The 85,047-nt window shown below is 65.3% G+C and carries 70 protein-coding genes and 2 tRNA genes; 48 read left to right on the forward strand and 24 right to left on the reverse strand.

The annotated features are described in order from the left end of the window. Window positions 1–180: 180 nt before the first annotated feature. Complete coding sequence (locus tag RZR99_RS01815; RefSeq protein ID WP_323118032.1) at window positions 181–687, reverse strand: MarR family winged helix-turn-helix transcriptional regulator; 507 nt, start codon at window positions 685–687, stop codon at window positions 181–183. Window positions 688–991: 304 nt separating this feature from the next. On the opposite strand from RZR99_RS01815, the gene typA reads away from it, so the two are divergent. From typA to RZR99_RS01845, 6 genes are all read left to right on the forward strand, one after another. Continuing rightward, the gene (gene typA / locus RZR99_RS01820) at window positions 992–2,818 is read left to right on the forward strand and encodes a translational GTPase TypA (protein WP_323118033.1); all 1,827 of its coding nucleotides are present in this window, start codon (window positions 992–994) and stop codon (window positions 2,816–2,818) included. Window positions 2,819–3,147: 329 nt separating this feature from the next. Beyond that, the gene (locus tag RZR99_RS01825) at window positions 3,148–6,012 is read left to right on the forward strand and encodes a 2-oxoglutarate dehydrogenase E1 component (RefSeq protein ID WP_323118034.1); all 2,865 of its coding nucleotides are present in this window, start codon (window positions 3,148–3,150) and stop codon (window positions 6,010–6,012) included. Window positions 6,013–6,145: 133 nt separating this feature from the next. Further along, complete coding sequence (gene odhB / locus RZR99_RS01830) at window positions 6,146–7,423, forward strand: 2-oxoglutarate dehydrogenase complex dihydrolipoyllysine-residue succinyltransferase (protein ID WP_323118035.1); 1,278 nt, start codon at window positions 6,146–6,148, stop codon at window positions 7,421–7,423. A 92-nt stretch (window positions 7,424–7,515) separates the two neighbouring features. After that, window positions 7,516–8,946 (forward strand): dihydrolipoyl dehydrogenase, encoded by a 1,431-nt coding sequence (gene lpdA, locus RZR99_RS01835; protein ID WP_323118036.1) that lies wholly within the window; start codon window positions 7,516–7,518, stop codon window positions 8,944–8,946. A gap of 99 nt (window positions 8,947–9,045) precedes the next feature. Next, window positions 9,046–10,143, forward strand: a complete 1,098-nt coding sequence (zapE, locus tag RZR99_RS01840) for a cell division protein ZapE (protein ID WP_323118037.1) — start codon at window positions 9,046–9,048, stop codon at window positions 10,141–10,143. A gap of 176 nt (window positions 10,144–10,319) precedes the next feature. Next, on the forward strand, window positions 10,320–10,736 hold the full coding sequence (locus RZR99_RS01845; protein ID WP_323118038.1) for a transposase: 417 nt from the start codon (window positions 10,320–10,322) through the stop codon (window positions 10,734–10,736). A 96-nt stretch (window positions 10,737–10,832) separates the two neighbouring features. Here RZR99_RS01845 and RZR99_RS01850 read toward each other — a convergent pair whose 3' ends face one another. From RZR99_RS01850 to RZR99_RS01865, 4 genes are all read right to left on the reverse strand, one after another. After that, window positions 10,833–11,294 carry a DUF2147 domain-containing protein gene (locus RZR99_RS01850; RefSeq protein ID WP_323118039.1) on the reverse strand — a complete coding sequence of 154 codons (462 nt, stop codon included), beginning with the start codon at window positions 11,292–11,294 and terminating at the stop codon, window positions 10,833–10,835. A 218-nt stretch (window positions 11,295–11,512) separates the two neighbouring features. Continuing rightward, window positions 11,513–13,192, reverse strand: coding sequence for a ShlB/FhaC/HecB family hemolysin secretion/activation protein (locus tag RZR99_RS01855; RefSeq protein ID WP_323118040.1), 1,680 nt, complete (start codon window positions 13,190–13,192; stop codon window positions 11,513–11,515). Between the two features lie 144 nt (window positions 13,193–13,336). Further along, a complete protein-coding gene (locus tag RZR99_RS01860; RefSeq protein WP_323118041.1) occupies window positions 13,337–14,707 on the reverse strand; it encodes a collagen-like triple helix repeat-containing protein in 1,371 nt (456 codons plus the stop codon). 28 nt (window positions 14,708–14,735) lie between these two features. After that, the gene (locus tag RZR99_RS01865) at window positions 14,736–16,346 is read right to left on the reverse strand and encodes a collagen-like triple helix repeat-containing protein (RefSeq protein WP_323118042.1); all 1,611 of its coding nucleotides are present in this window, start codon (window positions 16,344–16,346) and stop codon (window positions 14,736–14,738) included. A 632-nt stretch (window positions 16,347–16,978) separates the two neighbouring features. Here RZR99_RS01865 and RZR99_RS01870 point away from each other — a divergent pair. From RZR99_RS01870 to RZR99_RS01935, 14 genes are all read left to right on the forward strand, one after another. Beyond that, window positions 16,979–17,149 carry a Flp family type IVb pilin gene (locus RZR99_RS01870; protein ID WP_323118043.1) on the forward strand — a complete coding sequence of 57 codons (171 nt, stop codon included), beginning with the start codon at window positions 16,979–16,981 and terminating at the stop codon, window positions 17,147–17,149. Between the two features lie 83 nt (window positions 17,150–17,232). Beyond that, a complete protein-coding gene (locus RZR99_RS01875; protein WP_323118044.1) occupies window positions 17,233–17,730 on the forward strand; it encodes an A24 family peptidase in 498 nt (165 codons plus the stop codon). Then, complete coding sequence (locus RZR99_RS01880) at window positions 17,730–18,212, forward strand: TadE/TadG family type IV pilus assembly protein (protein ID WP_323118045.1); 483 nt, start codon at window positions 17,730–17,732, stop codon at window positions 18,210–18,212. The genes RZR99_RS01875 and RZR99_RS01880 overlap by 1 nt, the downstream gene beginning before the upstream one ends. Before the next feature lie 110 nt (window positions 18,213–18,322). After that, the gene (cpaB, locus tag RZR99_RS01885; RefSeq protein WP_323118046.1) at window positions 18,323–19,204 is read left to right on the forward strand and encodes a Flp pilus assembly protein CpaB; all 882 of its coding nucleotides are present in this window, start codon (window positions 18,323–18,325) and stop codon (window positions 19,202–19,204) included. A gap of 67 nt (window positions 19,205–19,271) precedes the next feature. After that, window positions 19,272–20,600 (forward strand): type II and III secretion system protein family protein, encoded by a 1,329-nt coding sequence (locus RZR99_RS01890; RefSeq protein WP_323118047.1) that lies wholly within the window; start codon window positions 19,272–19,274, stop codon window positions 20,598–20,600. A gap of 93 nt (window positions 20,601–20,693) precedes the next feature. After that, window positions 20,694–21,932 (forward strand): fimbrial protein, encoded by a 1,239-nt coding sequence (locus tag RZR99_RS01895; protein WP_323118048.1) that lies wholly within the window; start codon window positions 20,694–20,696, stop codon window positions 21,930–21,932. A 3-nt stretch (window positions 21,933–21,935) separates the two neighbouring features. Continuing rightward, the gene (locus tag RZR99_RS01900) at window positions 21,936–23,282 is read left to right on the forward strand and encodes a CpaF family protein (protein WP_323118049.1); all 1,347 of its coding nucleotides are present in this window, start codon (window positions 21,936–21,938) and stop codon (window positions 23,280–23,282) included. Continuing rightward, window positions 23,275–24,264 (forward strand): type II secretion system F family protein, encoded by a 990-nt coding sequence (locus RZR99_RS01905; protein WP_323118050.1) that lies wholly within the window; start codon window positions 23,275–23,277, stop codon window positions 24,262–24,264. The genes RZR99_RS01900 and RZR99_RS01905 overlap by 8 nt, the downstream gene beginning before the upstream one ends. Before the next feature lie 5 nt (window positions 24,265–24,269). Further along, window positions 24,270–25,280: a type II secretion system F family protein gene (locus RZR99_RS01910; RefSeq protein ID WP_323118051.1), complete on the forward strand. Its 1,011-nt coding sequence runs from the start codon at window positions 24,270–24,272 to the stop codon at window positions 25,278–25,280. Between the two features lie 46 nt (window positions 25,281–25,326). Beyond that, window positions 25,327–26,136 carry a tetratricopeptide repeat protein gene (locus RZR99_RS01915; protein WP_407655396.1) on the forward strand — a complete coding sequence of 270 codons (810 nt, stop codon included), beginning with the start codon at window positions 25,327–25,329 and terminating at the stop codon, window positions 26,134–26,136. 23 nt (window positions 26,137–26,159) lie between these two features. Next, complete coding sequence (locus RZR99_RS01920) at window positions 26,160–26,516, forward strand: DUF3613 domain-containing protein (RefSeq protein WP_323118053.1); 357 nt, start codon at window positions 26,160–26,162, stop codon at window positions 26,514–26,516. 70 nt (window positions 26,517–26,586) lie between these two features. Further along, window positions 26,587–28,326, forward strand: coding sequence for a TadG family pilus assembly protein (locus tag RZR99_RS01925; RefSeq protein ID WP_323118054.1), 1,740 nt, complete (start codon window positions 26,587–26,589; stop codon window positions 28,324–28,326). Between the two features lie 18 nt (window positions 28,327–28,344). Continuing rightward, a complete protein-coding gene (locus tag RZR99_RS01930; RefSeq protein WP_323118055.1) occupies window positions 28,345–29,736 on the forward strand; it encodes a sigma-54 dependent transcriptional regulator in 1,392 nt (463 codons plus the stop codon). 52 nt (window positions 29,737–29,788) lie between these two features. After that, complete coding sequence (locus RZR99_RS01935; protein WP_323118056.1) at window positions 29,789–30,514, forward strand: DUF2968 domain-containing protein; 726 nt, start codon at window positions 29,789–29,791, stop codon at window positions 30,512–30,514. A gap of 112 nt (window positions 30,515–30,626) precedes the next feature. On the opposite strand, the gene hfq is transcribed toward RZR99_RS01935, so the two are convergent. The 5 genes from hfq to RZR99_RS01960 form a co-directional block, all read right to left on the reverse strand. After that, the gene (gene hfq / locus RZR99_RS01940) at window positions 30,627–31,211 is read right to left on the reverse strand and encodes an RNA chaperone Hfq (protein WP_323118057.1); all 585 of its coding nucleotides are present in this window, start codon (window positions 31,209–31,211) and stop codon (window positions 30,627–30,629) included. A gap of 527 nt (window positions 31,212–31,738) precedes the next feature. Beyond that, complete coding sequence (locus RZR99_RS01945) at window positions 31,739–32,647, reverse strand: DUF1571 domain-containing protein (protein WP_323118321.1); 909 nt, start codon at window positions 32,645–32,647, stop codon at window positions 31,739–31,741. A 79-nt stretch (window positions 32,648–32,726) separates the two neighbouring features. Next, window positions 32,727–34,469: an AMP-binding protein gene (locus RZR99_RS01950; RefSeq protein WP_323118058.1), complete on the reverse strand. Its 1,743-nt coding sequence runs from the start codon at window positions 34,467–34,469 to the stop codon at window positions 32,727–32,729. Between the two features lie 85 nt (window positions 34,470–34,554). Beyond that, the gene (locus tag RZR99_RS01955) at window positions 34,555–35,358 is read right to left on the reverse strand and encodes a TetR/AcrR family transcriptional regulator (protein ID WP_323118059.1); all 804 of its coding nucleotides are present in this window, start codon (window positions 35,356–35,358) and stop codon (window positions 34,555–34,557) included. A gap of 213 nt (window positions 35,359–35,571) precedes the next feature. After that, window positions 35,572–36,792: an MFS transporter gene (locus RZR99_RS01960; protein WP_323118060.1), complete on the reverse strand. Its 1,221-nt coding sequence runs from the start codon at window positions 36,790–36,792 to the stop codon at window positions 35,572–35,574. Window positions 36,793–37,073: 281 nt separating this feature from the next. Between RZR99_RS01960 and RZR99_RS01965 the strand changes: the two genes are divergently transcribed. The 4 genes from RZR99_RS01965 to RZR99_RS01980 all read left to right on the forward strand — a co-directional run bounded on the left by RZR99_RS01965 (window position 37,074) and on the right by RZR99_RS01980 (window position 41,215). Next, a complete protein-coding gene (locus tag RZR99_RS01965; protein ID WP_323118061.1) occupies window positions 37,074–37,625 on the forward strand; it encodes a GNAT family N-acetyltransferase in 552 nt (183 codons plus the stop codon). A gap of 132 nt (window positions 37,626–37,757) precedes the next feature. Then, window positions 37,758–38,384, forward strand: a complete 627-nt coding sequence (locus RZR99_RS01970) for a ParB-like protein (RefSeq protein ID WP_323118062.1) — start codon at window positions 37,758–37,760, stop codon at window positions 38,382–38,384. A gap of 35 nt (window positions 38,385–38,419) precedes the next feature. Next, on the forward strand, window positions 38,420–40,135 hold the full coding sequence (locus RZR99_RS01975) for a SulP family inorganic anion transporter (protein WP_323118063.1): 1,716 nt from the start codon (window positions 38,420–38,422) through the stop codon (window positions 40,133–40,135). Between the two features lie 489 nt (window positions 40,136–40,624). After that, entirely contained in the window at window positions 40,625–41,215 is a 591-nt protein-coding gene (locus RZR99_RS01980) for a ProQ/FinO family protein (protein WP_323118064.1), read from the forward strand. Window positions 41,216–41,935: 720 nt separating this feature from the next. On the opposite strand, the gene RZR99_RS01985 is transcribed toward RZR99_RS01980, so the two are convergent. The 5 genes from RZR99_RS01985 to RZR99_RS02005 all read right to left on the reverse strand — a co-directional run bounded on the left by RZR99_RS01985 (window position 41,936) and on the right by RZR99_RS02005 (window position 46,227). Further along, a tRNA-Leu gene (locus RZR99_RS01985) sits at window positions 41,936–42,022 on the reverse strand. A gap of 226 nt (window positions 42,023–42,248) precedes the next feature. Next, on the reverse strand, window positions 42,249–43,079 hold the full coding sequence (locus tag RZR99_RS01990; protein WP_323118065.1) for an ABC transporter ATP-binding protein: 831 nt from the start codon (window positions 43,077–43,079) through the stop codon (window positions 42,249–42,251). Continuing rightward, entirely contained in the window at window positions 43,072–44,136 is a 1,065-nt protein-coding gene (locus RZR99_RS01995; RefSeq protein ID WP_323118066.1) for a FecCD family ABC transporter permease, read from the reverse strand. Before RZR99_RS01995 ends, RZR99_RS01990 begins: the two co-directional genes overlap by 8 nt. Next, on the reverse strand, window positions 44,133–45,092 hold the full coding sequence (locus RZR99_RS02000; RefSeq protein WP_323118067.1) for an alpha/beta hydrolase: 960 nt from the start codon (window positions 45,090–45,092) through the stop codon (window positions 44,133–44,135). The genes RZR99_RS01995 and RZR99_RS02000 overlap by 4 nt, the downstream gene beginning before the upstream one ends. A 1-nt stretch (window position 45,093) precedes the next feature. Next, on the reverse strand, window positions 45,094–46,227 hold the full coding sequence (locus RZR99_RS02005) for an ABC transporter substrate-binding protein (RefSeq protein WP_407655391.1): 1,134 nt from the start codon (window positions 46,225–46,227) through the stop codon (window positions 45,094–45,096). Window positions 46,228–46,383: 156 nt separating this feature from the next. Between RZR99_RS02005 and RZR99_RS02010 the strand changes: the two genes are divergently transcribed. From RZR99_RS02010 to RZR99_RS02105, 20 genes are all read left to right on the forward strand, one after another. Further along, window positions 46,384–47,361: a helix-turn-helix transcriptional regulator gene (locus RZR99_RS02010; RefSeq protein WP_323118068.1), complete on the forward strand. Its 978-nt coding sequence runs from the start codon at window positions 46,384–46,386 to the stop codon at window positions 47,359–47,361. A 119-nt stretch (window positions 47,362–47,480) separates the two neighbouring features. After that, window positions 47,481–49,589 (forward strand): TonB-dependent receptor domain-containing protein, encoded by a 2,109-nt coding sequence (locus RZR99_RS02015; protein ID WP_323118069.1) that lies wholly within the window; start codon window positions 47,481–47,483, stop codon window positions 49,587–49,589. Between the two features lie 186 nt (window positions 49,590–49,775). Beyond that, on the forward strand, window positions 49,776–50,963 hold the full coding sequence (locus RZR99_RS02020) for an isochorismate synthase (protein ID WP_323118070.1): 1,188 nt from the start codon (window positions 49,776–49,778) through the stop codon (window positions 50,961–50,963). Then, on the forward strand, window positions 50,960–52,591 hold the full coding sequence (locus tag RZR99_RS02025; RefSeq protein WP_323118071.1) for a (2,3-dihydroxybenzoyl)adenylate synthase: 1,632 nt from the start codon (window positions 50,960–50,962) through the stop codon (window positions 52,589–52,591). Before RZR99_RS02020 ends, RZR99_RS02025 begins: the two co-directional genes overlap by 4 nt. 69 nt (window positions 52,592–52,660) lie before the next feature. Then, complete coding sequence (locus RZR99_RS02030) at window positions 52,661–53,542, forward strand: isochorismatase family protein (RefSeq protein ID WP_323118072.1); 882 nt, start codon at window positions 52,661–52,663, stop codon at window positions 53,540–53,542. A gap of 53 nt (window positions 53,543–53,595) precedes the next feature. Continuing rightward, the gene (locus RZR99_RS02035) at window positions 53,596–53,880 is read left to right on the forward strand and encodes a DUF2218 domain-containing protein (RefSeq protein WP_323118073.1); all 285 of its coding nucleotides are present in this window, start codon (window positions 53,596–53,598) and stop codon (window positions 53,878–53,880) included. Between the two features lie 81 nt (window positions 53,881–53,961). After that, window positions 53,962–57,828 (forward strand): amino acid adenylation domain-containing protein, encoded by a 3,867-nt coding sequence (locus RZR99_RS02040; protein WP_323118074.1) that lies wholly within the window; start codon window positions 53,962–53,964, stop codon window positions 57,826–57,828. A 45-nt stretch (window positions 57,829–57,873) separates the two neighbouring features. After that, window positions 57,874–58,665 (forward strand): 2,3-dihydro-2,3-dihydroxybenzoate dehydrogenase, encoded by a 792-nt coding sequence (locus tag RZR99_RS02045; protein ID WP_323118075.1) that lies wholly within the window; start codon window positions 57,874–57,876, stop codon window positions 58,663–58,665. Window positions 58,666–58,716: 51 nt separating this feature from the next. Further along, a complete protein-coding gene (locus RZR99_RS02050; RefSeq protein WP_323118076.1) occupies window positions 58,717–59,838 on the forward strand; it encodes a 3-deoxy-7-phosphoheptulonate synthase in 1,122 nt (373 codons plus the stop codon). Between the two features lie 37 nt (window positions 59,839–59,875). Beyond that, window positions 59,876–61,111, forward strand: a complete 1,236-nt coding sequence (locus RZR99_RS02055; protein ID WP_323118077.1) for an MFS transporter — start codon at window positions 59,876–59,878, stop codon at window positions 61,109–61,111. 1,072 nt (window positions 61,112–62,183) lie between these two features. Then, window positions 62,184–63,062, forward strand: coding sequence for an acetaldehyde dehydrogenase (acetylating) (locus tag RZR99_RS02060; RefSeq protein WP_323118078.1), 879 nt, complete (start codon window positions 62,184–62,186; stop codon window positions 63,060–63,062). Between the two features lie 14 nt (window positions 63,063–63,076). Beyond that, a complete protein-coding gene (gene dmpG, locus RZR99_RS02065; RefSeq protein ID WP_323118323.1) occupies window positions 63,077–64,111 on the forward strand; it encodes a 4-hydroxy-2-oxovalerate aldolase in 1,035 nt (344 codons plus the stop codon). After that, window positions 64,111–65,709, forward strand: a complete 1,599-nt coding sequence (locus RZR99_RS02070; protein ID WP_323118079.1) for an amino acid adenylation domain-containing protein — start codon at window positions 64,111–64,113, stop codon at window positions 65,707–65,709. Before dmpG ends, RZR99_RS02070 begins: the two co-directional genes overlap by 1 nt. A gap of 95 nt (window positions 65,710–65,804) precedes the next feature. Beyond that, window positions 65,805–66,758 (forward strand): chlorinating enzyme, encoded by a 954-nt coding sequence (locus RZR99_RS02075; protein WP_323118080.1) that lies wholly within the window; start codon window positions 65,805–65,807, stop codon window positions 66,756–66,758. Between the two features lie 19 nt (window positions 66,759–66,777). Further along, window positions 66,778–66,981: an acyl carrier protein gene (locus RZR99_RS02080; RefSeq protein ID WP_323118081.1), complete on the forward strand. Its 204-nt coding sequence runs from the start codon at window positions 66,778–66,780 to the stop codon at window positions 66,979–66,981. 191 nt (window positions 66,982–67,172) lie between these two features. Further along, the gene (locus RZR99_RS02085; protein WP_323118082.1) at window positions 67,173–68,522 is read left to right on the forward strand and encodes a hypothetical protein; all 1,350 of its coding nucleotides are present in this window, start codon (window positions 67,173–67,175) and stop codon (window positions 68,520–68,522) included. 18 nt (window positions 68,523–68,540) lie between these two features. Next, entirely contained in the window at window positions 68,541–69,158 is a 618-nt protein-coding gene (locus RZR99_RS02090; protein WP_323118083.1) for a LysE family translocator, read from the forward strand. Window positions 69,159–69,167: 9 nt separating this feature from the next. Then, window positions 69,168–69,581 carry a cupin domain-containing protein gene (locus tag RZR99_RS02095; RefSeq protein ID WP_323118084.1) on the forward strand — a complete coding sequence of 138 codons (414 nt, stop codon included), beginning with the start codon at window positions 69,168–69,170 and terminating at the stop codon, window positions 69,579–69,581. After that, window positions 69,578–70,363: a thioesterase II family protein gene (locus RZR99_RS02100; protein WP_323118085.1), complete on the forward strand. Its 786-nt coding sequence runs from the start codon at window positions 69,578–69,580 to the stop codon at window positions 70,361–70,363. The genes RZR99_RS02095 and RZR99_RS02100 overlap by 4 nt, the downstream gene beginning before the upstream one ends. A gap of 165 nt (window positions 70,364–70,528) precedes the next feature. Further along, window positions 70,529–71,071 carry a LysE family translocator gene (locus RZR99_RS02105; RefSeq protein ID WP_407655392.1) on the forward strand — a complete coding sequence of 181 codons (543 nt, stop codon included), beginning with the start codon at window positions 70,529–70,531 and terminating at the stop codon, window positions 71,069–71,071. A gap of 262 nt (window positions 71,072–71,333) precedes the next feature. Here RZR99_RS02105 and RZR99_RS02110 read toward each other — a convergent pair whose 3' ends face one another. Then, window positions 71,334–72,164, reverse strand: a complete 831-nt coding sequence (locus RZR99_RS02110) for an AraC family transcriptional regulator (RefSeq protein WP_323118087.1) — start codon at window positions 72,162–72,164, stop codon at window positions 71,334–71,336. 1,030 nt (window positions 72,165–73,194) lie between these two features. Continuing rightward, window positions 73,195–73,281: transfer RNA gene (locus RZR99_RS02115), tRNA-Leu, on the reverse strand. A 206-nt stretch (window positions 73,282–73,487) separates the two neighbouring features. Between RZR99_RS02115 and rnr the strand changes: the two genes are divergently transcribed. Together rnr and rlmB are read left to right on the forward strand one after the other, a co-directional pair. Continuing rightward, window positions 73,488–75,941: a ribonuclease R gene (rnr, locus tag RZR99_RS02120; RefSeq protein ID WP_323118088.1), complete on the forward strand. Its 2,454-nt coding sequence runs from the start codon at window positions 73,488–73,490 to the stop codon at window positions 75,939–75,941. 297 nt (window positions 75,942–76,238) lie between these two features. Then, on the forward strand, window positions 76,239–76,982 hold the full coding sequence (rlmB, locus tag RZR99_RS02125) for a 23S rRNA (guanosine(2251)-2'-O)-methyltransferase RlmB (RefSeq protein WP_323118089.1): 744 nt from the start codon (window positions 76,239–76,241) through the stop codon (window positions 76,980–76,982). A gap of 9 nt (window positions 76,983–76,991) precedes the next feature. On the opposite strand, the gene RZR99_RS02130 is transcribed toward rlmB, so the two are convergent. The 7 genes from RZR99_RS02130 to RZR99_RS02160 form a co-directional block, all read right to left on the reverse strand. After that, the gene (locus tag RZR99_RS02130) at window positions 76,992–78,308 is read right to left on the reverse strand and encodes a flavin monoamine oxidase family protein (RefSeq protein ID WP_323118090.1); all 1,317 of its coding nucleotides are present in this window, start codon (window positions 78,306–78,308) and stop codon (window positions 76,992–76,994) included. A 59-nt stretch (window positions 78,309–78,367) separates the two neighbouring features. Further along, window positions 78,368–78,886, reverse strand: a complete 519-nt coding sequence (locus RZR99_RS02135) for a thioesterase family protein (RefSeq protein ID WP_323118091.1) — start codon at window positions 78,884–78,886, stop codon at window positions 78,368–78,370. Then, complete coding sequence (locus RZR99_RS02140) at window positions 78,883–79,692, reverse strand: enoyl-CoA hydratase/isomerase family protein (protein ID WP_323118092.1); 810 nt, start codon at window positions 79,690–79,692, stop codon at window positions 78,883–78,885. The genes RZR99_RS02135 and RZR99_RS02140 overlap by 4 nt, the downstream gene beginning before the upstream one ends. 228 nt (window positions 79,693–79,920) lie before the next feature. Next, entirely contained in the window at window positions 79,921–80,853 is a 933-nt protein-coding gene (locus RZR99_RS02145; RefSeq protein WP_323118093.1) for a diiron oxygenase, read from the reverse strand. A gap of 61 nt (window positions 80,854–80,914) precedes the next feature. After that, on the reverse strand, window positions 80,915–82,600 hold the full coding sequence (locus RZR99_RS02150) for a long-chain-fatty-acid--CoA ligase (protein WP_323118324.1): 1,686 nt from the start codon (window positions 82,598–82,600) through the stop codon (window positions 80,915–80,917). After that, complete coding sequence (locus tag RZR99_RS02155) at window positions 82,600–83,103, reverse strand: winged helix-turn-helix transcriptional regulator (RefSeq protein ID WP_323118094.1); 504 nt, start codon at window positions 83,101–83,103, stop codon at window positions 82,600–82,602. The genes RZR99_RS02150 and RZR99_RS02155 overlap by 1 nt, the downstream gene beginning before the upstream one ends. A gap of 85 nt (window positions 83,104–83,188) precedes the next feature. Continuing rightward, window positions 83,189–83,458 (reverse strand): hypothetical protein, encoded by a 270-nt coding sequence (locus RZR99_RS02160; protein WP_323118095.1) that lies wholly within the window; start codon window positions 83,456–83,458, stop codon window positions 83,189–83,191. Window positions 83,459–83,624: 166 nt separating this feature from the next. Between RZR99_RS02160 and RZR99_RS02165 the strand changes: the two genes are divergently transcribed. Next, window positions 83,625–84,509, forward strand: a complete 885-nt coding sequence (locus tag RZR99_RS02165) for an N-acetylmuramoyl-L-alanine amidase (protein WP_323118096.1) — start codon at window positions 83,625–83,627, stop codon at window positions 84,507–84,509. Between the two features lie 82 nt (window positions 84,510–84,591). After that, the coding region (gene rpiA, locus RZR99_RS02170) for a ribose-5-phosphate isomerase RpiA (RefSeq protein WP_323118097.1) at window positions 84,592–85,047 on the forward strand (456 nt) is incomplete at its 3' end.

Below are 85,047 nucleotides of genomic sequence, written 5' to 3' on the forward strand. Positions count from 1 at the left end.
GTAGTTCGCGCATCCCGCGAGCGCCAGCGCGGCAACCGCGGCGGCGAGCACGGTGCGGCCACCGCTGCGCACGGACAACGGGAGGTTTTTCATCGCTATGGTCTCTGACTCGGAATGAATAATGGACACTGCAAGGATTTCCTTACATTTTCCTGTCTAAAATATGTGTTGCGGCAAGAATTACGGCGTCATTCCGCCGGAGCTCTCGCAGTAGTTGCTGAGGATCCGGCGCAGCATGCTTTTCAGGAAGCCCACTTCTTCGGGGGTGAACCCGTCCAGCAACTGTTCGAGCACGCTGCGGAAGATTTCCGGCATACGCTCGGCCAGCTCGCGACCTTCGTCGGTCAGTTCGAGCCGCACGACCCGGCGATCCTCGCTGCTGCGCACGCGCGAAAGCAGGCCCCGTTTCTCGACCCGATCGAGCAGGCGCGTAATGGCACTCGCATCGATGCCGTATTCGCGCGCCAGCTCGGCTGCCGTCGAGCATTTGCCGACCGCCAGCATGAACAGCATGCTCGCCTGGGTGCCGGTGATGCCTAGTTCAGTCTGCGTGCGCTGTGTGACCAAATTGGTCATCAGCGACTTCACGCGCGACATCAGGTACCCAACGCTTTCGTTGACCTGATAAGCCGACAGCGTCAGATCGGGCGGCGGGGAAGAAGCGGGCGGGATGGACGGATCCGACATAAATTCTCTGAAGCTGCAATAGTTGACTAGGCAGCAGTATAGGCGCGAATAGTTGCCGCGGCAAATGTTAATCCAAGCGGGTATCGCGTGCTGGCGTGCAAAAAATGACCCTGTCGCGAGTGGGACTATCGCCGTTCCGGCAGCGGGACGCGCATAAGTGTTGCGCTGCAGCGCACAGGGCCGCTCCCGACATTCCGACGTGCTATAATTTGAGGCTTTCCAAGCTGCATGGCGCGCGCATGTGACGAAACATGCGCGCGCATTTGCGCGTTTGTACTTTTCAGGCTCCGATTTCCAGGTTTCTATGACCCGCGCCCTTCGCAATATCGCCATCATCGCCCACGTCGACCACGGCAAGACGACGCTTGTCGACCAACTGCTTCGCCAGTCCGGCACCTTCCGCGAGAACCAGCAGGTTGCGGAGCGGGTGATGGATTCGAACGACATCGAAAAAGAGCGGGGTATTACGATTCTCGCGAAGAACTGCGCGGTCGAATACGAAGGCACCCACGTCAACATCGTCGATACGCCGGGGCACGCGGACTTCGGTGGCGAAGTGGAGCGCGTGCTGTCGATGGTCGACTCGGTGCTGCTGCTCGTCGACGCCGTCGAGGGTCCGATGCCGCAAACCCGCTTCGTGACGAAGAAGGCGCTCGCACTGGGCCTCAAGCCGATCGTCGTGATCAACAAGATCGATCGCCCGGGCGCGCGGATCGACTGGGTGATCAACCAGACCTTCGATCTGTTCGACAAGCTCGGCGCGACGGAAGAGCAACTCGATTTCCCGATTGTCTACGCGTCGGGCCTGAACGGTTACGCATCGCTGGATCCCGAAGCGCGCGACGGCAACATGCGCCCGCTGTTCGAGGCGATCCTCGAACACGTGCCGGTCCGCCCGGCCGATCCGGAAGCGCCGCTGCAGCTTCAGATCACGTCGCTCGACTATTCGACCTACGTCGGCCGCATCGGCGTGGGCCGTATCACGCGCGGCCGCATCAAGCCGGGCCAGCCGGTCGTGATGCGCTTCGGCCCGGATGGCGACGTGCTGAGCCGCAAGATCAACCAGGTGCTGTCGTTCCAGGGGCTGGAGCGCGTCCAGGTCGAATCGGCTGAAGCCGGCGACATCGTGCTGATCAACGGCATCGAGGATGTCGGCATCGGCGCGACGATCTGCGCGGTGGATACGCCCGAGGCGCTGCCGATGATCACGGTCGACGAACCGACGCTGACGATGAACTTCCTCGTCAATTCGTCGCCGCTCGCGGGCAAGGAAGGCAAGTTCGTGACGAGCCGCCAGATCCGCGATCGTCTGATGAAAGAGCTGAACCACAACGTGGCGCTGCGCGTGAAGGATACCGGCGACGAAACGGTGTTCGAAGTGTCGGGCCGTGGCGAGCTGCACCTCACGATCCTGGTCGAGAACATGCGCCGCGAAGGCTACGAGATGGCGGTGTCGCGCCCGCGCGTGGTGCTGCACGAAGTCGACGGCGTGAAGCACGAGCCGTACGAGCTGCTGACCGTCGATCTCGAGGATTCGCACCAGGGTGGTGTGATGGAAGAGCTGGGCCGTCGCAAGGGCGAAATGCTCGACATGGCGTCGGACGGCCGCGGCCGCACGCGTCTCGAGTACAAGATTCCGGCGCGGGGCTTGATCGGCTTCCAGAGCGAGTTTTTGACGCTGACGCGCGGCACGGGCCTGATGAGCCACATTTTCGACTCGTACGCGCCGGTCAAGGAAGGCTCGGTCGGCGAGCGCCGCAACGGTGTGCTGATCTCGCAGGACGACGGCGCGGCTGTGGCCTATGCGCTGTGGAAGCTGCAGGATCGCGGCCGCATGTTCGTGAAGCCGGGCGATGCGCTGTATGAGGGCATGATCATCGGGATCCACAGCCGCGACAATGATCTGGTGGTGAATCCGATCAAGGGCAAGCAACTGACGAACGTGCGCGCGTCGGGCACCGACGAAGCGGTGCGCCTCGTGCCGCCGATCCAGATGTCGCTCGAGTACGCGGTGGAATTCATCGACGAGGACGAACTCGTGGAAGTGACCCCGCAGTCGATCCGTCTGCGCAAGCGTCACCTGAAGGAGCACGAGCGTCGCCGCGCAAGCCGCGAAACCGCGATCGACTGAGCGACGCGAGCACCGCATCCGCTACGTAAAAAAGCCGCCTTCGGGCGGCTTTTTTACGGGCGCGCGCAAAGCGTGCGACGGTGCCTGAAAAACACTGTTGCCAGGACTCCGGGGAATCCCCGAAAACGCGCCGAAAGCCCGCCGCGACAGGCTTTCGGAGTACTGTCGGATCAAGCTCCGGGAACGGTTCTGTGATATGCTGCGCGCACGCAAGTTTTAGGTCCTTCCAAGCAAGACTTGATTCGCAATCCGCTAAACGGTCAGGCCGTGTCGCGGAAGGTTGAGCAACCCGCTATTTCTCGAGAAGCTCGAAGAAAGGTGAGCGTAAAATGTCAGATGTAATGAAGCAGTTCCAGCTGAACTCCTATTTGTTCGGCGGCAACGCTTCGTATGTAGAAGAACAATACGAAGCATATCTCGACAATCCGGCATCCGTGCCCGATAACTGGCGCGAGTATTTCGACGCGTTGCAGAACGTTCCTGCAACGGACGGTTCGAACGCCAATGACGTGGCGCATAACCCGATCGTCGAATCGTTCGCCCAGCGCGCGAAAGCCAACGCTTTCATCCCGCGCGAGAGCGGCAGCAATCTGGCAACGGCGCGCAAGCAGGTTCATGTCCAGACGCTGATCAGCGCCTATCGATTCCTCGGCTCGCAATGGGCCAATCTCGATCCGCTGAAGCGTCGCGAGCGTCCCGCGATTCCCGAGCTCGAACCCGCGTTCTACGATTTCTCCGAAGCGGATCTCGACCAGACCTTCAGCGCCAGCAATCTCTATTTCGGCTTCGAGCAGGCATCGCTTCGCGACATCGTGAAGGGGCTGCGCGACACGTATTGCGGCACGATCGGCGCCGAATACATGTACATCGGCGATCCGGAGCAGAAGCGCTGGTGGCAGGAGCGTCTGGAATCGACGCGCGCCACGCCGAACTTCTCGGCCGACGAGAAAAAGCACATCCTGAATCGCCTGACGGCCTCCGAAGGCCTCGAGCGCTACCTGCACACCAAGTACGTCGGCCAGAAGCGCTTCTCGCTCGAAGGCGGCGAGAGCTTCATCGCGTCGATGGATGAAGTGGTGCAGCATGCGGGCTCGAAGGGCGTGCAGGAAATCGTGATCGGCATGGCCCACCGCGGCCGCCTGAACGTACTGGTCAACACGCTCGGCAAGATGCCGGCCGACCTGTTCGCCGAATTCGAAGGCAAGCACGTCGACGACCTGCCGGCCGGCGATGTGAAGTATCACAAGGGTTTCTCGTCGGATATCGCGACGGAAGGCGGCCCGGTCCACTTGTCGCTCGCGTTCAACCCGTCGCACCTCGAAATCGTCAACCCGGTGGTCGAGGGTTCCGCGAAGGCGCGGATGGACCGTCGCGGCGACGCGGACGGCCTGCAGGTGCTGCCGGTGCAGATTCACGGCGACGCGGCCTTCGCGGGTCAAGGCGTCGTGATGGAAACGCTGAACCTCGCCCAGACGCGCGGTTACGGCACGCACGGCACGCTGCACATCGTCATCAACAACCAGATCGGCTTCACGACGTCGGATCCGCGCGACGCGCGCTCGACGCTGTACTGTACCGACGTCGTCAAGATGATCGAGGCGCCGGTGCTGCACGTGAACGGCGACGATCCGGAAGCGGTGGTGCTCGCGACGCAGATCGCGATCGACTACCGGATGCAGTTCCACAAGGATGTCGTGATCGACATCGTCTGCTTCCGCAAGCTTGGCCACAACGAGCAGGACACGCCGGCCGTCACGCAGCCGCTGATGTACAAGAAGATCGCTCAGCACCCGGGCACCCGCGCGCTGTACGCCGAGAAGCTCGTGCAGCAGGGCGTGATCACGGCCGAAGATGCCGACGCTTACGTGAAGGCCTATCGCAAGGCGATGGACGACGGCCATCACACGGTCGATCCGGTGCTGTCGAACTACAAGAGCAAGTACGCGGTCGACTGGGTGCCGTTCCTGAACCGCAAGTGGACGGACGCGGCCGACACGGCCGTGCCGCTCGCCGAACTGAAGCGTCTCGGCGAACGCATCACGACGGTGCCGGAAAACTTCAAGGTGCACCCGCTCGTCGAGCGCGTGATCAACGATCGTCGCGCGATGGCGCGCGGCGACGCCCCGCTCGACTGGGGCATGGGCGAGCATCTGGCGTATGCATCGCTCGTCGCGTCGGGCTACGCAGTGCGTCTGACCGGTCAGGATTCGGGCCGCGGCACGTTCACGCACCGCCACGCGGTGCTGCACGACCAGAACCGCGAGCGATGGAACGACGGCACCTACGTGCCGCTGCAGAACATCGCGGAAGGCCAGGCCAAGTTCACGGTGATCGATTCGGTGCTGTCGGAAGAAGCCGTGCTCGGCTTCGAATACGGTTACTCGACCGCGGAACCGAACACGCTCGTCGCGTGGGAGGCGCAGTTCGGCGACTTCGTCAACGGTGCGCAGGTCGTGATCGACCAGTTCATTTCGTCGGGCGAAGTGAAATGGGGCCGCGTGTCGGGCCTCACGATGCTGCTGCCGCACGGCTACGAAGGCCAGGGTCCGGAACACTCGTCGACCCGCATCGAACGGTTCCTGCAGATGTGCGCGGACCACAACATGCAAGTGGTCCAGCCGACCACGCCGGCGCAGATCTTCCACCTGCTGCGCCGCCAGATGATCCGCCTGTTCCGCAAGCCGCTCGTCGTCGCAACGCCGAAGTCGCTGCTGCGCCACAAGGAAGCGGTGTCGGATCTGTCGGAACTCGCGAAGGGTTCGTTCCAGCCGGTGCTGGGCGAAGTCGACGGCGGGATCGAAGCGAAGAAGGTCAAGCGCGTGCTGGCGTGCTCGGGCCGCGTGTATTACGACCTCGTCGCGCACCGTCGCGAGGCGAAGGCGAACGACGTCGCCATCGTGCGTATCGAACAGCTCTATCCGTTCGCGCACAAGCAGTTCGAAGCGGAACTCAAGAAGTATGAGAACGCGACTGAAGTGGTCTGGGTGCAGGACGAGCCGCAAAATCAGGGCCCGTGGTTCTACATCGAACACCACCTGCGTGAAGGCATGAAGGAAGGGCAGAAGCTGGCATACAGCGGCCGCCCGGCTTCGGCTTCGCCGGCGGTCGGCTACTACGCGAAGCACTACGAGCAGCAGAAGGCCCTTATCGAAGGTGCATTCGGCCGCTTGAAGAGCGCATCGATCGCGAAATAACCAGACGTAGCGAAACGGGAAAGCGCAATGCGCTTTCCCGCGCCTTTTGGGGCGCAGGCGCGATGCGCCGCGAATCCCCGGGGCGTTCGCCGGAACCCCGTCATTACCCAGATTAAGCATCCAGGAAAATCACATGGCTATCGTAGAAGTCAAAGTCCCCCAGCTGTCCGAATCGGTTTCGGAAGCCACCATGCTGCAGTGGAAGAAGAAACCCGGCGAAGCCGTGGCGCAGGACGAAATCCTGATCGAACTCGAAACCGACAAGGTCGTGCTCGAAGTACCGGCGCCCGCCGCCGGCGTGCTCGCGCAAGTGCTGCAGCACGATGGCGACACCGTGGTGGCTGACCAACTGATCGCGAGGATCGACACGGAAGCCAAGGCTAGCGCCGCTGCTGCCGCTGCCGGCGCCGCCGAAGTGCAGCCGGCTCCGGCTGCTGCCGCCGCACCGGCTCCGGCCGCTCAACCGGCCGCCGCGGCCGCATCGAGCAGCGCCGCCGCGTCGCCCGCCGCGACGAAGCTGATGGCCGAGAAGGGCCTCGAAGCAGGCCAGGTGGCCGGCTCGGGCCGTGACGGCCGTATCACGAAGGGCGACGTGCTGACCGCAGGCACCGCACCGGCGAAGGCGGCTCCGGCCGCCGCGCCGGCGCCGGCGAAGAAGGCCGCGCTGCCGGAAGTGAAGGTGCCGGCGTCGGCGACGACCTGGCTGAACGATCGCCCGGAGCAGCGCGTGCCGATGTCGCGCCTGCGCGCGCGGATCGCCGAGCGTCTGCTCGAATCGCAACAGACCAACGCGATCCTGACGACGTTCAACGAAGTCAACATGCAGCCCGTGATGGATCTGCGCACGAAGTACAAGGACAAGTTCGAGAAGGAACACGGCGTGAAGCTCGGTTTCATGTCGTTCTTCGTGAAGGCGGCCGTGCACGCGCTGAAGAAGTTCCCCCTGGTGAACGCGTCGATCGACGGTAACGACATCGTGTACCACGGCTACTTCGACATCGGTATCGCTGTCGGTTCGCCGCGCGGCCTGGTGGTGCCGATCCTGCGCAATGCGGATCAGCTGAGCCTCGCCGAGATCGAGAAGAAGATCGCCGAATTCGGCCAGAAGGCGAAGGACGGCAAGCTGTCGATCGAAGAAATGACGGGCGGTACGTTCTCGATCTCGAACGGCGGCGTGTTCGGTTCGATGCTGTCGACCCCGATCATCAACCCGCCGCAATCGGCGATCCTCGGCGTGCACGCGACGAAGGAGCGCCCGGTGGTCGAGAACGGCCAGATCGTGATCCGTCCGATCAACTACCTCGCGCTGTCGTACGACCACCGGATCATCGACGGCCGCGAAGCGGTGCTGTCGCTGGTTGCGATGAAGGATGCGCTGGAAGATCCGGCTCGCCTGCTGCTCGACCTGTAAGCCCGGTCTTTCCCGCATTAACCGCGTCCGTGCCTCGTGCGCGCCCGATCGGGCGGCGCACGGCGGCGCGGAAGCCAAAGAAAAGGATTGTCATGTCCAAGGAATTTGACGTCGTCGTGATCGGCGCCGGCCCCGGTGGCTACATCGCCGCGATCCGCGCCGCTCAACTGGGCAAAACGGTTGCCTGTATCGAAAAATGGAAGAATCCGGCCGGTGCGCTGAAGCTCGGCGGCACCTGCCTGAACGTCGGCTGCATTCCATCGAAGGCGCTGCTCGCGTCGTCGGAGGAGTTCGAGAAGACGTCGCACCATCTCGCGGACCACGGCATCACGGTCGGCGACGTGAAGATCGACATCGCGAAGATGCTCGGCCGCAAGGACGCGATCGTCGAGAAGATGACGGGCGGGATCGAGTTCCTGTTCAAGAAGAACAAGATCACGTGGCTCAAGGGCCACGGCAAGTTCACCGGCAAGACCGACGCCGGTGTGCAGATCGAAGTGAGCGGTGAGGGCGAGACCGAAGTCGTCACGGCGAAGAACGTGATCATCGCGACGGGTTCGAAGGCCCGCCATCTGCCGAATGTGCCGGTCGACAACAAGATCGTTGCCGACAACGAAGGCGCGTTGACGTTCGACTCGGTGCCGAAGAAGCTCGCCGTGATCGGCGCGGGCGTGGTCGGCCTTGAGCTGGGCTCGGTCTGGCGCCGCCTGGGCGCCGAAGTGACCGTGCTCGAAGCGCTGCCGGCTTTCCTGGGCGCGGCGGACGAAGCGCTGGCGAAGGAAGCGGCCAAGCTCTTCAAGAAGCAGGGTCTCGACATCAACCTCGGCGTGAAGATCGACGCGGTGAAGGCCGATGCGAAAGGCGTGTCGATTTCGTATACCGACAAGGACGGCAACGCGAAGACGCTGGACGCCGATCGCCTGATCGTGTCGGTCGGCCGCGTGCCGAACACCGACAACCTCGGGCTCGAAGCGATCGGCCTCAAGGCCAACGAGCGCGGCTTCATCGACGTGGACGACCACTGCCGTACGGCGGTGCCGAACGTCTATGCGATCGGCGACGTGGTGCGCGGCCCGATGCTCGCGCACAAGGCGGAAGACGAAGGCGTGCTGGTGGCGGAAGTCATCGATGGCCAGAAGCCGCATATCGACTACAACTGCATTCCGTGGGTGATCTACACCGAACCGGAAATCGCGTGGGTCGGCAAGACCGAGCAGCAGCTGAAGGCGGAGGGCCGTGAGATCAAGTCGGGCAAGTTCCCGTTCTCGATCAATGGCCGTGCGCTCGGCATGGGCCGTTCGGACGGTTTCGTGAAGATGATCGCGGATGCGAAGACGGACGAACTGCTCGGCGTGCACGTCATTGCGCCGAACGCGTCGGACCTGATCGCGGAAGCGGTGGTCGCGATGGAGTTCAAGGCGGCGTCGGAAGACATCGCCCGTATCTGCCATCCGCATCCGTCGCTGTCCGAAGTGATGCGCGAAGCGGCGTTGGCCGTCGACAAGCGCTCGCTCAACAGCTAAACGCGACGATCCGCCGGCCGCGAACCCGGGCCGGCGCGCAGTTCCACGACGAAGGCGGGCGGGGTTTCCCGCTCGCCTTCGTGTTTTCCGGCTTGTACGATGAACGTCACCGAATACTACGAGCGCGAGCTGCAGACGCGCGGCTACCAGTCCGATTCCGCGCAGCGCGCGGCGGTCGATCGCCTGCAGCAGTGCTACGACGAATGGGTCGAGTACAAATCGCGTCGTTCGAACGCATTCAAGAAGCTCATCATCCATCCGGACCTGCCGCGCGGCGTGTACATGTGGGGCGGCGTAGGACGCGGCAAGAGCTTCCTGATGGATACCTTCTTCGCGGTCGTGCCGGTGCAGCGCAAGACACGCCTGCATTTCCACGAGTTCATGCGGGAGGTGCATCGCCAACTGGAGGAACTGAAGGGGCAGGCGGATCCGCTCGACGAACTCGCGCGCCGGATCGCAAAGCGTTATCGGCTCATCTGCTTCGACGAATTTCATGTATCCGACATCGCCGACGCGATGATTTTGTATCGACTGTTGGACCGATTGTTCAATAATGGTGTGCAATTCGTCATGACGTCGAATTACGATCCGGACGATCTGTATCCCGACGGCCTGCATCGCGATCGCATGTTGCCCGCGATCGCGCTGATCAAGGCGCGGCTCGACGTCATGAACGTCGATGCCGGCGTCGACTACCGGCAACGCACGTTGGCGCAGGTGCAGATCTATCACACGCCGCTCGGCGCGGAGGCGGACCGTGCGCTGCGCCATGCGTTTGCGAAGCTCGCGGCGGTGCCGGACGAAAGCCCGTTGCTCCGTATCGAGAAACGCGAGCTGAAAGCGCTACGCAAGGCGGATGGGGTCGTGTGGTTCGATTTCGCGACGCTGTGCGGCGGCCCGCGCTCGCAGAACGATTACCTCGAGCTGGCGAGCCGATTCCACGCGATCGTGCTGTCCGAGGTGCCGCAGATGTCGCCTCGAATGGCATCGGAGGCGCGCCGCTTCACGTGGCTCATCGACGTGCTGTACGACCACAAGGTGAAGCTGCTGATGTCGGCCGCGGTGCCGGCGGAACAACTGTATGTGGAGGGGCCGATGGCGAACGAGTTCAGCCGGACCGTGTCGCGCATCGTCGAAATGCAGTCGAAGGAGTACCTCGAAACGCCGCGGCGGATTGTCGACACTTCGCTGACCTGACGGCTCGCGCGGGATGTTTCGGACCGCTGACCGGGCAAATGCGCCCCGATCGCGAGGTAAGACAGTTAACTTACGTTAATTCGGCATTAACTATTTTTAAATTCGGATCTGTCTTATATTCAAGATTAAGACGACTCGATATCGTTGCGTCATGCTTCCTACGAACGGAGAGGTTCATGACGCCGTATCGCGACATTACCGATGAAGAGTGGCAGCGCGTCGCTGCCTTGCTGCCTGAACTACGTCCCCGCACCGAGTTGCGTGGCCGGCCGCTCGCCAATACGCGAGCCGTATTAAACGGGGTCTTGTGGGTGATCTACAGCGGCGCGACGTGGTCAGCGATCCCGCGCCGCTATCCGTCGTATCAAACCTGCCATCGCCGCTTCAAGGTGTGGCACGAAACCGGTGCACTCAAGCAGGTGCTCGTCGAACTCTTCGGAGAGGCGAGCGAAGATCTGTGCGGTGTCATGTCGACGCGGATGCGTACGCATCCTCATTCCAAGGCAGCCGAGGCACGCGGTACCTCCACCTCGTCGTCCATGAGCGGTACCCGCTCCACGTATCCCGACGCTTCACTGAAGCACGCGGCCTGAGCCGAGTCGAGCGAACCGCGGCACGAAGCATAAAAAACCGGCCTGGCGATCTAGCGCGCAGGCCGGTTTATTTTGTAACGCCCGAAGAGGGCGAGCTTACTGCTGGCGATTCCAGGTTTGCGAACGGCCGAGCAGCGAGATACCGATATAGCCGCGCACGACGAGCTTCTGTCCGCCGTCGTCGAGCGACATCTTGCACCGGTATACCTTGCCGTTTTCCGGGTCGAGAATATTGCCGCCGTCCCAACCCTCTCCCGATTTCTTCATCGCCTTGATGATCGTCATGCCCTTGATGAGCTGGTCCTTGCGCTCATCGGTGCAGGCGGTACAGCGGCGATCGGGTGTGTCATTCGCGCCGAGTCCCTTGATCACGGTGCCGGACAACTCGCCGTTCGCATCCTGCGTGATCTGCACGAGCGCTTTCGGCTTGCCGGTGCTGTCGTCGATCGTCTGCCACGTGCCGATCGGGCTGTCGGTTTGTGCGAACGCGCCAGCGGCACAGGCGAACAGTGCGCCCGCGAGCGTGATCGAACGCAGGGAGCGGGTCAGTCGAATCATTGTCTTCCTCCTTGAATTGCGTTGTCGTTTTTCATCGGGTTCACGGGGCCGTCTGCGTTGGACAGGCGATGTCGCGAACTCTGCGCAGAATACGTGAAAGCAGCCGTATCGTTTGATAGAACTGCCTCTAATCGATGCGAACGCGATGGGGCGATGCGCGCAGGCGGCGTGGTGCGGGGCGGCCGGCTACCGGTGCCCGAGCGGGCGCCGGTACGGGGTCAGTTCAACTGATACGAGAACGACGCGTTGACGCGCGGGCTGCGCGATGCACTTTCGACGGGTGCATCGCCGATCGGCTTCGCGACGGACAGATCGATGTTGTAGAAGCGGCTGTCGGATACCCGGAAGCCGAGCCCGACCGACGACAGCCGGCTTGGTGACGTCGTGCCCGTATGCAGATAGACGCGCGCCATGTCGAACGAGACATACGGCGTGATCGTCTTCAGATAGGTGTAACCGGGCGAGAATGCGCGATTCAGTTCGAGCGACATACCCCAGCCCGAATCGCCGGACGTCTCGCCCGGTTGGTAGCCCAGTGCGAAGCGCTGCGCGCCGAACGATATCTGTTCGGTGGTGGGCAGAGAGTCCGGGCTGTATTGTCCGGTGACCTGCAGTGTCGAGCCGATGCGGAACGGCCACTGGTTGGTCTGCACGTAGGTAGCGCCGGTGCGCACGAACGTGATCGAGGCGGGATTGGTGGCAACCGAATTCGGCACATTGGTCTCGGCGGATTTCGACGCGCCGAGAATGTTGAACGCTTTCGCGACGTTGAAGCTGAGCTTCTGGACCTGCTGAGGCTGGACGTTCGTGTAATCGAGTTGCATCTGCAGCACGCGCACCTGCGATTGCATGCCGAGGGTCGCGCCGGTGATCTGGTTCTGGTAATTGTCCTCGCTGTGCGATGCGTAACCGGATACGGTGCCGAGCAGGCTGCGCTGGTTGTTGAGCAGCAGCGGATACGAGGCGGACAGCCCGAGCTTGTCGTTGATCACCGTGCGTTGCACGTAGGACGGCAGGCCGGGGTTGTCGGTCGGGTTGCCGCGATAGTGGCTCGCGTCGATCCGTGTCATCAAGCCGCTGCTGCCGACCGGCACGGCGCCGCTGAACGCCACATAGGTCTGGTTGTTGGGGCCCTTCGGAAACAGCGCCGAGATGCTCAGCTGTTCGCCGAGCGACGTGAGTCCGTTCTCGGTCGCGGTGATGAGGCCCTGCACCCCCGGATTGCTGGTGTTCAGGCCCATGCTCACATTGAACGGCTTGCGATCGACATTGAGTTCCAGCGTCGTCGCGCCGTCGGTGTTTTGCGGCGGCGGGACATTGGCCTTGACCGTGAGGCCCGGCAACAGGCCGAAGGTGTTCACGTAGCGCTCGAACGTCGCGCGGCGCAGCGGCCGGTCTTCCGTGATGTGCGCGGCGATCGCACGGAGCTTTCCTTCCATCGCGCCCGGCTTGCCGGTGATTTTCACGTCGGCCACATAACCTTCGACAATCGTCACGCGCACGACGCCGCCCTCGAAGGTCTGTGCGGGAATGAAGGCGAACGACAGCGCGTAGCCGCGCGACTGATACAGCTTCGTCACGCCGTTGGCGACTTCGATCAGTTGGCCGATCGTGATGTCTTGGCCGACCAGCGGCGTAAAGCGGCGCGAGATTTCCTCGAACGGAATGGATTTCACGCCTTCGACCTGGAAGGTGGCCGGCGTCAGGTGGCGAGCCAGCAGCTCCTGGACCTGCAATTCCTGAGGGGCGACCTGCACGGTGACGCTGGGGCGTTGCGGCGTGTTGATCTGCGGCAGCGACTCGAGAGGGTTACCGCCCGGGCGGCTCTGCGCATGCGAGGCACTGGCGGCTGCGGCGAGAGCGAGCAGCACTATCCATGTGTCATGTCTGGATTTCATCGTGATTCCTCGTTGGCCTGCTTCTAGTTTTCTGATGCCGATGCGCGGCCCGTCTCGCGCTGCGCATCGTGTCTTCTATTCTTGTCGTGCCGATTATCGTGAAACCGCGCGTTCCCTTCGGCAAGGAACGCGCGGGTTGCCGCGTTACTTGCCGATGCCGCCGAGGGTACCCAGCAGACCTGTCACGGGTGCGAGGAGCCCGCTGGAGCCGCCCGTCGAAGAGGTCGTGCTGCTGACGAGTCCGGTGACCGGCGCAAGCGGATTGGCGCCGCCGCCCGAACCTGCCGTACTGGTAACAGTATTCAGCAAACCCGTGACGGGCGCGAGAGGATTTGCACCCCCCGAGCCGCCTGCCACGCCACCGAGCGAACCGGTAACGGTCGAGACGAGCGACGTGACGGGCGCGAGCGGATTGTTGCCGCCCGCACTGCCGAGCAGGCCGGTGACCGGGGCCAGCGGATTGCCGCCGCCCGACCCGCCGAGCAGGCCGGTGACCGAGCTGAGCGGGTTCGAGCCAAGCCCGACGCTCGACAGGAGTCCGTTCAGCGGGTTGGTCGGCGTGTTGCCGGGCGAGCCGGCACCGACGGTTGCCGTCGAGCCGCCGACCAGGCTGGTGATGAGGCCCGGAATCGGTGCCGCGCCGTTCGGGCCGGCCGGATTCACGAGGCCGCCGGCATTGGTCACGATGTTGCCCACCGACGTCACCAGTTGGCCGACGTCGCCGACGAGCGGCTGGGTCGACGTGCCGCCGATCTGCTTGCCGGCGGAGCTGATCGCGCCGCCGACTTGCGCGAGCAGGCCGGAGGCCGGCTGGCCGAGACCCGTCGTCGTGCCGACTGTCTGGGGGACCTGGCCGGCCGTGATCACGATCGGGGTGATGGCGGAGCTGATCGGTTGGGTCACTTGCTGGACCGGTCCCGACGACAACACTGTGCCGAGCGTTGCGCCGCCCGCGTTGACGCCGTTGGCGACGGTGGTGAGCAGCGTGCTGACCGGTGACGTGACGGGCGACAGCGGGGCGAGCGGGCCCGTGCCGAGCGCCCGGACCGTCGAACTGACGCCCTGCACAGTGTTACTCGCCGCGCTGACCACGCTGCCGAGGCCGGCGACCGTCGTACCGACCGGGTTCGACGTCGAGCCGATCTGGCCGAGCCCGTTGCTGACCGCATTGGCGGCGGCGTCGATGATGGTGCCGGTGCTCGAGACCGTGCTGCCGAGGCCCTGGGTGACGCCGCTGCCGAGACCGGGCACGCTGACCGAACCGACCGTGTTGCCGAGGTCGGCCGCGGTCTTGCCGAGCGTGTTGACGACGCCCGTCGTGCCGCTCGAGGTCGTGGTCGTCGTGGTCCCGCCGCCGGTCCCGCTGCCGCTGCCCGAGCCACCGCCGCTGGCGGACGGCGGAGCGCTGATTCCGCTGCCGCCGCACGCGGCCAGCAGGCACGCGGTGGCGAGCGCGGTCAAGGGGACGCGCCACGTGTTGAGCGTACGCGATGAAATGAGACGATGCTGGTTCATGATGGCCTCCTCGCTGCCTGTGCCTGTCTTAATGGGGCTTGTTGCTGAGTCCGCCGAGCAGGCCGCCTACGAGCGACGTGACCGGGGCCAGCAGGTTGTTGTTCGAGCCGCTCGTGCCGCCGCTGGAGCCGGACAGCGATGCCGCGCCGCCGACCGCGGTGGTGGCCGTGCTCACGGTGCTGGTGACAGCCGAGCCGCCGGCACCGCCGGTCACGCCGCCGAGTGCGCCGGTGACGGTCGACAGAAGGCCGGTGACGGGGGCGAGCGGGTTGCTGCTGCCGCCGCCGGTGCTGCCGCCGAGCGCGCCGGTGACGGTCGAGACAAGACCCGTGACCGGGGCGAGCGGGTTGCCGCCGCCGGCACCGCCGGTCACGCCGCCGAGTGCACCGGTGACGGTCGACAGGAGGCCGGTGACGGGGGCGAGCGGGCCGCTGCCGCCGCCGGCGCTACCGCCGATGCCGCCGAGTGCGCCGGTCACGGTCGAGACGAGGCCCGTGACTGGAGCAAGCGGGCCGCTGCCGGTCGAGCCGCCGATGCCGCCCAGCGTCCCGGTCAGGCCATTGACGAGGCCCGTGATCGGAGCGAGAGGATTGGTGCCGGTGCCGCCGGTGAGGAGGCCGCCCACTGCCTTGACGGTGTTGCCGGTGGACGACACGGTGGCGCCGAGGCCGACCGTGACGGGGTTGCCGCCGCCCGTCGTCGCGATCAGTGCGCCGGCCTGGTTCAGGCCGTTGCCGATCGCGCCGAGCAGGTTATTGACCGGGGCGCCGAGTCCCGTCACGTTGCCGATCGTTTGCGTAGTATTCCCGACCATCGTCGTGATCGGGGTGATCGCCGAGCTGACCGTTTGCGTCAGTTGCTGGACCGGTCCGGTCGACAGCGCGGTGGTGAGCGTGGAGCCGCCCGTCGTGACGGCGTTGCCGACCGTGGTGACGAGACCGCCGACCGCCGACGTAACGGGGGCGAGCGGCGCCAGCGGGCCGGAGCCGAGACTCGTGACGAGACTGCCGGTGTTGGTGACCGCGCCGCCTAGTTCGCCCACGACACCGCCCGTGCTCGCGAGCGTCGTGCCGAGCGGGTTGGTCGAGGCGCCGAGCTGGCCGAGGCCGTTGCTCAAGCCGTTGCCGAGTGCGCCGACTGCGCCGCCGACGTCTTGCACGACGCCGCCGAGCGACTTCGTCGTCTGCGGATTCACGCCGGGCAGCGATTGGCTCGCGATGACTGTGCCGAGACCTGCAACAGTCGCGCCCGCGTTCGTGACGAGGTTGCCGGTATTGGCGACCACGGTGCCGACTGCGTTGATGGATGCGCCGCCGGAGCTGGTACCGGAGCTGGTCCCCGAACTCGTGCCCGAACTGGTACCGGAGCTCGAACCCGAGCTCGAACCCGAGGTGCCCGAGCTGGAGCCGGACGTGCCGGAACTCGAGCCCGAGGTACCGGAACTGGAGCCGGACGTGCCCGAGCTGGAGCCCGAGGTGCCGGATGTCGCACCCGACGTTCCGCTGGAGCTGGAGCCGCCGCCGAGGCCTTGGCTGAGTGTGCCGGAGCCGCCGCAGGCGGCGAGTGAGAGCATGGCTGCCACGGTGGCCGTGATCAAAGTCGCCCGAAGCGAACCATGTGCAATTGTCTGAATGTCCATTTCGTCCTCGCGTTGCTGTTGTGTGGTGTGTGGTGCCGCGAGGCATACCCTGCAACTGTCGTGCCACGGCACTCGACAGTCCATTCGGATCATTTGGAAATTGGTTGGAAATCCTTGCTGTGTAAGGATTTTGAGGCATGAAAAGAACTGCTGAATAAGTGAAGGAATGTGCTTTTGGGTGGGTGTCGAACCGGTTTCGTAACGTAACGTCCCGGGTTTTTCGTTACGCGGGCCGCGTAACGTTTGCCCAAAGTTCGATATGTGGAAGATCTGTTTTATAGATGGATTAGGCAGGCAGATCTAACCTATCGTAAGTCCTATGTGTAAGTGCTACCGAAAAGCCGTACAAATAAGGTGTACGTGAGGCCGCGATGTCTGAACAAAATGCATAAAAGAAGTTGGAAAGAAAAGAGGTTCAGATATAAGATTCATCCGTGCGCGTTTTGTACGAACCAGTACATGAGGAGGACGCGATATCGATGATTGTCAACTTGTATCAATTCGTGAAGAGCTCTTGAAAAACGAGCTATAACGAAATTGCCTGAGCCGTTGTTTACAGCAATGGTGGGCAAGGTCGGCCATCATGCGAGGAGCATTAAGGCCAACGAAAACTCCAAGGCACGAGGATCACCATGAAAGCACTGATGAACCGCTTCCTGCGGGAAGAAACCGGCGTGACCGCGATCGAATACGGGTTGATCGCAGGGCTCATCGCGGCCGTTATTGCTGCCACCGTTACCAGTCTCGGAACAGCACTCAACACGGTGTTCAGTAATATCCTTTCCAGTCTGCCGAAGTCATAACGGCGTTATTTCGTTACGCGTTATTACGAGCCGCGGATTGCTTCGGCAATCCGCGTAACGCTGCCTGGGCGGTCGAGGCTGAAATGATTCACTTGTTCAGTGTGGGGTTCTTTTTCGCCTGGGCTACGGCTGTTGCAATAGACGATTGTCGCGATCGCCGTATTCCCAATGCGCTTGTGATCACCGGAGTGATCGCAGTCATCATATTTACAGTTTCCCGACATAATCCATTCGGGACGACGTGGCTCGACGCGTTGATTGGCGGAGGCATCGGCCTGATCTCGCTTTTTCCGTTTTTTGCGCTGCGCATCATGGGCGCGGCCGATGTCAAGGTGTTTGCCGTGCTCGGCGCCTGGTGCGGGGTCTCCGTGCTGCCGTGGCTGTGGATTGTCGCGAGCGTCGCCGCAGGCATGCACGCGCTCGGCATCATGTTCCTGACCCGGACCTCGTTCGCGACGCTGTGGCGGCAGGGTTCGCCCACCTTCGCGCTGGGCGCGCGCCGCTCGACGCCATACGCTGCCTTCCTCGTCATTCCCGCCGCGCTCTGGCTCGGCTACGTCACCTATATGGGAGGCGCGTGATGAGACCGGCTGCGCGTCCACACGCGATGTTCCGCCGCCAGCGTGGCGCGACGGCGGTCGAATTCGCGATCCTGTTTCCGCTGTTCTTCGTGATCATGTACGCGATCGTCACGTACGGGATGATTTTCGCCACGCAGCAAAGCCTGACGCTGGCGGCCACCGAAGGGGCACGTGCCGCGCTCGACTATCAGCTCGCCAGCACGCCGGCCGCCGCCTACGCCGCGCGCGCCAACCAGGCCTGCGTCGTTGCGAAAGGGCTGACGACGTGGCTGCCGGTGACGCCGAGCTGCGCAACCAATGCAAGCGGTTCGACGCCGACGGCGTGCAGCTACGACGCGTCGATGTACTGCGTCCAGGTAACGGTCACGTATCCGTACTCGAGCAATCCGCTCGTACCCTCGATCCCGTTGTTCACGGGTCCGCTGCCGAGCACGCTGACGAGTCAGGCGACGGTTCAGATCAACCCGGCGAACATTCTGTGAGGAAGGAGGCGGCTCAACGTTCATTCCACGCGTCGTGCAGCGCGCCTCGCGGCGCCGGGTAGCCTGATAGCTCCCGACGACATTGTCTTTACGCATCGTTCACAACAACCATGGCCAACAATCTGACCAAGATCATCGCGGCGCTGCTGATCGGGATCGCGATCCTGCTGGGCATCTACGCGTGGGTGCTCGGGCGCAAGCCGGCGCCCGCCGTGCCGGGTGCCGCACCGGCGGTCGCAACGCGGACCTTTCCGCTCGTCGTCGCGGCGCGCCAGCTGCCGGCGGGCCAGCCGATCACGGTCGACGCGCTGAAGGTCCAGCAGGCGGCCGCGTTGCCGCCGGGCGGGTTCGCCGATCCCTCGCTCGTCGTGGGGCGGATCCCGGCGAATGAGATCGCCGCGCAGGCCCCGGTGCTCGCCACGGCGCTGACCTCGGGGATTGCCGACCAGATCGAACCCGGCGAACGCGCGGTCTCGATCAAGGTAGACGAAACGAACGCGGTGGGCAGCCGCCTGCGCCCGGGAAATTACGTCGACGTGTTCCTGAACCTGAAGCGTGAAGGGGGCTTCGGCGCGGGCAGCTCGGAGATCGCCAAATCGCAGGCGCGACTGCTGATGTCGCGGGTGCGCGTGCTGGCGTTCGGCGACGCGACGCCCGATCGCGACGGTACCGCAGGCCCGACGGGGGGCGGCGTGCGCACGGCCGTGCTGGCCGTGCCGACCGCGCAGGTCGACGCGCTGACGCTTGCCGAAGCGAGCGGCCGGCTGGTGCTGGCGCTGCGCAGCCCGCGCGACGAGGATATCGCGACGCAGACGGTTGCCGTTCGGGTGGGCGGCGACAAGGATCCTTCCAAGCAGGCGGCCGACGGCCTGGTGCTGAGCGATCTCTCGCGCAGCGAGAGCAGCGCGCCCAGGCCGCGTGCCGCCGCGCCGCGTAGCGGCAACAGTATCGAGGTAATACGGGGTGGGCGGGCCGAAACGGTTGCCTATTGAATGGCGGAGTGGCGCGTAGTTGAAACAGTGACGGCAGGGAGATGACCGCACAGCGGTTTCCGACACGATGAAAAATAAACTGATTGGATTGGCCATTGCGGTATGTGCGGCGTTGCTGCCGGCCCTCGCTTGCGCGGCGGGCACGGGAACGATCGAACTGGCGATCGGCGCACAGCGTCAGATCGCCACCGGGCGCGACCTGCAGCGCGTGGCGGTCGGCGACCCGAACGTCGCGGACGTGCTGGTCGTGAAAGGCGGCCGGGGCGGCGTGCTGCTCGTCGCGAAGGCGGCCGGTTCGACCAACGTGATGGTCTGGGAACGGGGTCGCGACGATCCGACGGTCTACAACGTCGAGGTCGTGAGCGGTGCCGCGCACGCGGTGCTCGGACAAGGCTCGCCGACCGTCAGGTCGTTCAACGGGACTGCGGTGGTGGAGGGTTCCGCCGCCTCGCTCGATGCGCACGAGAATGCGCTCAACGTCGGCAAGAGCATGGCGAGCAAGGACGGCTCGGTCGTCGACGCATCGACGGTCGGCAGCAAGAATGTCGTTCAGGTCGATGTGCGCGTGGTGGAATTCAGCCGCTCGGTCCTGAAGCAGGCCGGCCTGAATTTCTTCAGACAGAACAACGGTTTCACGTTCGGCTCGTTCGCGCCGTCCGGGCTGCAGTCGGTGACGGGCGGCACGTCGCCGGGCGCGGCGGTCACCGCCAACATTCCGATCGCGTCCGCGTTCAACCTGATCGTCGGATCGGCGTCGCGCGGGATCTTCGCGGATCTGTCGATCCTGGAGGCGAACAACCTCGCGCGGGTGCTGGCGCAGCCGACGCTGGTCGCGCTGTCCGGGCAGAGCGCGAGTTTCCTGGCCGGCGGCGAGATTCCGGTACCGGTGCCGCAGTCGTTCGGCACCATCTCGATCCAGTGGAAGGCGTACGGCGTCGGCCTGACGCTGACGCCGACCGTGCTGAGTCAGCGCCGGATCGCATTGAAGGTCGCGCCGGAATCGAGCCAGCTCGATTTCGTCCACGCGATCACCATCGACAGCATTCAGGTGCCGGCGCTCACGACGCGCCGGGCCGATACGACGGTCGAACTGGGCGACGGCGAGAGTTTCGTGATCGGCGGACTGATCGATCGCGAAACCACGTCGAATGTGAACAAGGTGCCGTTCCTCGGCGATCTGCCGATCATCGGCACGTTCTTCAAGAACCTCAGCTATCAGCAGAACGACAAGGAGCTGGTCATCATCGTGACGCCGCACCTGGTTGCGCCGATCGCGAAGGGGGCGGCGCTGCCTGCTACGCCCGGCGAGCTGTCCGAGCAACGTGATGGCCCGGTGTGGCGTTCGTATCTGGGCGGCGTGCTGTCGCCGGATGCGGGGCCGGGATTTTCGAAATGAACGCGCGACGAAACGATGCGGCGGCTGTCGCCACCCCATCCCATGCGGACGCGCCGGGCGCAATCGCGCCGTGCGTAACCGGAGGTGTTCAACATGAATGCGAGAACTCTTTCATTGGCTGAACCCGCCGTCACCGACTATTTCGTGTGCGCGTCGTCGCAGGACGAGCACGTACGCTGGCTCGCCCAGACGCTGGTGTCGGCAGGTGCGGTGGAGGGGTCGACCCTCGACCCGGCGGCGCTCGCGCAGCGGATTGCCGGACTCAATCCGGCGTTGGTGTTCATCGATTTTTCCGGCGACCGTGCCGCCGCCGCGAGCACCGCCGCCGCTGCGGTGCGTGCGGCCCACCCGGGTCTGCCGATCGTCGCGCTCGGCTCGCTCGCCGAACCGGAAAGCGCGCTGGCGGCGCTGCGTGCCGGCGTGCGCGATTTCGTCGATTTCTCCGCGTCCGCCGACGATGCGCTGCGCATCACGCGCGGGCTGCTCGATCACATCAGCGAGCCGGCCAGCCGCCACGGCAAGGTGACGGTGCTGCTCGGCGCGCGAGCCGGGATGGGCGTGAGCACGCTGGCCGCCAATCTGTCGGTGCTGCTGCAGAAGCGTTCCGCGGGGCAGGGCCGGCAAACGGCGCTGGTTGACCTGGGCCTGCCGGCGGGCGACGGCGCGCTGTTCCTGAACACGCGCTGCGAGATCCATTTCGTCGAAGCCGTGCGTAATTTGCGCCGCTTCGACCGGACCTTCGTCAATACCGCGCTGGCCCGGCACGCAAGCGGGGTCGCGCTGACGACCCTGCCGCCGAACCTGGCCGATCTGCGCGACGTGTCGTATGCGTCGTGCGTCGGCCTGCTGAACCGTCTGAGGGCGTTCTTCGATCATCAGATCGTGGACCTGGGCGGCTTCTCGAATCGCGAGTTCGTCGCACAGGTCACGAGCGTCGCCGACGAGGCGTGGCTCGTCTGCGACCAGGGGGTCGCATCCGTCGTATCGGCTGTCGAACTGCTCGACGGTCTGCGCGACGCGGGCATCGGCACCGATCTGATCCGGCTGGTCGTCAACCAGTACGATCCGGCGCTCGGTCTGGCGTCCGCGCAGATCGCGGAACGGCTCGGCCTGCCGCTCGCCGCGACGTTGCCCGCGCGCCGCGTGCCGATCGGACACGCGGCGAACCAGGGCAAGCTGATCGTCGAGGCATCGGAGCGCGACCCGTACGTGCGTGCGCTCGAGGGGCTCGCCGAGCGGCTTTCCAGCAGCACGGCGGCCCACGGTCAGCGCACGGCGAGCGGCCTGCTTGCGCTCAAGCGCTTCATTCAACACTCTTCCAAGCGGTCTTAAGAGATGGCACAAGACATTCAATTTGCCGACGGCACGGCGCCGTTCTCGCAGACGCAGCAGTTTCACGACATCAAGAACGCTGCGCACGAGCATCTTTTGACCCGTATCGAGGAACTCGGCGCGGAGTTCGGCCGCTGGTCGCGGCAGGCGATCAACCAGTTCGTCGATCTGGAGATGGACAGTTTCGTGAGGCTGCGCCGCATCCCGCTCAACGAGAACGAGGTGCGGACCATCGCGGAAGCGCTGACGAAGGAGCTGGCCGGCTTCGGACCGATCGAGGATCTGCTGGCCGATCCGCATGTGGAAGACATCCTGATCAACGGCTACAGCGACATCTACGTGTCCCGCCACGGGATACTCGCGAAGCTGCCGGTACGCTTCACCGACAACGCGCACCTGCTGCGGATCGTGCGGCGGATTCTCGCGCCGATCGGCCGCCGGCTCGACGAGTCGAACCCGATGGTCGACGCGCGGCTGCCCGACGGCGGGCGCGTCAACGTCGTGATCGAGCCGCTGTCGATCGACGGTCCGATCGTGTCGATCCGGAAATTCCGCAAGGATCCGCTGAAGCCGTCCGATCTGCTCGGCAACGGGACCTACAACGAAGAAATCGGCGCGCTGCTCGAAGCCGCGGTGACGGCGCGCTGCAACGTGCTCGTCTCGGGCGGGACGAGCTCGGGCAAGACCTCGCTGTTGAATGCGCTGGCCTTTCATATTCCGGAGGCGGAGCGCGTCGTGACGATCGAGGACACGGCCGAACTGTCGCTCAATCACCCGCACGTGGTGCGGCTCGAAAGCCGGCCGGGCGGATTCGACGGAACCGGCGTCGTGACGATCCGCGATCTGCTGCGCAACACGCTGCGGATGAGGCCGGACCGGATCATCGTCGGCGAAGTGCGCGGCGGCGAAGTGCTCGAAATGATGCAGGCGATGAACACGGGCCACGACGGCTCGATGGGCACGGTGCACGCGAGTTCGCCGCGCGAATGCCTGTACCGGCTCGAGATGTTGGCGGGATTCGCGGGCTTCCAGGGCACCGAGTCGAGCCTGCGCCGCCAGATCGCGAACGCGATCGATTTCATCGTGCAGATCGGCCGGCTGTCGAACGGGCGGCGGCGGATCCTGTCGATTACCGAGGTGACCGGTCTGTCCGACAACATCATCGCGACCCAGGAGTTGTATCGCTACGAACCGCGCCTGACGGCCGACGGCGAAGAGCTCGACAACTGGGAATCGCTCGGCATCCATCCGCATTCGCCGAAGCTCGCGCGATTCCGTCAGGCGCTGACCGGCCAGACGTCGGGCGGCGGCAACGACGCGTTCGGGCGAGGCGGGGGCTTCAATGTCTAGCGCCGTCCTCTGGGTGCTGGCCTTCGCGCTCGTGCTCGCAGCGAGCGCGCTCGCGCTGTGGCGGCGCGGGGAGGCGAGCCAGGAGCGCGCCCATACCGTGCGCTTCATCGACAGCCGGCTGGAGCCGGGCGCGCGAGGCGCAGCGGCGGCGAAGGCGAAGGCGTCGCGGAGCAACCCGAGTCAGGCTGCCCAACAGCCGGCCGCGCCCGCACGACCGGCGCAGGGGGTTGCGCGCTGGCGCAAGCAGGCCGGCGACATCGGACTCAACCTGTCGAACCGGGCCGGACTGAGCGAGATCCGCACGCTGTTGATCGTGCTCGCGGTGGTCATCGTCGTGCTGACGTTCTGGGCGGGTTCGGAAGGCGGCCTGCTGGCCGCCGGGGCGGCGCTGATCGGCGGCGTGACGCTGCTGGTGTTCTGGGTCGTGTCGCGTATCCAGCGCCGGCGGCTGCAGATCGTCCGCCAGCTGCCGTCGTTTCTCGACGGCATCGTCCGGCTCGTCACGCTTGGCAACAGCGTGCCGGCATCGTTCCAGGCGGCGCTGCTGTCGACCGAGCCGCCGCTGCGCGCTTGTCTCGATCATGTGTCGCGCATGCTGCGCTCGGGCGTCGAGATCGATCGGGCGATGGTGTATATCGCGCAGCTTTACCGGATCCGGGAATTCGAGCTGGTGGGTTCCGTACTCCGGCTGTCCGTCAAGTACGGCGGCCGGGCGGACGTGATGCTCGACCGGATGGCGGTCTTCATGCGCGATCTCGAACAGGCGGAGCGCGAGCTGGTGGCGATGTCCGCCGAGACGCGCCTGTCGGCGTGGGTGCTGGGTTTGCTGCCGGTCGGGATCGGCTGCTTCGTGATCGCCACCAGTCCGCAGTATTTCGGAGCGATGTGGTTCGATCCGTTCGGCCGCCAGTTGGTCTACCTGGCGTTCCTGTTGCAGCTCGCGGGCGGCTACTGGCTGTACCGGCTCGCCCGCCTCAGGTGATGACGATGGATGCAAGCCAACTTGGAGCCATTGCCGTCGGTCTCGGTGCGCTCGGCGTGCTGATGCTGGCGGTGCTCGTCGTTTTGCGCGCGGTGCTGGTCGATCGCAGCGAGAAGGCGCTCGTCGAAGCGTTGGATCAACGGGCCGCCGCGGTGGAAGCCGCGGCGGCCCGAGCGGGGCACGGCGGGGCCGTCGCGCGCGCGCAGGCGGCCGACGAGCAGCCCGCGGGCCGCCCGCGCTTGACCGCGCTGCTCGATCGTGCCGGCAAGTTCGGGATGGAATTGCTCGATACCAAGTTCGGCAAGCAGATCGTCGCGGAGGAGGATCGGCACCTGCTGGAGCAATGCGGGTATGTCGACGCCCGCACCCGCGGGATTTTCCTGAGCGCACGCGTCGCCTGCGGCCTGCTGTTTCCGATCGTGCTGCTGGCGGTGCTGGGCAGCCGCATCGAACCGAGCCGCTGGACGATGTGGGCCGGGGTGGCGGTAATCGTCGGGTTCATGGCGCCGAAGGTCTATATCCGGCGCCGGGCCGCGGCGCGGCGGCTGTCCGTCATCGACGAACTGCCGCTGCTGGTCGACATGCTGCGGCTGCTGCAGGGGGTCGGGCTGTCGCTCGACCAGAGCATGCAGGTGATCGTCAACGATTTCAGAAGCATGCTGCCGGTGCTGTCGTCGGAACTCGGGATCGCGCAGCGTCAGTTCGCGGCGGGCCGCACGCGCGAACAGTCGCTGCAGCGGCTCTCGACGAGCTTCGGCAACGAGGATCTGCGTGCGATCGTGCGCATGCTGATCCAGGTCGACAAGCATGGCGGCGCGGTACAGGAGCCGTTGAAACAATTCGGCGACCGCCTGCGCGAAGCGCGCCGCGCGATGCTGCGCGAGCGGATCGGCCGGCTGACCGTGAAGATGACGGGCGTCATGATCCTGACGTTATTGCCCGCGCTGTTCATCGTCGCGGCCGGTCCGGGCGTACTCGCCGTCATGCAGACACTCGGCCGCGCGGGACATCACTGAGCGCGCGACGGAGATAGGGGGCAACATGAAGGGACACAATGTTTCGATGACGACGGCGGGCATCGCGCTGCTTGCGCTGCTGCTGGGGGCTTGCGCGTTCAAGGAGTCGGGCTACGGCGTCGGCGCGCAGGCCGAGCGCGCCGCGCTGATGCAGGCCGCGGCGGACAAGAACGCGACGCCCGATACGCCGGGGATGTATCTCGGGCTGATCGGCAGGATGCAGGCGCAGGGGCTGTATTACGCGTCGCTCGCGCACATCGACGCCTACGAAAAGCAGTACGGCGTATCGCCGGACACGATCCTGCTGCGCGGCGACGCGCTGCGCGCGACCGATCAGCCGGTCGCGAGCGCCGCCGCGTACAACCAGTTGCTGAGCACGCCGCTCGCGGCGCGCGGCTATCGCGGGCTCGGGCTGCTTGCGGGCGGGGCGGGCAATTTCGACCTCGCTTCGAAGGAGCTCGAGCAAGCGGCGGTGCTGGCGCCGACCGATGCGCTGACCTTGTCCGATCTCGCCTATGCGCGGATGCGCAGCGGTGATGTGCAGGGCTCGCGGGTGCCGTTGATGAAGGCGGCGGAGCTCGATCAGAACAGCCCGAAGATCCTGAGCAATCTCGCGCTGTTCCTGGTGGCGACCGGACACGCGCAGGAGGCGCTCGGACTGATGACTCAGCAGAAGCTGCCGGCGGACGTCAGGACCGAGATTCGCAACGACGCGGCGAAGGTGGCCGCGGCGGCCCGCGTCCGGCAGCGTGCGGAGTCGCTGCCGCTGCATGCGCCGGTGGCCGGCGCGCCGGCCGTGGCAAGCGCACAGGGCTTCGATCCGACCGCGCCGCTGCTGCAGCGCTTTTCGCGATGACCAACACCTATCGAGGGGCGATCATGCATCACGATATCGACAACCAGACGATCCGGGCCGGGCTGCGGCGCGGGTGTGTGTACGCCGCGCTGCTGGCCGCCGCGTTCGGCGCGTCGGCGGCACAGGCGCAGAGCGCGGCCGGGAGCGCCGCGCCGCTCGCGTCGGAGATCAGTCATTCGACCCAGGCCTGGCTCGACCTGCAGGGCAGTAACCGTGCCGCCACGCCGCATCCGCAGCCGATGATCGGCGCGGCCGCATCGCTCGCGTACCAGCGCTATCTCGAGTCGTTCAAGAGCAAGATTCCGGTGTTCTACGGCTCGTCGTCGGGGTCCGGCGGCGGGGGGCCGGATTACCTGCTGACGCCGAGTTCGTCGCAGTGAGCCGGCGATGATCCGCTTCCGTGCCATGAGGAGTCCGCCGCCGCACTGCCGCGCGGCGGCTTCCGGACGCGTGCGTGAACGCGGTTCGATCGCCGTGCTGGCGGCGATCTGGATGCTGGTCGCCGTTGCGTTGCTCGGTACGATCGACATCGGCAACGTGTTTTTCGTCCGGCGCAATTTGCAGGGCGTGGCCGATATGGCCGCGATCGCGGCCGCGCAGCGAATGGACGCCCTGTGTCAACAGCCGGCGACGGCCGCGAACGCGAATGCGACCGCGAACGGCTTCGATCCGACCCAGAGCGGGAACACGCTGGCCATTTCGTGTCTGCGCTGGGATCCTCAGTACTACGGGTCGCCCAGCTATTACGGCACGACGTCGACGCCGCTGAACGCGGCGCAGGTGACGGTCACCCAGAACGTGCCGTACTTCTTCTTCGGACCGAACCGGCAGGTCCAGGCGGTCTCGACCGCTCGCGCGGTCAATACCGATCAGTTCACGCTCGGGACGACGCTCGCGAACGTGCAGAACGGGCTCGTGAACAATCTGCTGGGTCCGCTGCTCGGCGTGAGCCTCAACCTGAGCGCGGCGTCCTATACGGCGCTTGTCAATACGCAGGTCACGGTGCAGGATCTCGTGGTTGCCGCCGGCGTCGGCAGCCTGAGTCAACTGCTCGCGCTGCAAGTGTCGACGGCCAAGTTCATGCAGATCCTGCTGAACGCGGTGACGCGCACGCAGGTGCTCAACACGAGCCTGCAGGCGGGCCAGAGTGCGCTGAGCACCCTCATCAACGCGAATATTCCGGGCGGAACCGTCAATATCGGCAACTTGCCCGGCCAGCCGGGCGTACTCGCGCTGGCGCTGTCGAATACGCAGTCGGCGGTCAATACGCAGGTCAACGTGTTCGACATGGTGATGGTCGCGGCCGAGGTCGCGGCGGCGGGCAAGCCCGCGGTCAATCTCGGGACCCAGCTGCAACTGGGGTTGCTCACGTCGTCGCTGCAGGTCCAAATCATTCAGCCGCCGGTGGTGGCGGTCGGCGAGGACGGGATCAATCCCGCCACCGGAACGTGGCGCACGCAGGCGAATACGGCGGACGTGCGGTTGTATCTGAACGTGAATCTCGGGACGACGAATTTGTCGGCCACAGGGGTGCTGGCGCCGTTGTTGCTGGTGATTGGGAATATCATTCCGATCTCGGTCAATCTTCCGCTGTCCCTGGAAGCCGTGCCCGGATATGCGTGGCTGCAGTCGACGAATTGCGCACCTACGGCAGCGGCAAGCACGGCCGTGATCGGGGTGCAGCCCGGGCTGGCCAATCTGTGTATTGGCAACCAGCCCGCCAATCCGAGTGCGAACCAGCCATTCAGTTGCAGTACGCCGGCCACGCTGGTGTCGGTCAGTGTGCTGACCATCCCGGTGTTGCAAGTCATGGCCAACGTTGCGCTACCGGCCGTCGTACCCGCGGCCAACTCGACAACCCTGACGTTCAACGGCATCACCGGCGATGCGGACGACTATCAGACCTCCAACTCGAACGCGGTCGGCTCGGTCCTGACGAACGCGCTGCAGGGCGCTGCTCAGGCGTTGACCGCGCCGAACGGCCTGACCTTGTACGTTCTGGGGCTGGGCGTGCCGGTGGGCTCGGTGCTCGGGCCGCTGGTGTCGCTGCTGACGACGGTGTTGAGCCCTCTGCTCAGTTCGCTCGACCAGGTCGTGATGCCCCTGCTGAATCTGCTCGGTGCCCAGGTGGGCATTGCGACAGTCCACAACGAGGCGCTGACCTGCGGCGCCGCGCAAACGGTTTATTGAAGAAGTCACGGTTACCCGATGAGAAACACGCAAGCAATCGACGAGCTCGATCTGTACGTCTGGGAAGGCAAGGCCGATATTGTCGACCGGGTCGCCCGCTGCATGGCGAGCTTCGATGTCGAAGTGATTCGTGCCGACAATGCGGTGCTCTCGCCGGAGCGCACCGCGATGCGGCCGTCGCTCGCGATCATCAGCGTCAGCATGATCGAGAGCGGCGCGGCATTCCTGCGGGACTGGCAGGCGAATATCGGTATGCCGGTCGTCTGGGTCGGCGCGGCCCGCGATCACGATTCGTCGCAGTATCCGCCCGAGTATTCGCATATCCTGCCGCTCGACTTCACGTGCGCGGAACTGCGCGGGATGATCTCCAAGCTCGTCACCCAGCTGCGCGCGCATGCGGCGAAGACGCTCGAGCCGAGCGCGCTCGTTGCCCACTCCGAATGCATGCAGGCGCTCTTGCAGGAGGTCGACACGTTCGCCGACTGCGATACCAACGTGCTGCTGCACGGCGAAACCGGGGTCGGCAAGGAACGGATCGCGCAGCTGCTGCACGACAAGCATTCGCGCTACCGGCTCGGCGAATTCGTGCCGGTCAACTGCGGGGCGATTCCGGACGGTCTGTTCGAGTCGCTGTTTTTCGGCCATGCGAAGGGATCGTTCACCGGCGCGGTTGTTGCGCATAAAGGCTACTTCGAGCAGGCTGCGGGCGGGACGCTGTTTCTCGACGAAGTCGGCGATCTGCCGCTGTATCAGCAAGTCAAGCTGCTGCGCGTGCTCGAGGACGGCACGGTGCTGAGGGTCGGGGCGACGGCGCCCGTCAAGGTGGACTTCCGGCTCGTCGCCGCGAGCAACAAGAAGCTGCCGCAACTGGTCAAGGACGGCCTGTTCCGTGCGGATCTGTACTACCGGCTCGCGGTGATCGAGATCGGCATCCCGTCGCTGGAGGAGCGGGGGGCGGTCGACAAGATCGCGCTGTTCAAGTCGTTCGTCGCGTCGATCGTCGGCGAAGAGCGCCTTGCCGCGTTGCCGGATCTGCCGTACTGGCTTGCCGATGCGGTGGCCGACACCTATTTCCCCGGCAACGTGCGGGAACTGCGCAATCTGGCCGAGCGGGTGGGCGTGACGGTACGGCAGACCGGCGGCTGGGACGCGGCTCGGCTGCAGCGGCTGGTCGCGCACGCGCGCAGCGCGGCGCAACCGGTGCCGGCCGAAAGTGCGGCCGAGGTGTTCGTCGATCGCAGCAAGTGGGACATGACGGAGCGCAGCCGTGTGATTGCCGCGCTCGATGCGAACGGCTGGCGGCGGCAGGATACCGCGCAGCAATTGGGCATCAGCCGCAAGGTGCTGTGGGAGAAAATGCGGAAATACCAGATTTTCGACGAGGAGCCCGAAGCCCGCGAAAGTGAGTGATAATAAGAAGGTTGCAGTCAGAATTACAATTAATCTGTGCAGGAATCTCTAAATGAGCCATAAATTGGTTGTGGGGCGTGCATGTATCGCGCTGGCAGCGATTGGGGGAATGCAGGGCGCGCAGGCGCAAGCGTTGGATAGCGACAAGGTAGCGGCACCCGCGATATCCGTCGCGCCGGCCTCCGGCGTCGTGAATCTTTCCACCGCGAATTCGCAGCCGTTGCCGGCCACGAGTCCGCAACCGTCCCCGGCATCGAACGATGCCGGCACGCAGAGCACGATCGACGATCTGCAGCGGCAAATCCAGGCGCACGAACTGACCGAGATGCGCACCACGTACAACGGCAGCTACGGGGCGAGCCTGTTGTTCAATATCAAGGATGGAACGTATTTCGTCGCGCTGTTCCAGCAAAAGGCGTTCTGGCGCGTGGTCAAGACTACCAACGAGGTGCGCGCGGAAGCCGTGTACCGCGATTTCTCGCGGCAGGCTGAATCGCTTGCGGCCACTGAACTGCAGGCTGCCAAGCTCGAATCGCAGAAAGCGCAGACCGATCGGCAGATCGCCGTCGTCCAGGAGCGTGCGAGCCGTCTGCAGGCCGATCTGAATGTCGCGCGCGAGCAGCAGGCCGCGGTGGCGAACCGGCAGAAGGCAACCCGTAACGAAACCGCGGCACTGCAGGCCCAGAAAGACGCGCTGCAGGCTCAGCTTCGTCAGTTGCAGCAGCAGGTGCGATCATTGCAGCGGCAGGCCGATGCGGGGCTGCCGAATACGCACTGAACGGGACAGGAAAATAGGGAACGAAACCCGGCGGGTTTCGTTTGACCGGGTGGCGCAATGCACGTCCGGGCGATAAAAAAAGGGCAAGCTGGAAAGCTTGCCCTTTTTGCGTTTACTCGCCGTCGGTCGGACCGAGAGGGCGGCGGCGGCGGGTCACGATCACCGGGCCGTTCGCGTTGCGCTCCGGCGCGGGGGATCCGCCTGCGCCGTCCGGTTGCGATTCGCGCGGCGTGCCGTAGGATTCGCGGGGCTCGCGCGGCGTACCGTACGATTCACGGGGCGCGCCGTAGGACTCGCGGGGTTCACGCGGAGGATAGCCGTCGCCACGGGATTCGCGCGAACCGTAGCTGTCGCCGCGCGATTCGCGGGAGCCGCCATGGGAGCCGTACGGGCTGTGGCCGCCGCCTTCGCGACCGCCGGGCCGACCGCCGCCGTGACCGCCCGTGCGCGGGCCGCGCGGGCCGCCACCGCCGCCGGGACGGGATCCGCCCGTATCGAGCTGGATGGTCGAGATCGCGCGTTTATAGATGCCTTGCAGACCGACGGGCGTGCGCAGCATCACCAGGTACTGATCGAACGACTCGATACACCCTGTCAGGCGAATGCCGTTGACGAGGTAGATTTCGACGCGCTTGCGTTCTTTGCGCGCAGCGTTGATGAAGTCGTTTTGCGGATGGGATTCTGCAGGATTGGCCATTGAGAAGCGGCAGGAGCCGGCGTCAGATAAGTGTTATGCGTTTACGCGCGGTGCGGAAAATGCACAGCGTTTGGCGGGATTCTACCCTGTTCAAACCTGATGCGCGCGCGTGCGTTTGTGTCTAACCGTTACCCACTATAGACGGTCGGGGGTGTTTGCGCGATTCGTCCGTTTGGCTGAGAGGGCGCGCGTGGGGTGGTTTTGCCGGACGAGCGGCGGGTTGTGTCGTAGGCCTGTACAGCCCGACAAGCGTCAGGAAACGGGGCCAAATATCGAGGAGGGACCGCCGGCCGGATGTGTCCCGACACGGCACTGAGGTGAGCGGGTGCGTGTGCGGCAAATCGTCTCGACGGCGGCGTGCGGAGGGATCGGGGGGCGATCCGTCGCTACCACACCTGATCGGTCTTCGGGACGCCGGCCAGGCGAAATGCCCGGCCCGATCGCAGTCGGGCCGGTGCGGCCAGGCATCGGATCCGGGGCGGATGCGCGTCATTCCGGCGATCTGCCGGGTACCGCCCCGACTTCGGTCAGAACTTGTACTCCGGATTCTTCGGGTCGAACGTCGAGTCGTCGAACGGTTTGGGTGTGATTTTCTCGAAGACGATGCGCTCGAAGATTTTCCCGTCGTTGTCATACGACTCGACGGTCCGGAAGTACGGCTGCCGCAGGTCGAGCCCGAGCGTTTCCTTCTTCGCGTAGAACTGCGGGCGGCCGGTCGGCGTTTCGTAGGTCAGCGCGACGACACGCACGCCGTTCATGGTCTTCACTTCGACATGGGTCGGCCGGCTGACGCCGGCTTCCAGATATTTCTTGCCCTCGGTCAGATACTGGTTGGCGATGAATTCGGTGCCGAGATCGCGGACCTGGTGGTTCGACTGCGCGCGGGCGAGGGTGCCGTCGAGCGACGTCCACATCGGAATCTTGCCGAGCAGGCCGCCGAGATGGCCGTACATCTCATCGGTGCGCTTCGTCGTGTCGTAGATGATTTCCTGCCCGGAATGCGCGCCGTCGGGCAGCCACTTCGCGTAGACCCGCAGCGGGTCGCGCGTGGTTCGCACGATCATGTGGTCGGGGGTATCCGACCATTTGCCGCTGATGCGCTCCTGGCGCAGCATCGTGAACTCGTATGACGGGTAGCCGTTCGGGCCCGCCGCGATATAACCGGGCACGGCGAGCGGATCGAGTGCCTTGAACAGGGCCGTCAGCGTGGCGTCGTCGAGCTTTTCCAGCACGCCCTGGCGGGCCGCCGTGCGCAGCCAGCGCGATTGCTGCTCGGCGGGCAGCTTCACGACCTTTGCGAAATCCGCCGGCAACGCGCCCGCGGATGCCGCGGCGTCCGCGGGCGCCGCGGCATCCGCGTTCGTCTGGGCCGCCGCGCCGCCGCCCCCGAGCCCTATCGCGCCCGCCATCGCGATTGTCGTCAAACCGCGCCGCATGCGGCGTGCGCTCGGTTCCTGCCACCACGCTTGTTTCATCCATGCCTCCCGGGAACTGTCTGAAATCAGGTTAGTGATCCTATTTTTGATTAAGTTTCGTCAGTTCTTCGTCGCGCAGCGCGCGGCGCAGGATCTTGCCGACATTGGTCTGCGGCAGCGATTCGCGGAACTCGACGAGTTTCGGCATCTTGTAGCCGGTCAGATTCTTCCTGCAATGGGCCAGTACGTCGTCGACCGTCAGCGCCGGATCGCGTGCGACGACGAAGGCCTTGATGCGCTCGCCCTGTACCGGATCGGGGATGCCGATGGCGGCGGCCTCGCTGATGCCGGGATGCATCACGAGCACTTCCTCGATCTCGTTCGGGTAGACGTTGAAGCCCGACACGAGAATCATGTCCTTCTTGCGATCGATCAGCCGGATGAAGCCGTTGGCGTCCATGACGCCGATGTCGCCGGTGGCGAGCCAGCCGTCCGAGTCGATGACCTTCGCGGTCTCGTCGGGGCGCTGCCAGTAGCCGAGCATCACCTGCGGGCCGTGCACGCACAGCTCGCCCGGTTCGCCGATGTTCGCCCAGCGGCCGTCTTCCGTGCGGAACCGGACCTGGGTCGACGGCGCGGGCAGGCCGATCGAACCGCTGAAATCGTGCATGTCCTGCAAATCGACGGGATTCATCGTCACGATCGGCGAACACTCGGTGAGCCCGTAGCCTTCGACGATCGGGCAGCCGGTGACTTCCTTGAAGCGGTCGGCAACCGCCCGCTGCATCGCCATGCCGCCCGCCATCGCGAGCTTGAGCTTCGAGAAGTCGCGCCGGCGGAACGCGTCGTTGTCGAGGAAGGCGTTGTAGAGCGTGTTGATCCCGGTAATGCCCGTGAACGTTTCGTTGCGCAGGACCTTCATCATCGTCTTGGTATCGCGCGGGTTCGCGATCAGGATGTTGCGGCCACCCAGGCCCATGAAGATGAGGGCGTTCACGGTGAGCGAGTAGATGTGATACAGCGGCAGCGGCGTGAGGACCGTCTCGATGTCGCCGGTGACCTGGTCCGCGATCCACGCCTTCGCCTGCAGCAGGTTCGCGATCAGGTTCGCATGCGTGAGCATCGCGCCTTTTGCGACGCCGGTCGTGCCGCCCGTGTACTGGAGAAACGCGAGGTCGTCGCGCTTGATCGCCACGGGCGCTGGCGCGCGGCGCGCGCCTCGCGCCAGCGCGGCCCTGAGGCGGACGGCTTGCGGCAGATGATAGGCCGGCACGAGTTTTTTCACGTGCTTGAGCACGAAGTTGATCAGCCGTCCTTTCGCGTTGACGCCGTCGGCGAGCAGGTCGCCGAGCGCGGTGACCACGACGTGCTTGACGCTCGTGCCCGGCAGCGCTTCCTCGAGCGTCTTCGCGAAATTCTCGAATACGACGATGGTTTGCGCGCCGCTGTCCTTCAACTGATGCGCAAGCTCGCGCGCGGTGTAGAGCGGATTGACGTTGACGACCACCGCGCCCGCCTTCAGCGTGCCGAACAGCGTGACCGGATACTGAAACGAGTTGGGCAGCATGATCGCGACGCGGTCGCCCGGCTGCACGCCGAGTTGCTGCAGGTACGACGCGAATGCGGCGGCCTTGCGCGCGAGCGCCGCATAAGTCAGGCGGGATCCTGCGCTGATGTACGACACGCGATCGGCGAACCGCGTCGTGCATTCGTCGAAGTACTGGGCGAGCGATTCGTATTGCGTGAGATCGATATCGTGCGGCACGCCGCGCGGATACGACGGATACCAGATGCCGTCGGTATCCGGCGCCTGAGTCGCACTGTGGGCAACGGGGGCGGTCATCGCTTGTCTCCTGATGGGGGGTGCTCGGTGCGCAAGCATGCGCGGCGCCTGGCGGCGCGGCGCACGTGGCGCCACGTCAGGCGGATTAGGTCGTATGCGGCTCGGGGGTGTCGGCGGGGGTGGCCACTGCGCTCGGCGCATTCTGCGCGAGCGGGCACAGGTCGGGCGGCAGCGGCGAACCGGCAGCGGCGGCATCGCCGAGCACGGCCGCGAAGATGGCGAGTTGCGCGGTATCCGGCATCGGCGCCTTCAGCGCGGCGACGATCAGCGACGACAGGCGCGCGATCAGCTGCACGTCGTTCATCGAACGGCCCTGCGAGAATTCCTCGATCAGGCCGTCGGTTTCCGCGCCGGCGAGCGCGCCCGACAGCGCACCGATCGCATAGTGCAGCCGCCAGCCGAGTTCGGCGCGAGGCAGGTTGGGCAGCGCGCGCTGGAATGCGTCGAAGAACCGGCCCGCCACGCTCGCGTAGTGCGCGGTCAGGAAACTGCGCACGAAGGTCGACGGGTCGGTATAGGCGCGGCCGATCAGCCGCAGGAACGCGCGGCCGCCACGCTGCGGATCGCGCGATGCCTGCAGCGCGGGAATGAACATCGCGCCCAGCACATGTTCGCAGGTGACATGGTCGCCGAGTTGCGCATCGAAACGATCGAGCAGGCGCAGGCGTTCCTGGTTCAATTGATCCAGACGGCGCGACAGCATGGCGTGGATCAGCGCTTCCTTGCTGCCGAAGTGATAGTTGACCGCGGCGAGATTCACCGCCGCGCGCGATGTAATCTGCCGCATCGACATCGCCTCGAAGCCATGTTCGATGAAAAGATCTTCAGCCGCATCGAGAATACGCGCCTTCGTCCCGCCGGATTGCCGGCTGGCCTGACGAACTGCCATGTTCCGCCTCCCATACCGGTCGCCCGGTCCGCGAACAAGCGATTCAAATATGTAATTGAAACAACCGTTTTCATTACGATAAAAACTGGCGAGGGTCGGCGGCAAGCGTTCTTTGTGGACAGATTCCTCTAGAGCGGCATTGCGTTGCAGCATCAAAACGCCGGGGGCGCGTCGTGACGCGCCCCCGGCAATGGTGCACTGCGGTTAAGGTCGCTACGCGGTCGACGTGGCCGCGGCGGCGGATTGCGTCATGTCGATGCCGCGTCGCTCTCGACTGAACAGGATTAAAACGGCGATCACGACGGCGACGGTCCCGGCGACGATCGCGAGCGCCATGCTGTAGTCGTTGCCGTGATCGACGGCGAGCTGTGCCTGCATCGTCGCATTGCCGGAGGCGAGCAGGTTGCCGAGCTGGTAGACGAAGCCCGGGAAGGTCGCGCGAATTTCATCCGGCGAGATTTCGTTCAGGTGGACCGGTATCACGCCCCACGCCCCCTGGACCGAGATCTGCATCAGGAACGCGCCCGCCGCGAGCGCCAGCGCGGTGCTCGAGAAAGCCCAGAGCGGCAGTACAGGCAGCGCGATCAGCGCGGCGATGAAGATGGCGCGCCGGCGCCCGATCTTTTCGGAGATCGAACCGAACGTCAGGCCGCCGACGATCGCGCCGATGTTCAGCACGATCGTGATCCACGAAACGGTGTGCGGATCGAAGTGGTGCTGCTCGCGCAGGAAGGTCGGGTACAGATCCTGCGTGCCGTGCGAGAAGAAATTGAACGCGGTCATCAGCACGACGGCATAGATCGACAGCTTCCAGTTCTGTTTCAGCGTCGCGACGAGGCTCGGTCGCGGCCGCTTTTCCATCTGCTTCCACGCCGGCGATTCGGGCACGTGCGCGCGGACGTACAGCACGAGCAGCGCGGGCAGCACGCCGATCATGAACATGCCGCGCCAGCCGATGTACTGATAGAACAGGCCGAATACCACGGACGCGAGCAGGTAACCGCTCGGGTAGCCGGCCTGCAGCAGACCGGACACGAGGCCGCGCGAATGCGTCGGCACCGTCTCCATCGTCAGCGCGGAGCCGACGCCCCATTCGCCGCCCATCGCGACGCCGAACAGCGCGCGCAGCACGAGCAGCGCGGCGAGGCTCGGCGCGAAGCCGGAGGCGAGTTCGAGGAGCGAGTAGCACGCGATGTTGACCATCAGTGTCGGGCGGCGGCCGAAACGGTCGGCCAGACGCCCGAAAATGAGTGCCCCGATCGGGCGCGCGGCGAGCGTCAACGTAACGGCGAAGGCGACGGCCGGGATTTTCGTATTGAATTCGGCGGCGATATCTTTCAGGACAAAAACCATCAGAAAGAAATCGAATGCATCGAGTGTCCAGCCGAGATAGGCCGCTATCGTGACGTTTCGTTGTTCTCGGGTCCAGCTCATGGCCGTGGTCTCCTGGTATTGAGCGCCCGGGTCGCTTGAGCCGCCCGGCTGGCGCGCGGCGCAGGCAGCACAGCGAGTGTACGCTGCGGATCCCGGGAGCGTCGGCTTTGAACTGTTCGATCGGGATTAATCCCTATGAAAATAGTTGTTGCGATATATGAAAGCTTAAATCGGGCGGCCATGCTTGAAAGAAACGTATTTATTTTGAATTATGGTGTATTTATTTTGTAATATATCGACAGCCGAATGAGTGCGGCAATCCAGATATTGAGGAGTGGGGCATGCGGTCTGATGGACACCCGGCGCTGCCGGTATTCGAAACCGGGCGTTTGCGGTTGCGTCCGCGCGTACTGGCCGATCTCGAGGCCTGTCTGGAGATGGATCGCGATCCCGAGGTGACGCGGCATATCGCCGGGCCGTGGCGCGATCCGGTCGAGCATCGGCGTTTCGTCGAACACCGGATTACCCGGACCTATCCCGCAGGGCTCGGCTACTGGTCGATCTTCGAGAAAGCCGATCCGCAACGCTTCATCGGCTGGATGCTGCTGATTCCCGATCATGCCGGCGGCGCCGGCGAGGTCGAGATCGGCTGGCGCCTGATACGCAGCGCGTGGGGGCGGGGCATCGCGAGCGAGGCGGCGTCGCGCATCGCTCGACATGCATTCGACACCGTGCGACTGCCGCGCATCATCGCCGACATCGCTGCGGAGAACGAAGGGTCGCTGAAGGTTGCGCGAAAGCTCGGGATGGACCGCGTGGAGGTCGTGCACGACGGGATTCCGTATATCCGCCATCGCCTCGAACGCGCGGATCTTTCGCCGCGGCAGGGATGACCGCCGGCAGCGCGCCGGGATGTCAAGCATCGTCAAAGCGTGCGGTACCGTCCGTTTAAGGTGAAGCGATGTATTAACGGGCGGGGCGTTCCCATGTATCGTTGCCGGAACATTCCTCGAAAGGACGAGATCATGGCGCTCGGCAATGATGTACATCTGGTTCCCGCGAAGCTGGACGCGTTGCGGCCCACGCAAATGACGGCGGGTTATCGCGAAGTCAAGGCGAAGCGCAAGCACTGGAAGGGGCTGAGCAAGAAAGCCCGCAAGGCGGCCATCGACTCGCACTGGTTTCCTGCCGTGCTGGGGCCGGGCCACGAGTACTTCATCGTCGATCATCATCATCTCGGGCTGGCGCTGATCCAGGAAGGCGTCACCGACGTGAAGGCGATGCTGCTGAAGGATCTGTCGTGGCTCGACGAGACCCTCTTCTGGAGAATGATGGAGCACAACCAGTGGGTGCACCCGTTCGGCGCGGACGGCACGCGGCACGACTTCGCGCGTCTGCCGAAGGTCCTGACGGGCCTGAAGGACGATCCGTACCGAAGCCTCGCCGGCGAATTGCGCACGGCGGGCGGCTACGCGAAAGATGCAACGCCGTTCAGCGAGTTCCTGTGGGCCGACTACCTGCGCCCGAAGATCGCGCTGGCCAGCATCAAGCAGGATTTCTCGAAAGCGCTCGAGGAAGCGCTGAATCATGCGCATGCGCAGGACGCGCGTTATCTGCCGGGATGGTCCGGCCTGATCGTGCCCAAGAGCTGATGTTCCCTTTTCGCCTGCTTCTTTCGGTCGTCAGCATGGACATCCCTCCGAGCCGTCCCGACGCGGGACCGCAGCATGCCGCGCATTTCTCGGTGCAGGACCCGTCGCCCGCGCCGCGCGGCGAGCGCGCGTTGCGCGATGCGCTCGCGGGCATTTCGATCGCCGGCCTGCTGATTCCCGAGGCCGTGGCCTATGCGGGCCTCGCGAACCTCCCGCCGCAGGCCGGCCTGATCGCGCTGCTGGCCGGGCTCGTCGTTTACGCGCTGACGGGCAGCAGCCGCTTCGCGATCGTGTCGTCGACGTCGTCGTCCGCCGCCGTGCTGGCCGCGACCGTCCTGTCGGAGTCGGGCGCGAACGCGGTCGCGCAGCTCGCTCTTGCCGCCGCGCTCGTTGCGACGACGGGCGTGCTGTTCATCCTCGCCGGCGCGGCGCGCCTCGGCGGAATGTCCGATTTCATTGCGCGACCGGTGCTGCGCGGCTTCACGTTCGGCCTCGCCCTGACCATCGTCATCAAGCAATTGCCCAAGATCCTGGTCGTGCCGATTCAGCACAGCGATACGCCGAGGGTCGCGCTCGATCTGTTGCGCGGGCTCGCGCACTGCAACGTCTACAGCCTCGCGCTCGGGGCGGTGGCGCTCGCGATCCTGTTCATCGTCGGGCATCGCTCGCGCGCGCCGGCGACGCTGATCGTCATCGTGCTCAGCATCGCGGCCGGCTACGCGATCGACTGGCAGCAATACGGGATCGCCGTCGTGGGCCGGATCGACCTGCAGCACATCGCATTCGGCATGCCGACGCTCGATCGCACCGCGTGGATGCAGACCGCCGAACTCGGCTTCGCGCTGATGCTGATCCTGTACGCGGAGTCGTATGGTTCGATTCGCAACTTCGCGTTGAAGCACGGCGATACGGTATCGCCGAATCGCGACCTCGTGGCGCTCGGCTGCGCGAACCTCGTGTCCGGGCTGTTCCACGGGATGCCGGTCGGCGCCGGATACTCGGCGACCTCGGCGAACGAAGCCGCCGGCGCGCAAACCCGTATGGCCGGCCTGTGCGCGGCGGCTGTGATCGCGCTCATCGTGTGGCTGCTGCTGCCGCAGCTCGCGCGCACGCCGGAAGCCGTGCTGGCCGCAATCGTGATCTTTGCGGTCAGCCATTCGCTGCATCCGTCGGTGTTCAAGCCGTACTGGACGTGGCGCCGCGATCGTCTGGTCGTGCTCGCCGCGCTGCTCGCCGTGCTCGTGCTGGGCGTGCTGCAGGGGCTGCTGGCGGCGATCGGCGTCAGCTTGATGCTGACCTTGCGCAAGCTGTCCGAGCCGAATGTCAGCGTGCTCGGCCGTTTGCGCGACAGTCACGACTTCGTCGACGTCACGGTGCACGAGGATGCGAAGACGCTCCCCGGCGTGCTGATCGTGCGACCCGAAGCCCAGCTCTTTTTCGCGAATGCGGAGCGGGTGCTGAACAAGGTCCGGCAACTCGCGCATGAGGCGCAACCTCCCGTTCGGACGGTGCTGCTGAGTCTCGAGGAGTCGCCCGACGTCGACGGCACGACGATCGAATCGCTCAAGACATTCGCCGCCGAATGCAAGGCGCGCAACTGGCGGCTCGCGCTGGTGCGGCTCAAGCCGGATGTGGTGCAGGTGCTGCAGCGCGCGGGCGACGATACGCTGCAGCCGGGGATGCTGTCGGAGCTGAGCGTGGACGAGAGTCTGCAGGCGCTTGGCGGCGGGGCGGCGGCTGCGCCCGCGTGAGCACCCGATACCGCTTGCGGTCCGGGCGGCCCGCCGAGGCAAAACGCTTTCGGATGCCGCGGCGGCCCGTTTGAAACAGCAAGCCCGGCGGCCTGCGGGCCGGATGCGACGCTTGTGCGGCGGCGTCCCGCGGCCCCATGCGGATGCCCGCGCGCTCGGCGCGAGCAAGGCCGAGCCTCCTGATCCGACGCCGGGTTCGCGCGGCGGGAGTCGGCGCGGCATCACGACTGATACACACGGAGCGGCGGCTGGACGTAGAATGCGGCGGAGTCACCGTCGTTCGGCACCGGATGCCTGCCTCAAGCGCAGGCAAATCAACCGGGGCCCGATGCCCTTGCGCGGTTTCGGCAAGAGGACGAGGTGATGGGGCATCGGCGATCCGGTACAGTGTTGTCCCGTGTCGATCCACGATGTCCGGACCGGCTCCCTTGCTGGATGGCACGCGGGGCAGGCTTCCGGTGACATGAACCAAATTTAGTGAAATGAACGATGGGTTTTGAACAACTTGCCGAATTGAGGCAGCAACTCGCGGCGCAAGCCAAACAAACGAAGCAGGCCAAGCCGGCGCCGGTGAAGTCGACGCCGGCGAAGCCGAAGGCCGTGGCGGCGCGTGCGAAAGTGCGGGAGCCGCGCGAGCCTGTCGATCCGCTCGTCGAGTTGATCTGGCGCTTGCAGAAGCATTTTCCGCAGGCCTTTCCGAAGAAGCCCGCGCCCAAGGTTCCGCTCAAGCTGGGGATTCTGAAGGACGCGGCTTTGCATCTCGAAAAGCTGGGCATGACGGAAGCGCAATTGCAGCAAGCCATTGCCACCTGGTGCCAGGGAAGCCGGTACTGGGGATGTCTGGTGGAAAACGCGCAGCGCGTCGATCTGGAAGGGCAGGCCGCCGGCAACGTGACCGCGCAGCAGGCGGCGCATGCACGCCGTCAGGCGTCGCGCCGGCCGCAAGGCAAGGCGGCGGGCGGTCGCGAGCGTCAGCCGCGCAAGGCGGAGGGTGCGCCGGATCAGGCAAGTCAGCCGGAACCGGCTCAGGCCGAGGACGCGACTGCGTCGCCGGTCCCGTCGGCTGCCGACGCCGGTTAAGAGCGGCGGCAAGGGCCGTACCGCGAGCGTTGAAGTCGACGCGCGGCGATGGAAGGCCGGTGTCGCCTGTCTTTCCGTCGTCGCTTCAGCTTCGGTAGCCCGCTTGCCGTTCTGCGCTTCAGGTGTTGCGCGGCGAAACTTCCCGGTTCGCCGCGCATTCCGAAGGTTCCACTGAGACGCCGCTTATGGAATCCATCGAGCGGTGTCGGTGTGCGTGCGCAGCCGCATCGTCTATACGGCGTCGTTTTTAAATCCCCTCTCTAGCCGATGTGCTGCATCGCTTCATGCGCGAAGCGTTTCAATTGTTCCCGGAGCGATTGGTTTCCCGCCTCAACAGACGCTGCTCCCCGACGTATTGCCGATGAAACGACTGTCCCGGCGCGCCGCATGCCGGACGGGCTGCGGGACGCCGTATCGTCTTGAGATTCGGTGCAGGGAGGCGGCTCTATCGGGGCGCTCTTTGGTGCTTCGTTCCTGCGGCGCGGACAGCGGTGTTCGGCATGCGCCGAAGGATGGAATGCGGCTATTGCGATGCCTGAGGCAGGCGAACCGGACAATCGGTCCGTCTTGATAGCAACGCACGAGGGACGCTTTTCCTGGGCGACGCCATCGATGCATGCGCGAGCGCGCTCTTGCTGTATCGTGAAAAACAAAAAAGCCCGCGTTAGCGGGCTTCTTCGCAATTCAGCGGGCTTGCGGGGAAGCCTCTGAAAATATTAATGGTGCCCAGGAGAGGACTCGAACCTCCACGATGTTGCCACCGCTAGGACCTGAACCTAGTGCGTCTACCAATTCCGCCACCTGGGCACGTCTTGCATCAAGCAAGACCGCTATTCTATCTGCCTCACAAATCCTGTCAACAGGATTTTGGGGCGAGAACGAAAAAGAGCGCGGCCGAGAGAGGCGGCCTACCGGCGTGGCCTGAATGTGTGCCTCCGTGCATCTCGGAGCCGGCGTTCGGAAGCGAGCGCCGTGCAGCGGCTGACTCGACAACGCGTACCCCTCGGACCAGGCGGTACGAACGCCCCGCGGCTCAGTGCTCGGCCGTGAGCTCCGACCCCCGATCGGCATCGCCGTCGAGCACGGCGCGCTCCGCCAGCACGATGTAATCGTCGTCCGAGGTGCGTTCGATCCGAGCATCGACCCGATAAGCCCGCCGCAGATGCTCGGCGCGCAGCACGTCGGCGGGCCGTCCATCCGCCAGCACGCCGTCGCGCCCCAGCAGCACCAGGCGATCGCAAAAGCGCGACGCCAGATTCAGATCGTGCATCGCCACCAGCACGATCGCCGCGCGGCGTTTGGCTGCATCGCGCATCGCTTCGAGTGCAAGCAATTGCCACCGCAGGTCCAGTGCGCTGGTGGGCTCGTCGAGCAGCAGCAGCGGCGTTTGCCGAATCAGGACCTGGGCCAGTCCGACCATCTGGCGTTGTCCGCCGGACAGCTGATCGAGCGATTTCATCGCGAGCGCGTGCAGGTGCAGCTCCGTGAACACGGCGTGCAGCCTGGCGTCGTGTTCATCGTTCGACAGTCCGCCGCAGGTCGCGCGCAATGCGCCGCTCACCGCCTCGTAGACGAGCAGCGACGACGCTTGCGGCAGCGACTGCGGCAGATAGCCGACGCACCGAAGATGATCGCTGCGCGTGCCGTGCAGCAGGTCGGTCCGGCCCAGCCGCACGACGCCCCGGGCAGGCAGCAGACGCGCGATCGCGCGCAGCAGCGTGGATTTGCCGACGCCGTTCGGGCCGAGCACGGCGACCATGCAGCCCGGCTCGATCGGCGGCAGCGCGAGGCGCTCGAGGATTGTTCTGGCGCCGTAAGCGACGCGCAGATCCTGGATCCGCAGGCCGGCGTCGTGCTCAGACATCGCGCCTCCTGCGCCGGGTGATCAGCGTCATGAACAAGGGCACGCCGACGAGTGCCGTGATGATGCCGATCGGCAGTACGACGCCGCTGATCAGCGTCTTGCTGAGAATCGATGCGCCGGACAGCATGATGGCGCCGGCCAGCATGCTGCCGGGCAGGTAGTAGCGGTGATCTTCGCCGACCAGCAGGCGCGACATGTGCGGGCCGACCAGTCCGACAAAGCCGATCGTGCCGACGAACGACAGCGCGGTGGCGGACAGCAGGCTGATCCGCACGAGCGTCAGGAGCCGCAGGCGCTCGACCGCGATGCCCATGCTGCGCGCCTGCTCCTCGCCGGCGCGCAGCGCGGTCATGGTCCAAACGCCGGTGCTGGCCCAGAGCGCGCAGAGCGTCAGCACGCACGACAGGATCGCGATCTTGCTCCAACTGGCGCGGGCGAGGCTTCCCATGCTCCAGAACACGATCTGCTGGAGCGCGTTGCTGTCCGCGATGAACTGGAGCAGCCACAGCAGCGCTTCGAAGCTGAACATCAGGCCGATGCCGAACAGCACCACGGTCTCGGTGGTCGCGCCGTGCCGCCACGCCAGCCAGATGATGAGCAGGGTCGCGCCGGTCGCGCAGCAGAACGCACCTAGCGACAGTGCGAGATTTTCATTCCAGAGCACCAGCTGCCAGCCGCTGATCACGACCAGGGAGGCGCCGACGCTTGCGGCGGCCGAGATGCCGAGCGTGAACGGGCTCGCGAGCGGGTTGTTCAGCACGGTTTGCATTTCCGCGCCGGCAAGGCCCAGCGCACAGCCGACCAGCACGGCCATGATCGCGTAGGGCAGGCGCACGTCCCACAGGATCACGCGCTGTTCGAGCGACAGCGTGTCCGGATAAAACAGGCCGGCGACGATGTCGCGGATCGCGAACGGTGACGGGCCGGTGGCGATGTCCGCCACGATCAGCGCGGCGAGTACACCGGCCAGCAACAGCAGCGCGCCGAGCCGGCGGGTCGCGACCGCGCGGTAGCGGAGCTTCAGCGAAGCGGGCGCGGCAACGGGAGGCGCGCTCATGCGGGGACCCCGGCCGGAACGGGGGCACTGGCCGCGCGCACGGCAAGCGCGGCGCTGGGCGGGACCACGCTGCCGTGATCCTCGCCGTCGAGCAGGCGGAATTGCGCCTGCAGGTCGGGCACGTGCTGCAGGCTCCGCACGAGATCGCGCGCCGAACTGATCTGCTTGCGCGCCTGCTGGCGGCGAGCGCGCTCGGGGTCGCGGTTCGGTACGCCTTCCTCGAGACTGCCGGCGGTGACGAGCAGGCTGGCCGGAATCGGAAGCGGCGTGTGCTGTTGCACGAAACGGTCGCGCAGCGGCAGGATTGCACGATCGCCCCACCAGATCGACGGACTGGCCGCGACGTAGCGCTGGAACAGATGAGGGCGGGTGAACAATGCGTACAGCGTCAGCAATCCGCCATACGAGTGGCCGAACAGGGTCTGCCGTTGCGAGGCGACCGGGAACTGTCGCGCGAGCCAGGGCTGCACGTCGTGTTCGAGGAAATCGAGGAAGCGATCCGCGCCCGTCCCACCCGCGTCGGCCGATGCGCCGGGCAGCGGGGCGAGCGTGTAGTCGTCGGCTCGCGCCGCCATGTCGTACGGATCGTCCGTCGCATAGCCGAGTCCGATCACGGCCGGCGCGGCGATTCGCACGTCGTCGGGGCGGGCCGCACGCTGACGCGCCAGCGGCGCGAGCAGCGGGAACAGCGCGTTGCCGTCGAGCGCATACAGCACGGGATGGCCGCCGGGCGGCGCGGGGTCGGGCGGCAGCGCGACGAAGATTCGCCGCCGCTGGCCGGCAAGCGTGACGTCGAATTGCCGGCTGGCCGGGATCCGGACCGGCGCGGCGGACGCAAGGGCCGGCAGGTCGGCGGATGACGCGCGGGTTCTCATCGGAGCGGCACAGGCGGACAGCACGCCGCCGAGGCCCGCCAGCAGCAGCGTGCGGCGCGTGGCATGGAGAGAGGCGTGCATCTCAAGACCCGATGCTGGTCCAGTATTCGCCCTGCAGCGGGACAGGCTGGAAGCGGCGGTACATCTCTTCCTGGGTCCGGCGCGGGTCGAGATCGGCGAACAGGTCGGGATGCAGCCACTTGGCCATCACCTGGACCGCGACCACATTGAACGGCGAGTTGTAGAAGTGATGCCAGATGGCATGGGCGCGTCCTTGCCGAACGGCTTGCAGGGAGGCGATCTGAGGCCGCTGCAGCGCGTGTTCGAGCGAGCGCTTCGCGACGTCGGCCGGGACGCCGGCACCGAGCGCGATGCGCTGCGGCGCGGTCTTGAGGGTTTGCAATGAACCGACCGCCGTGCCGATATAGAGCGTGGGCTGGCGGATCAGCAGGAATTCGGGGTTGAGCGTACCGTGTTCGCCGGGAATGAGCGGCTTCGCGATGTTGTTGCCGCCCGCCGCGTCGAGCAGATGCCCCATCATGCCCGTCATCGTGTCGCAGCAGCCGCTCGACAGGCCGACCCGGCTTTCGAGGAACACCGTCGGCGCGGGTGCCTTCGCCTGCTTGAGCCGCTGCTGGACCAGATCGAGCTGCTGTTGCCAGTAGGTGTTGAATGCGGCGGCCTGCTGCGGCGCGCCCAGCACCTGTCCGAGCAGCGCGACGCTGCGCGGGGTGTTGCCGAGCGGATCGTGCCGGAAATCGATGAACACGATCGCGACGCCCGCTGCTTCCAACCTGGCCAGCGTTTCGCGATCCCGTTCGCCGGGACCATGCCCGCCGCCGAGGCCGAAGATCGCGACCTGTGGCCGCAGCGCCAGCGCGCGCTCGTCGCTGAAGCTGCCGGATTGCGAGCGGCCGATGCGCGGCACGTCCTTCAGGCGCGGGAATGTGTGCTGCCACTGAGCATAGCCGGCAGGGTCGAGTTGTTCGAAATCGCCCATCATGCCGACCAGTCGGCGGCTCGGGTCGCCGCTTTCGACGATGGCCAGCGCGGGCAGCAAGCGGCCCTCGCCGAGCAGGACCCGATCGACCTTGGCAGGAATCTTGACGTGCCGGCCGGCGAGATCGGTGACCGTCACTTGCGCCTGAGCCGTATGGATCAGGCATCCGAGCGCCCAGGCGCACAGTCCCAGCCAAAATTTGCTTGTCTTTATCACGTCAATCCCGATACGATAAATGATAATGATTCGCATTTGATTTTAACTGAGAAATCCGAGTCGTTGTGGCACTGATTTGTTTGGCAAAACAACTAAATGATTTGCGCCAGCCCGGCACCGTACGAGGCTGGCATGGTCACGAACGGGGAAAACAAAATGAGCATGCGTGGGGAAGGGATGGGCGAGGGCGGTCGACCGGGGTTGGCGGCGCATGTCGCGAAGCTGCGGGAAGTGCGGCCGGGCCTGCGGGTTCATGCCGATGATGCGATGGACGAATTCGACGCGACGGTGTCGGGACAGTGCACGCCCGGCCTGCATCTGGTGCTGCTGCTGGAGGGCCAGCTGGACGTGTCCTACGGTGACCGGCGTGTCGTGCTGACGACCGCCTGCCGGCGCAGCGGGGCGGAGAACATTCGCAAGCAGGCCGGCCGCACTCAGTCGTTTCTCGTGAATGCGGTCGAACCCGAGACCTTCAGCCGCCGGATCAGCAAGGGCGGATATGCGCGCCGCCTCAGTCTCGGCATCTCCGGCGAGTGGCTGCGGCATCTGCAGACTGCCAGCCGGTCGGCGATGCCGGAGCGGCTGGATTCCCTGTTGTCGGCGCACCTGTCGATCCAGTTCTGGCAGCCGACGCCGCGCGCGATGGCCCTCGCGGAGCAGATCGTCAGGCCGCCCGCGTACCAGCCGATGCTGCAGGCGATCTATCTGGAAAGCCGTGTGCTCGACCTGCTGGCCGAGGCGCTTGCGCCGTTGCAGGTCGACGCGGGTGCGCGGGCCGGGAGCGCGCCGGAGGGGGCGCTCGATTCGCGCGGCTACCGCCGGATGGCGGAATTGCGCGCCTTTCTGGGCAGCGAAGCGGCGAACCAGTTGTCGCTCGATGAGATCGCGCGGCATATCGGCATGAATCCGAACGCGATGCAGCGGCAGTTCCGCAGCGCCTACGGCACGACGGTGTTCGATTTCCTGCGCGAGCACAGCCTGCAACGGGCCCGTCTGGCGCTGGAGCACGACGCGATCAGCGTCAAGCAGGCGGCGGCCCTCGCGGGCTACACCAGCGCGGCGAATTTCGCGACCGCCTATAAGCGGCGCTTCGGCGTGACGCCCAAACTGGCGCGGTGCAGCGGCCGGCACTGAGCACCTCGCAGCCGGTCTGGCGCAAACAACTTCGTACCTTTCACAAACATTTCGGCAACTTTCATCCTTGATAATGTAAATGAGAATCAATTTTATTTATCGTTATCGAAAGTGCCGCCATGTCGAGTCATGTTTCATGCTTTGCGTTAAAGCCGGTCGTGGTTGCCGGACTGTGTGCAATGGGCGTATCCGGCGTGTCCGCGCAGGCGGCCGATCCGGCGTTGCCCGATCACGCGCTGGGGACGGTCGTCGTGACCGCCAGTCAGCGCGAACAGGCGATCAAGGAGGCGCCCGCCAGCATTTCGGTCATCACGCGTGAGGAGATCGAGGCCAAGCCTTATACGTCGGTCGCCGAGATCGTCGGCAAGGTGGAAGGCGTCAGCGTGGTGGGCGCGACGCCGAACGACCAGGACATCTCGATTCGCGGGATGCCGGGCGAATACACGCTGATCCTCGTCGACGGCCGACGCCAGAATACCCGCGAAACCATGAATCGCGGCACGGCCGGCGTGCAGAGCAATCTGCTGCCGCCGCTCAGCGCGATCGAGCGGATCGAGGTGGTGCGCGGCCCGATGTCGTCGCTGTATGGCGCGGATGCGATGGGCGGCGTGATCAACGTGATCACCCGCAAGGTGCCGAAGAAGTGGGGCGGCACGATCACCGCGGGCAGCGTGTGGCAGCTGGAATCGGATCAGGGCGACACGCAAAGCGTCGACTTCTGGGTCGGCGGTCCGCTCAAGGCGGACGTGCTCGGCCTGCAGTTGTCGGGCCGGGCGCTGCATCGCGGCGAGGACCACATCTATTACCCGCTCAGCGCGACGGGCGGCGCCAACGGCCAGCGCATCGGCAGCTTCGACGTGAAGCTCACGGCGAAGCCCACCCGCAATCAGGACATCAGCATCAACGCCGGCCGGGAGCAACTGACCTACCTCAGCACGCCCGGCGACAGCATCGCGCCTACGACGCCGCGGACCGCGGCGTCGACGGTCGTCGAAACGCGTCATGTGCGCGACTACTGGGGCATCACGCATAACGGCCGGTGGGATTTCGGCCACTCCACCTTGTCGCTGTACGGCGAGCGCGGCACGCAGGATCAATGGACCGCGCTGGCCCGCTCGCCCGTCAAGCCGGCGATCACCGACACCGTGCTCGAAGGGAAAGTGGAGGTGCCGTGGTGGGGCGAGCGCAACATCCTGACGGTGGGCGGCCAGCATATCTGGTCGCACTTGTCCGGCGCCGGAAGGCAGGACGCCGTGCCGAAGGGCTATGCGGTCAACGCCGACAGCGTGAAGCGCAACGCGTGGGCGCTCTTTGGCGAGAATGACTACTTCTTCAACAGCCGCTTCACGCTGACCACCGGCGTGCGGCTCGATCACGACGATCGATACGGCAGCCACGTCAGCCCGCGCGTCTATGGCGTCTACAAGCTCACGCAGACCGTGACCGTGCGAGGCGGCGTATCCAGCGGCTTCAAACCGCCGTCGCTACGCCAGAGCACCGCCGGCTACTGCATGACGTCGGGCGGCGCGGCGGGGGCGATGCCCGGCACCCTGTGCGGAAACCCGAGCCTCAAACCCGAGACCAGCCTGACGGAGGAGCTCGGCGTGCGCTACGACAACGGCGACAACCACCTCAGCCTCACGCTGTTCAACAATCTGTTCAAGAACAAGGTGGTGAGCTACGACACGGGCGTTGCCGACACGCGCTCGCCCGGCCGGAACCTCTACGTGTACGACAACGTCGACCGGGTCAAGCTGTACGGGCTCGAACTGGGGGCGGGGACGCGCGTGGCGAAGCAGTTCCGGATTTCCGGCGCGTACACGCTCACGCAGTCGCGCCGTGAGGGCAGCGGAGAAAAGGCGTTCAACGGAAGCTCGCTCGACGGCTATCCGCTCGACAAGACGCCCAAGCACAAATTCAACGTGCAACTGGGCTGGACGCCGACGCCGCAGCTGGACCTGTACGCCGACATCAACTACATCGGCACCGAGTATTGGGCGGCATTCCGCAACGGCGCGCAGGGCGTGCGCGAGCGGCCGTCCACCACCACCTTCGATGTCGGCGGGCGATACAAGCTCTCCAAGCACTTCTCGCTCAACGTCGCATTGCTGAATCTGACGAACCGGATGGTGCCGGTGGATGACCGCAGCCGCGCCAACGGCCTGAGCGGCAACTGGCTGGTGGACCCGGGCCGCCGCGTCGCGGTGAGCCTGACAGCGGAGATGTGACGGAGGCGCGCCGCGCGGCGCCGTTCGTTCGTCAGCGGTCTGACGTCGTGTCCGGGGTGGCCGCACCCCGACGGCGCACGGTCGCATGAGGATGACGAACCACGGCCGGCTGACGGCGCCGTGCATCGGACGATGGCGGTCGCAACGATCGCCGATCGATGTGAATTCAATCTAGAGGCCAACAAGATGAACGCGATTTCTCAAAGCGAGTTTTCATTAGTATCCCAAAACATTCTGGAAAGCTATTGCGCGCAAGCGCCGCTATTCCTCGCAACCCCGAATCACGCGCTGCTGGCGCAGGATATCGTCGGCACGGTTGCGCATTCGAGTGAGCCGCTGGGCGAGCGGGTTCGGCAGGCGCTGACGCGGGCCCGAGACGAGGGGCACCTGGATGCCGCCGTGGTGGGCGCGATTCCTTTCGACATCGACCGTCCCTCGGCGCTGCGGGTTGCGCGCACGCTGCTGCGTACTGATCCTCTGAACGTCACGCACGCGCCGCCGCCCGCGATGGGGCGCTATGACGCGCAGCCGGTGCCGCACGGCGACGATTATGCCGCCGGTGTCGCGCAAGCGGTGGCGAACATCCGCTCCGGCCAGCTCGACAAGGTCGTGCTCGCACGCATGCTGGAATTGAGCGGCGACGAGCCGGTCGATGCGCACGCGCTGCTGACCCGGCTCGCGGCACGTAACCCGCAGGGCTATACGTTCTCGGTGGATGTCGGTGAAGGACGCACGCTGCTGGGCGCGAGCCCCGAGCTGCTGGTCAGCCGCTTCCAGGGCGTCGTGCGCGCCAATCCGCTCGCCGGATCCGCGCCGCGCAGCAGCGACCCGGTCGAGGATCGCCGCCGTGCCGATGCGCTGATGGCATCCGCGAAGGATCTGGAAGAGCATCGCGTGGTGGTCGATGCCGTCCGGGAAAGCCTGGCGCCGCTGTGCCGGACCTTGCACGTGCCCGAGCGGCCGTCGCTCGTGCATACGCAGACGATGTGGCACCTGTCCACCGAGGTCACGGGCGCGACCGACGCGGATGCGTTGACGCTCGCGCTCGCGCTGCATCCGACGCCGGCCGTCTGCGGCTATCCGCGCAGCGTCGCGCAGGAGCTGATCCTGCAGACCGAACCGTTCGACCGGGGTTTCTATACCGGCATGCTGGGCTGGGTCGACACGCGCGGCGACGGCGAGTGGATCGTCACGATCCGCTGCGCGGAAGCGGCCGGCAATACGCTGCGCCTGTTCGCCGGCGCGGGGGTCGTCGGCGAATCGCAGCCGGAAGCCGAGCTGGCCGAAACCAGCGCGAAATTCCGCACGATGCTCGACGCGATGGGCGTCGCGCGCGATGCCGCGACCGGGGCGGCGGCGCGGGGGGCCGCATGACGCTCGCGCACTGGACGCCGTGGCCGGCCGAATTCGCTCATGCCTACCGACGCAGCGGCTACTGGCAGGGGCAATCGTTCCCGCAACTGCTCGAGCAACTGGCCGATCAGCATGGCGAGCGGACCGCGCTGGTGCAAGGCGACACGCGCTGGAGCTATCGCCGGCTCGCCGATGAGGCGAATCGTCTGGCGAGCGGTTTCACCGCGTTGGGCATCCGGCCGCGCGATCGGGTCGTGTTGCAATTGCCGAATCGCGTCGAATTCTTCGCGGCCGTGTTCGCGCTGTTCCGGATCGGCGCGCTGCCGGTCTTCGCATTGCCCGCGCACCGCAAGCAGGAGATTGCCTACTTCTGCCGGCATGCGGAAGCGGTGGCCTATATCGCGGCGGACCACCATGACGGATTCGACTATCGTGCGCTCGCGAAGAGCGTGCAGGCGGAGGCACCCACGCTGCGGCACGTACTGATCGCCGGCGAGGCGGGCGATTACGTCGCGCTCGACAGTCTGCGCGACGCAGCCGCGGCGCTGCCCGCCGGCCCGGGCGCCGACGAGGTTGCGTTCCTGCAGCTGTCCGGCGGCAGCACGGGGACGCCGAAGCTGATCCCGCGCACCCATGACGATTATCTGTACAGCGTCCGCGAAAGCGCGCGCATCTGCGGGCTGAGCGAACGCAGCGTCTACCTGTGCGTGCTGCCCGCCGCCCACAACTACGTGCTCAGCTCGCCGGGCACGCTGGGCGTGTTGTATGCGGGCGGCACGATCGTGCTGTGCGACGGCGGACACCCCGAGGCGGCATTTCCGCTGATCGAGCGGGAGCGGGTGACGATCACTTCGCTGGTGCCGCCGCTCGTGCCGATCTGGCTGGCCGCCGCGGCGCACACCCCCGGCGCGCTGGCGAGCCTGCAACTGGTACAGGTCGGCGGAGCGCGCTTCGACGACACGCTGGCGCCGCGCGTCGAAGCGGAGCTGGGTGCGAAGCTGCAGCAGGTGTTCGGCATGGCCGAAGGGCTCGTCAACTACACGCGGCTCGACGATCCGCCCGCGCGCGTACTGCATACGCAGGGCCGCCCGATCTCGCCGGACGACGAAATCCGCATCGTCGACGACGAGGACCGGCCCGTCGCGCCGGGCGAAACGGGGCACCTGCTGACGCGAGGCCCCTACACGATCCGCGGCTACTACCGAGCGGACGCGCACAACGCGCGTGCATTCACCGACGACGGCTTCTATCGCACCGGGGATCGCGTGCGGATGACGCCGGAAGGCTATCTGGTGGTCGAGGGCCGTGCGAAGGACCAGATCAATCGCGGCGGCGAGAAGGTATCGGCGGAGGAAGTCGAGCATGTGCTGATGGCGCATCCCGACGTGATCGACGCCGCGCTGGTGGCGATGCCGGATCCTTATCTCGGCGAGAAGAGCTGCGCGTACGTGATCCGGGGCAACCCGCGAATGCGCGCGCCGGCGCTCATCGGCTTCCTCCGCGAGCAGGGTATCGCCGCCTACAAGATTCCCGACCGGGTCGTGTTCGTCGACACGTTCCCGAAGACGGCCGTCGGCAAGACCAACAAGCAGGTGCTGCGCAAGGACATCGTCGCGCGGCTGACCGCGCTCGAAGTCACGGCCGAATGATGCGCGGCGGGCGATGCGACCGTCGCGCCGCCCGCCGCATCCCGTCCATTCCTATTTTTCCCGACAGACATGGCAATCCCCAAGATCTCTTCCTATCCGATGCCCGCGGAACTGCCCGCGAACCGGGTGACGTGGCGTGTCGACGCGAGCCGCGCGGCGCTGCTGGTTCACGACATGCAGGACTATTTCGTGGATTTCTACGACCGCAGCGCGGCGCCGATTCCCGAGCTGATCGCGCATACCCGGCGGTTGATCGAACTCGCGCGCGGCGCGGGCATGCCCGTGTACTACACCGCGCAGCTTCCGCGGCAAAGCGCGGAAGATCGCGCGCTGCTCACCGACATGTGGGGCCCGGGCCTGACCGCGCGGCCCGAATGCGCGGCGATCTGCGCGGCGGTGGCCCCCGCACCCGGCGATCACGTGCTGGACAAGTGGCGCTACAGCGCGTTCCAGCGCTCGGAACTCGATGCGATGCTGCGCGCGCAACAGCGCGATCAGCTCGTGATCTGCGGCGTCTATGCGCATATCGGCTGTCTGATGACCGCATGCGAAGCGTTCATGAAGGACATCAAGCCGTTCTTTGTCGCCGACGCGCTGGCCGATTTTTCCGAACAGGAGCACCGGATGGCGCTCGATTACGTCGCGGGGCGTTGCGGCACGGTCGTGCGCACGGCCGATATCGCCGGAGCGCTCGCGACGCGCGAGAACGCGGATTCGATTTCGCTCGCGGCACTCACGCAGCAAGTCGCGCGGAACCTGCAGATCGCGGCGTCGGAGCTGCAGCCGCAGGACAACCTGATGGACTGCGGGCTGGATTCGGTGCGACTCATGGCCTTCGTCGAGACGTGGCGTCAGGCGGGCCACGACGTCAGCTTCGTGCAGCTTGCGGAAACACCGACGCTCGAGGCCTGGTGGCAGCTGCTGCAACGCAAGACCCTCGCGGCGGCATGACGGACGCCGCTCGTCATTGCCCGCTTCCCATTCCATTCGCGACCGAAACCATCATGCTCGTCAGTACCGCTGAAATCACCTTGCCGCAGGCAGACCGCGTTCTCTTCAAGATGTGCAAGCACTATGCGATCAAGGTGCCGGTCGCATTCGACGACACGCGCGCCGCGATCGACTTTCCGTATGGGACATGTCAGGTCGTTCGCACCGATGACCTGCTGAGCCTGCGCTGCGAAGCCGATTCGATGGAGAAGCTCGAGCAGATCCAGTACGTGATGGACGAGCACCTCGCGCTGATGTCGCGCAACAAGGCGCTCGTGATCGACTGGCGCAACGCCTGAGCGGCTAGCCGCCCGTTCGAATTCACGGGGCGGGCATGGCTGTCGCCATCTCTTCATTCATTTCCTGCGGAACGCTACTTCATGCAGCAAACAAGTCAACGCCTGCGCGCGACGTCGGCGCAATACGGCATCTGGGTCGCGCAGCAAGTCGATCCCGACGATCCGGGCTATCTGACGGCGGAAGCGGTCGAACTCGACGGCCCGCTCGATCAACAGGCATTCGAGGCCGCCGTGTGCGAGGTGCTCGATCGCGCGGATGCGCTGCAGATGCGCTTCGAATGGACGGACGACCGGCTTTGGCAGCATCGCCAGCCGGCCCGCACCCAGGTGCCGCTGTTGGATTTCAGCGCGGACACAGATCCGGAACAGGCCGCCCGGGCGTGGATGCAGGCTTCGCTGTCGGTCTGCTGCGACGTGACGTCGGACCCGCTGTATCGCACCGCGCTGCTGAGGATTTCGCCGCAGTGCCACTGGTGGTATCTGCAGGTGCATCATATTGCGCTCGACGGCTTCGGCTACAGCCTGATCCAGCAGACCGTGGCCTCACGCTACAACGCGCGAACCGCGGGTGCGCCGCTGCCGGCGCTGCCCGACTGGCGTATCGAGCGGGTCGTCGATGCGGAAGCGGAATATCGCCGGACCGGCAAGTTCGAGCGCGACCAGGCGTTCTGGCGCGACCATCTGCGCGATGTCCCCGCGCCGCTGCAACTGGCGCCGAAGCAGCCGTTCGGTCCCACGTCGATCCGTCACACGCTGCGGCTCGATGCGGCGCGCTCGGGCGCGCTGCGCACGGCTGCCGAAGCCGCGGGCGCCGACTGGAGCGCGTGGATGCTGAGCGCGCTCGGCCTGTGGCTCGGCAAGCAGGCGGGGCAGCGCGACCTGACGATCGGCCTGCCGGTGATGAACCGACTGGGCACCCCTGCGCTCGGCGTACCTTGCATGGCGATGAACATCGTACCGTTGCGCCTGCACGTGCGCCCCGACGCGACCTTGCAGGCGCTGACGGTCGAAACCGCCGGCAGGCTGCGCGCGATGCGTCCGCATCTGTATTACCGCTACGGTTGGATTCGCGGCGATCTGGGGCTGCTCGAGAGCAACAAGTTCCTGTTCAACCAGGCGATCAACCTGATGCCGTTCGACCGGCAGGTGACGTTCGACGGCCTCGACAGTCGCATGCAGTCCGTGAGCGGCGGCCCGGTCAAGGATCTGAACGTCACGCTGGTCGTACGTAGCGGCGAATGGCATCTGACGTTGGAAGCGAATCCGAACGCCTACGATGTCGCGCGGCTGACCGGCCTGGCCGGGAGCCTGTCCGACTGGTTGTCCGTGCTGGCGGCGCATCCGCCCGGCGCGCCGCTCGCTTCGCTGCTGAACGATTTGCCGCCGCTGTCGGTCTGCGCCGGCGCGCCGCTCGCCGGCCCCGTCGTCGACGTGCTCGCACTGCTGGCACGGGCGGCCGAGCAGGCGCCGGATCGGATCGCGATCGAGACGCCGGACGAACGGATCGACTACCGCGCGCTGATGGCGCGCGTCGAGGCAATGGCCGCTGCGCTGACGCAACGCGGTGTCGACGACCGCAGCCGGATCGCCATTCTCGCGCCGCGCTCGCCGGACGCGATCGCGGCGATGCTGGCCGTGCTGCGGGTGGGCGCGGCCTTCTTGCCGCTGGATCCCGACGGTCCCGCGCAACGCGCCGCGAGCATGCTGGCCGATGCCGCGCCCAACTGGGTGATGACGCGCGAGCCGTGGCGGCGGCACGCCGGCGCGTGGCCGGTGCTGGACCTCGACGGTGTCGGCGCGGCGGCGCATCCCGCCTGTTGCGACGCGCCGGCGGCGGTGCATCCCGCCTATCTGCTCTATACATCGGGATCGACGGGTCGGCCGAACGGCGTGCTGGTGGGGCGCGGCGCGCTCGCGCATTTCGTTGCCAGCACGCGCGCGCTGTACCGCGTGGGTCCGGCCGACCGAGTGCTGCAGTTTGCGCCGCTGCACTTCGACGCGAGCCTGGAGGAGATCTTCGTCTCGCTCTGCCATGGCGCGACGCTCGTGCTGCGCGACGACGCGATGCTCGATTCGGTGGCGACCTTCGCCGCCGAGGTGGAGCGGCTCGGCGTGACGGTGCTCGATCTGCCCACGGCGTACTGGCAGGTACTGGCGCATGCGCTGGATCCGGAGGCTGCCCGGCGGCTCGCGCGCGTGCGGCTGACGATCATCGGCGGCGAAGCGGCGTTGCCCGAGCGGGTCGCGCGCTGGCGCGAGCTGATGCCCGCGCAGGTGCTGCTGAATACTTACGGACCGACCGAAGCCACCATCATCGCGACAACCGCGCGGCTGGCCGGCCCGCAGGCCGTCTGGGCGCCGGGCGAGGCCGTGCCGATCGGCGTGCCGCGCCCGGGTATCGCGGCGTGCATCGTGGACGAGCGTCTGTATCCGGTGGCGGCGGGTGTCGTCGGCGAACTGGTGCTGAGCGGCCCGGCGCTGGCGCTGCAATACCTGAACAACCCGGATCTCACCGCCGCGCGTTTCGTCCGCCTGCCCGATTCGGGCGAGCGAGCGTATCGCACCGGCGATCTCGCGCAACTGCAGAACGGGCAATTGCGTTTCCTCGGACGCATCGATCACCAGGTGAAGATCAGCGGACTGCGGATCGAGCCGCTCGAGATCGAGAATCTGCTGCTCGGGATGCCCGCGGTCCGCGAAGCGGCCGTGGTGCCGGTGCCGCGCGGCCCCGGGCTCCACACGCTGACCGCCTTCGTCGCGGGCACGGACGACGTGCAGGCGTTGCGCGCGCGGCTGGCGGACGCGCTGCCCGCCGCGGCGATTCCGGATGCATGGCAGGTGCTTGAACAACTGCCGCGCAATCCCAATGGCAAGACCGACCGGAAGGCGCTCTTGCAGCGGGCGGAGCTACGCGAGGCGGCAGCCGACGGCGACGACGCGGGGCCGCTCGAACGGCAGGTGATGCATGTCTGGCGCCAGGTGCTGGGCGATCTGCCGATGACGCCCGCATCGAATTTCTTCGATCTGGGCGGCAAGTCGCTGCAGGCGATCCAGACGGCGGGTCAACTGGCGGTCGAATTGCAGCGCGACGTGCCGGTGTCGATGCTGTTTCGCCACGCGACCGTCCAGGCGCTCGCGGGCGCATTGACGGCGCCGCTCGCGTACCGGCCGCAAACCCTTGGCGACGCGTTCGCGCCGATGCTGCCGATTCAATCCGGCCGGCCCGGTGCCCCGGCGCTGATCTGCGTGCACCCGGCCGACGGACTGGCGTGGGGCTATCTGCGCCTCGCGCGGCATCTGCCCGAGACGACCGTATACGGTCTGCAGATGTCGGTGGACGAGACCCGCGACGCGCAGGACTTCGACGCGCTGGTCGAACGCTATACGCAGCGCGTGCGCGCGCTGCAGGCCGACGGGCCGTACTACCTGCTCGGCTGGTCGCTGGGCGGCGCGCTGGCACACGGCATCGCGGCCCGGCTCGCGGCGCAAGGGCACGCGATCGGTCTGCTGGCGTTGATGGACAGCTATCCGGCCGCGGCATGGGGCGCGCGAGCGCAGCCGATGCTGCGCGACGCGTTGCAGATCCTGCTGACCGTCAACGGCGATTTCGACACGGCCGACCTGCCTGACGACGCGTTGCGCCAGCGGCTGCTGCGCGCGACGAGTCCGTTCGCGGTGCTCGGACCTGCCGGGCTGGACGCGTTCGCCGGGCAGACGCTGCGTCAGATGCAGATGTTCCGCGCGAGCGAGACGCCTGCCTATGACGGCGAGCTGCTGCTGTTCCGCGCGTCGCGCAACCCCGATCACGTCCCCGTTCCCGACAGCTGGCTGCCGCACGTAGGGCAGAGCCGTCTGCACTGCAGCGTGCTCGACTGCTCGCATGACGGCATGTCGGACCCCGCGCCGATGGCCGCGATCGGCGCCGTGCTGGCCGCGCGTCTCGCGTAGGCCGGGCGGCCCCTTGTTTCTTCCCAATTCATGGAGTTTCATCGTATGACCCGTATTTCCGACGACTTTCCCGGAACCGTCGCCGTGGTCAGCGGCGCCGCGCAGGGCATCGGCGCGGCCGTGGTTCGCGCGCTCGGCGCGCGCGGCATCACCGTCGCCGCGCTCGACGTCCAGACGGACCGGCTCGCACAGCTCGCAGCCGACGGCGAGGCGGCAGGCGAACGGATTCATCCGTTTACAGTCGACGTCGCCGACGGCGACGCCGTCCGCGCCGTGGTGGACCGGATCGACGCGGAGGTCGGCCCGATCGGAATGCTCGCGAACGTCGCGGGCATCCTGCGGCTTGCCGAGGTCGACACGTTGCGCGACGAGGACTGGGACCGCAGCTTCGCCGTCAATACACATGGCGTCTTCCATCTGTCGCGCGCGGTCGCGCGGCGGATGATGCCGCGCCGCGCGGGCAGCATCGTCACGGTCGGCTCGAATGCGGCGCTCGTGCCGCGCATGCAGATGGCGGCCTATGCGGCATCGAAGGCGGCCGCGCACCAGTTCACCAAGTGCCTCGGGCTGGAACTGGCGGGCCACGGCATTCGCTGCAACATCGTCGCGCCCGGTTCGACCGACACGCAGATGCAGCGCCAGCTGTGGCACGACGAGAAGAGCGTCGACGGCGTGATCGCGGGGTCGCTGCCCACCTACCGCACGGGCATTCCGCTGGGCCGCATCGCGGCGCCCGACGACATCGCGTCGATCGTGCTGTTCATGCTGTCGAACGCGTCGCGGCACGTGACGCTGAACAGCGTGTGCGTCGACGGCGGTGCGACCCTGGGCGTGTGAGGCCGGCTTCCGGCGCGACACGTTCGTCATCCCATCCTCAGCCTATCGATCATGAAAAATATTTCCTCGTATCTCGACGAAGGGGGTTCCGGCGCCGTCTGCGCCCCGGAGCCACCTGCGTGCGCCGAACGCCTGCGGGTCGGGATGCGCTTGCCCGCGCCGGCGGCCATTCGCGCCCGCTATCCGCTGATACCCGCCGCGCAGTCCACCGTCGCGTCGGGTCGGCGGCAACTGGAGGCGATTCTCGAGCAACGCGACGCGCGCTGGATGGTCGTCGTCGGACCCTGCTCGATCCACGATCCGCATGCGGCGCTCGACTACGCGCGGCGTCTCGCCCGTCTTGCTCGCCAAGTGCGCGACGTGTTCTGCGTGGTGATGCGCGTGTACTTCGAGAAGCCGCGCACCACCGTGGGATGGAAGGGTTTGATCAACGATCCGTACCTGGACGGCAGCCATCGGATGGACGAGGGCCTCGAGACGGCGCGTCGTCTGCTGCTCGACATCAATGCGCTCGGCCTGCCGGCCGCGATCGAAGCGCTCGATCTGATCACGCCGCATTACCTTGGTGATCTGGTGAGCTGGGCCGCGATCGGCGCGCGCACCACCGAATCGCAGGTGCACCGCGAGATGGCGTCCGGGCTGCCGGTGCCGGTCGGGTTCAAGAACGGCACCGACGGCAGCCTGGACGTCGCGGTTCACGCGATGCTCAGCAGCATGCGCGAGCATGCGTTCATCGGCGTCGACGGACAGGGGGCGCCCGCCGTGCTGCACACCGGCGGTAACCCGCATGCGCACCTCGTGCTGCGCGGCGGCAGCAAGGGGCCCAACTATGACGCGGCGAGCGTCGCGGCGGCCGAACAGGCACTGCGGGCACGGCAGTTGCCCGCCAACATCGTGGTCGACTGCTCGCACGCGAATTGCGCGAAACAGCATGCGCGGCAGGCCGTCGTGCTCGACGAGATCGTCGAGCAGATCCGCGCGGGCAACCGCTCGATCCGCGGCGTGATGCTCGAGAGCTTTCTGGAGGAAGGGGCCCAGCCGCTTGCGGCCAATCGGGACGCATTGCGCTACGGCTGTTCGGTCACGGATCCCTGCCTCGGCTGGGATGCGACCGAGGCGGCGCTCCTTCGGGCGCGCGAGAAGCTGCTCATTCACCTGAAGCGCGCCGGCTGACTCCGGTCGGATACGCGCTTCCTCAATCAGGAGTTTCATGTCTACGACCTCTGTTGAATCCCCATCGACACTCACGCGATCCAGCGCGCAGCTGTTGCCGCTGCTGCTGGCCAATTTCACGATGACGGCGGGCAGCTATGCGTTCATTGCGGTGACGGGACCGCTGGCGCGGCTCATGCATCTGCAGGCCTGGCACATCGGCGTCATCATCGCCGCGGTCGGCGTGGTCTGGATCGCGACGGCTCGCCGCTGGGGTCGGGCGGCGGACCGCTTCGGCCGGGTGCCGATCCTGCGGCTGTCGATCGTCGGCTTCACGGTGTCCTATCTGTGCCTCGTCGGCTACATCGGATGGGCGTTGCGCGGGGGGGCGCAGCACGTACCCGCGCTGGGCCTGAATATCGCCGCGCTGCTGATTCTGCGCGCGGCGATGGGCGGCAGCTTCGCCGGACTGCCCGTCGGGGCGACCGCCTGGATTGCGGATCACACCGCGGGGCCGTCGCGGGCGGCCGTGATGGCGCGCTTCGGCGCGGCCGGGGCGGTCGGCATGGTGTTCGCGCCGCCGCTCGCAGGCTGGATCGGACGCTACGATCTGGCGATCGCGCTGCTGGTGTTCGCGCTGCTGCCGCTCGCCGGTTTGCCGGGCCTCGGACGATTGCGGGACGCATGGGCGAAGCAGGCTCGTCAGATGCCGCCGCGATTGAAGGTTGGCGACGAGCGGATCCGCATGCAATGGCTGAGCGCACTGGCGCTGTACAGCGCGATCATGATTGCGAACAGCGCGCTGGGGTTCTACGTGATCGATCGTCTGCATGTCGCCGCCCAGCAGGCGGCGGCCGTGGTCGGCTACGCGCTCGGCAGCGCCGGTCTCGGGCTGATCCTGATGCAGGCGCTCGTCGGCCGGCTGCCGCGCGTGGCGCCGTTGCAGTGGCTTCGTTGGGGGGCGCTGGTCAGTGCGTGCGGGTTCGCGTCCGTGCTGCTGGTGGATCCGCAGCAGCCGGTCGCGGTGTGCGCGAGCTACCTGGTGGCGGCCTTCGGCATGGGCGCCGCATTTCCCGCGATCGCGGCGCTCGCGAGCAATGCGGTCGGTCCGGCAGAACAGGGTGCCTGTGCGGGGGCGATGTCGACCGCGCAGGGCTTCAGCATGGTGATCGCGCCGCTGGTCGGCACGGTGCTCTACGACGTGCAGCCGACGGTGCCGTTCGCGTTGATCGGCGTATTGCTGTTGTCGGTGTTCGTCGCAAGCTGGCGGCGGACAGGGCCGGCGGCGGAGTGATGGACCAAGGCGGGCGCGATTGCCCGCCTTGCTCGCCCGTTGTCTTGAGGTGAGTGTGATTCAGCGACCTTGCTTGTCGCCGGACGGGCCCCGACTGTGCAGGCGGGACGCCATGAGCGCCGGAGGCTGTCCGAGGCTGGTCGGGCCGGACGCGGAGTATGCGATGACGCGAAGTATCTCGCCGATGGCCGTGTTCATTCGCGACGGAAAAGCGTCCGAGGTCGAAATAAAGAGAATGGATCCTGTCAACCGGCGATCCGCTTCGATACGCCTGTCCCTCATACGAACGGCCGGATGACTTTTTCGCCTGACCGTCCGGATCGACAATTTTCTCTTCCGATATAAATGCTGTGTTTGATTGCGGTTTCGCAGCAATCTCTCGTTATCCTGTAGACGGCGGTCGTGACGAGTCGGCAGGATGTGGCGTCCGAGCCGGTGTGCCCGTCGCGGTTGGCCGCGGACGCGGGTTGCCTGGATATCCGGCAGCTCACGGGCCGCCCGATGCGTGACGCGCCAGCCATTCAGCAATGAACGCGGCGTGCCCTCGATGCGCCGGACGACTTTCCGGGGATCGTGATTCCAGTACCCGGATGTCGAGTGTCCGGCGGGGCGCAAGCCGCGAGCACCATTCATGCTCTGCCGCAATCGGCGCAGCCGCATCGCGGCGCGTGCGCATTTGCGACCCCGGCGGCGTCGGTTATGGCGGGTCGCATCCTGATCATCGTTCCGCGTCACGGCTCCGCCCCCTTCCGGTTCGTATCGGTTTTCTCGGCAAGCCGGTGGCGCGCACTTCGCCAAATCGTGAGGCCTTTGTGACGCGCTGTCCGTCGTGATTCGACCGGCAGCGGGTTTCGGCGAACGCGATCGGCGGGAATGCGACGCTCTACACAAACGTACAAGACGTCGCCCAGTCCCCGCTCTTATTCTCCTTCTCAGATGAACAGCCAGTATCGCCTGCCGACGGGGCAGGTGCCGATCGAATGCGACAAGGCATGGGGCACGAACTGGCTGTTTCGTCTCGGCGCGGGAACGCGCCGACGAGGTCGACCGCGTAATCCAATAAAGGTGAACAATGAAAAGCGAGTCGTTACGGACGAGGGTAGCAATCTTAGGATCGGGTGGTATCGGCGTCGACCTGATGTTCAAGGTGAAGGCGTCCCGCAATCTGTCTCTGGCATTCGTCGTCGGCCGGAATGCAAATAGCGAGGGGCTTGGCGTCGTGCGCGAGCATGGCGTGCCGACCTCCAGCGAGGGGTTGAATTTTCTCAAGGACAACGTCGATCAGTTCGATATGGTGTTCGACGCGACATCGGCGGCGGCGCACACAGTCAGCAATCAGTTCTTCCGGCAAGCCGGAAAGTTCACGATCGATCTGACGCCCGCCAAGCTGGGTCAGTTGTGTGTGCCTTCGATCAATCTGGAGCAGATCAATGCCGCGCAGAACATCAACTTGATCACGTGCGGCGGCCAAGCCAGCTTGCCGCTTGCCTATGCGTTGTCGCAGGCTGTCGATGAGATCGACTACATCGAAGTCGTGTCGACCATTTCGTCGCGCAGCGCGGGCATGGCCACACGGGAAAACATCAACGAGTACCTGACAACGACGGAGTCCGCGCTCGCGTCGTTCTCGGGAGCGGGCCGCACCAAGGCCATCCTGAACATCAATCCCGCCGAGCCGGGCATCAGCATGCAGACGACGCTGTATGCCACGGCCAAGTACCGGGATTTCGACCGGGTCAAGGCATGCATCGACGCCATGACCCGGCGGGTTCAAACCTATGTGCCGGGTTATCAACTGGTCATGGGGCCGATGGAAAATCGCGGCCAGATCGTCGTCGGTCTGACGGTTCGCGGCAGCGGCGACTATCTGCCGAGCTTCGCGGGCAATCTGGACATCATCAATTGCGCTGCCGTCGCGGTGGCGGAGCACAAACACGCACTCGCCGGGTGAGGACTATCGTGTCAATCTTCATTAGTGATTCGACATTACGCGATGGCAACCACGCCATTCGCCATCAATTGACGGCGGAGCAGATCGCCGGATACGCCGCCGCCGCCGACGCGGCCGGAATCGACATCGTCGAAGTCGGGCACGGCAACGGGCTCGGCGCGTCGTCGAGCCTGCTGGGTCACGCGGCCGTCGATGACCAGACCATGCTGGTGATGGCGCGCGAGCAACTGAAAAGCAGCCGTCTTGGCGTCCACTTCATTCCGGGCTTCGGAAAATCGTCGGATATCGACATGGCGCTGGACGTCGGTGTGGACGTGATTCGGGTCGCGAGCCACTGCACCGAGGCAAACATCACGGCGCGCTTCATCGAGCAGACCAAGCTCGCGGGAAAAGAGGCGTACGGCGTGCTGATGATGGCCCACATGGGCTCGCCCGAGGTGCTGCTGCAACAGGCGCAGCTCATGGAGCGCTATGGCGCCGACGCGATCGTCCTGATGGACAGCGCCGGGTTTTCGAGCCCGCCCATGGTGCGCGACAAGGTGAGGTGCCTGCTCGATCATCTGGGCGTTCGTGTCGGATTCCACGCCCATAACAATCTCGGACTGGCCATTGCCAACACGCTCGTCGCGGTGGAAGAAGGCGCGACCGTGGTGGACGGCTGTTTCAGGGGATTCGGGGCGGGCGCGGGCAATACCCAGCTCGAAATCATGGTGGCCGTGCTGGAGCGGCACGGCTATCCGATTCATACGTCGTTCGAGCGGGTCGCGCGTCTTTCCGACGAAGTCTCGGGTTTCCTGAGTCCCGAAACGCCGCATATCGGTACGGCGAACATCGCGAGCGGCCTGTACGGTTTGTTTTCCGGGTATGTGCCGCACGTGCAGCGGGCGGCACGGCACTTCGACGTCGACGAGTTCGAACTCTATCGCCGGCTGGCGGATCGCCGGCTCGTCGCCGGACAGGAGGACGTGATCACCGAGGAAGCCAGCAAATTGGCGTCTTCGCGAACCGTCGCAGCGTCTCAAGAATTGATCGACGTGACGGCCAAGTGATGGCACCGACAAGCGATTTCGGATCACGACAGGAGCCGGAGAACACTGTGAAGCATCAGCAATTGGCGCATCAACGATTCGAACATTGGGCTGCCGTGTACCCGCAACGGACGGCGGTCGTTTGCGGCGACGTCAGCGTGACCTACGGCGAACTCAACGAGCGGGCGAACCGCTTCGCCAGACTGCTGAGCGAGCTGGGGATTTGTGCGGGGTCGGCGGTCGGCGTCTGTTTTTCGCCGCGCATCCACACGCTGACCTGCATGCTGGCGATTCTGAAGTGCGGCGCGGCGTATGTTCCGCTGGATCCGTCCTATCCGGCGGACCGACTGGCGGCAATGGCCGGTCAGCTGGAAACGATGAATTTCATCATCGCGTCCGATGAGTCGCGCGACCGGCTCAAGGATGCCGGCAAGCGGCTGCTCACGCTCGAAGAAGTCCTGGTGAGGTCGTTCGCCTACTCGGCGGGAAACCTGAATGAGGATGTCGACGGCAGCGATCTTTGCTACGTCGTTTTCACCTCCGGCACCACCGGCGTTCCGAAGGCCGTCGGCGTCAAGCACAGCGGCTGGGGCAACCTGCTGCAATGGCTGGAATCCGAATACCGACTCGACAGCCAGTCCGCGAATCTGCTGGTCAGCGCCTTCGGCTTCGATATTTCGCAACGAAGCCTGATGACGCCGCTCTATGTCGGCGCGGTCCTGTGCCTGTTGGGCACGGAGCATTTCGATCCGAAGCTGGCGGCGCAACTGATCGAGTCGCACAGCGTGAGGACGCTGCATCTCGCGCCCAGCACGCTGTATCTGCTCACGGCGATCGGCGACGCGAGCCCGTTGCTCGCTTCTCTGGAGTATTTGTTCATCGGCGGCGAAGCGCTGTCGGCCCAGAGAATCCAGCAGTGGTCGGCCGGTGCCGGCAAGCATTGCCGGCTCGTGCACCAGTACGGTGTGGCCGAGTGTACCGACGTAGCGACGTCGTACGTGATGGGCAATGTCGCCGACTATCTCCGGGACGGCATTCCGATGGGACAGCCCGTCGCCAACTGCGCGTTACTCGTTCTCGACGAGCAGTTCGCTCCGGTGGAGAGCGATGAAGTCGGCGAGATTTTCATCGGAGGGGCGGGCGTCGGCGTGGGGTATGTGAACAACGCTCAACTGACGGCGGAGAAGTTCGTTCGCATCAATGTGGAAGGCAGCGAGGTGCTTGCATATCGCACCGGCGACTTCGCGCGGCGCACGGCAGGCGGCGAGTACATCTGTCTCGGTCGCCGCGATACCCAGATCAAGATTCGGGGCATGCTGACCAATTTGACGGACATCGAGCACGCGCTTAAGCGTTCGTTTCCGGATATCGAGGAGGCGGTCGTGCTCGCGCTGAAGGGGGGCGCCTCGGACGAAGACTTGCGCCTGGTCGCATTCCTGCTGCGGGTGACGGAGGACACGCTCGACGCGCTGACGCTCAAGCGCACGCTGGCGACGAAACTGCCGCGACACATGATTCCGGCGGATTTCATTGCGGTCGACCGCTATCCGCTCACCCGCAACGGAAAGATCGACAAGCAGGCTCTCGCGGCGCAATGGGAAGGGTCGGCCGTGACCTGATCGCGCTGCCGGCATGGTGGATTGCGGCGCGTTTCCCGGGGAACACGCCGTCAGGATAAATCAATCGTCAATAACAGCAATAGGAGTCCTACTTTATGACATCCTCTCAAGAGATGTTTCAGTCGACGACGGGCCTCGCCCAGAATGCAGTCATCACGGACGACATCAAGGATGACGTCGCCAAATTCGAACGCGACGGTTTCATCGGGCCGATCAAGCTGTACGAGCCGAAGGAAGCGGCCGCGATGCTGCGCGCGCTGCGCCTGGGCAATCACGATCGGAAGCATGTGCTGTACGACAACAACATGAATTACGATCGTCATTTCGATATTCCCGAGCTGTCGCAGCACATCATGCACCCGACGATCCTGAAGTACCTGAAGGGTATTTTGGGACCGGACATTCTCTGCTGGCGGTCCGAATGGTTCGCCAAGTTCCCCGGGTCGGCGGGCACGGAATGGCACCAGGTGCGCGACTACAGCTACACGGACGGCAATCCGCTGATCGTCCCCACCGCATCCGACTGGAACGCCTTCATCGATCTGACCGTCTGGACGGCTTTCACGCCGGCCACGCGCGAGACGGGCTGCATGCGTTTCCTGCCGGGTTCGCACTACAAGTACTACTACGACGAGAAGCGGAAGGTCGAGACCGGCCGGTCGGGTCATTACAGCCATATGGAAACGGACACGGGTTTCTTCGGCTACAACTTCTCCGAATTCAAGGTTGACCCGTCGTGGGATCCGGAGAGTGCCGATCCGGTCGATCTCGAAATGGAAGCGGGCGAGTGCGTGATCTTCACGGCCTCGTGCGCGCATGCGTCGAAACCCAATACGTCGGAACGCGAAATGCGCCTCGCGATATCCGGCCGTTACGTACCGACGCAAGTTCGCGTGTACCCCGATCTGCTCTCGTACACCGCGCACGGCGAGACGTTCGATCTCAGCAACTATGCGGCCGTTCTCGTCAGCGGCGAAGAATCGTACGGTCACAACAAGATCCGGACGGTCAACAACCGGGGCGAGGTTTTTTCGGCACTCGTTCGCTAAACCACAAGGGGAAATTGAAATGATGGATGCCATCCGAAAAATCTATGTCGAAGAACTCAAGCTGCCGCAGTTCAAGGATTCGGACGACTTTTTCGATGTCGGTGGTCACTCGCTGATCATGGCGTCGATCCAGCGACGACTGAGCGAGGAACTCAAGCTCGACGTGACGATGGATACGTTGTTCCGCTATCCGACGCTGGAATCGTTGAGGCCGCACATCTGATGTTCGCAGCACCGTAATCGGGAGCCCGGTTTCCGGTCGAAGGAGATCGGGCGCTTGTTACCCAGCAGCAATGGAATGAACGTATGGAAACGAAATTTGCCTGTTTGCACGATACCGGTAACGGCGATGCGCCGTCGCTCTCCCAACACCGCAATCAGCTGTATGCGGAGTTTGTCCAGCGCGCGAAAAACATGGCGCTGATCCAGTCGGAGTCCGAGGATCTGATCGCGCCGCTCAACACGCTGCTCGATGCGAACGTCCTGTTCTTCAATCGCGTCGGCGATGATCGGTTCGATATCTGTTACGGCCCGTCGTCGGCCGCGGCAAACCAGCTGAGCAACACGATTCCTCGCTGGTCGGACAAGATTGCGACGCGAATCAAGAAGTCGCTGCGGAGTTCGAGCGGAGCGATCTGCAAGCTGGAAGTCGACGGTCGCGACGAACATATCGAAGTATTCGTGACGGACTGGAGTTCGTGTACGGCGGCCTGCGCGATAGCGTTGCACGCTTACCATCCGTTCATCAGAAAGATCGAGCAGCGCGGGGAGACCGGCAATTATTTCACCGGACTCTACGTGCGCAATCCGCTGACCGGCGATCTGATGTCGGTCTGGGTTGCCGACTGGGTCAAGCCCGACTTCGGTACGGGCGCGGTGTTGGTCAACCCGGCACATAACCGGACGGATCTCGAATTCGCTCGGCGGGTCGGATTGCCGATCCGGTTCGCGCTTTCTTTGCAGCAGGACGTCGACGAGCATTCCCGCCCCGTCCCGCCGGTGCTGAAGACCGGTTTCGCCATTCGCACCGGCTTCCTGGACGGGAAATGGGCGGACCAGGTGCACAACGAAACCCTGAACGTGCTGCTGCGCAAGGAAGCGGCGATTCAGCACGAGGACAATCGCCTGCCGAGCCAGATCATCGGACGGATCGAGTTGCTGATCGAACGCGATGACACCTGCCAGTTCTGGAATCGCCATACCGGAGAGTTCGTTCCGGCGAACGGCGACACGGCAGGCAATGCGGACATCGTGCCGGTGCGTCTGACTTGCAGTCCGGTGTTTCACGCGGCGGTGACGACAGTCCTGTTCAAGCCGGAGTATCTGCAGGTCGACTCGGCCGCGGGCAAGAACCATCTGCTCACGCTCGCACCCTTGATCTACGACCTGGCGGGCCTGCAAGGCTTTGTGCCCCTGGAGATTCTCGAGCCTGCGGAATACGCCGGCCAGCGGGACATGGACGAGGCGATGAAGCTGGCGCTGCTGGTGGGCGAGGTGCCGAGCAAGGTGCTCATCGTACGAAAGACGCTGCTGGAGCAGGTGGAAAGCTTCAGGAACGGCGTGAAGGCGGTCCATGCCAAGCTGGCCAAGGAAGGCGAGGCGCCGCCGGCGGCTGTCTATACGGCGCTGGAAAGAGCCGATCCGGTCGGCGCCTTCAAGGAGCTGTATCACTGGCAAAAGCGCATTCTCAGCACGGATTCGCCGGTTCATGCGGATCGCTATCTGTCGGTGCTGGGCACGCTGGGTGTCGAAAGTTTCGCTTAATACATGACAGGGGGTGGCATGGAGATTTTTCTTTACGCGTTCAGCGTGATGTACAGCCCAGGTCCCGTCAATGCGATGGGACTCAACGCGGGGCTGACGGGGCAATTTCGTCGCACGGTCGGCTTTTTCGTTGGCGTCGGCATTGCGATGTTCAGTCTGCTCCTGATTTTCGGCTATACCGGGGAGGCCTTGATTTCGACGAAGTGGCTGCCCTATGTCGCGCTCATCGGCGCGGTCTATACGTTCCATCTCGCGTTCAAGATGATGAAGTCGAAGGTCGACACGACGAGTACCGATGCCAAGGACCGGAGCGCGCTCGGTCCGAACCTGACTTTTCTGAACGGCTTCATCATCCAGGCGCTCAATCCCAAGGGCATGCTGGTGGTGCTGCCCATCACGACGGTCATGTTTCCGTCCGCCAACATCCGCGGGGTGATGATCCTGATCGTCTCGGCGTTGATCGCGATCGGCGGGGCGGGTGCGCCGGGCGCCTACTCGGCATTGGGCGTGATCGTCGGCAAGAAAATCAAGAACGACGACTACTTCAATCTATTCAACCGGGCGATGGGGGTCTTGCTGGTCGTGGCCGGCGCCTTCATGTTTTACGATTTTCTCGCCGGTGTTAACTTGGTCTGATCGATGAACATGATGAAACTCAATTCTGATCCATTCGTTGCCTGGTCGGACGTACCGCGCGAAGTCCTGAATGAATACATTCAGCGGCAGGTCGTGTCCGGAGATCAGCTGATGCTCGCCAAGCTTCATATGAAGTCCGGCGCGACGGTCGCGACGCACTCGCACCCGAACGAGCAGTTCACGTACATCCTGAGCGGAAAGGTGTTGTTCAATTACGGGAAGCATCTGGAACACCAGGCTGTCGTGTCGGCCGGGGAACTGCTCCATATTCCCGCCGATGTCCCGCACAACGCAAAATGTCTGGAAGACGCGATCGATCTGGACATCTTTACGCCGCCGAGGGCCGACTGGGATACAGCCGCCGGCAATCGCTATTTTTCGGGCGGGGAAGAGCCGGCCGGACTCGAGGCCAAGGGCTCATGAAAATCGAGAGCGGCCAAGTTCGGCCGAAATGGCTGATTTCATCGGGCTCGGATCTCGCGGCGACGTCGAGATTGATCTGCTTTCCTTATGGCGGCGGCGGAGCCTCCATCTATCGGGGCTGGCAATCCGCGCTTGGCGAGACGGTAGACGTGTGCGCGGTGCAACTGCCGGGGCGGGAAAGCCGCTTCGCAGAGACGGCCTGCACGGATATCGATGCGTTGCTGGAGGCAATGCTGCCCGAGTTGCTTCCCCTGTTCGATCGGCCGGTATTCCTGTTCGGCTACAGCATGGGGGCGGCCATTGCCTACAAGCTGGCGGCTTATTGTCGCGTGAACGGAATTGCGGTCGATCTGCGAGGGCTCATTTGCTGCGCGAGGAAGGCGCCGGACCGTCAACCGGGTCAGGATGCGCTCGCCCATCTGACGGATGAAGAATTCCTGCTGCATATCGTCAGCCTGGACGGGAAGGCCGAATCGCTCTTCCAGAACGAGGGCCTGCGCGCGATTGCCCTCCGGTTGCTCAGGGCGGATTTTCTGCTGTCGGCAAGCGTCGTCGAACCCGACGACGGCGTACTCGATGTCCCGCTGACCGCGATCGGCGGCACGTCCGATCCGACGGTCTCGCTCGATCAACTCGACGCATGGCGCCGACTTACCCGAGGGCCGTATACGCGGCTGACGCTGCCTGGAGGACACTTCTTCATGAATGACAACCTCGACGACTTCATGAATATTCTTCGGGATGTCGTGGACGCGAAGCGCGAGGCCCTCTCTCAATCCTGACCCCGCGGGTCACGCTGTCCGCTTGCCGATCTTCTGGCTGACGCGGCGACAGGACATCGCCGGTGAGGTAAATATCGTGGGGTTGAAATGAGTTTTTCTGCTTCATTGTTCGAAATGGTCGGAGGTGCCGCGCTGATTCTCGTGATTCCGGGGCCGACCAATACCTTGCTGTTCGTCTCCGGTTTGCATGCCAGACTGCGAAGGACGCTTCCGCTCGTTGCCGCGGAAGCGCTCGGTTATGTGATGGCGATTTCCGCGTTTGGTTTTCTGCTGGCGTCCGCGTCCGGCCGGCTGACGTGGCTGATCGCGGCCATCAAGGCAGGCTGCGCGGTGTACGTCGGGTATCTGGCGATGAAAATGTGGACGCAAAGCGATCTGGTGAAAGAGCGGGCCGATCGCATCGTCACGGCCCGGGATGTGTGGGTGGCAACCTTGATGAATCCGAAGGGCTTGCTGTTTGCCAGCACCATTTTTCCGGTCGAAGCGTTTCGGACCGCGCAGCACTTCTCCGTGACGATGATCTGCTTCCTGGCGATCCTGATTCCCATCGGCGCGGGGTGGGCTAGCCTCGGCAGTGCATGTAACGAAAGCGACAGCCTGATCGCGCATACGCCCAGGCTGCTGCGTTCGGCTTCACTCGTACTCGTGTTCCTGTCCGGCTCGTTGATGTATTCGCTGGTCAAGGTGTACGCGCCGCACCTGGTTTGATTCGGATGGCCGTTCGATAGAGAGGGAGTGGTATCGGTGGTTGCTGCCCAACGCTTCCGGCCCGGATCGGGCGGCGGAAATCGCGCAGATCGCGCGGCTTCGGGCGAGAGCCGGGAGCCGGCTGTCGGCCCGTACATCAGTCGACGGTTATTGGAGGCTGTACTGTCGATCGTCGGCGCTCGCGCGATCGGGATGTTGCCGGCGCCGGGGCCGACGAAACGCGGGTTGATCGATCGGCGCCCGACGTGAAGGCCGGCCCGACTCAGCGTCGCGATCCGGTGTCGGCGAGAACGCCGCGGATCGCGAGCCATTTGGCCGGCGACAAGCCGAATGCCTTGCTGAACTGCCGCGTCATGTGGCTCTGATCGCAGAAGCCCGCGTAGACCGCGGCCTCCGCCAGCGAGTCCCCGAGCAGGAGGCGTTCCTTGACGACATCGAGGCGGCGCATCGTCATGTAACGGTGCGGGCTGGTGCCGAACAGATCCCGGAAGTCGCGCGACAGGCTCCAGCGGTCCCGGCCGGCGTGATCGGCTAGTTCATCGAGGGAAATCGGGCGCTCGAGCGAGTCGTGGATGAATTCGATCGCGAGTTTGCCCGCCCGATAGTCGGGAAGCGCCTTTTTGCTTTTCTGGCCGCTGGTGAGGCTGAGGGCGACCGTCAGATCGTAGAGCGCATCGTCTTCCTCCAGCGGGTCGAGCGCGTTGTCGAGGTTTTGCAACAGGACATCGGTGGCCTGAAACAGCCGGACGTCCCGCGATATGCCTTCGGGAATGAAGGGCAGCGGCTTGCCGCCCAGGACCTGCTGGATCAGGGCGGGGGCGATGTAGATCATTCGGTATTGAAACCCGTCGGCCGTTCCGGCCTGGCCGTCGTGCTCTTCGTCCGGGTGGAGGATCATGGTTCCGTTGGGCAGGCTGTGCTGCAACGATCCCCGGTAATGGAAACTCTGAACGCCCGCCAGTGTGCGGCCGATGGCGTAGGTATCGTGCCGGTGAGGGGAGTAGCCGTGTCCAGCGAAGTAGGCCTCGATGCGCTCCAGCTTCCCGGTTTGCGGCCGGTAGATCCAATCTTTCGGTGAAGAGAATTGATCCATCTGATTTCGGACTTGTATAGCCTATTGGTTGATCCAATTCGCACGAACCGCTGCCGATGGCGAAAAAGAAGAGGTTCAGGCTTGCCTCCTGCTTGCATCTAATATTAATCGATAATCTCCGCTGGTGTTTCGTTTGTCTCAAAATCAAACCGAAATGCTTGCGGCGGTAAGCGACGAATTCCCAACGTATTGATTGAACGGGAATCCATCGACGGCGGACCAAGGCGCTGAGTGATGCGACGGTGCCTTCGCGGACAGTTTCCGCGCCGGGGAGCGGTGAGCGCCGTGGGTATGACGGGACCGACTGGCGGAGCATCGGCGGGACAAGGGTCGCCGTTGTGATGCCTCGCATGGAGAATCTGTCATGTCAGCGAGGTTTCCAGCCTTTTTGCGTTCATGCTTCGGTTGAAATTTAATGACAACTACCTGTCCCGTAACGCTTTATTTGAGAAAGCGGAGAGGGCGGGTTCTTGAATGCGGCGGAGATACGACGGAAGATTTTTCAAGGTGATCCGGGGCGTATTCCGGATGCCGATGCGGATTGATTTTCTTTGTGCAGTCGAGCGGATCGAATATTCGGAATAAGCGGCTCTCTAGTTGACTGGTGATCCAGGAAGAATTAGCGGTGTTCGGCGCGCAGTGAAAGTTGCGATGAGATTAATCCCGGCTGAATGGATGTCGAACGGACTTTTTTGATGCGCGCGGCCTTCGCGATCGCGCAGGGAGTTGCTGAAGGCCGTGCTCCGGAGGGGGAGAGGTAGCCGTGTCATGGCGTTTGGGGGAATAATTGATTGAGCGTGAGGCGTCGTTCAATCGCGGCACCGATGGGTTGGGGGTGGGAGCGATGTCTGTCGGGATGACGTGCGACGGCGTGGCCGCGGGTATTTTCTTCGATACGCCCGACGTTTCGGCGTGAAGCGGTATCGATCCCGGAATGGAGATGGACGACGCCAGAAAGCAGAAAAGCCCGCTATTGCGGGCTTTTCTGCTTTTCCGAATCGCCTTCCAAGGAAGGCCTGCGGAATATGTGTGGTGCCCAAGAGAGGACTCGAACCTCCACGGTGTTGCCACCGCTAGGACCTGAACCTAGTGCGTCTACCAATTTCGCCACCTGGGCAGGTGGTGCTGCAAAGACTGCTATTATAGCGAGCCCGAACGACGTGTCAACACTTTTGTATGACACCCTCATCACCCGGCGCGCGCCCCGCGCCCGGCCGCTCGCAAGGCGTCGGCCGCATCGGCGGGTGATAGAATGGGGCGGCATGAGCCGCCTGCTATCGTTCAACGCAAGCCAACGCAACGAGAACAACCATCGACAAGCCCTTGAGCAAGTATCCGTATCCCATCCCCAGCCGTGAAGAGATCCTCGGCGTGCTGCGGACCAGCGACGCCCCGCTCGCGGCGAACGACATCGCCGAAGCGCTGTCGATCAAGCGCCAGGAGCGCGAGGGATTCTTCCGGCGCGTCGCCGCGATGGAGCGCGACGGCCAGATCAGGCTCGACAAGCGCGGCCACTATCAGTTGACGCATCCTTCCAATTTCGTCGCGGGCCGCGTACAGGGCCATCGCGACGGGTATGGCTTCGTGATTCGCGACGACGGCCAGGACGACCTGTTCCTGCCGAACGGCGAGATGCAGAAAGTCATGCATAACGACCGCGTTCTCGCGCGCATCGTCGGCTACGACCGGCGCGGCCGCCCCGAAGGGCACGTCGTCGAGGTCACCGAGCGTGCGAACAAGCGCGTGATCGGCCGGCTCCTGAGCGAAAACGGCGCACTGATCGTCGCGCCGGAAGACAAGCGTATCGGCCACGACATCCTGATCACGCAGAACGCGAAGAAGGCGAAGGTAGGTCAGGTGGTGGTGGTCGAACTGACCGATTTCCCGAGCCGTCATTCGCAGCCGGTCGGCCGCGTGACCGAAGTGCTCGGCGATATCGACGATCCCGGCATGGAGATCGAGATCGCGGTGCGCAAGTATGGCGTGCCGCACGAATTCAGCCCGAGTGCGCTCGCACAGGCCGCGGCGCTGCCCGACAAGGTGCGGCCGGTGGACCTGCGCTATCGCGTCGACCTGCGCGATGTGCCGCTCGTCACGATCGACGGCGAGGATGCGCGCGACTTCGACGATGCGGTGTATTGCGAACCCGTGACCGTCGGCCGCGGCGACGGCTTCCGCCTGATCGTCGCGATTGCCGACGTGTCGCACTATGTGCAGCCGGGCAGCGGGCTCGACGCGGATGCGGTCGAGCGCAGCACGTCGGTCTATTTCCCGCGCCGGGTGATCCCGATGCTGCCGGAGAAGCTGTCGAACGGCCTGTGTTCGCTGAACCCGCAGGTGGACCGTTGCGTGCTGGTGTGCGACATCGTCGTCACCGCGCGCGGCGACGTCAAGGGATACCAGTTCTATCCGGCCGTGATTCATTCGGCCGCCCGTCTCACCTATACCGAAGTGGCCGCGGTGCTCGCGAACACCAAGGGCCCGGAGGCGGCGCGCCGTGCCGCGCTGCTGCCGCACCTGCAGAATCTGTACGGCGTCTACAAGGCGCTGTTCACCGCGCGCCAGAAGCGCGGCGCGATCGATTTCGACACCACCGAGACGTACATCGTCTGCAATGCGCAGGGCAAGATCGAGCAGATCCTGCCCCGTCAGCGCAACGACGCACACCGGCTGATCGAAGAGTGCATGCTGGCCGCGAACGTGTGCGCGGCCGATTTCCTCAAGCGCAACAAGCAGGCAGGCCTGTACCGCGTGCATGCGGGCCCGACGGCGGAGAAGCTCGAGAATCTGCGTTCGTTCCTGCGTGGGATGGGGTTGACGCTCGGCGGCGGCGACACGCCGCACGCAAGCGACTACGCGGCGCTGATGGCGCGCATCCGCGACCGTCCCGATGCGCAGATGCTCCAGCCGATGCTGCTGCGCTCGATGCAGCAGGCGGTGTACAGCCCGGACAACATCGGCCACTTCGGGCTCGCGTACGAAGCGTATGCGCACTTCACGAGCCCGATCCGCCGCTACCCCGATCTGCTGACGCACCGAGCGATCTACGCGATCCTGTCCGGCAAGAAATACACGCCGAAGGCACCGGACGGCGTCGAGTTGAATACCGCGCTGTCGCCGCGCGCGCGCGCGATGCAGCAGGCGGACGACGAATCCCGCGGCCGGTCGCATCCGAACACGGCGATCTGGGAAGAACTCGGCCTGCACTGCTCGGCGAACGAGCGCCGCGCGGACGAAGCGTCGCGTGACGTCGAAGCGTGGCTCAAGTGCTATTTCATGCGCGACAAGCTCGGCGAGGAGTACGGCGGGATGGTGAACGGCGTGACGTCGTTCGGCATCTTCGTACAGCTCGACACGCTGTTCATCGAAGGTCTCGTGCACGTGACCGAACTGGGCGCCGACTACTTCCAGTACGACGAAATCAAGAACGAGCTGCGCGGCGAACGCACGGGCATCCGCTACCGGTTGTCCGATCGGGTGCGGGTGCAGGTGAGCCGGGTCGACCTCGACGCGCGCAAGATCGATTTCCGGCTGGTGCGCGATGCGCCGCTGAAGACGTCGCGTACCGCGCCGGCCGCGGCGTCCGCCGGCGAACGCGGCGGCCCGCGCGTGCGCGCGCTGCCGCCCGCCGACGAACCGGCCCGTCGCAAGAAGGCGCCGAGCGCACCGCCGGCGGCCGTGAAGGAAGCCCGCCCCGGGCGCGGCGTGGCCAAGAAGAAGAGTGCGCCGGCCACGAAACCCGTCGCGAAGAAGGCTCATTCGCGCAAGAAGCACTGAGCGTCCGGTTCGCCGGAGGGCGGACCGACGCGCTCATGATCGAAGACGCCGCGTTTCCGGCCTGGCGGCCGGNGCGTGGCCAAGAAGAAGAGTGCGCCGGCCACGAAACCCGTCGCGAAGAAGGCTCATTCGCGCAAGAAGCACTGAGCGTCCGGTTCGCCGGAGGGCGGACCGACGCGCTCATGATCGAAGACGCAGCGTTTCCGGCCTGGCGGCCGGAAACGCGGCGCTTTGCCGTTTTCTCATCGCGGTCGCGCATGTCGCGGGCCGCAAGTCTGATCGAAGGTTGTTCCAGTCATGTCACGTCTGAAGGTTCTCTACGGTTTTCATGCAGTGACCGCGCGTTTGCGGCACGATGCGGCAACGGTTGCGGAGGTGCTGTACGACCAGACGCGCCGCGACCGCCGGATGCAGGATTTCCTGCAGACTGCGAAGGAAGCGGGCGTGCGTCTGATCGCCGCCGACGAGACGCGTCTCTGGGGGCTCGCTCACACCGAGCGGCACCAGGGCATCGTCGCGCGCGTCGAGGACATTCCGCTCGCGCAGAATCTCGCCGAACTGCTGGACGGGATCCAGGGCCCGGCGCTGCTGCTGGTGCTCGACGGCGTGACCGATCCGCACAATCTCGGCGCCTGCCTGCGGGTGGCCGACGCGGCCGGTGCGCATGCGGTGATCGCGCCGCGCGATCGTGCGGTGGGGCTCAACGCGACGGCGGCGAAGGTCGCGAGCGGCGCGGCCGACACCGTGCCGTACATCACGGTCACCAATCTCGCGCGCGCGATGCGCGAGCTGAAGGACGCGGGCGTGTGGGTGATCGGCACGTCCGACGATGCGACGGCGAGCCTCTACGAGACCCAGCTCGACGGTCCGGTGGCGCTCGTGATGGGGGCGGAGGGCGAGGGTATGCGACGCCTCACGCGCGACACCTGCGACAACGTGATGAACATCCCGATGGCGGGCAGCGTCGAAAGCCTGAACGTGTCGGTGGCGAGCGGGGTCTGCCTGTACGAAGCGGTGCGCCAGCGCTCGGTGAAGCGCTGAGCTTCGGGTTTATCGGGCCGCGCGCGGGGGAAAGCAACGTTCGACCAGCGTGCGCGCATGGCGCGCGCTGTGCTCGACCGTTTCGAAGCCCAGCGTGGCGCCCGCGTAGTACACCTGTCCTTGCCCCTGCAGCGCCTCCACGCATTCGTAGAAGCCGGCGCGCAGCGCGTCGCCGCTCACGTGCGGAAAATAATCCCACTCCTCGCGCATCAGCAGCTCGCCGAACTGACCGCCTTGCGCGGCGACGTCCGCCGCGAGCGTTGCCGTGACTGCTTCGAGCGGTGTATCCGGCGCGACGATCTGCCAGCCGATATAGACCGGCAGCGTCGGATGGCGATGGGCCCATGCATTCGCGTGATCGATGCGCGCCGCCCGTTCATTCGCATGGAGAAACTGAAACTCTCCCGTGGCGAGCCCCGTTGCGGTGAACGTGCTGACGACATAGCGGTTGCTGCGCACCTGCGAGAACAGTGCGGCTTCGGCCGCGTTCAACGCGACGAATTCGCCCACCCGATTCAGCGGCGCGGTGACGATCGCCGCATCGAAAGTCTGTTCCGGCTGCTGGCCGATCGCAATGCGCAACGGCGCGGGCGAGCCGGCCGGCGCGCGCTCGATCGACGTAACGCCCGCCCCCAGCCGGACATCGAGCCCCTGCGCGACCGCTTCCCACAAGGTTTGATACCCGCCCGGAAACAGATGAAACTGGCCCGGCACCAGGCCGGTAGGGCCGCCCGGCTGCAGCAGCCAGCGGATCAGTCTCATGAAATACAGTGCCGGCACGTTCTCGTAGTACCCGTAGCCGAAGCCCACGAGCGCGCCGCGCGCAAGCTCGGCGACCGGTTCGAACTCGTAGCGGGCCGCGAAGCGGTCGAACGGGAGCGACAGCGCCTCGTGTATCGCCGTCAGCCCGTCGCTGCCGGTGCAATCGAACTGCTGCAAGACGGCGGCGTAGCGCGCGATCGCATGGGCGATCTCGTGCGGGGCATAGCGGCTCGCGAGGAACGATGCCGCGTCGTGCCTGCGGCCGTGTTCGTCGACGATGCGCTGCTCGGACGGATAAAGCGCATGCGCAATGCCGTGCCGGTCGGCCAGCGCCAGCACCAGCCGGCATTCCGTCGACGCGAGCACGGCGCCCATCTCGGCAATGCCGGCCGGCGTCGCGACGGAGTGAACCTTGCCGCCGACCCGCGCATGGCGTTCGAACACGGTGACCCGCGAGTAGCCGCGCTGCCGCAGCGTATCGGCGGCAACCAGTCCGGCCGGGCCGGCGCCGATCACGGCGATGCGCGGCGAGGCGACATTGTGGAGCGTGGGGTGTTCAGTCATCGAAACACTTCCATGGAGGTGCGAGGAGCCCGGCCGGGGCACCGCGCGGGATGATCGGATCAGGCGCGGATCAGGCGATCCGCCTCGAGCCACGCAAGCACGGCGGGCGGAAAGGACGGGGACTCCGGCGGCACGCCGAGCGCCTCGCACATCTCGGCGGTGCCGGCGATGCCTTGCCGGCCTACGATGCCGCCTTTCAGATAGCCGGTTGCCATCACCGCGCCCCGGTCGACGAATTCGAAACGCATATAGGTCCAGCGCGGGTCCCAGCAGACCACGCCGAAGCGCAGCCGATAGCGGCTGAACGGCTTGAGGCCGCGTCGAAACGAAATGAACGCGCCGCCCAGCATCGGCCGCCAGCCGCGCGCGAGCGCGGGCCCGACGAAGCCCGCGCGCGTCATGTAGGCGACCAGCGCGAGGTCCGCGATGGTCATGTAGCGGCCGTTGTTCATGTGACCGTTGAGATCGAGATCGTTCGGCCACACCGTGAGCGGCAACTCGATCGTGTCGCCGAGCCGGATGGGCGGCCCGCACCGCGCGCGCAGCCACACCCAGATCAGGCGCAGGTACAGATTCACCGTGCGACGCCGGACGCGGCGGCCGGGTGCGCCGCGCCGCCCGCCTGGCGGAAGCGCGCCGCGGCCTGTTCGACGACATGGCGCAGCACGGCTTGCGTTTCGGGCTTCAGGAATGCGTCGACAAAGTCGTCGAGCGGCAGGCGCTCGACGTCGGCGAAGCGTTCGGCCAGATCGTGGCGGGCGATCGAGCGCATCGCGTCGACGCCGTGCCGGGGCATGTCCAGCAGTTCCTGGAGCCGGGCCCGCGCGCGCGGCGCCACGTCGTCGGGCGCCGCCAGTTCGTCGACGAGACCGATCGACAGCGCCTGCTGCGGATCGAGGATCTTGCCGAACACGAACATCCGCTCGGCATTCAGCGCGCCGACCACCCGCCGCAGCGCGTACTGGAAGCACTCGGGCAAAGCAACGCCGACCCGCACCTCGTTGAATCCGATCTTGAACGGACCTTCCGCCATCACGCGGTAGTCGCAGAACACGGCCAGCAGGGTGCCCGACGCAAGACAGTGTCCGGTGATCGCGCTGACCACCGGCAGCGTACATTGCGCCATCTGCGCGGCGAGCAGGAATACCTCGCGCCAGTATGCGCGCACGGTGTCCCGGTCGCTGTTGACGAGCGGGGCCATGTCGACGCCGGACGAGAACACGCCGGGCAGGCCGGAGATGACGATGCCGCGGGTGGCGGCGGCCTCGGCGTCGGCGATGTGCCGGCGCAGCGCACGCAGCGCTTCGATGTCGATCAGGTTGAGGGGCGCGCGGGCGATGCGCAGTTCGACGATGGGGGCGTCGGGCGTAAGAATCTCGATCATGATCAATCCAGTATGAAGACGGGCGGTGAGCGCCGCGCGGCGGGGATTCCGTCGTGCGCCGGACGCGCGAGCGCATCCGGCGCGGACGCCCGATGGCGGGCGTCTGCGAGGCGCGTGGTTCGACGGCCGCGCGCACGCACGCGGGACGCCGGGGGCGTCACGTCGCACGCCGCTGCGGGCGTCGCTCGGAATGCTTGGCTGGTCTTGCCGCGGTCGGCTCGCCGCGTATTACGGAATGATGCGGTACTTCCTGCACCATTCGCGCACGTCTCGGAAGCGTGCTTCGTTCAGCCGCTGGTTGTTCGGCGAACGGCGGACTTCGGCGATCGCGTCGGCGTCGTCGGGATCGATCGGGTAGTCGAACGATGCGAGGCGGGCGATTTCCGGCATGAACGTGTACTCGTCCAGCAGGAACAGATAGCCTTTGCGGAAAAATTCGCACAGTGCGTCCACATCGGCGGCGGGCGCGGTCTCGAAGTAATTTTCCACGACGGTCTTCGCGAATGCGATGTGCCGCACTTCCTCGAGGTGATGTTCCTTGAACATCGTGCGGGTCAGCGGATCGATCGTGTCGTGCTGCGTCTGGTAGATCGAGTTCAGCTCGGCGAACCACTCGATCAGCAGGTTCCAGAGGATCCCGTAGACCGGATGCTTGTCCCACAGCTGTTCCTCGAAGTTCGAGTAGTGCGGGATGTTCTCGGGATGGCTCCACAGCGCGAGATTGGCCGTCTTCAGATAACGGCGGAACATCAGCGTATGGACGATCTCCTCGCGCGAGAACACCATCAGGTACTCGTGCACGTCGGGCGTCAGCGTGTCGCGATACTTGTTGACGTAGCCGACGTACAGTTCGGGCAGGCTCTGTTCGAGCCAGATGAAGTAGGACACGTCGCGTCCCGTCTCGAGCCACAGCGTCTCGGTGCGCTGTGCGGGCGTCATCGCGTCCCAGTAGCGGGTGCCGTACAGCCAGCCGGTTTCCGCGAGCTTCGGCGGCTTCGCGAAATCGATGCCCTGCTGCCAGTCGACCACCTGGTCGAGAAACAGCAGCTTGCGGTGCGACGCGTTGATGAGGGTCCGGACTGTCTTGTGGCTCCGTTCGTCGAGCACGATCGGGTTGTCGTCGGACAAGCTTTCCTGCGGCGATGCGTGGGTGGTTTCCATAGGTCTCTCCTGGTTCGCAAAGGTCACCGTACGGCGTGAGGCATGAGCGAGCGATGCCGTCTTAAGCGGCTTGCTTGTTTTCGTCTCGAAGTTCGCGGCGCAGGATCTTGCCGACGTTGGTCTTCGGCAGGCTGTCGCGGAACTCGATGTGCTTGGGTTTCTTGTAGGCGGTCAGCTGCCGCTTGCAGTAATCCATCAACTGCTCGGCGGTGAGCGCCGGATCGCGGCGGACGATGAACAGCTTGACGGCTTCGCCCGAGTTCGCGTCCGGCACGCCGATGCACGCGCATTCGAGCACGCCCGGGTGCGCGGCCACGACGCTCTCGATTTCGTTCGGATAGACGTTGAAACCGGAGACCAGGATCATGTCCTTCTTGCGGTCGATGATCTTCACGTAGCCGCGTTCGTCCATCACGCCGATGTCGCCCGACTTGAAGAAGCCGTCGCGCGTCATGACCTTCGCGGTCTCGTCGGGACGGTTCCAGTAACCGGCCATCACCTGCGGGCCGCGGATCGCGATCTCGCCGGGCTGGCCCTGTTCGACGGGCTGGTCGTCGTCGCCGAGGATCGCCACCTCGGTGGACGGCACCGGCAGGCCGATCGTGCCGGAGAACGCGTCGAGCGTCGCCGGGTTGAGCGTCGCGGTGGGCGAGGTTTCCGACAGCCCGTAGCCTTCGAGGATCGGACAGCCGGTGGTTGTCATCCAGCGCGCGCTCACGACATCCTGGACGGCCATGCCGCCGCCGAGCGTGATCCTCAGGCCCGAGAAGTCGAGCGCCGCGAAACCGGGATGATTGAGCAGCGCATTGAAGAGCGTGTTGACGCCGGGAAAGAAGTTGACGCGGTAGCGCGCCAGTTCCTTGACGAAGCCGGGAATGTCGCGCGGATTCGGAATCAGCACGTTCATCGCGCCCCAGCGCGCACCCATCAGCATGCACGCGTTGAGCGCGAGGATGTGATAGAGCGGCAGCGCGCAGACCGTCACCAGCGTGTCGACGCGCGGCTCCTTCTGCAGTGCGGGTTGGCTCCATGCGTCGTTCTGCAGGATATTGGCGATCACGTTGCGATGCGTGAGCGTCGCGCCTTTCGACAGGCCGGTGGTGCCGCCCGTGTATTGCAGGAATGCGATGTCGTCGTGGTGCAGCGAAACGGGGCGCAACGGCCGCTTCGCGCCCTCCGCGAGCGCGGCGCGGAACGAGACGGCGCCGGGCAGGCGGTAGCCCGGCACCATCTTCTTGACCCGGCGTACGACGAAATTGACGAGCGTGCCCTTGAGTGCGCCGAACAGATCGCCCATCGTCGCGACCACGACGTGCTTGATGCGGGTGCGCGCGATCACCTGCTGCAGCGTCGTCGCGAAATTCTCGAGAATGACGATCGCTTCCGCGCCCGAATCGTTGAGCTGATGCTCGAGCTCGCGCGGCGTGTAGAGCGGGTTGACGTTGACGACCGTGTATCCCGCGCGCAGCGCCGCCGCGACGGCGACCGGATACTGCAGCACGTTCGGCATCATCACCGCGATGCGCGCGCCCTGCGGCAGGTGCTTGCCCTGAAACCATGCGCCGAGGCTGCGGGAATGCGCGTCGAGCTCGGCGTAGCGCATCACGCTGCCCATGCAGGCGTAGGCGTCGCGCGTCGAGAACGCCTCGAACGATTCGTCGAGCAGATGCACCAGCGAGCGGTACTGATCGGGGTCGACGGTGGCGGGGACACCGTCGGGGTACGACTTCAGCCAGACTTTCTCCATCATTGTTCTCTCAGGGTCTCGACTCTTTTGCGCATCAGTTCGTAGGTCTTCTCGTCGGCGCCGGGTCCGGCGACCGTATCGATGTCGATCGGCCGCAGCGCCTGATCGTCGGCCGACCGGATGCTGACGCCCGAAATCGGCCGCATGGTTGCGCGCTCGATGAGGCGCAAGCGGGGCCCCTTGGGGTTGGAGGCCCACTTCTCGCCCCATACGATCATCGCGGCGAGCACCGGATAGAGCTCGTAGCCCTTGTCCGTCAGGAGGTACTGGAACGAGCGCCCGTCGTCAGGCGCGGCTTGGCGTGCGAACACGCCGATCGACGTCAATTTCTCTAGCCGCTGGGACAGCACGTTGGTGCTGATCCCGAGGTGCTGCTGGAATTCCTGGAAGCGCGTCATGCCGCAGAACGCATTGCGGAGGATCAGGAAGGTCCACCATTCGCCGACCTGCTCCAGTGTCTGCGCGATGGGGCAGTTCATCTCGGAGAAGGAGTTCTTGCTCATGTCGGACCGCCTTGTAGCGCTGCATCGGAGACCGATTGTTATGAGATCACTTTTGTAACACAAGTCATTTATTAGAATTGAATTCCTATTTAATCGACGCGATCGAGCACTTTCCCGTACCGATCGGCGCGCTGTCGGCGCCGTGCGCATCGGCCCGTTTCGGCGCGTCGCCGCGCGGTTGAAACCGGTTCGTCGGGCGCGATTGCCGCTTGCGATCGACAACCCGGCGACGTGTGCGGATGCGCAGGCGGCGGCGGTCGATCGCCGCATGGCGCGCCGCGCGAATCCGGTGACGCGACGCGGGATGCGCGCCGTTCACAGGAGCCGATGCCCAAGCCGCATCCAGGTCGAACACGACGCGGACGCTGCGCGTCGGTTGATCGCAATGCGCGCCCGGATTCGCGCGTCGACGACGCAAGACGGAACGCGCGTCCGGCGGGCTGGCTAGAATGGGGCGCTAGCCGATGCGAACGCCGTTGCGTCGGACATTCCCTTCCCGAACCGAGCGTGCCGCCTTTGCCATGAATACCTCTCTTCGCCTCGCCTGTCTCGCCAGCCTTTGCCTGCTGGCCGCCTGCGCGTCCCCGTCGCGCGTCGACCGCGGGACGTACTATGCCGATACGAGCCGCACCGCGCAGGGCGCCGATTCGCGGATTCGTTTTCTCGTCATGCACTACACCGAGATCGACGAGGCGCAATCGTTGCATGTGCTGACGGAAGAGGCCGTCAGCGCGCATTACGTGGTGCCCGCCGCGCCGCCGAGCGAGCGCGGCGAGCCGGTCGTCTATCAGCTCGTGCCCGAGCAACAGCGCGCGTGGCACGCGGGCGTCAGTTCATGGCAGGGCACGACGGAACTGAATGGCGTGTCGATCGGCATCGAAAACGTCAACCGCGGTCCGATCGATACGCCGCAGGGACGCACCTGGCAGCCTTATCCGCCCGCGCAGGTCGATGCGATCGTGCGGCTGGCGAAGGACATCGTCGCCCGCTACCGGATTCCGCCCACGCGCGTGGTCGGCCATAGCGACATCGCGCCGCAGCGCAAGATCGATCCGGGTCCGCTGTTTCCGTGGCGCGCGCTCGCGCAGGCGGGCGTGGGCGCGTGGCCGGACGAGGCGACGGTGGCGGCGCGGCTCGCCGGCCGGGCGCCGACGGATCCGGCCGACGTGCGCGGTCTGCAGACGAAGCTCGCGCGCTACGGCTACGACGTCGCGACCGACGGCGTGCTCGATGCGCGCACGCGGCGCGTGTTCGCCGCATTCCAGATGCATTTCCGCCCGTCCGACTACGCGGGCAATCCGGATGCGCAGTCCGACGCCATCGCGCAGGCGCTGCTCGACAAATATTTTCCGGAGGCGACGCCGCCCGAGCGCGACGCATCGTCCGCCGCCGCGGTCGTGCATTGAGCGCGCGCCGCGAAAAAGCGGCTCGACGGGCGACTCCGGTAAACTTGCGGTTTTTCCGCACTTCGATCGCATCAATCCATCCATGACCCAAGACGAACTCAAACGCCTGGTCGGCCAGGCCGCCGCCGATTACGTGATCCGGACCGTGCCGGAAGGCGCCGTGATCGGCGTCGGCACCGGCTCGACCGCGAACTGCTTCATCGACGCGCTCGCGGCCGTCAAGACACGCTACCGCGGCGCTGTGTCGAGCTCGGTCGCGACGACCGGGCGCCTGAAGGCGCACGGCATCAAGGTCTTCGATCTGAACGAGATCGACGGTCTGCAGGTGTACGTCGACGGCGCCGACGAGATCGACGGGAGCGGCGCGATGATCAAGGGCGGCGGCGGCGCGCTGACGCGCGAGAAGATCGTCGCATCGGTGGCCGACACGTTCGTCTGCATCGCCGACGGCAGCAAGCGCGTGCCGGTGCTCGGCGGCTTTCCGCTGCCGGTCGAGGTCGTGCCGATGGCCCGCACGGCCATCGGCCGCCGGCGCGCC

Source organism: Burkholderia alba (genome assembly GCF_034721475.1).
In the GTDB taxonomy this organism is placed as follows: Bacteria; Pseudomonadota; Gammaproteobacteria; order Burkholderiales; family Burkholderiaceae; genus Burkholderia; species Burkholderia alba.

Coding starts and splice junctions, on each gene's coding strand:
- RZR99_RS02025 (WP_323118071.1), top strand. CDS start 50,960: ATGACGCTCGCGCACTGGACGCCGTGGCCGGCCGAATTCGCTCATGCC.
- RZR99_RS01850 (WP_323118039.1), bottom strand. CDS start 11,294: ATGATTCGACTGACCCGCTCCCTGCGTTCGATCACGCTCGCGGGCGCA.
- RZR99_RS01920 (WP_323118053.1), top strand. CDS start 26,160: ATGCATCACGATATCGACAACCAGACGATCCGGGCCGGGCTGCGGCGC.
- RZR99_RS02165 (WP_323118096.1), top strand. CDS start 83,625: ATGAATACCTCTCTTCGCCTCGCCTGTCTCGCCAGCCTTTGCCTGCTG.
- RZR99_RS01980 (WP_323118064.1), top strand. CDS start 40,625: ATGGGTTTTGAACAACTTGCCGAATTGAGGCAGCAACTCGCGGCGCAA.
- RZR99_RS01875 (WP_323118044.1), top strand. CDS start 17,233: ATGATTCACTTGTTCAGTGTGGGGTTCTTTTTCGCCTGGGCTACGGCT.
- RZR99_RS01995 (WP_323118066.1), bottom strand. CDS start 44,136: ATGAGCGCGCCTCCCGTTGCCGCGCCCGCTTCGCTGAAGCTCCGCTAC.
- RZR99_RS02040 (WP_323118074.1), top strand. CDS start 53,962: ATGCAGCAAACAAGTCAACGCCTGCGCGCGACGTCGGCGCAATACGGC.
- RZR99_RS02090 (WP_323118083.1), top strand. CDS start 68,541: ATGGAGATTTTTCTTTACGCGTTCAGCGTGATGTACAGCCCAGGTCCC.
- lpdA (WP_323118036.1), top strand. CDS start 7,516: ATGTCCAAGGAATTTGACGTCGTCGTGATCGGCGCCGGCCCCGGTGGC.
- odhB (WP_323118035.1), top strand. CDS start 6,146: ATGGCTATCGTAGAAGTCAAAGTCCCCCAGCTGTCCGAATCGGTTTCG.
- RZR99_RS02015 (WP_323118069.1), top strand. CDS start 47,481: ATGTCGAGTCATGTTTCATGCTTTGCGTTAAAGCCGGTCGTGGTTGCC.
- RZR99_RS01965 (WP_323118061.1), top strand. CDS start 37,074: ATGCGGTCTGATGGACACCCGGCGCTGCCGGTATTCGAAACCGGGCGT.
- RZR99_RS02150 (WP_323118324.1), bottom strand. CDS start 82,600: ATGGAGAAAGTCTGGCTGAAGTCGTACCCCGACGGTGTCCCCGCCACC.
- RZR99_RS02080 (WP_323118081.1), top strand. CDS start 66,778: ATGATGGATGCCATCCGAAAAATCTATGTCGAAGAACTCAAGCTGCCG.
- RZR99_RS01950 (WP_323118058.1), bottom strand. CDS start 34,469: ATGACCGCCCCCGTTGCCCACAGTGCGACTCAGGCGCCGGATACCGAC.
- RZR99_RS01955 (WP_323118059.1), bottom strand. CDS start 35,358: ATGGCAGTTCGTCAGGCCAGCCGGCAATCCGGCGGGACGAAGGCGCGT.
- RZR99_RS01905 (WP_323118050.1), top strand. CDS start 23,275: ATGTCTAGCGCCGTCCTCTGGGTGCTGGCCTTCGCGCTCGTGCTCGCA.
- RZR99_RS01895 (WP_323118048.1), top strand. CDS start 20,694: ATGAATGCGAGAACTCTTTCATTGGCTGAACCCGCCGTCACCGACTAT.
- RZR99_RS01815 (WP_323118032.1), bottom strand. CDS start 687: ATGTCGGATCCGTCCATCCCGCCCGCTTCTTCCCCGCCGCCCGATCTG.
- RZR99_RS02055 (WP_323118077.1), top strand. CDS start 59,876: ATGTCTACGACCTCTGTTGAATCCCCATCGACACTCACGCGATCCAGC.
- RZR99_RS01845 (WP_323118038.1), top strand. CDS start 10,320: ATGACGCCGTATCGCGACATTACCGATGAAGAGTGGCAGCGCGTCGCT.
- RZR99_RS02045 (WP_323118075.1), top strand. CDS start 57,874: ATGACCCGTATTTCCGACGACTTTCCCGGAACCGTCGCCGTGGTCAGC.
- RZR99_RS01890 (WP_323118047.1), top strand. CDS start 19,272: ATGAAAAATAAACTGATTGGATTGGCCATTGCGGTATGTGCGGCGTTG.
- RZR99_RS02085 (WP_323118082.1), top strand. CDS start 67,173: ATGGCGCTGATCCAGTCGGAGTCCGAGGATCTGATCGCGCCGCTCAAC.
- RZR99_RS01825 (WP_323118034.1), top strand. CDS start 3,148: ATGTCAGATGTAATGAAGCAGTTCCAGCTGAACTCCTATTTGTTCGGC.
- RZR99_RS02075 (WP_323118080.1), top strand. CDS start 65,805: ATGACATCCTCTCAAGAGATGTTTCAGTCGACGACGGGCCTCGCCCAG.
- RZR99_RS01930 (WP_323118055.1), top strand. CDS start 28,345: ATGAGAAACACGCAAGCAATCGACGAGCTCGATCTGTACGTCTGGGAA.
- RZR99_RS02010 (WP_323118068.1), top strand. CDS start 46,384: ATGAGCATGCGTGGGGAAGGGATGGGCGAGGGCGGTCGACCGGGGTTG.
- RZR99_RS02020 (WP_323118070.1), top strand. CDS start 49,776: ATGAACGCGATTTCTCAAAGCGAGTTTTCATTAGTATCCCAAAACATT.
- RZR99_RS01900 (WP_323118049.1), top strand. CDS start 21,936: ATGGCACAAGACATTCAATTTGCCGACGGCACGGCGCCGTTCTCGCAG.
- RZR99_RS01860 (WP_323118041.1), bottom strand. CDS start 14,707: ATGAACCAGCATCGTCTCATTTCATCGCGTACGCTCAACACGTGGCGC.
- RZR99_RS02030 (WP_323118072.1), top strand. CDS start 52,661: ATGGCAATCCCCAAGATCTCTTCCTATCCGATGCCCGCGGAACTGCCC.
- RZR99_RS01945 (WP_323118321.1), bottom strand. CDS start 32,647: ATGCGGCGCGGTTTGACGACAATCGCGATGGCGGGCGCGATAGGGCTC.
- RZR99_RS02050 (WP_323118076.1), top strand. CDS start 58,717: ATGAAAAATATTTCCTCGTATCTCGACGAAGGGGGTTCCGGCGCCGTC.
- RZR99_RS02110 (WP_323118087.1), bottom strand. CDS start 72,164: ATGGATCAATTCTCTTCACCGAAAGATTGGATCTACCGGCCGCAAACC.
- typA (WP_323118033.1), top strand. CDS start 992: ATGACCCGCGCCCTTCGCAATATCGCCATCATCGCCCACGTCGACCAC.
- RZR99_RS02000 (WP_323118067.1), bottom strand. CDS start 45,092: ATGCACGCCTCTCTCCATGCCACGCGCCGCACGCTGCTGCTGGCGGGC.
- RZR99_RS01970 (WP_323118062.1), top strand. CDS start 37,758: ATGGCGCTCGGCAATGATGTACATCTGGTTCCCGCGAAGCTGGACGCG.
- RZR99_RS02145 (WP_323118093.1), bottom strand. CDS start 80,853: ATGGAAACCACCCACGCATCGCCGCAGGAAAGCTTGTCCGACGACAAC.
- RZR99_RS01935 (WP_323118056.1), top strand. CDS start 29,789: ATGAGCCATAAATTGGTTGTGGGGCGTGCATGTATCGCGCTGGCAGCG.
- RZR99_RS02140 (WP_323118092.1), bottom strand. CDS start 79,692: ATGATCGAGATTCTTACGCCCGACGCCCCCATCGTCGAACTGCGCATC.
- RZR99_RS02070 (WP_323118079.1), top strand. CDS start 64,111: ATGGCACCGACAAGCGATTTCGGATCACGACAGGAGCCGGAGAACACT.
- RZR99_RS01915 (WP_407655396.1), top strand. CDS start 25,327: ATGACGACGGCGGGCATCGCGCTGCTTGCGCTGCTGCTGGGGGCTTGC.
- cpaB (WP_323118046.1), top strand. CDS start 18,323: ATGGCCAACAATCTGACCAAGATCATCGCGGCGCTGCTGATCGGGATC.
- RZR99_RS02155 (WP_323118094.1), bottom strand. CDS start 83,103: ATGAGCAAGAACTCCTTCTCCGAGATGAACTGCCCCATCGCGCAGACA.
- RZR99_RS01960 (WP_323118060.1), bottom strand. CDS start 36,792: ATGAGCTGGACCCGAGAACAACGAAACGTCACGATAGCGGCCTATCTC.
- RZR99_RS02130 (WP_323118090.1), bottom strand. CDS start 78,308: ATGACTGAACACCCCACGCTCCACAATGTCGCCTCGCCGCGCATCGCC.
- RZR99_RS01880 (WP_323118045.1), top strand. CDS start 17,730: ATGAGACCGGCTGCGCGTCCACACGCGATGTTCCGCCGCCAGCGTGGC.
- RZR99_RS01990 (WP_323118065.1), bottom strand. CDS start 43,079: ATGTCTGAGCACGACGCCGGCCTGCGGATCCAGGATCTGCGCGTCGCT.
- RZR99_RS01910 (WP_323118051.1), top strand. CDS start 24,270: ATGGATGCAAGCCAACTTGGAGCCATTGCCGTCGGTCTCGGTGCGCTC.
- RZR99_RS01865 (WP_323118042.1), bottom strand. CDS start 16,346: ATGGACATTCAGACAATTGCACATGGTTCGCTTCGGGCGACTTTGATC.
- zapE (WP_323118037.1), top strand. CDS start 9,046: ATGAACGTCACCGAATACTACGAGCGCGAGCTGCAGACGCGCGGCTAC.
- hfq (WP_323118057.1), bottom strand. CDS start 31,211: ATGGCCAATCCTGCAGAATCCCATCCGCAAAACGACTTCATCAACGCT.
- RZR99_RS02035 (WP_323118073.1), top strand. CDS start 53,596: ATGCTCGTCAGTACCGCTGAAATCACCTTGCCGCAGGCAGACCGCGTT.
- RZR99_RS01870 (WP_323118043.1), top strand. CDS start 16,979: ATGAAAGCACTGATGAACCGCTTCCTGCGGGAAGAAACCGGCGTGACC.
- rlmB (WP_323118089.1), top strand. CDS start 76,239: ATGTCACGTCTGAAGGTTCTCTACGGTTTTCATGCAGTGACCGCGCGT.
- RZR99_RS02100 (WP_323118085.1), top strand. CDS start 69,578: ATGAAAATCGAGAGCGGCCAAGTTCGGCCGAAATGGCTGATTTCATCG.
- RZR99_RS01855 (WP_323118040.1), bottom strand. CDS start 13,192: ATGAAATCCAGACATGACACATGGATAGTGCTGCTCGCTCTCGCCGCA.
- RZR99_RS01975 (WP_323118063.1), top strand. CDS start 38,420: ATGGACATCCCTCCGAGCCGTCCCGACGCGGGACCGCAGCATGCCGCG.
- RZR99_RS02095 (WP_323118084.1), top strand. CDS start 69,168: ATGATGAAACTCAATTCTGATCCATTCGTTGCCTGGTCGGACGTACCG.
- RZR99_RS02060 (WP_323118078.1), top strand. CDS start 62,184: ATGAAAAGCGAGTCGTTACGGACGAGGGTAGCAATCTTAGGATCGGGT.